At 65.6% G+C, this 115,041-nt stretch carries 97 protein-coding genes and 1 tRNA gene (1 of these 98 only partly in view); 54 read left to right on the forward strand and 44 right to left on the reverse strand.

Annotation, left to right across the window (positions count from 1 at the left end; translation table 11 throughout):
• Positions 1-148 precede the first annotated feature (148 nt).
• Positions 149-1,324, reverse strand: a complete 1,176-nt coding sequence (locus tag VGT77_RS10090; RefSeq protein WP_327462145.1) for an acetyl-CoA C-acetyltransferase — start codon at positions 1,322-1,324, stop codon at positions 149-151.
• A 41-nt stretch (positions 1,325-1,365) separates the two neighbouring features.
• Positions 1,366-2,412 carry an alpha/beta fold hydrolase gene (locus tag VGT77_RS10095; RefSeq protein WP_327462147.1) on the reverse strand — a complete coding sequence of 349 codons (1,047 nt, stop codon included), beginning with the start codon at positions 2,410-2,412 and terminating at the stop codon, positions 1,366-1,368.
• Positions 2,413-2,437: 25 nt separating this feature from the next.
• Between VGT77_RS10095 and phaR the strand changes: the two genes are divergently transcribed.
• Positions 2,438-2,977, forward strand: coding sequence for a polyhydroxyalkanoate synthesis repressor PhaR (phaR, locus tag VGT77_RS10100; RefSeq protein WP_327462149.1), 540 nt, complete (start codon positions 2,438-2,440; stop codon positions 2,975-2,977).
• 35 nt (positions 2,978-3,012) lie between these two features.
• Here phaR and mltG read toward each other — a convergent pair whose 3' ends face one another.
• From mltG to VGT77_RS10115, 3 genes are all read right to left on the reverse strand, one after another.
• The gene (gene mltG, locus VGT77_RS10105; RefSeq protein ID WP_327462151.1) at positions 3,013-3,972 is read right to left on the reverse strand and encodes an endolytic transglycosylase MltG; all 960 of its coding nucleotides are present in this window, start codon (positions 3,970-3,972) and stop codon (positions 3,013-3,015) included.
• Positions 3,973-4,083: 111 nt separating this feature from the next.
• On the reverse strand, positions 4,084-5,343 hold the full coding sequence (gene fabF, locus VGT77_RS10110; protein WP_327462154.1) for a beta-ketoacyl-ACP synthase II: 1,260 nt from the start codon (positions 5,341-5,343) through the stop codon (positions 4,084-4,086).
• 100 nt (positions 5,344-5,443) lie between these two features.
• Positions 5,444-5,680 (reverse strand): acyl carrier protein, encoded by a 237-nt coding sequence (locus VGT77_RS10115; protein WP_171128760.1) that lies wholly within the window; start codon positions 5,678-5,680, stop codon positions 5,444-5,446.
• Between the two features lie 120 nt (positions 5,681-5,800).
• On the opposite strand from VGT77_RS10115, the gene VGT77_RS10120 reads away from it, so the two are divergent.
• Both VGT77_RS10120 and VGT77_RS10125 read left to right on the forward strand, forming a co-directional pair.
• Positions 5,801-6,370: a 5-formyltetrahydrofolate cyclo-ligase gene (locus VGT77_RS10120; RefSeq protein ID WP_327462158.1), complete on the forward strand. Its 570-nt coding sequence runs from the start codon at positions 5,801-5,803 to the stop codon at positions 6,368-6,370.
• Positions 6,358-6,579 (forward strand): DUF2842 domain-containing protein, encoded by a 222-nt coding sequence (locus VGT77_RS10125; RefSeq protein ID WP_327462160.1) that lies wholly within the window; start codon positions 6,358-6,360, stop codon positions 6,577-6,579. Before VGT77_RS10120 ends, VGT77_RS10125 begins: the two co-directional genes overlap by 13 nt.
• Here VGT77_RS10125 and VGT77_RS10130 read toward each other — a convergent pair.
• Positions 6,568-6,644 (reverse strand) — tRNA-Asp (locus tag VGT77_RS10130). The two genes, VGT77_RS10125 and VGT77_RS10130, sit on opposite strands and share 12 nt — an antisense overlap.
• 49 nt (positions 6,645-6,693) lie before the next feature.
• Positions 6,694-7,884 carry an AI-2E family transporter gene (locus tag VGT77_RS10135; protein ID WP_327462162.1) on the reverse strand — a complete coding sequence of 397 codons (1,191 nt, stop codon included), beginning with the start codon at positions 7,882-7,884 and terminating at the stop codon, positions 6,694-6,696.
• A gap of 55 nt (positions 7,885-7,939) precedes the next feature.
• Between VGT77_RS10135 and glpK the strand changes: the two genes are divergently transcribed.
• The 6 genes from glpK (at position 7,940) to VGT77_RS15630 (ending at position 14,487) form a co-directional block, all read left to right on the forward strand.
• Positions 7,940-9,400 carry a glycerol kinase GlpK gene (glpK, locus tag VGT77_RS10140; RefSeq protein WP_327462164.1) on the forward strand — a complete coding sequence of 487 codons (1,461 nt, stop codon included), beginning with the start codon at positions 7,940-7,942 and terminating at the stop codon, positions 9,398-9,400.
• Positions 9,401-9,610: 210 nt separating this feature from the next.
• A complete protein-coding gene (locus VGT77_RS10145) occupies positions 9,611-11,182 on the forward strand; it encodes a M28 family metallopeptidase (RefSeq protein WP_327462166.1) in 1,572 nt (523 codons plus the stop codon).
• A gap of 115 nt (positions 11,183-11,297) precedes the next feature.
• Complete coding sequence (gene katG, locus VGT77_RS10150; protein ID WP_327462168.1) at positions 11,298-13,535, forward strand: catalase/peroxidase HPI; 2,238 nt, start codon at positions 11,298-11,300, stop codon at positions 13,533-13,535.
• A gap of 69 nt (positions 13,536-13,604) precedes the next feature.
• Entirely contained in the window at positions 13,605-13,892 is a 288-nt protein-coding gene (locus VGT77_RS10155) for a hypothetical protein (protein ID WP_327462170.1), read from the forward strand.
• A gap of 62 nt (positions 13,893-13,954) precedes the next feature.
• Complete coding sequence (locus VGT77_RS10160; RefSeq protein ID WP_327462172.1) at positions 13,955-14,113, forward strand: hypothetical protein; 159 nt, start codon at positions 13,955-13,957, stop codon at positions 14,111-14,113.
• Positions 14,114-14,163: 50 nt separating this feature from the next.
• Complete coding sequence (locus tag VGT77_RS15630; RefSeq protein WP_414713385.1) at positions 14,164-14,487, forward strand: immunity 53 family protein; 324 nt, start codon at positions 14,164-14,166, stop codon at positions 14,485-14,487.
• Positions 14,488-14,522: 35 nt separating this feature from the next.
• Here VGT77_RS15630 and VGT77_RS10165 read toward each other — a convergent pair whose 3' ends face one another.
• A complete protein-coding gene (locus VGT77_RS10165; RefSeq protein ID WP_327462174.1) occupies positions 14,523-14,768 on the reverse strand; it encodes a hypothetical protein in 246 nt (81 codons plus the stop codon).
• 652 nt (positions 14,769-15,420) lie between these two features.
• On the opposite strand from VGT77_RS10165, the gene clpB reads away from it, so the two are divergent.
• The 3 genes from clpB to VGT77_RS10180 are packed head-to-tail and all read left to right on the forward strand — an operon-like array spanning position 15,421 to position 20,499.
• Positions 15,421-18,000 (forward strand): ATP-dependent chaperone ClpB, encoded by a 2,580-nt coding sequence (gene clpB, locus VGT77_RS10170; RefSeq protein WP_327462176.1) that lies wholly within the window; start codon positions 15,421-15,423, stop codon positions 17,998-18,000.
• Positions 17,993-19,468, forward strand: coding sequence for a tetratricopeptide repeat-containing sulfotransferase family protein (locus VGT77_RS10175; RefSeq protein ID WP_327462178.1), 1,476 nt, complete (start codon positions 17,993-17,995; stop codon positions 19,466-19,468). Before clpB ends, VGT77_RS10175 begins: the two co-directional genes overlap by 8 nt.
• The gene (locus tag VGT77_RS10180) at positions 19,465-20,499 is read left to right on the forward strand and encodes a hypothetical protein (protein ID WP_327462180.1); all 1,035 of its coding nucleotides are present in this window, start codon (positions 19,465-19,467) and stop codon (positions 20,497-20,499) included. The genes VGT77_RS10175 and VGT77_RS10180 overlap by 4 nt, the downstream gene beginning before the upstream one ends.
• A 181-nt stretch (positions 20,500-20,680) precedes the next feature.
• Here the strand turns inward: VGT77_RS10180 and VGT77_RS10185 are convergent, their stop codons facing one another.
• Positions 20,681-23,623, reverse strand: coding sequence for a TonB-dependent receptor plug domain-containing protein (locus tag VGT77_RS10185; protein ID WP_327462182.1), 2,943 nt, complete (start codon positions 23,621-23,623; stop codon positions 20,681-20,683).
• A 236-nt stretch (positions 23,624-23,859) separates the two neighbouring features.
• Between VGT77_RS10185 and VGT77_RS10190 the strand changes: the two genes are divergently transcribed.
• Positions 23,860-24,375: a hypothetical protein gene (locus VGT77_RS10190; protein ID WP_327462184.1), complete on the forward strand. Its 516-nt coding sequence runs from the start codon at positions 23,860-23,862 to the stop codon at positions 24,373-24,375.
• 94 nt (positions 24,376-24,469) lie between these two features.
• Here the strand turns inward: VGT77_RS10190 and VGT77_RS10195 are convergent, their stop codons facing one another.
• From VGT77_RS10195 to xseA, 3 genes are read right to left on the reverse strand one after another with little or no spacing between them, the layout of a single operon-like run.
• Complete coding sequence (locus VGT77_RS10195; RefSeq protein WP_327462186.1) at positions 24,470-25,318, reverse strand: M23 family metallopeptidase; 849 nt, start codon at positions 25,316-25,318, stop codon at positions 24,470-24,472.
• On the reverse strand, positions 25,315-25,515 hold the full coding sequence (locus VGT77_RS10200; protein ID WP_327462188.1) for a DUF2093 domain-containing protein: 201 nt from the start codon (positions 25,513-25,515) through the stop codon (positions 25,315-25,317). The genes VGT77_RS10195 and VGT77_RS10200 overlap by 4 nt, the downstream gene beginning before the upstream one ends.
• Before the next feature lie 12 nt (positions 25,516-25,527).
• Positions 25,528-26,904, reverse strand: a complete 1,377-nt coding sequence (gene xseA / locus VGT77_RS10205) for an exodeoxyribonuclease VII large subunit (RefSeq protein WP_327462190.1) — start codon at positions 26,902-26,904, stop codon at positions 25,528-25,530.
• Here xseA and purD point away from each other — a divergent pair.
• Together purD and VGT77_RS10215 are read left to right on the forward strand one after the other, a co-directional pair.
• Positions 26,903-28,156 (forward strand): phosphoribosylamine--glycine ligase, encoded by a 1,254-nt coding sequence (gene purD, locus VGT77_RS10210; protein ID WP_327462192.1) that lies wholly within the window; start codon positions 26,903-26,905, stop codon positions 28,154-28,156. The two genes, xseA and purD, sit on opposite strands and share 2 nt — an antisense overlap.
• The gene (locus VGT77_RS10215; protein ID WP_327462194.1) at positions 28,153-28,674 is read left to right on the forward strand and encodes a hypothetical protein; all 522 of its coding nucleotides are present in this window, start codon (positions 28,153-28,155) and stop codon (positions 28,672-28,674) included. Before purD ends, VGT77_RS10215 begins: the two co-directional genes overlap by 4 nt.
• Here the strand turns inward: VGT77_RS10215 and VGT77_RS10220 are convergent.
• The gene (locus tag VGT77_RS10220; RefSeq protein ID WP_327462196.1) at positions 28,671-29,360 is read right to left on the reverse strand and encodes an alpha/beta hydrolase; all 690 of its coding nucleotides are present in this window, start codon (positions 29,358-29,360) and stop codon (positions 28,671-28,673) included. The genes VGT77_RS10215 and VGT77_RS10220 overlap by 4 nt on opposite strands.
• A 192-nt stretch (positions 29,361-29,552) precedes the next feature.
• On the opposite strand from VGT77_RS10220, the gene VGT77_RS10225 reads away from it, so the two are divergent.
• The 4 genes from VGT77_RS10225 to VGT77_RS10240 all read left to right on the forward strand — a co-directional run bounded on the left by VGT77_RS10225 (position 29,553) and on the right by VGT77_RS10240 (position 32,678).
• Entirely contained in the window at positions 29,553-30,443 is an 891-nt protein-coding gene (locus VGT77_RS10225) for an RcnB family protein (protein WP_327462198.1), read from the forward strand.
• Positions 30,444-30,554: 111 nt separating this feature from the next.
• Positions 30,555-31,223 (forward strand): 2OG-Fe(II) oxygenase, encoded by a 669-nt coding sequence (locus VGT77_RS10230; protein WP_327462200.1) that lies wholly within the window; start codon positions 30,555-30,557, stop codon positions 31,221-31,223.
• Positions 31,224-31,325: 102 nt separating this feature from the next.
• A complete protein-coding gene (locus VGT77_RS10235; protein WP_327462202.1) occupies positions 31,326-31,721 on the forward strand; it encodes a DUF2382 domain-containing protein in 396 nt (131 codons plus the stop codon).
• On the forward strand, positions 31,722-32,678 hold the full coding sequence (locus VGT77_RS10240; protein WP_327462204.1) for a YsnF/AvaK domain-containing protein: 957 nt from the start codon (positions 31,722-31,724) through the stop codon (positions 32,676-32,678).
• Positions 32,679-32,824: 146 nt separating this feature from the next.
• Here VGT77_RS10240 and rplT read toward each other — a convergent pair whose 3' ends face one another.
• From rplT to VGT77_RS10255, 3 genes are all read right to left on the reverse strand, one after another.
• Positions 32,825-33,202, reverse strand: a complete 378-nt coding sequence (gene rplT / locus VGT77_RS10245; protein ID WP_327462206.1) for a 50S ribosomal protein L20 — start codon at positions 33,200-33,202, stop codon at positions 32,825-32,827.
• Positions 33,203-33,216: 14 nt separating this feature from the next.
• A complete protein-coding gene (rpmI, locus tag VGT77_RS10250) occupies positions 33,217-33,420 on the reverse strand; it encodes a 50S ribosomal protein L35 (protein ID WP_171129157.1) in 204 nt (67 codons plus the stop codon).
• A 109-nt stretch (positions 33,421-33,529) separates the two neighbouring features.
• Positions 33,530-34,516 carry an adenylate/guanylate cyclase domain-containing protein gene (locus VGT77_RS10255; protein WP_327462210.1) on the reverse strand — a complete coding sequence of 329 codons (987 nt, stop codon included), beginning with the start codon at positions 34,514-34,516 and terminating at the stop codon, positions 33,530-33,532.
• A 144-nt stretch (positions 34,517-34,660) separates the two neighbouring features.
• Between VGT77_RS10255 and VGT77_RS10260 the strand changes: the two genes are divergently transcribed.
• The gene (locus tag VGT77_RS10260; protein WP_327462212.1) at positions 34,661-36,787 is read left to right on the forward strand and encodes an AsmA family protein; all 2,127 of its coding nucleotides are present in this window, start codon (positions 34,661-34,663) and stop codon (positions 36,785-36,787) included.
• A 64-nt stretch (positions 36,788-36,851) separates the two neighbouring features.
• On the opposite strand, the gene VGT77_RS10265 is transcribed toward VGT77_RS10260, so the two are convergent.
• Positions 36,852-37,847 (reverse strand): alpha/beta hydrolase, encoded by a 996-nt coding sequence (locus VGT77_RS10265; protein ID WP_327462214.1) that lies wholly within the window; start codon positions 37,845-37,847, stop codon positions 36,852-36,854.
• A gap of 56 nt (positions 37,848-37,903) precedes the next feature.
• Between VGT77_RS10265 and VGT77_RS10270 the strand changes: the two genes are divergently transcribed.
• A complete protein-coding gene (locus VGT77_RS10270) occupies positions 37,904-38,404 on the forward strand; it encodes a hypothetical protein (protein WP_327462215.1) in 501 nt (166 codons plus the stop codon).
• A 3-nt stretch (positions 38,405-38,407) separates the two neighbouring features.
• Here the strand turns inward: VGT77_RS10270 and VGT77_RS10275 are convergent, their stop codons facing one another.
• On the reverse strand, positions 38,408-39,493 hold the full coding sequence (locus VGT77_RS10275; protein WP_327462217.1) for a right-handed parallel beta-helix repeat-containing protein: 1,086 nt from the start codon (positions 39,491-39,493) through the stop codon (positions 38,408-38,410).
• Between the two features lie 110 nt (positions 39,494-39,603).
• Between VGT77_RS10275 and VGT77_RS10280 the strand changes: the two genes are divergently transcribed.
• The 4 genes from VGT77_RS10280 (at position 39,604) to VGT77_RS10295 (ending at position 46,577) form a co-directional block, all read left to right on the forward strand.
• Positions 39,604-41,019: a coniferyl aldehyde dehydrogenase gene (locus VGT77_RS10280; protein ID WP_327462219.1), complete on the forward strand. Its 1,416-nt coding sequence runs from the start codon at positions 39,604-39,606 to the stop codon at positions 41,017-41,019.
• Between the two features lie 58 nt (positions 41,020-41,077).
• Entirely contained in the window at positions 41,078-42,529 is a 1,452-nt protein-coding gene (zwf, locus tag VGT77_RS10285; RefSeq protein WP_327462221.1) for a glucose-6-phosphate dehydrogenase, read from the forward strand.
• Between the two features lie 115 nt (positions 42,530-42,644).
• Complete coding sequence (gene edd / locus VGT77_RS10290; RefSeq protein ID WP_327462223.1) at positions 42,645-44,465, forward strand: phosphogluconate dehydratase; 1,821 nt, start codon at positions 42,645-42,647, stop codon at positions 44,463-44,465.
• Between the two features lie 60 nt (positions 44,466-44,525).
• The gene (locus VGT77_RS10295) at positions 44,526-46,577 is read left to right on the forward strand and encodes a TonB-dependent receptor (protein ID WP_327462225.1); all 2,052 of its coding nucleotides are present in this window, start codon (positions 44,526-44,528) and stop codon (positions 46,575-46,577) included.
• A gap of 67 nt (positions 46,578-46,644) precedes the next feature.
• On the opposite strand, the gene VGT77_RS10300 is transcribed toward VGT77_RS10295, so the two are convergent.
• The 10 genes from VGT77_RS10300 to VGT77_RS10345 all read right to left on the reverse strand — a co-directional run bounded on the left by VGT77_RS10300 (position 46,645) and on the right by VGT77_RS10345 (position 57,817).
• Positions 46,645-47,334, reverse strand: a complete 690-nt coding sequence (locus tag VGT77_RS10300) for an alternative oxidase (protein ID WP_327462227.1) — start codon at positions 47,332-47,334, stop codon at positions 46,645-46,647.
• An 85-nt stretch (positions 47,335-47,419) separates the two neighbouring features.
• The gene (locus VGT77_RS10305) at positions 47,420-50,797 is read right to left on the reverse strand and encodes a PAS domain-containing protein (protein WP_327462229.1); all 3,378 of its coding nucleotides are present in this window, start codon (positions 50,795-50,797) and stop codon (positions 47,420-47,422) included.
• 143 nt (positions 50,798-50,940) lie between these two features.
• Positions 50,941-51,348, reverse strand: a complete 408-nt coding sequence (locus VGT77_RS10310) for a hypothetical protein (RefSeq protein ID WP_327462231.1) — start codon at positions 51,346-51,348, stop codon at positions 50,941-50,943.
• A 59-nt stretch (positions 51,349-51,407) separates the two neighbouring features.
• Positions 51,408-52,319: an Hsp33 family molecular chaperone HslO gene (locus VGT77_RS10315; RefSeq protein WP_327462233.1), complete on the reverse strand. Its 912-nt coding sequence runs from the start codon at positions 52,317-52,319 to the stop codon at positions 51,408-51,410.
• A complete protein-coding gene (gene argF, locus VGT77_RS10320) occupies positions 52,303-53,256 on the reverse strand; it encodes an ornithine carbamoyltransferase (RefSeq protein WP_327462235.1) in 954 nt (317 codons plus the stop codon). The genes VGT77_RS10315 and argF overlap by 17 nt, the downstream gene beginning before the upstream one ends.
• A 116-nt stretch (positions 53,257-53,372) precedes the next feature.
• Entirely contained in the window at positions 53,373-54,563 is a 1,191-nt protein-coding gene (locus tag VGT77_RS10325) for an aspartate aminotransferase family protein (protein ID WP_327462237.1), read from the reverse strand.
• Between the two features lie 94 nt (positions 54,564-54,657).
• On the reverse strand, positions 54,658-55,644 hold the full coding sequence (locus VGT77_RS10330) for an AraC family transcriptional regulator (protein WP_327462239.1): 987 nt from the start codon (positions 55,642-55,644) through the stop codon (positions 54,658-54,660).
• A gap of 134 nt (positions 55,645-55,778) precedes the next feature.
• Positions 55,779-56,213 (reverse strand): hypothetical protein, encoded by a 435-nt coding sequence (locus VGT77_RS10335; RefSeq protein ID WP_327462241.1) that lies wholly within the window; start codon positions 56,211-56,213, stop codon positions 55,779-55,781.
• A gap of 81 nt (positions 56,214-56,294) precedes the next feature.
• The gene (locus VGT77_RS10340) at positions 56,295-56,993 is read right to left on the reverse strand and encodes a dienelactone hydrolase family protein (protein WP_327462243.1); all 699 of its coding nucleotides are present in this window, start codon (positions 56,991-56,993) and stop codon (positions 56,295-56,297) included.
• Positions 56,990-57,817, reverse strand: a complete 828-nt coding sequence (locus VGT77_RS10345) for an ABC transporter permease (protein WP_327462244.1) — start codon at positions 57,815-57,817, stop codon at positions 56,990-56,992. Before VGT77_RS10345 ends, VGT77_RS10340 begins: the two co-directional genes overlap by 4 nt.
• A gap of 59 nt (positions 57,818-57,876) precedes the next feature.
• On the opposite strand from VGT77_RS10345, the gene VGT77_RS10350 reads away from it, so the two are divergent.
• Positions 57,877-58,536, forward strand: coding sequence for a GcrA family cell cycle regulator (locus VGT77_RS10350; protein ID WP_327462245.1), 660 nt, complete (start codon positions 57,877-57,879; stop codon positions 58,534-58,536).
• Here the strand turns inward: VGT77_RS10350 and VGT77_RS10355 are convergent.
• Positions 58,533-59,492, reverse strand: a complete 960-nt coding sequence (locus VGT77_RS10355) for an AraC family transcriptional regulator (RefSeq protein WP_327462246.1) — start codon at positions 59,490-59,492, stop codon at positions 58,533-58,535. The genes VGT77_RS10350 and VGT77_RS10355 overlap by 4 nt on opposite strands.
• Positions 59,493-59,793: 301 nt before the next feature.
• Here VGT77_RS10355 and VGT77_RS10360 point away from each other — a divergent pair, with 301 nt between their 5' ends.
• The 3 genes from VGT77_RS10360 (at position 59,794) to VGT77_RS10370 (ending at position 61,844) form a co-directional block, all read left to right on the forward strand.
• Positions 59,794-60,699 (forward strand): diiron oxygenase, encoded by a 906-nt coding sequence (locus VGT77_RS10360; protein ID WP_327462248.1) that lies wholly within the window; start codon positions 59,794-59,796, stop codon positions 60,697-60,699.
• Between the two features lie 19 nt (positions 60,700-60,718).
• Positions 60,719-61,282 (forward strand): OsmC family protein, encoded by a 564-nt coding sequence (locus VGT77_RS10365; protein WP_327462249.1) that lies wholly within the window; start codon positions 60,719-60,721, stop codon positions 61,280-61,282.
• Between the two features lie 88 nt (positions 61,283-61,370).
• Positions 61,371-61,844, forward strand: coding sequence for an SRPBCC domain-containing protein (locus VGT77_RS10370; protein WP_327462251.1), 474 nt, complete (start codon positions 61,371-61,373; stop codon positions 61,842-61,844).
• 111 nt (positions 61,845-61,955) lie between these two features.
• On the opposite strand, the gene VGT77_RS10375 is transcribed toward VGT77_RS10370, so the two are convergent.
• Positions 61,956-63,983: an amidohydrolase family protein gene (locus tag VGT77_RS10375; protein ID WP_327462253.1), complete on the reverse strand. Its 2,028-nt coding sequence runs from the start codon at positions 63,981-63,983 to the stop codon at positions 61,956-61,958.
• A gap of 162 nt (positions 63,984-64,145) precedes the next feature.
• Here VGT77_RS10375 and parE point away from each other — a divergent pair, with 162 nt between their 5' ends.
• Complete coding sequence (gene parE, locus VGT77_RS10380; protein WP_327462255.1) at positions 64,146-66,122, forward strand: DNA topoisomerase IV subunit B; 1,977 nt, start codon at positions 64,146-64,148, stop codon at positions 66,120-66,122.
• Between the two features lie 64 nt (positions 66,123-66,186).
• Here parE and VGT77_RS10385 read toward each other — a convergent pair whose 3' ends face one another.
• The 4 genes from VGT77_RS10385 to VGT77_RS10400 all read right to left on the reverse strand — a co-directional run bounded on the left by VGT77_RS10385 (position 66,187) and on the right by VGT77_RS10400 (position 69,173).
• Entirely contained in the window at positions 66,187-66,642 is a 456-nt protein-coding gene (locus VGT77_RS10385; RefSeq protein WP_327462257.1) for a DUF1493 family protein, read from the reverse strand.
• 110 nt (positions 66,643-66,752) lie between these two features.
• Positions 66,753-67,025 (reverse strand): cytochrome c, encoded by a 273-nt coding sequence (locus VGT77_RS10390; protein WP_327462259.1) that lies wholly within the window; start codon positions 67,023-67,025, stop codon positions 66,753-66,755.
• Complete coding sequence (locus VGT77_RS10395; protein ID WP_327462261.1) at positions 67,022-68,221, reverse strand: molybdopterin-dependent oxidoreductase; 1,200 nt, start codon at positions 68,219-68,221, stop codon at positions 67,022-67,024. Before VGT77_RS10395 ends, VGT77_RS10390 begins: the two co-directional genes overlap by 4 nt.
• Positions 68,222-68,321: 100 nt before the next feature.
• Positions 68,322-69,173 carry an aldose 1-epimerase gene (locus tag VGT77_RS10400; RefSeq protein ID WP_327462263.1) on the reverse strand — a complete coding sequence of 284 codons (852 nt, stop codon included), beginning with the start codon at positions 69,171-69,173 and terminating at the stop codon, positions 68,322-68,324.
• 142 nt (positions 69,174-69,315) lie between these two features.
• Between VGT77_RS10400 and VGT77_RS10405 the strand changes: the two genes are divergently transcribed.
• Positions 69,316-69,561 carry a hypothetical protein gene (locus VGT77_RS10405; RefSeq protein WP_327462265.1) on the forward strand — a complete coding sequence of 82 codons (246 nt, stop codon included), beginning with the start codon at positions 69,316-69,318 and terminating at the stop codon, positions 69,559-69,561.
• A 50-nt stretch (positions 69,562-69,611) separates the two neighbouring features.
• Here the strand turns inward: VGT77_RS10405 and dgoD are convergent, their stop codons facing one another.
• Both dgoD and VGT77_RS10415 read right to left on the reverse strand, forming a co-directional pair.
• Positions 69,612-70,754: a galactonate dehydratase gene (gene dgoD, locus VGT77_RS10410; RefSeq protein ID WP_327462268.1), complete on the reverse strand. Its 1,143-nt coding sequence runs from the start codon at positions 70,752-70,754 to the stop codon at positions 69,612-69,614.
• Positions 70,755-70,756: 2 nt separating this feature from the next.
• On the reverse strand, positions 70,757-72,052 hold the full coding sequence (locus VGT77_RS10415; RefSeq protein ID WP_327462270.1) for a family 1 glycosylhydrolase: 1,296 nt from the start codon (positions 72,050-72,052) through the stop codon (positions 70,757-70,759).
• A gap of 146 nt (positions 72,053-72,198) precedes the next feature.
• Between VGT77_RS10415 and VGT77_RS10420 the strand changes: the two genes are divergently transcribed.
• The 6 genes from VGT77_RS10420 (at position 72,199) to VGT77_RS10445 (ending at position 77,561) form a co-directional block, all read left to right on the forward strand.
• On the forward strand, positions 72,199-73,089 hold the full coding sequence (locus VGT77_RS10420) for a 2-dehydro-3-deoxygalactonokinase (RefSeq protein WP_327462272.1): 891 nt from the start codon (positions 72,199-72,201) through the stop codon (positions 73,087-73,089).
• 127 nt (positions 73,090-73,216) lie between these two features.
• Positions 73,217-73,843: a 2-dehydro-3-deoxy-6-phosphogalactonate aldolase gene (locus tag VGT77_RS10425; protein ID WP_327462274.1), complete on the forward strand. Its 627-nt coding sequence runs from the start codon at positions 73,217-73,219 to the stop codon at positions 73,841-73,843.
• A complete protein-coding gene (locus VGT77_RS10430) occupies positions 73,840-74,784 on the forward strand; it encodes a Gfo/Idh/MocA family oxidoreductase (protein WP_327462276.1) in 945 nt (314 codons plus the stop codon). Before VGT77_RS10425 ends, VGT77_RS10430 begins: the two co-directional genes overlap by 4 nt.
• A gap of 124 nt (positions 74,785-74,908) precedes the next feature.
• Complete coding sequence (locus VGT77_RS10435) at positions 74,909-75,670, forward strand: DUF969 domain-containing protein (RefSeq protein ID WP_327462627.1); 762 nt, start codon at positions 74,909-74,911, stop codon at positions 75,668-75,670.
• Positions 75,667-76,575 carry a DUF979 domain-containing protein gene (locus VGT77_RS10440; RefSeq protein WP_327462278.1) on the forward strand — a complete coding sequence of 303 codons (909 nt, stop codon included), beginning with the start codon at positions 75,667-75,669 and terminating at the stop codon, positions 76,573-76,575. The genes VGT77_RS10435 and VGT77_RS10440 overlap by 4 nt, the downstream gene beginning before the upstream one ends.
• The gene (locus tag VGT77_RS10445; protein ID WP_327462280.1) at positions 76,575-77,561 is read left to right on the forward strand and encodes a DUF2891 domain-containing protein; all 987 of its coding nucleotides are present in this window, start codon (positions 76,575-76,577) and stop codon (positions 77,559-77,561) included. The genes VGT77_RS10440 and VGT77_RS10445 overlap by 1 nt, the downstream gene beginning before the upstream one ends.
• On the opposite strand, the gene VGT77_RS10450 is transcribed toward VGT77_RS10445, so the two are convergent.
• Complete coding sequence (locus VGT77_RS10450; RefSeq protein ID WP_327462629.1) at positions 77,558-79,357, reverse strand: diguanylate cyclase; 1,800 nt, start codon at positions 79,355-79,357, stop codon at positions 77,558-77,560. The genes VGT77_RS10445 and VGT77_RS10450 overlap by 4 nt on opposite strands.
• 203 nt (positions 79,358-79,560) lie before the next feature.
• On the opposite strand from VGT77_RS10450, the gene VGT77_RS10455 reads away from it, so the two are divergent.
• The 10 genes from VGT77_RS10455 to metH all read left to right on the forward strand — a co-directional run bounded on the left by VGT77_RS10455 (position 79,561) and on the right by metH (position 102,730).
• On the forward strand, positions 79,561-82,572 hold the full coding sequence (locus VGT77_RS10455; protein ID WP_327462282.1) for a CHAT domain-containing tetratricopeptide repeat protein: 3,012 nt from the start codon (positions 79,561-79,563) through the stop codon (positions 82,570-82,572).
• 7 nt (positions 82,573-82,579) lie between these two features.
• On the forward strand, positions 82,580-84,592 hold the full coding sequence (locus tag VGT77_RS10460; RefSeq protein ID WP_327462284.1) for an adenylate/guanylate cyclase domain-containing protein: 2,013 nt from the start codon (positions 82,580-82,582) through the stop codon (positions 84,590-84,592).
• Positions 84,579-85,310, forward strand: coding sequence for a hypothetical protein (locus tag VGT77_RS10465; RefSeq protein WP_327462286.1), 732 nt, complete (start codon positions 84,579-84,581; stop codon positions 85,308-85,310). The genes VGT77_RS10460 and VGT77_RS10465 overlap by 14 nt, the downstream gene beginning before the upstream one ends.
• Positions 85,311-85,459: 149 nt before the next feature.
• Positions 85,460-87,262, forward strand: coding sequence for a ShlB/FhaC/HecB family hemolysin secretion/activation protein (locus tag VGT77_RS10470; protein WP_327462288.1), 1,803 nt, complete (start codon positions 85,460-85,462; stop codon positions 87,260-87,262).
• 2 nt (positions 87,263-87,264) lie between these two features.
• Positions 87,265-95,604, forward strand: coding sequence for a hypothetical protein (locus VGT77_RS10475; protein WP_327462289.1), 8,340 nt, complete (start codon positions 87,265-87,267; stop codon positions 95,602-95,604).
• Positions 95,605-95,654: 50 nt separating this feature from the next.
• Positions 95,655-97,082 (forward strand): cysteine--tRNA ligase, encoded by a 1,428-nt coding sequence (gene cysS, locus VGT77_RS10480; RefSeq protein ID WP_327462291.1) that lies wholly within the window; start codon positions 95,655-95,657, stop codon positions 97,080-97,082.
• A 47-nt stretch (positions 97,083-97,129) separates the two neighbouring features.
• Positions 97,130-98,068, forward strand: coding sequence for a metalloregulator ArsR/SmtB family transcription factor (locus tag VGT77_RS10485; RefSeq protein ID WP_327462293.1), 939 nt, complete (start codon positions 97,130-97,132; stop codon positions 98,066-98,068).
• Positions 98,065-99,006, forward strand: coding sequence for a methylenetetrahydrofolate reductase (metF, locus tag VGT77_RS10490; protein WP_327462295.1), 942 nt, complete (start codon positions 98,065-98,067; stop codon positions 99,004-99,006). The genes VGT77_RS10485 and metF overlap by 4 nt, the downstream gene beginning before the upstream one ends.
• Positions 99,003-100,058 carry a homocysteine S-methyltransferase family protein gene (locus VGT77_RS10495; protein ID WP_327462296.1) on the forward strand — a complete coding sequence of 352 codons (1,056 nt, stop codon included), beginning with the start codon at positions 99,003-99,005 and terminating at the stop codon, positions 100,056-100,058. The genes metF and VGT77_RS10495 overlap by 4 nt, the downstream gene beginning before the upstream one ends.
• Positions 100,059-100,066: 8 nt before the next feature.
• On the forward strand, positions 100,067-102,730 hold the full coding sequence (gene metH, locus VGT77_RS10500; RefSeq protein ID WP_327462298.1) for a methionine synthase: 2,664 nt from the start codon (positions 100,067-100,069) through the stop codon (positions 102,728-102,730).
• Between the two features lie 52 nt (positions 102,731-102,782).
• Here metH and VGT77_RS10505 read toward each other — a convergent pair whose 3' ends face one another.
• Both VGT77_RS10505 and VGT77_RS10510 read right to left on the reverse strand, forming a co-directional pair.
• Positions 102,783-103,466: a PEPxxWA-CTERM sorting domain-containing protein gene (locus VGT77_RS10505; protein WP_327462300.1), complete on the reverse strand. Its 684-nt coding sequence runs from the start codon at positions 103,464-103,466 to the stop codon at positions 102,783-102,785.
• Positions 103,467-103,576: 110 nt separating this feature from the next.
• Positions 103,577-104,311 carry a PEPxxWA-CTERM sorting domain-containing protein gene (locus VGT77_RS10510; protein ID WP_327462303.1) on the reverse strand — a complete coding sequence of 245 codons (735 nt, stop codon included), beginning with the start codon at positions 104,309-104,311 and terminating at the stop codon, positions 103,577-103,579.
• Positions 104,312-104,514: 203 nt separating this feature from the next.
• On the opposite strand from VGT77_RS10510, the gene VGT77_RS10515 reads away from it, so the two are divergent.
• The 3 genes from VGT77_RS10515 to VGT77_RS10525 all read left to right on the forward strand — a co-directional run bounded on the left by VGT77_RS10515 (position 104,515) and on the right by VGT77_RS10525 (position 107,186).
• Entirely contained in the window at positions 104,515-105,579 is a 1,065-nt protein-coding gene (locus VGT77_RS10515) for a UDP-glucose--hexose-1-phosphate uridylyltransferase (RefSeq protein ID WP_327462305.1), read from the forward strand.
• Complete coding sequence (gene galK / locus VGT77_RS10520; protein WP_327462307.1) at positions 105,572-106,720, forward strand: galactokinase; 1,149 nt, start codon at positions 105,572-105,574, stop codon at positions 106,718-106,720. The genes VGT77_RS10515 and galK overlap by 8 nt, the downstream gene beginning before the upstream one ends.
• Positions 106,721-106,781: 61 nt before the next feature.
• A complete protein-coding gene (locus tag VGT77_RS10525) occupies positions 106,782-107,186 on the forward strand; it encodes a hypothetical protein (RefSeq protein ID WP_327462309.1) in 405 nt (134 codons plus the stop codon).
• Between the two features lie 29 nt (positions 107,187-107,215).
• Here the strand turns inward: VGT77_RS10525 and glmS are convergent, their stop codons facing one another.
• From glmS to glmU, 4 genes are read right to left on the reverse strand one after another with little or no spacing between them, the layout of a single operon-like run.
• A complete protein-coding gene (gene glmS, locus VGT77_RS10530; RefSeq protein ID WP_327462311.1) occupies positions 107,216-109,039 on the reverse strand; it encodes a glutamine--fructose-6-phosphate transaminase (isomerizing) in 1,824 nt (607 codons plus the stop codon).
• Between the two features lie 15 nt (positions 109,040-109,054).
• The gene (locus VGT77_RS10535; RefSeq protein WP_327462313.1) at positions 109,055-109,420 is read right to left on the reverse strand and encodes a type II toxin-antitoxin system VapC family toxin; all 366 of its coding nucleotides are present in this window, start codon (positions 109,418-109,420) and stop codon (positions 109,055-109,057) included.
• A gap of 3 nt (positions 109,421-109,423) precedes the next feature.
• Positions 109,424-109,669, reverse strand: coding sequence for a ribbon-helix-helix domain-containing protein (locus tag VGT77_RS10540; protein ID WP_327462315.1), 246 nt, complete (start codon positions 109,667-109,669; stop codon positions 109,424-109,426).
• A 30-nt stretch (positions 109,670-109,699) separates the two neighbouring features.
• The gene (gene glmU, locus VGT77_RS10545) at positions 109,700-111,001 is read right to left on the reverse strand and encodes a bifunctional UDP-N-acetylglucosamine diphosphorylase/glucosamine-1-phosphate N-acetyltransferase GlmU (protein WP_414713387.1); all 1,302 of its coding nucleotides are present in this window, start codon (positions 110,999-111,001) and stop codon (positions 109,700-109,702) included.
• Between the two features lie 103 nt (positions 111,002-111,104).
• Between glmU and VGT77_RS10550 the strand changes: the two genes are divergently transcribed.
• From VGT77_RS10550 to phoB, 4 genes are read left to right on the forward strand one after another with little or no spacing between them, the layout of a single operon-like run.
• Entirely contained in the window at positions 111,105-111,785 is a 681-nt protein-coding gene (locus VGT77_RS10550) for an HAD-IA family hydrolase (RefSeq protein ID WP_327462319.1), read from the forward strand.
• A 2-nt stretch (positions 111,786-111,787) separates the two neighbouring features.
• Positions 111,788-113,023, forward strand: a complete 1,236-nt coding sequence (locus tag VGT77_RS10555; protein WP_327462321.1) for an ATP-binding protein — start codon at positions 111,788-111,790, stop codon at positions 113,021-113,023.
• A gap of 9 nt (positions 113,024-113,032) precedes the next feature.
• Positions 113,033-113,722, forward strand: coding sequence for a phosphate signaling complex protein PhoU (gene phoU / locus VGT77_RS10560; RefSeq protein WP_327462323.1), 690 nt, complete (start codon positions 113,033-113,035; stop codon positions 113,720-113,722).
• A 2-nt stretch (positions 113,723-113,724) separates the two neighbouring features.
• Positions 113,725-114,423 (forward strand): phosphate regulon transcriptional regulator PhoB, encoded by a 699-nt coding sequence (gene phoB / locus VGT77_RS10565; protein ID WP_327462325.1) that lies wholly within the window; start codon positions 113,725-113,727, stop codon positions 114,421-114,423.
• On the opposite strand, the gene queC is transcribed toward phoB, so the two are convergent.
• A protein-coding gene (gene queC / locus VGT77_RS10570; RefSeq protein ID WP_327462327.1) for a 7-cyano-7-deazaguanine synthase QueC crosses the window boundary here: on the reverse strand, positions 114,393-115,041 show its 3' portion. 59 nt of this gene lie beyond the right edge of the window; the window shows 649 of its 708 coding nt (coding positions 60-708); its start codon lies beyond the right edge, outside the window; it ends in the stop codon at positions 114,393-114,395. The genes phoB and queC overlap by 31 nt on opposite strands.

Genomic DNA, 115,041 nt, shown 5'->3' on the forward strand with positions numbered 1-115,041 from the left:
GCCTCGGCGGCATCGGGGCTGGCCCAGTATGAGCTTCTGACGGCGCTCGGCGACCGGTTGGAGCGGGTTTGGATTTAAGCGGCCCGTTCGCTTCGAGCGAAGTCGAGAAGCGTATCTCGACTTCGCTCGATACGAACGGAAGAGGCCGCTACCGCTCCAGGCACATGGCAATGCCCATGCCGCCGCCGATGCAGAGAGTGGCGAGGCCTTTCTTCGCATCCCGCTTCTGCATCTCGTAGATGAGCGTGGTCAGGATGCGCGCGCCGGACGCGCCGATCGGGTGGCCGATCGAGATGGCGCCGCCATTGACGTTGACCTTGTCCGCGTCCCAGCCAAGTTCCTTGCCGACCGCCAGCGCCTGGGCGGCGAAGGCTTCGTTCGCTTCGATCAGGTCCAGGTCGGCGATGGTCCAGCCGGCCTTCTCCAGCGCCTTCTGGCTGGCAGGGACCGGGCCGATGCCCATGATCGCGGGGTCGACGCCGGCGGAGGCCCAGCTGGCAATGCGTGCGAGCACCGGCGCACCGCGGCGCTCGGCCTCCTCGCGAGTGGTGACAACCAGCACCGCAGCGCCATCGTTCAAGCCGGAGGCGTTGCCGGCCGTGACCGAGCCGCCGTCACGCTTGAAGGCAGGCTTCAGGCCGGCAAGGCTCGCCACCGCCACGCCTTCACGAATAAACTCGTCGCGGTCGACGACCGTGTCGCCCTTGCGGCCCTTGATCGTCACCGGCGCGATCTCGTCGTCGAAGCGGCCGGCGGCGCGGGCCTTCTCGGCCTTGTTCTGCGATGCGCAGGCGAACTCATCCTGCTGGTCGCGCGTGATCTGGTAGCGCTCAGCCAGGTTCTCGGCGGTCACGCCCATGTGGTAGCCGTTGAAGACGTCGGTCAGGCCGTCCTTGATCATCGTGTCGGTCAGCTCGACCGAGCCCATCTTGGTGCCACCGCGGAGCTGCTGCGCATGGGGCGACAGCGACATATTTTCCTGGCCGCCCGCGACGACGATCCTGGCGTCGCCGGTCGCGATCATCTGGGCGGCGGTGGCGACCGCGCGCATGCCGGAGCCACAGACCTGGTTAAGGCCCCAGGCGGGCACTTCCTTCGGCACGCCGGCGGCGATCGAGGCCTGGCGCGCCGGGTTCTGGCCCTGCGCCGCCGTCAGCACCTGGCCGAGAATGACTTCGGACACGTCCTCGCCCTTCACGCCGGCCTGGGCCAGCGCGGCTTCGATCGCCACGCGACCGAGTTCGTGCGCGGGGGTTGCCGAATAGGAGCCGAGAAAGCTGCCGACCGGCGTGCGCTTGGCGGCGATGATGACGATGTCCTGCATGAGTGCGCTCCTGCGAGAGAAGGGAAATGGCGCGCCGATTATCAGCTTTGCTGCGCCTGCGAAAGATGAGCGGCGAGCGGCTCCCACAACTGCTCCCGCGCACGCGATCCGACGATCATGCCGACATGGCCGAGGCCAAGAAGCTTCTGGTTGGGCAAGCGCGCCGAACTTGGGGCGGGCACGATCCGGTCGTGCAGCGACACGAACTCGAGCGTCGGCACCCCGACCAGCTTCGGATCGACACCATGCCAGTCGCCGCGCCCGGTCACGTCCGCGCCGATCATGCCCTCGAACAGCTCGCGTCCAGCGGCAAAGGTGAGGGGCGCTCCGTCATTCGCCCAATCCTCCAGCGCGACGAAGCCGCGTGCCTGTTCGCTGTCCGGCTCGAACTGGCTGAACGCCTCATACTTCGCCACAGTACGGGCCGGATCAAGCCGCCAAAAGCCGGTCTGCAGCACCTCCATCGGCACCAGCCCCAGCCGCTCGGCCGAAGGACGCGCGGCCTGCCACAGTGCGCCGATCTCCGCCCGCGCCTGCTCGCCAAAGCCGGCGAAATGCCACGGCGCTGCGATCAGCGTCAGGCTCAGGAGCCGCGCCTGCATGGAGGCGGCAAGCGCCATCGTGCCGCCTAGGCAATAGCCGATCAGATGCACGGACTCACCCAGTTGATCGAGCAGCGGGAGGAGGAGCGAGGCGTGACTGAAGACATCTTCGCCTTGAGCTGGAGCATGGTCGGACGGATCGCCCCAATCGACCAGCAGCGGCCTGACTCCCTGCCCCGCCATCCAGCGCAAGAGCGAGTTGTGCTCGCTCAAATCGAGAATGGCCGGCGGGTTGATCAGCGAAGGCACGAACACCGCCGGCGGCCCCTCACCGCCATAGTGGCGCAGCATCGCTCGGCCGGCGCGGGCAATCACCGGCATCTTCGGCAATCGACCGGTCCGCGGTGCCGCCTGATACGCTCGCAAGCCCTCCAGAATGCGCGCCCGACGCGGCAGGTCGTCCCGCGTCTGCTCCCGCACCAGATCGAGGAACAAGGGCAGCGGCCGCGGCCCGTGTTGCGCTGCGGCATGGGGGGGTGCTAGCATCGGGCTTTCAGCTAAGGGCACGTCCATGGCCAAGAATCCCCGCGACGGCTCGGGCGTCGTGATCATCAAGAAATATGCGAACCGCCGCCTCTATAACACGGAGACGTCGAGCTACATCACGCTCGAGCATCTGGCGACGATGGTGCGTGAAGGCCGCGAGTTTCAGGTGCTCGATGCCCGCACCGACGAGGACATCACCCGCTCGGTGCTGACCCAGATCATCATGGAGGAGGAGGCGCGCGGCCAGACCATGCTGCCGGTCAACTTCCTGCGCCAGCTGATCTCAATGTACGGCGACTCCATGCAGTCGATGGTGCCGCAGTATCTGGACGCGTCGATGGAGGCGTTCCGTAAGAATCAGGCCCAGTTCCACAAGGCCATGGAAGGCGCCTTTGCGGGCGGACCCTTCGCCGAGATCGCGCGCCGCAACATGGAAATGCTCGAAGCCGCGACCAGCGCCTTCAAGCCGAAGAGCAAGCCGGCAGCGGAGAGCAAGGACGACGAAATTGCCGCCTTGAAGGCGCAGATGGCTGAGCTTCAGTCGAAGATTGAGAAGCTCGGCTGAAAAATAGGGACTGTCCCTATTTATCTAGTCGCCGGTCACATCTCGCCGCGGGCGCGACGGAGCGCGTACCATCGGGCGACGTTCGCGTTGTGCTCGGCAAGCGTATCGGCAAAGACATGGCCGCCATCGCCCTTGGCGACGAAATACAGCGCTTTGGTCGGCGCCGGATCGAGCACCGCCGCGATCGAGGCCCGGCCGGGATTGGCGATCGGCCCCGCCGGCAGCCCGGCTCTCGCATAGGTGTTGTAGCCATTGTCCGCCTGCAGCTCCGAGCGAAGGATGCGGCGGCCGAGTGGCTTACCCTTTGTCACCGGATAGATGACGGTCGGATCGGCCTGGAGGGGCATGCCGATGCGCAGCCGGTTCGAATAGACACCGGCGACCATGCGGCGTTCGGCCGGAACGCCCGTCTCCTTCTCGACGATAGCAGCAAGGTTCACAGCTTCCTGCGGCGAGCGCACCACAGACGTGGCTTTCCGCTTCAGCCAAAGCTCGGCCAACGCCTTGTCCATCGCGGTCGTCATGCGCTTCAGCACCGCTGCTCGGCTTTCGCCCCGCTGGTAGCTGTAGCTGTCCGGCAGCACCGATCCTTCCGCCGGCACCGGCGCGGAGCCGGTCAGGAGCGGCGTCGCCATCAATTTCTCATGCACCAGGATCGAGGGCATGCCTTCGGGGATGGTGACGAAGCGCTGCAGCGTCTTGCCCGATTGTAGCAGCGCCACAATTTCGCGCGCGCTCGCGTGCTTGGGCACTTCATATTCGCCGGCGCGGATGGTGCCTTCGCCGCCGAACAGCCGCGCCAACAAGTAGAAGCGGTCGGCCGAGGCAATGGCACCCGCCTTCTCCAGTTCCCGCGCGGCGGAGCGCAGCGTGCCGCCTTCGGGAACGATGACAGCCGTCGGTTTGGCCGCCGGACCGGCGCCGTTCCAGGAGTAGAAGGCTGCCGCGACGGCGACGAGCGCGAGGGCCGCGAGTAAGACAATCAGGCGCCGCATTATCCACCACTCCGTTCGGGCTGAGCCTGTCGAAGCCCTGCACTTCCTTGCCTCAGGCCTAAGAAGAAAAGCAGGCCTTCGACAAGCTCAGGCCGAACGGAGTTTCGGTGCTCAGACCGCCCTCAGCACCAGGCTGGCATTGGTGCCGCCAAAGCCGAAGCTGTTGTTCAGCACAGCCTTGATCTTCCGCTCCTTCGCGACGTTGGGAACGAGGTCCACCCCTTCCACGCCTTCGCTCGGATTTTCGAGATTGATCGTGGGGGGAGCGATCTGGTCGCGCATCGCCAGGATGCAGAAGATCGTCTCCACCGCGCCCGCACCCCCGAGCAAGTGACCGATCATCGACTTGGTCGAGCTCATCGACAGATTGGCGATGTTGTTGCCGAACAGGCGGCGGACCGCGCCGAGTTCCAGCTCGTCCCCCAGCGGCGTAGAAGTGCCGTGCGCATTGATATAGTCGATGTCGCCTAGGTCGAGGCCCGAACGTTCCATCGCCACCTTCATAGCCCGGAAGGCGCCCGCCCCTTCGGGATGCGGCGCGGTGACGTGATAGGCATCGCCCGACATGCCATAGCCGATCAGCTCGGCATAGATTTTCGCGCCGCGCTTCTTCGCGCGCTCATATTCCTCGAGCACGACGACGCCCGCGCCTTCGCCCATGACGAAGCCGTCGCGGTCCTTGTCATAGGGGCGGCTGCCGCGATGCGGTTCGGCCTTGAAGTTGGTCGAAAGCGCGCGGGCCTGGGCGAAACCGGCGATGCCGATCGGGCAGATCGCGCCCTCCGCGCCGCCCGCGAGCATCACGTCCGCATCGCCCAGCTGAATCATCCGCCCGGCGTCACCGATCGAATGGGCGCCGGTCGAGCAGGCGGTCACCACTGCGTGGTTCGGACCCATCAGCCCGTATTTGATCGAGACCTGGCCCGAGATAAGGTTGATCAGCCGTCCATGAACGAAGTGGGGCGAAACGCGCCGCGGTCCCTTTTCGTGCAGCACCAGCGACTCAGACTCGATGCCCGGCAGGCCGCCGATGCCTGCGCCGATGGAACAGCCGATGCGCAGCCGCTCTTCCTCGCTGGCATCGATCAGGCCGGCATCTTCCATGGCCTGGCCTGCCGCGTCGATGCCGTAGATGATGAACGGATCGACCTGACGCTGCACCTTGTGGTCGACGCGCTTGTTCGGATCGAAGCCATATTCGTGATCGGCTGGCTTAACTTCGCAGGCATAGTCGCAGGCGTAATCGGTCGCGTCAAAGCGCGTGATCGTCGCCGCGCCCGACTTGCCGGCCTTGATGTTGCTCCAAGCCGTCTCGACATCGGCTCCCAGGGGGGTGACCAGACCAAGACCGGTGACGACGACACGGCGCATGCGCTAACTCCAGTTCTTCAATGCGAAACGGCCCCCCTGCCCCAAATGGGCGGGAGAGCCGTTCGTTCAACGCGGCGGACGGAACCCGCCCACGAGGGGCTCAGCCCTTGTTGTTGTCGATATAGCTGATCGCGTCCTTGACGGTCGTGATCTTTTCGGCGGCATCGTCCGGAATCTCGACGCCGAACTCTTCCTCGAAAGCCATGACGAGCTCGACAATGTCGAGACTGTCCGCGCCCAGATCGTCGATGAAGCTGGCGTCCTCGGTCACCTTGTCGGCTTCGACGCCGAGATGCTCGACGACGATCTTCTTCACGCGGTCGGCAGTTTCGCTCATGAATAGTCCTTCGTGTTAAGCTTTGCGTAAGGCACCTAATCCCGCACCTGAACGCTGGCAAGCCCCGCGCGAGCCGAGTCCGGCTAGGCAGCGCGCCCGACCACGCTTAAGGCGCGCTGAATGGAGCCGGACGAGTTGAAGCCGAGGTTGCGCGCCGAGCTGCGCGCACGGCGCGACGCCTTGGTTGCGGGCCTGGACACGGCTGGGCAGGCCTTTGACTTTCGCCGCGCGCCGACGCCGCTCAAGGCTCTGTTCGCCTCCTCCCAAGTGGTCGCCGGTTATGTCGCTGTCGGCAGCGAAGCCGATCCGGCGGCGCTGCTGGAGCAGGCGCATGCTCAGGGAGCGATCATCGCCTTGCCTTATGTGGAGCGTCGATCCGTTCCGATGCGCTTCCTGTCCTGGACACCGGGCCAGTCACTGGTGACCGGCCCATACGGCCTGAGCCAACCCGATCGCACCACGGCTGAAGAAGTCGCGCCCGACCTGTTCCTTGCGCCGCTGCTCGGCTTCGACCGGCGGCTGCACCGGCTCGGCCAAGGGGCTGGCTTCTACGACCGCGCTTTCGCACGCTATCCGGATGCGGTGCGGGTCGGCATGGCCTGGAGCGTGCAGGAAGTGGAGATGGTGCCGCAGGACCCTTGGGACGTGCCGCTCCACGCCGTGCTTACCGAACGGGAATGGATCGCCTGATGGACCCGGCCAAGCGCAGCGTAATCGGCATGTTCCTGGTCCTGAGCGTGATCGCGCTCTGGGCGGTGATCGTCGCCAGCTTCTCGGGCCTCATCGGACGCCTGCCGATCCTTCTCCAGGCGTTCGTCTATATCGTGGCGGGCGTGGCATGGATCTTCCCGGCCAAGCCGATCATGCGCTGGATCGTGACGGGAAAATGGCGCGAGTGACGGGGCTCGAACCCGCGACCTCCGGCGTGACAGGCCGGCGCTCTAACCGACTGAGCTACACCCGCGCTTCGGTTGAGGCGCGCCGGTTAGGGGAGGCTCGCAACCCTGTCAACGCTATTCGTCCGGGTCTCCATGATCGCCATGGCCAGCGACCAAAGTGCCTTCTTCGAACAGGAAGCCCGCAATGTCCGGCTTGCCCGCGGCGCTCATTACTGTCTGGATGATGATCAGTAGCGGCACCGCCAGCAGCGCTCCCGGCGTGCCCCAGACCCATCCCCAGAAGCTCAGCGACAAAAGGATCAGCAGCGGGTTGATCGTCAGCCTCTTGCCTAGGATCGCTGGCGTGATCGCATTGGCCTCGATCACGTGGAGCACGATCTGAATCGCGGCCGGCAGCAACGCGAGCCAGACGTCCGAGAAAGTCATCAGACCGCCCAGCGCGAGCAGGATCGCCGCCAGGATCGGGCCGATATAGGGAACGTAGTTCAGCAGGGCGACGATGCCGCCCCACATCAGGGGCGACGGCATGCCGATCGCCCACAGCGCCACAGCGACCAGCAGGCCGAGCGTGACGTTGATGAAGGTGATCGTGCCCAGATAGGCCGAGGTCGAATCGACGACATTTTGGATCACTCGCGCAGTCGCCAGTGCCCCGCCGAAGCTGCCGCGGCTGGTGATCGTCCGCTCCCGAAGCCGAGTCCAGCCGCACAGGAAGAAGTAGATGACGAGGATCGCGAAGAAGAGCTGGATGGCGGCGTGCGGCGCCGATGAGACATAGTCCATGATCGAGCTCGGCGCCTGAACGGCCGAGGCCTGAGCCGCGGCGACAGGTCCGCTCGCCAGCATCTGCACGGTATCGTCGACGAACTTCTGCAGGTTCGAATAGAAGTCGATCAGCGGCGCCAGATTGGCCTGGATCTGCGGGATCCGCTCGGGAAGCGCCCGGAACCATTCGGTCGCCGGCACCACGATCGAGGCGAGCGCCGCATTGGCGATAACCAGGAACACGAACAGGCAGACGAACGCGGCAATGCCGGAGGGCACCCGCCGCCGCTCCAGCCATTCGAGCAGCGGCACGAGCGCGATCGCAATCACCATCGCGGCGGTGACCGGCAGGAAGAACTCGGCCCCGGCGCGCAGCGCGAACGGAAGCCCCAGCAGCAGCCCGATGCTGGCGACGAGGGTTAATCCGGCGAGCAGCCGGTTGCGCTGATATTCGAGCGTCGGCTCCGGCGCGCGGCGCAGCCGATCCAGCGGCACCGGCTCCGGCCGCCTCTCCACCCGCTCCGATTGTTCCGCACGCATGAGGCGTTTATGCGCCAGACGAAGCGCCACCGCCAGATGGCGAAAGGGGGAGAATATGCCGGAAACCATCCTTGTCATCGACGAAGGCACCACTTCGACCCGCGCGATGCTGTTCGGAGCGGACGGCACATGCCTCGGCTCCGCGCAACGCGAACTGACCCAGCATTATCCCGCGCCCGGTCTCGTGGAGCATGATGCGGCCGAGATCTGGGAGCGGACGCTCGAATGTGCGCACGAGATGGTCGGCAAGGCGGGCGGTGCGGAGCGGATCGCGGCGATCGGCATCACCAATCAACGCGAGACGATCGTCTTCTGGGACAAGGCGACTGGCGAGCCGCTCTCCCGCGCAATCGTGTGGCAGGACCGGCGCACCGCGGATCGCTGCGCCGCGCTCAAGGAACAGGGGCATGAAGCCGCGGTCCAGGCCAAGACCGGGCTGCTGCTCGATCCCTATTTCTCTGCGTCCAAAATCGGCTGGGCGCTCGAGCATTGGCCGCAACTAAAGGAGGCGGGGGACCGGCTCACGGTCGGCACCGTCGAGTCCTGGCTGATTTGGAAGCTGACCGGCGGGCTCCACGTCACCGACGCGACCAATGCCAGCCGCACCGCGCTGATGGCGATCGGCAGCGGCGGCTGGGATGACGGCCTGCTCGCCCTGTTCGGCGTGCCGCGGGCGATCCTCCCCGAAATTGTCGACTGTGCTGGGCGCTTCGGCGAGACGCGGCTGTTCGGCGCGCCCATTCCGATCTGCGGGCTCGCCGGCGACCAGCAGGCGGCTACCATCGGCCAAGCCTGCCTGTCGCCCGGCGACACCAAGGCGACCTACGGCACTGGCGCGTTCGTGCTAACCGCCACCGGAACCTCCCTTCCCGCCTCGCGCCACCGCCTGCTCGCAACAGTCGCCTGGCAGTTGGGCGGGCAGCGTCATTATGCGCTTGAGGGCAGCGTATTCGTCGCCGGGAGTCTTATCAAATGGCTGCGCGACGATGTCGGCCTGCTCGCCAGTGCCGCTGAGTCGGAGGAAATCGCGCGATCAGTGCCGGACAATGGCGACGTATACCTGGTTCCGGCGCTGTCCGGCCTCGGCGCGCCCTGGTGGCGGCCCGACGCGCGCGCCGCCATCACCGGGTTGAGCTTTTCAGCCAAGCGCGCGCACATCGTCCGCGCCGCCCTTGAGGCACAGGCGCTGCAGACGCACGACTTGAAGACCGCCTTTGCCGGCGATGGCTGCGATTGGACACGGCTGCGCATCGACGGCGGCATGGCGGCGAACGACTGGCTGGCACAGGATCTGGCCGACATGCTCGGCGTCACCGTCGAGCGGCCCGGCTTCGTCGAGACCACTGCGATGGGCGCGGCCATGCTGGCCGGGGTCGGAGCGGGTCTGTTCAGTTCTCTGGAGGGAGCGGCAGCGATGCGCGGGGAAGTGCGCGTGTTCGAGCCGGCCATCGACCAGGGTAAACGCCGCGAGCGCCTCGAGGGCTGGGCGACCGCCGTGGGTTCCGTGCTCGGCTAGCGCATACCACCTCGTCATTCCCGCGAAAGCCGGAACCCAGGAGTCGCAAGAAGAAGCTGGATCCCCGCTTTCGCGGGGATGACGAACGGATCTGACGGGAAAAAAGCGCTGACGTCGACGAACGTACGACGAGCTTCGACGAACGGCGACTGGCAGCTCGTCGGCGCACCCGCTATCCCCATGCACTCTCAGCCCTTTCCAGGACCGACGATGATCCTCCGCCCGCTGCTGCTCGCTTCCGTTCTCGCCGCGCCCGCCAATGCCCAGGAGTTCACGCCCGAGCGGTTCCGCTCCCATGTCGAGTTCCTCGCCACCGACCTGATGGAAGGGCGCGACGCAGGCACGCGCGGTTATGACCTGGCGGCCAGCTATGTCGGCTCGCAGTTCCTCGGTCTCGGCCTCACCCCGGCAGGCAGTTACGGATGGTATCAGCAGGTGCCCTTTGTCGAGGCACTGCGCACCGGCACCGCGAGCGTGTCGGTTGGCGGGCGCAGCTTCGATGCGGCCAAGGACGTAGCGGTCGGCGGCAGCCCGCTTGCGACTTCGCAGGAGCTGACCGCGCCCGCCGTCTTCGTCGGCTACGGCCTCGACGCTCCGGCGGCCGGCTTCGACGATTATCGCGGGCTCGACGTTCGCGGCAAATATGTCGTCGTGCTGAGCGGCTTTCCGAAGGGCACGCCAAGCGAAGTCGGCGCTCATCTGAATTCGATGAAGCAGCGTTTCGCCGAGCAGCGCGGCGCCCTGGGCGTGATCACGATCCGCACGCTGCAGGATCAACAGCGCCGCAAGTTCGACTATTATTTGAAGAGCGCGGCCGAGCCGTCGATCGGCTGGGTCCAGCCGGACGGCATGCCCTATGCGCTGGCCCCGAAGCTCCGCGTCACAGCGACCTTCGATCAGGCGCCCGCCGAAGCGCTGTTCGCCGGCGCCAGGACCAGCCTTGCCGCTGTGCTCGCCGAGGCCGACAAGCAGGGCGGCAAACCCAAGGGCTTCGCGCTCAAGCCCTCAGTTACCATCATCAACCGGAGCAGCCATCGCCGCTTCACCAGCCCAAACGTGCTGGGTGTGCTGCCGGGCTCCGATCCGGCGCTGAAGGACGAATATGTGCTGCTGATGGCCCATCTCGATCACGAGGGCACCGACCCGAAGCTGCCCGGCGAGGACAAGATCTATAACGGCGCCATGGACAATGCGACCGGCATCTCGACCATGCTGGAGGTAGCCCGCGCGTTCGCGACCAGCGGCACGCGGCCGAAGCGCTCGTTCCTGTTCGCGGCGGTGACCGCCGAGGAAGATGGGCTGCTCGGCGCCGAATATCTCGCCAAGCATCCGGTGGTGGGCAAGGGAAAGGTGGTCGGCGTGGTCAACCTCGACATGCCGGTGCTGCTCTACGACTTTAGCGACGTGATCGCGTTCGGCGCCAATCACTCGACCCTTGGGCCGATGGTGCAGCGCGCCGCCTCGGGCGAAGGCGTGGGGCTCGCGGCCGATCCGCTGCCCCAGGAAGGGCTGTTCACCCGCTCGGACCATTACAAATTCGTGCGCGAAGGCGTGCCGAGCGTGTTCCTGATGACCGGCTTCGGCAATGGCGGCGACAAGCAATTCACCGGCTTCCTCTCCACCCACTACCATAAGGTAACGGACGACCTGAAGCTGCCGATCGACTGGAAGGCGGGCGCGAAGTTCGCGAGCATCAACTACGCCATCGCCAAGGAAATCGCCGATGCACCTGAGGCGCCCCGCTGGAACACCGACAGCTTTTTCAATCCGGCGAAGAAGTGACCCGCGCAGGGCGGCTTCAATCGATTTCCTGATCATCTTCGACGAGGTTTAATCATTAATCTTCGTCAGGCGTCCGGCGTATCGTCGCCTCCCCCGACAAGAGGAGAGATGCGCCATGGACGTGAAGACCGGTCAGATGAGTGGCTGCCCCGTTGAGCGGCCGACCACGGTCCGCTCGCTGCTCGGCCGTACCAACCGCGATTGGTGGCCGGAGGCGCTTCCGCTCGAAGTCCTGAACCAGGGCGGTCTCTCGCCCGACCCGATGGGCGACGAGTTCGATTATGCTGCCGCCTTCGATCAGCTCGATTATCAGGCGCTGAAGGCCGACATCGCCAAGATGCTGACCGACAGCCAGCCCTGGTGGCCGGCCGATTATGGCAATTATGGCGGGCTGATGATCCGCATGGCCTGGCACGCCGCCGGCACCTACCGCACTGCCGACGGACGCGGTGGGGCGAATAGCGGCCAACAGCGCTTTGCCCCGCTCAACTCCTGGCCGGACAATGGCAATCTCGACAAGGCGCGGCGGCTGCTCTGGCCGATCAAGCGCAAATACGGCAAGCATATCAGCTGGGCGGACCTGTTCATCCTGGCGGGCAATGTCGCGATCGAATCGATGGGCGGTCCGGTCTTCGGCTTCGGCGGTGGACGGCGCGACGTGTTCGAGCCGGAACGCGACATCTATTGGGGCTCCGAAGAGCAATTCGTCGGCCATCCGGACAACAAGACACGCATCCTGCCCGAGGAGCAGTTGGAGCTCGAGCATCCGCTTGCCGCGATCCAGATGGGCCTGATCTACGTCAATCCGGAAGGCCCGGGCGGCATTCCCGACCCGCTCCAGTCCGCGCGCGACATCAAGATCACTTTCGAGCGCATGGCGATGAACCATGAGGAGACGGTGGCGCTGACTGCGGGCGGTCATACTTTCGGCAAGGCCCATGGCGCGGGCGATCCAAGCCTGGTCGATGCCGCACCGGAAGCGGCCGATATCGCGCTTCAGGGTCTAGGCTGGGCGAGCGCGCACGAAAGCGGTTTCGGCGAGCACACCATCACCAGCGGCATCGAAGGCAGTTGGGTGAACACGCCGACCGAATGGTCGGAGAATTATTTCCGGCTGCTGCTCGACTATGAATATGAGCTCGTCCGCTCTCCCGCCGGCGCGCAGCAATGGCAGCCGATCAACCAGAAGCCGGAAGACATGGCGCCGGCCGCACATGATCCGAACAAGCGCGTCCCGACGATGATGACCACCGCCGACATGGCGCTGAAGGTCGATCCGGAGTTCCGTTTGATCTCCGAGAAGTTCCGCAACGACCATGAGGCGTTCAAGGACGCGTTCGCCCGCGCCTGGTTCAAGCTGACCCATCGCGACATGGGGCCGAAGGTCCGCTACCTCGGACCGGAAGTGCCGGCCGAAGACCTGATCTGGCAGGACCCGGTTCCCGCCGGAAAGATGCCGTCCAGCGGCGATGTCGATGCGTTCAAGTCGAAGATCCTCGGCGCAGGCTTCAGCATCGGCCAGCTGGTCAAGACGGCCTGGGCATCCGCATCCACCTATCGCCGCTCCGACCATCGCGGCGGCGCCAATGGCGCGCGCATCCGGCTGGAGCCTCAACGCGGTTGGGCGGTGAACGAGCCGGAGGAACTCGGCCGAGTGCTGGCGAAGATTGAGGAGCTGCGCGGCAGCCTGTCGATGGCCGACGCGATCGTGCTGGCCGGCACGGCGGCGGTGGAGAAAGCGGCGAGGGACGCCGGCTTCAACGTGCAGGTTCCTTTCACCGGCGGCCGGGGCGACGCGACGCAGGACTGGACCGATGTCGAGAGCTTCGCGGTGATGGAGCCTGTCGCCGATGGCTTCCGCAACTATCTGAAGACCAAGCACAGCGTGAAGACCGAAGAGCTGCTCCTCGACCGCGCCTCGCTGCTCGGCCTTTCCGTGCCGGAAATGACGGTGCTGCTAGGGGGGCTGCGCGTGCTCGGCGCCAACTTCCAGGATCGGCCGGAAGGCGTCTTCACAACGCGCAAGGGCCAGCTGACCAACGACTTCTTCGTCAACCTGCTCGATAACGACACCTTCTGGCAGGTGATCGACGAGAGCGGCGACGAGGAGTTCATCGGCTACGATCGCGGCGGGCGGCAGGAGAAATGGCGGGCGACCCGCACGGACCTGATCTTCGGATCGAACAGCCAGTTGCGCGCCGTCGCCGAGGTCTATGCCGAAGCCGGACACGAGGACAAGTTCGTGCGCGACTTCGTCCATGCCTGGACCAAGGTGATGAATGCCGACCGCTTCGACCTGCCGCAAAAAGGCGGCAGCGTCGAGCCGATCGGCATCGCCGAACCGGCGGAGTAAACTAGCCGGCGAGCCGACCGCGCCCGAGCAAGAGGCGCGGCGGCTCGGCTGGCCTGGAGAGGAGGATCAATGCACAGGAGCCAGGTGGACACGCTCGACCCGCGCCGGCCGCATTGGGCCTTGGCGGTCGAAGCGCCCAGCCGGGATTGGATCGCGGCACCCGGCTGCCGCCCCCATGCCCGCTTCCTCGTCGACGGCATCAGCATGGCACCTTCCCGCGAGCGCTTCGAAGTCTTCGACAGCCGCGCCGACTGCCTGACCTGGATCATGGCTCATCGCCGCGAACTCAGCGAGCATATGCCCGGAGCCAAGCTTCACCCGGTGCCGCTCGCCGATTGGCTGCTCGGTCTGGCCTGAGTGGGATAGAAGGTCTGCAAACGACCCATTGCGGTCGCCTGAGGATCGTGCGAGCTGAACAAGTGATCGATGAAATCCTCATTGGCCTCATCGGCGGAGCCGTGGGCGAGAAATTGTTCGGGAAGCTGGCAAGACGGCATCGTTATATCACTTACGCGATATGCATTCCGATCCTAACGGTGATCGGCTATTTGGCGGTCGACCAGCTTTGGGCCTCATAGTCGGCAAACCACCCGTTGCGGACATTCGACGGGACTGACAAACCTAGCTCATGCAAGCGACCGAGCGACCGCACCTCGACTGGCTCCAAGACTTTTATCGATCGCTATGCAACGGAGATTGGGAACACGGTTACGGCTTCTCGATCGAGAACATTGATAATCCCGGCTGGCACTTTCGCTTCGAAACGACGGACACGTTCTTGGACGGGCGACCGTTCGCCCCCGTGGCACACGATCGCTCACACGAAGATTGGGTGAACTGCAGGCTGGACGGAAGCCGATGGGAGGGCTTTGGCGGTCCGCTCAATCTCGTGGAGCTACTGGCCTACTTTAGGGAGTGGGCAGAAGCGGAGCTGAAAGCGCAAGGCCTCTAAAAGTCCGCTTTCGAGCCATCGCGAACATCGAGCAGCTACATCGTCAGCCAGTAGATGAAGCCTCCAGCTAACATGACCACAAGCGCGCAACCCCAGAGCGGGATTGGTGTTCCATCGTCGTAATCGCCGTTCTCGACGAAGCGGCGAACTGCGGTCCGCTGCTGAAATGCATACTCCTCGTCGCGGGCGCGTATGTCCGCGTCGTCGAGATAGTGGAACACGATTTCGGGTGTGGCATCGACGTGTAGCTCCGGTTGAAGCTCGCTCGTCAGGCGCTCCACCTCTGACCAGTTTGCAGGCTCTTGTTCTTCGGCGGCGAGAATGGCTGCTAAGCGGCGGCGTAGCTCATCGATTTCGATCGGGACACACTACAAGCCCGTATCCTTCCCGCAATGACTCCAATCCACCCATTGCGGTCGCTCCGCGCGAACGGCAAAGATGCGCCTATGGGCAAGCGGTCGGGCGTTCCTCACACGGACGAAGAGTTAGCGAAGCTAAGCCGGGAGGAAATGGAAGCTGAGCTTCGCCGGTCAAGGTCGCGTCTGACTATCGCAGGCTCTGCAGAGATGGCGAAGCGTTGGCACAAGCGCATTCACTGGCTTGAAGCTGCGTTGACCAATCGCGACTGATCGGCAGCTTTCCACCCTTAGCGGACTTTTGCTCGGGTTTGGCCACCTGTCCGAGGCAAAGGAATTTGCTGCCCTACACACCGTCCTTTTTGCCAGTCTCACATTGCACGGCGACTCGCATGAAGCATCTTTATTGAAGCAGGAGCGCCCCTCAGGTCGTGCATCTGTCGACGACATGATGCTCAACCGCGTTCCGCATAAGCTCCATGATCCAATGTGACCTTTTGTGACCTTTCGCGCTCCGAAGCACCTTGTGTTGCAATTTGGTCACACTACATCCTGCTCAACAGTTTGAGGGGATCACATGAATCTCGAGAAGTTTTCCGACCGGGCGAAGGGCTTTCTGCAGTCAGCGCAGACAGTCGCGATCCGCATGTCGCACCAGCGCATCTCGCCCGAGCATCTGCTGAAGGCGCTGCTGGAAGACAATGAAGGCATGGCGTCGGGCCTGATCCGCGCGGCGGGCGGCGATCCGGCCATTGCGCTCAGGGAGACGGACGCAGCGCTGGCCAAGGTGCCTTCGGTCAGCGGATCGGGTGCGCAGCAGACGCCTGGCCTCGACAATGACGCGGTGCGGGTGCTCGACCAGGCCGAGCAGGTGTCGGCCAAGGCAGGCGACAGCTTCGTCACCGTCGAGCGGCTGCTGCTGGCGCTCACCCTCGCCACCACCACCGCAGCCGGCAAGGCGCTCGCCAGGGCGAATGTGACCGCGGGCGGACTCAATGACGCGATCAACAAGCTGCGCGGCGGCCGCACCGCCGACACCGCGTCCGCGGAAGATCGGTACGATGCGCTGAAGAAATTCGCGCGCGACCTGACCGAGGCAGCGCGCGAGGGCAAGCTCGATCCGGTCATCGGACGCGACGAGGAAATCCGCCGCACCATCCAGATCCTGGCCCGGCGCACCAAGAACAATCCGGTGCTGATCGGCGAGCCGGGCACGGGCAAGACCGCGATCGCCGAGGGCCTCGCGCTGCGCATCGCCAATGGCGACGTGCCGGACTCGCTGCGCGACCGCCGGCTGATGTCGCTCGACATGGGCGCGCTGATCGCCGGTGCCAAATATCGCGGCGAGTTCGAGGAGCGGCTGAAAGGCGTGCTCGACGAAGTGCGCCAAGCCGAAGGCGACATCATCCTCTTCATCGACGAGATGCACACGCTGATCGGGGCGGGGAAGGCCGAAGGCGCGATGGACGCGGGGAACCTCTTGAAGCCCGCCCTCGCCCGCGGCGAGTTGCACTGCATCGGCGCCACCACGCTCGACGAGTATCGCAAGCATGTCGAGAAGGATGCGGCGCTGCAGCGACGTTTCCAGCCGGTGTTCGTCGACGAGCCGAGCGTCGAGGACACGATCTCGATCCTGCGCGGCCTCAAGGAGAAGTACGAGCTGCACCATGGCGTGCGGATCACCGACGGCGCGATCGTCGCCGCCGCCACCCTCTCCAACCGTTACATCACCGACCGCTTCCTGCCCGACAAGGCGATCGACCTGATGGACGAGGCCGCCTCGCGGCTGCAAATGGAGATCAAGTCCAAGCCCGAGGAGATCGAGAATCTCGACCGGCGCATCATCCAGCTCAAGATCGAGCGCGAAGCGCTGAAGAAGGAGACCGACCAGGGCTCCCGCGACCGGCTGCAGTCGCTCGAATCCGAGCTCGCGAGCCTTGAGGACGAGTCGGCGGCGCTGACCGCGCGCTGGCAGGGCGAGAAGGAAAAGATCGCCGGCGAAGCGAAGATCAAGGAGCAGCTCGATCAAGCCCGGCTGCAACTGGAGCAGGCGCAGCGCGGCGGCGATCTCGCCCGCGCCGGTGAGCTCAGCTACGGCATCATCCCGGCGCTCGAAAAGCAGCTGGCCGAAGCCGAGGGCGCGGCGGCGGGCGCGATGCTGCGCGAGGAAGTCGTGGCCGACGACATTGCCGGCGTGGTGTCACGCTGGACCGGCATTCCGGTCGACCGCATGCTCGAAGGCGAGCGCGACAAGCTCCTGCGCATGGAGGACGTGATCGGCAAGCGCGTGATCGGGCAGAAGGAAGCGGTGCACGCCGTCTCTACTGCCGTCCGCCGCGCGCGCGCGGGACTTCAGGACCCGAACCGTCCGCTCGGCTCCTTCCTGTTCCTGGGGCCGACCGGGGTCGGCAAGACCGAGCTGACCAAGGCGCTGGCCGAATTCCTGTTCGACGACTCATCGGCCATGGTGCGGATCGACATGTCGGAGTTCATGGAGAAGCATTCGGTCGCGCGGCTGATCGGTGCACCGCCGGGCTATGTCGGTTATGAAGAAGGCGGCGTGCTCACCGAAGCCGTTCGCCGGCGCCCCTATCAGGTGGTGCTGTTCGATGAGGTGGAGAAGGCGCATGGCGACGTGTTCAACGTCCTCCTTCAGGTGCTGGACGATGGCCGCCTGACCGACGGGCAGGGGCGCACGGTCGATTTCTCGAACACTCTGATCATCCTGACCTCGAACCTCGGCTCGCAGTTCCTGAGCCAGGTCGCGGACGATGCCGACGTGAAATCGGTCGAGCCGCAGGTGATGGAGATCGTGCGCGGGCATTTCCGCCCGGAGTTCCTCAACCGGCTTGACGAGATCATCCTGTTCCACCGTCTCGCGGCCGAACATATGGCGCCGATCGTCGACATTCAGGTCGGTCGCGTCCAGAAGCTGCTCGCCGACCGCAAGGTGACGCTGGAACTGACCGACGGCGCGCGGGCCTGGCTCGGCCGCGTCGGCTATGACCCGGTCTATGGCGCGAGGCCGCTGAAGCGCGCCGTGCAGCGCTACCTCCAGGATCCTCTTGCCGAGCTGATCCTGTCGGGCGAGGTGCGCGATGGCGGCACGGTGCGGGTCGACGAAGGCGATGGGAGGCTGGAGCTGAGTGTTGGTTGAGGGTCCGGCGTCGCTGCGCAACCGCGCAATCGGGAGGATGAACGCCGGCCGCGTCCGGGAAGCCATTGCCGCCTATCGGCAGCTGACAGCCGGCGGCGCCGCGACGCCGGACGACTGGTACAATCTCGGCTATCTGCTCCGTGTCGAACGGCGCTTCGAGGAGGCGCTCGACGCCTATGGCGAGGCGATCGCGCGGGGCGTCGGCCGGCCGGAGGAAGTGCATCTCAATCGGGCTGCCATCTTATCGGAGCATTCGAACCAACACGACGCGGCTCAGCAGGAACTGAAACGGGCGCTGGCGCTCAACCCTGCTTTCATCATGGCCTGGTTGAACCTCGGAAATCTTCATGAAGACAGAGGCGATGCTGCCGCTGCGCGGGAGGCGTATGAGCGGGTGATCGCGCTTGATCCGCATAATGGCCGCGCCAATGCTCGGCTCGGGACGCTCGATGTATTCGGCGGAGCGCCGGACAAGGGAGTTAGACGGCTGCAACCTCTCGTTACGGCCCCGCAGGTGCCGATGGCGGCAAGGGCTGAGATGGGGTTCGCGCTCGGCCAGGCACTGGATGCGGCGGGGCGCTATGACGAGGCGTTCCATGCCTTTGCCAGGGCCAATGAACTGACGGAAAGCGGCAAGCGCCCGGGCGAGCGGTACGATGCCGCAGCGGCCGACCGGCTGTTCGCCGCAATCAAGGCGAGCTTCCCCTCTCCGGCAAAGGCGGCAGACCAGCCAGGCAGCGAGAAGCTGATCTTCATCTGTGGCATGTTCCGGTCCGGCTCCACTCTTGTCGAGACGGTGCTGGGGCGACACGAGGCGGTGACGTCCGGGGGCGAGCTGGAGATTATTCCCGCCTTTGCTGCCACCGCGCTTCAGCCTTATCCGCAAGCGGCGGCAGACCTCTCGCCGGCAGCGATCGCGCAGCTGCGGGACGCGTACCTGGCCGAGGTGCGGCGGCTCCATCCTGGCTTCCGCTGCCTGACCGACAAAAGGCCCGACAATTTCCTGCATGTGGGCCTGATCAAGACGCTGTTCCCGGACGCGCGGATCGTGAACACAGTGCGCGAGCCGCTCGACAACATCCTGTCGGTCTATTTCCTCAATGCCGATGAGTCGGTCAGCTACAAGACTCGGCTTGAGGCGATCGTGCATTGGTATGCGCAGTATCGCGGTCTCGTGGCACATTGGAAGCGCCTCTATCCAGACGATATCTTCGACCTGAACTACGACGCTCTGGTCGCGGAGCCGGAACCCGTGGTCCGGTCGCTACTGGCGTTTTGCGGCCTGGAATGGGATCCGGCTTGCCTGGCGCCTGAACGCGCGACGGAGCTGGTGCGGACGGCCAGCGTCTGGCAGGTCCGCCAGCCGCTGCATCGCCGTTCCTCGCAGCGGCACCTCAATTATGCGTCGCACCTTCGTGCCATCGAGGCTCAGTTGCGGGATCAGCTTGAAGGTGTCGAAGGCGCATGACGGGCCTCCAAAAAAAAGTCGTGCGCGACGGAGATTGGCTGGCTCATCGATATGACGAACAGCTGGACGCGATACAGTTCCTGCAAGTGTCTCGGCAGGTCAGGGATCGCGCGACCTTCCTGACCGACCAACATCTTCCGGCAGGTCTGCCGCTGCAGGTGCTTCCTCGGCGAGACGTCGCGGCGGAGGCGAAACGGCAACAGGCGCCGTTGCACATGATTTTCCATTCGGCATTTTGCTGCTCAACGCTGCTCGCCCGTGCCTTCGATATCCCGGGCATGTCCGGGAGCCTGAAGGAACCGGTACTGCTGAACGACGTGGTCGGATTCCGCCGTCGCGGCGCGGCCAGCCGGGACGTCGCTGAGCTGCTGGACCACAGCCTCGCCCTGCTTGCCCGGCCGCTGCGTTCCGGCGAGGCCGTGGTGGTGAAGCCGTCGAACGTGATCAATGGGCTCGCACGCCTCTCCCTGGCCCTGCGGCCGGGAATGCGTGCCGTGCTCCTTCATGCTCCCTTGCCCCTGTTCATCACGTCGGTGGCGAAGAAGGGGCTGGAGGGCCGCGCCTGGGTACGCGATCTGGTTGCCGGCTACCGGCTGGATGGGCTGATCGAGCGGTTCGGTATGGATGGAGAAGCGCTGTTCCGCTTGTCGGACCTTCAGGTCGCGGCGCTGGGTTGGCTGGCGCAACAGGCGGCATTCGCCACGCTCGTGAGGGATCTCGGCGCCGACAGGGTGCGGACCATCAGCAGCGAGGAGTTGCTCGATGAACCCGCCGAAGCCTTGGCGCAGGTGTCTCGGCTGTTCGAGCTTGGTTTAAGCGAAGACCAAGCGCGCAAGATCGCCGAGGGTCCGGTCTTCGCACGGGACGCCAAGACCGGTTCGACCTTCGGACGCGCCGATCGGAACAGCGAATATGCCGAAGCGACGTCCGCTCATCGCGAAGAGATCGAGATGGTGGCGGAATGGGCGCGGGTTGTGGCCGAGCGCAACGGGATACCGCTGAAGCTCGGTGCGCCTCTGCTGGGAGACTAACCGGCCTAACTCGCATCGTCATTGCGAAGAGCGAAGCGACGAAGAATTCAGCGAGGGCGGAGGCTGTGCTGGATGGCTTTGCTGCGCTCGCCCTGACGAGGGGAGCAAGGTTCCACAGCAACAAAAAAGAGGGCGGGTCTTTTGGACCCGCCCTCCCTTTGTCCAGTATGAACGCTTCCGATCAGAACCGCAGGCGCGCAGTGACGGAGTAGCTCCGGCCCAGCGTGTCGTAGGTCGACGGGAAGGTGTTGCCGCTGTTGAACGCCGTGCCGCCCGCGTTGCCGCCGACGAGCGGAGGCTGACGGTCGAACAGGTTCAGAGCGGTGAAGGTCAGGTCCAGATTGTCGCCCACACCAACGCGCGCCGAAAGGTCGAAATAATCGGCCGCCTTGATGAAGTTGAAGTTCTCCTGCTCACCAGCGAACACCGTGTTGCCCGTAACAGTGCCGCGGAACAGCTGGGGCAGACCCGGCTCGTAGCGGACGGCGCTGATGTGACGCCACAGCAGCGACAGATCGACATTGTCGAAGCTGAGCGTTGTGCGCTGGTTCCAGGTGAACTCCGGCTGGATCGACGCCTGCGAGGCCGTGCAGTTCACCGAATAGTAGCCGACGCACTCGCGATTCAGAGCCGAAGTGGGCGACGCCCGGAACTTCTGGCTCTTCGTCCAGTTGCCGATGAACGACAGATTGAGCTTCGCAAAGGCAAGGTCAGCCCGGTAGTTCAGCGACACGTCGACGCCGTTAGTGAAGTAACGGCCGGCGTTGGTCAGCGGCAGGCGCAGACCCGGGGTCGTCGCGGCGGAACCGCTCAGACGGCCCGAAACCGGGTTACGACGGATCGACGTACAAGCATCGCTAGTCGCAGAGGTCGCGGTCAGGTTGCCGAAGCAGGCCGCGATCGCGTCATCCGGCGTCAGTGCCGAAATGGCGTCGTTCACAACCAGCTCGTAATAGTCGATCGTGGCGCTGAAGCCCGGAAGGAACTCCGGCTGGAGCACCGCGCCGATGGTGAAGGTGTCCGCCTTCTCCGGACGAAGGGCTTGGCTGCCCGTGAAGGTGCCCTGAGCCTGGCCCGCGGCCGGATCGATGATGTTGTTGATATTACCCTCGGTTGCACCCTGAGCGATACAAACGTCGCGAAGAATGCCAGTCGGTCCGGTGCTACGACGCTGACCGGAGAGGTTCAGCGAGGCGCACGGATCGATGTTCAGGTTCGTCAGGTTGGTGCTCTGCGGACGGAACAGCTCGAAGATGTTCGGCGAGCGAACGGCGCGCTGATAGTTGCCGCGGAACTTGATCGACGGCACCGGAGTCCAGCTCGCACCAGCCTTCCAGGTGGTGGTGTTGAACTTCGGCGTGCTGTTGGTGCCGGTGATCGTGTAGTGCGAGTAGCGGATACCGGCTTCGACCGTCAGATCCTCGAAGAACGGCTTGTTCTGCACGATCGGCGCCACGAGTTCGCCGAACGCTTCGTAGACGTCATACTCGCCGGCGAAGGGCAGCGTCGCGCCGCCCGCACCGCCGAGCTCGCTCGGGTTCTGAGCGAGGAAGTCCGCGACGCGCGAAGCCTGATACTTGCGGTATTCGCCACCGACCGCGAAGCTGATCGGATCCTCGGCCCAGGGAGCCGCCGCACCGAAGTCGCCGTTGATGAGCGCACGAGCCTGCGACAGCGAAGCGCGGTTGCTGGTCGCGCTGGTGCCGAGCAAGAAGCCCGCCGCTGATTGCGAGATGCTGCCGGCCGGGCCGAACAGGTTAACCGGAACGCAGCCATTGGCCGTGTTGGTGCAGGTGTTCGGATTGTTCGCGTTCAGAGCCTGCTGAATGCGCGACCGAAGCACGTAGCCGCTCTGGGTCTGCGTGTTTTCGCTCTCACCATGCGAAACCGAGAGGTCGGCACGGATCGATTCGGTGACGTTCAGACGGATACCACCCCGGAAATCGAAATAGGTGGTCACGAAGGTGCTGATGCGCGGCCCGAGTTCCACCGTACGGCGATAAAGGCCCGGCAGCGGCAGCGGCGTGGTGGAGGTCGCGGTGCAGTCCGCGGCCGCAATGCCCTCGGCGGCGCAGATCTGTGCGCGGACGCCCGGCGTCAGGAACGGGTTGTTGGCGGGAACGGTCAGCTCTTCACCAAACACGCCCGACGGCGCGATGATCGTCTGAACGGTGTTCCGCGAGAACATGCCGCGACCATAAACTTCAACGCCGTCAGCAATCTCATAGTTCGCCGCGCCGAACAGGTTGTACCGTTCGAACGGAGTCTGGAAGATGTTGTACGGATTGAAGTTGAAGTCCTGATACGGGGTGACCAGGCTGTTGCCGTCCGGGCTAATCTGCAGGAACTGGCCGTTGTTGAAGGCGATCGAGCTCGGCACCGAAGTCGGCGAGCCGCCCGCGGCGATGCCGGTCTGCGAGTTGATGCCGTTGCGGCCGAAGTCGCGGGCACCCTGATAGACCGGGTCGGCTTCCTGATAGCCCATCGAGATGACGGCGTTGCCGCGGCCATCGTCGAAGTTGGCGCCCATCGTCACTTCGATACGGAAGACGTTGCCGTCGCCCTTCTCCGTGATCGACTGCTGCGCAGTCGCTTCGAAGCCCGAGAAGTTGCGCTTGGTGATGAAGTTGACAACGCCCGTGATCGCGTCGGCGCCGTAGCTGGTGGACGCGCCGCCGGTCAGCAGGTCGGTCCGCTCGATCAGCGCGAGCGGGATGTTGTTCAGGTCGACCGAACCCGTGGTGGTGGAGGGCGCGACGCGGTTACCGTCGAGCAGCACGAGGTTGCGCTGCGGGCCGAGGCCGCGAAGGTCGACGAGGGCGGCGCCGCCGTTGCCGTTGTTCACCGACGAACCGATGTTCGGGGTAGCGCCAGGCAGCTGACGGATCAGCGCTTCGGCGGTCGGAGTCTGGCGGAGCAGGATTTCCTCGCTGCCAACGACCGCAACCGGGCTGGACGATTCGAGATTCGGGTTGGTGATGAGCGAGCCGGTGACGACGATCGTCTCGTCGGTCGCCGTAGCATCGGCCGCCGTCTCGGTCTGCGCATAGGCTGCCGAGCCGAGCATCGAGGCGCCGATCAGCACCGTAGAGGCCAGCAGGCGCCGACGAATTGCAAGCTGCATAGTCTTTCTTCCCCTTTATCGTGGCCCGGTTTTCCACCGTCCGGACGCACGTGGTGGCATAGCTGCAAACGAAGCTATTGAGGCGCTACTAGGCGAAATGATCGGGCCAGAACAACGGCTCCTCTCGGCAAACCGCGCATTTTGCCCTTAGGTGTAGCATTTCAGTCACAGTGATCCGGGCCTTGTCCGGCATCCGCCCCCCGACTAGGCTTGGCGGCTCACTTCCGGGGCTGTCCATGATCCGTGCTGCTGTCTTTTTGCCCGCGCTGCTGCTTGCCGCGCCTGCCGCTGCCGCCGACGAGGCGCCCGCGCCCATCCGCGGCCTCGCTGCCTGCCGCGGCATCCCAGACAACGCGCAGCGCCTCGCCTGCTTCGACCGCGAGGCGGCGGCTTTGGTCTCGTCTGTCGAGAAGAAGGAAACCGTGCTGCTCGACAAGCAGGAGGTGAAGAAGACGCGCCGTTCGCTTTTCGGCTTCGCGCTCCCGCGCTTGCCCTTTTTCGGCAGCGACAAGGACGGTGGCGAAGAAGCGCCGGAGTTCACCCAGATCGAGACACCGATCAAGACGATCCGCAGCATCGGCTATGGAAAGTTTCGCTTCACTGTGGATGACGGGGCGGTGTGGGAGACGACCGAAGGCGCCAATGCCTTTCCCAAGCCAGGGCAGAAAGTGCTGATCAAGAAAGGCGTGCTGGGCGGCTATTTCATCCGCTTCGAAGGTACGCGCTCGGTCAAGGGCATGCGGGTCGGGTAAAATGCAGCTGTTCCCCGGCAAGCACCGGGGTCCACTGTCGCAAGATCAGGAGTGAATAATCCTGGGCTCCGGCCTGCGCCGGAGATCAGGAGTTTCAATTCTCCGCCATCGGGACCTTGCCCAGGTCCTGCCCCGGCATGGCGCCGGCGAGTACCATCGGGTCTATCCGCGCGTCGCGCCATTTGACCGCCCAGTGAAGGTGCGGACCGGTCGCGCGGCCGGTGCTGCCGATCGCGCCGACCGGTTGCCCGCGTTTGACGCGGTCGCCCTCCTTCACGGAAATCGAGGAGAGGTGGAGAAAGGCGCTGTTCAGGCCCATGCCATGATCGATGATCAGCAGCCGGCCTTCGAGCGTGAAGGGCGTTTGCGCGGCGAGTACGACGACCCCATCGGCGGGCGCGGTGACCGGAGCGCCCGCGCCGCCCGCCACATCGACGCCGGAGTGATAGGCGCCGGGTTCGTTGCCGCGATAAATGCGCTGCGATCCGAACACGCCGCTGATCCGTCCGCGCGCCGGCCAGGCGAAGCGCTGGCGCCAGCCGTCGCTTTCCGCCTGCACCGCCCGGGCCGCATTGATCCGCGCCAGTTCCGGAGCGCGCAGCTTTTCATATTCCCCGTTGGTGACGCTCGGCCGCCTGGGCACGTCGACACGCTCGATCCGCCAGGCGCGCGGCGTAATCTGTAGGGTCCGTTCGATCGTGCGGCCGTCCGCCAGCCGCGCCGTTAGCCGCGCCTCGCGCGCTGCGTCGCGATCGAAGGCGATCAGGAAGCGGTTGTCGGCCGCGCGCGCCACCGGCTCGCCGTCGAGCCAGAGGCCGGCGGTGCCCGGAGGCGCGATGCCGATCAGCGCACCGCCTTGCTGCGCCACGCCCATCAGCTGAAAATCGGCAGGCGCCTGAGCCGCAACCGGAGCCGCCAGCAGTGCGGCTAGGAACGGGATCACTGGTCCTTGAGCGCCTGAGTGGCGATTTCGGCCGTGGCATAGGCCTCCTGCCGCGCGACCGACCAATAACGCAGCGCGTCGAGCGGGATCTTCTCGCCCGACACGGCGCAGACGACGTGATCGCCGTTGCTGAGCACACGAAAGCCATTGGCCATATAGTGGAGCCGGGCGGGCTGGCTGCGATTGAACATCAGCATCGTTGCATACCTCTATAGCAGGCTGGGCTGAACGGGAGCCTCGCGCTTGCCTCCCGATGTGGCGCGTTCGACCCGCGCGTCAACCGTGCCGTCGGCGAAATGGAGGCGCAGCGCGGCGGCGGAGCGGGCGGCGGCGGCGCTGGTGACGACCTTGCCGCCTTTGCCCTCCACCCACGCATAGCCGCGCGCGAGCAGGTTCTCAGGGTTCACCGACTGCGCGAGCCGCCACACCGAAGCGAGCCGGTCCGATGCCCGCTCGAGCTTCACCGTCAGCAGTTGCGGCCGGAGCGCGCCGCTCGCCCGGGCCAGTTCGCCTCGGGCGTCGGCGACCCGGCGGCCGAGTCCGCGCCGCAACCGCTCGCCAAGATCGTCGACCCGCTGCCGCTGGGGGTCGAGCAAAGATTGCGGCGTCGGCAGCAGGCGCGCCAATCCCACCAGCTTCTCCGCGCCGCGCTCATGATAGCGGCGGGCACAACGCTCCATCCGCGCGCCTTGGTCGCGCACATAGGCGCGCAGCTCCGCCCGAACCGGCACCGCCATCTCGGCCGCCGCGGTTGGCGTGGGCGCACGGACATCGGCTGCATAGTCGCAGAGCGTCGTGTCGGTCTCGTGACCGACGGCGGAAATGATCGGGATGGTGCAGCCGGCGACCGCGCGCACCACCACTTCCTCGTTGAAGGCCCAGAGATCCTCGATCGAGCCGCCGCCGCGGGCAACGATCACCAGGTCGGGCCGCTGATCTTCGGCCATGCGGCAAAAGCCGGTGACCGCCGCCGCCACCTGCTCGGCCGCGCCTTGCCCCTGCACCATCACGGGCCACACCAGCACGTGAGTCGGACAGCGATCCTCCAGCCGGTGGAGGATATCGCGGATCACCGCGCCGGTGGGCGAGGTCACCACGCCGATCCGGCGCGGCAGGAAGGGCAGCTTCTCCTTTCGCTCCGACGCGAACAGGCCTTCGGCGGACAGCTTCTGCTTCAGCTTCTCGAGCAGCAGCATCAGCGCGCCTTCGCCAGCCAACTCCAGCCGGTCGATGACGATCTGGTATTTGGAGCGGCCGGGATAGGTGGTGATCTTGCCGGTCGCGATCACCTCGATGCCGTCCTCGGGCCTGAAGGGCAGAGCGGCGACTCCCGCTTTCCACATCACCGCATCGAGGCACGCATTCTCGTCCTTGAGCGTCAGATAGGCATGGCCCGAGGCGGCACGCTTATAGCCGCTGATCTCGCCCCGCAGCCGGACATAGCCGAACCGGTCCTCGACTACTCGCTTCAACGCAAAAGCGAGTTCTGAAACGCTGAGCGGCGGTGCGTTGTCCCCGGCGGTCGTGTCGGCTAACAGCCGGCCCGCGGCGTCCGCCGCTGGGCTTGGGGAGAAGCTACTGGCCATGAACGTCCTGCTGATCGGGTCGGGAGGGCGCGAGCATGCGCTGGCGTGGAAGTTGGCGCAAAGCCCGGCCTTGAGCAAGCTTTACGCCGCCCCAGGCAATCCGGGTATCGCCCGCCATGCCGAACTCGTCGCACTCGATGTCGCCGACCACGAGGCCGTCGTGAATTTCTGCCGCAGCCGGAGCATCGCCCTGGTCGTGATCGGGCCGGAAGCGCCGCTGGTCGCGGGCCTGGCCGACGATCTGCGCGCGGCTGAAATTCGAGTGTTCGGCCCAAACAAGGCAGCTGCTCAGCTCGAGGGCTCGAAAGGCTTCACTAAGGATCTGTGCCGCGCGGCGAACATCCCCACCGCAGGCTATGTTCGGGCGGAGAGCGCGGAGGAGGCGCTGTCCAAGCTGCCGCCGTTCGGCTTGCCCGTCGTGATCAAGGCGGACGGCCTGGCGGCCGGCAAGGGCGTGGTGATCGCGACGACACGCGACGAAGCCCATCGGGCGATACGAGACGCGGATGGGCCTCTGGTGATCGAGGAGTTCCTGTCCGGCGAGGAAGCGAGCCTGTTCGCGCTGACCGACGGCAAGACGGTCGTGCCGTTCGGATCGGCGCAGGATCACAAGCGTGTCGGCGAGGGCGATAGCGGCCCGAACACCGGCGGCATGGGCGCTTACTCGCCCGCCCGCGTGTTGACGCCCGAGCTGGAGCGCGCCGCGATGCGCGACATCGTCGAACCGACCGTCCGCGCTATGGCGGAGGCGGGAACGCCGTTCGTCGGGGTGCTCTATGCCGGGCTGATGCTGACGCCCGGCGGCCCCAAGCTGATCGAATATAATGCGCGGTTCGGCGACCCTGAGGCGCAGGTCCTGATGCCGCGGCTCGAGAGCGACCTGCTGCTGATGATGCTGGCATGTGCCGAAGGACGGCTTGCCGAAGCCGAGCCGCCCCGCTTCAGCGATCGCGTCGCACTGACGGTGGTGATGGCGGCGAACGGCTATCCCGGAACGCCGCAGGCTGGCGGCGCCATAGCGGGGCTCGACCGGGCCGAAGCGGCGGGGGCCATCGTCTTCCAGGCCGGTACGAGGGAAGAAGGCGGACAACTCGTCGCCGCCGGCGGGCGCGTCCTTGCGGTGACAGCGGAGGGTCCGACAGTCCGCTGGGCCCAGCAGTCGGCTTATTCGGCTATCGACCGGATCGACTTTCCAAGCGGGTTTTGCCGGCGCGACATCGGCTGGCGCGAGATAGAGCGGGAGGTGAGATGATGGAGTGGTTGGAACAGAATTGGGTGCTGCTGGTGCTCGGCGTCTTGGTGGCGCTGGTGGCCTTGTGGTGGCTGATCGGCAGCAGCTCGACGCGCTCGCCCGAGGCGACCACGCGGGACGGCGTCGAGCAGGAAATCTCGCCCGTGATCACCGGGCCCTCGGCGGCTCCGATCGACGTGCCCCTGCCGGTCGACGCCACGCCGCAAGCAGCGGAGCCGCAGATCGTCGTGGAGCCCGAAGCGCTGGTGCAGCCGCCGCAGCAGATCCCTACCGGCCCTGCCGACGAGCTGACCCGAATGAAAGGCGTGGGCCCGAAGGTGGCCGCAATGCTGAGCGCGATGGGCGTGACCCGCTACGACCAGATCGCGGCCTGGACGGACGACGACGTCGCCCGCTACGACGCGCAGCTCGGCACCTTCAAGGGCCGGATCACCCGTGACCAGTGGGTGGAGCAAGCGCGCCTCCTCGCTGCCGGCGACACGGCCGGCTTCGAAGCGAAGTTCGGAAAATTGGGCTAAGCGAGCGCGCGTATCGCGGCGCGGATCGCCTCCGGCGCGAAGACCATCTCCATATGCCCGCAGCCGACTTCCAGCGAGAGATCGGCGCAGCCCGACGCGCAGGCACTGTGGGCGGCAACGATGCCGTCGCGGCGGGACCAGATGGCGATCGTCTCGGCCGGCGGCTTCTCGTCGATCACGCAGGCGACCGGCGGCGCATCGACCGGGTGGCCCGCCACGGCTTCATAGAGCCGCCAGACATTATTGTTGCGCCGCGGGTCGCCGCAGATCGGAGAACCGAGGGTAACCACCTTGGCGATGCGCTCCGGCGCGTGTTTGGCATATTCACGCGCGATCAGGCCGCCCAGGCTCCATCCTACCAGCGACACCGGCTCACCGCGGGAGATGTGCCGCACGCGCGCGTCGATGATGTCGAAGATGTCGGCACCGAGGCCGAAGTTGCGCCCCTGCCTCCAGCCATGGTGGCGGAATCCCGCCTGCCTCAAGCCCAGCCGAAGCGGCCGCGTCGAAGCATCGGAGGCCAGGAAACCCGGTACGACAAGCACCGGCCGCCCGCGCCCGATGTCCGCTGGTGAGTGGAGTTCGGGCGCCATCAGGCGGCGCGGCGATACCGCCGAGACGAGCTCGAGCGCAAAAGCGCCCCAGGACGGGCATTCACGAATGTTCGAGATCGGTAGGCTGGCCATGAACCGGATTGTTTATGACGTCTCCGTGACAATGACCAGAACGCGAGAACCCCGCGCTGGTTCAGTAGCTTGACTGAGCGATGTCTTCCGCTTTCCGCTTCCTTTCGGCTCGGTTCAGCAACGACTCATCTGCCGAGTCGCAGATGAGGCTATTGACCGCGGCCGTTCGTCGCGGGGGGACAGGAGACTAGAATGCGCAAGTTCATCGTCGCGCTGCTCGCGACCGCGACATTGGTCGCGCCGGCCGCCGCACAACGCCCTGAGCAACCAACCGATGGCTTCAGGACCGAGGCGGAGCCGAGTCCGCGGCGCGAGCAGCGCCAGATGGCGCGCGAAGGCATGCGCCAGGCTCTGGGCGGTGCTGACCGTCAGGAACGTCGCGAAACGCGGCAGGAATCGAGGCAGAACCGCCAGGAAGGCCGGCACGAGTTCCGTCAAGAGCGGCGCGACGATCGCCAGGAGTTCCGGCAGGAGCGCCGCGAGGATCGTCAGGGATTCCGGCAGGAGCGTCGTGACGACCGGCAGGATTTCCGCGAAGGCGATGTGACCCGGCGTGAGTTCCGGCGCGATCGTGCTGATGACATCCGCGATTTCCGTCGCGACCGAGCCGGAGATATTCGCGACTTCCGCCGCGACGGTGTCGAGGATCGCCGCCATTTCCGGCGCGACCGCTGGGATGATCGGCGTGATTGGCAGCGCGACCGGGCCCGCGACGGCCGCTGGGGTTATGACGGCAATCGCTGGGGCTGGAATGGCAATGACCGGAACGGCAATTGGAACCGCGAGTGGCGGCGCGATCCGCGCTACAACTGGCAGGACTGGCGCCAGCGCAACCGCGGCTCCTACCGCTTTCCGCAATATTACGCGCCGCGCGGTTGGAGCTACGGCTATCGCCGTTTCTCACTGGGCGTGATCCTCGGCGCACCCTTGTTCGCGCAGAATTACTGGATCAGCGATCCTTGGGCGTATCGCCTGCCTCCCGCTTACGGCCCCTATCGCTGGATCCGCTATTATGACGACGTGCTGCTGGTCGACATTCGCGACGGGCGGGTCGTCGACGTGATCCACGACTTCTTCTGGTAATCGAGACTTCGTCATTGCGAGGAGTGAAGCGACGAAGCAATCCAGTGGACCCTGCTGGATTGCTTCGCTGCGCTCGCAATCACAGTCTGTAGCGGTTAACGCTCGCTATCGATGACACCAGAGGAAATGGCGCTCGATCAGTCGCGGGAGCGGGCGCGGATCGGCAGGGAAGTGGCAGCGCGGCTGGAGGCCGCCGGCGTCGGAGCAGCCCGGACGGAGCGTTTCACCCTCTGGTTCGTCGAGGATTTTCTAGGGTCCGAGGATTGCGCGTTCCTGATCGGCGAGATCGAGCATGATCGCCAGCCATCCATCCTGCTCTCCGACGATCCCGAACAGAATTTCCGCACCAGCGACAGCTGCAATCTCGACCGGTGGCACGAGCAGGTCCGGGCGATTGACCGCCGCATCTGCGCGCTGATGGGCCTCGATGAGCGACGGGGCGAGACGCTGCAGGGCCAGCGCTATGCGCCGGGCCAGTATTTCCGCACCCATCACGACTTCTTCCACACCGACCAGGCTTATTGGGCCGAGCAGCGGAAGTGCGGGGGACAGCGGACCTGGACCGCGATGATCTTCCTGAATGCTTCCGAGGCCGGCGGCGAGACCCACTTCACCGCCGCCGGCCTGAAGGTGCCGCCCAAGCCGGGCCTGCTGCTGATGTGGGACAATATGGATGCGAACGGCGCGCCAAACCTGTTCGCCGCCCATGAAGGCTGCGCGGTTGAACGTGGCGTCAAATACATCGTCACCAAATGGTTTCGCGAGGGCAATTGGCTCTGAGCGCCGATTGAGCGCCTTTCATCGTTTCGCACCGGGTAAGCATCGGAACGGGCGAGATTCATAGCCGTTGTGGCGCGGCAACTTACATCAGAAGGCAGTCCTGTGCGGCACGATGAGGAGACCGCGGCGATACCGATCGCCGAGGAAAGGCTGAGTGTGTCCAAACGTCCGGTGAAGCGCCGCGTGCGCATCCGGACCGTGACCGAGGAAGTGCCCGGCCGCTTCACCGAAGAGCTGCATGGCGAGCGCGTCGAGGTTCAGCACGTCGCCGTCGAACGCGAACTTAGCGAATATCCCGAAATCCGCACCGAAGGCGATCTCACGATTATCCCCGTCGTTGAGGAACGGCTGATCGTCGAGAAGCGCCTGTTCCTGGTCGAAGAGGTTCACGTCCGGCGCCTGGATGGCGTCGAGCGCATCGAACAGCCGGTCATGCTCCGCCGCCAGCGCGTCGAAGTCGACCGGCACGAAATCCGAAGCGAAGCAGAGGAGAGTTAAATGTCGCGTACCATCACCGCCATGTTCGATAGTCGCAGCGAGGCCGAGCAAGCCCGTTCGCGGCTAAGCTCTTCGGGCATCGAGGCCGAACGCGTCCGCATCATCGATCAGGAGTCCGCCGGGTCGGGCTCGGCCGGCGGCAGCTCGCCCGGCCAGGAGGGCTTCTTCGCTTCCCTGAAAGACCTGTTCATGCCCGACGAGGACCGCCACGCTTATGGCGAAGGCATTCGCCGGGGCGGCTATATGCTGGTCGCGGAAGTCGATGAAAGCGATGCCGACCGCGCCTGCCAGCTCCTCGACGACGGCGGCAGCATCGACTTCGAGCAGCGCCAGAGCGAATGGCGCAATCAGGGCTGGGCCGGCTATCAGAGCGATCGTCAGGCTGGCGCCTTTGGTGCGTTGAGCGGCAGCCAGGAAACGAGCCGTTCGGACTCGACTATGGCCAGCGGCAATCATCTGGGCACCGCCACCGACCGCAACATCGAGGAAGAGCATATCCCGATCGTCAATGAGGAACTGCGCGTCGGCAAGCGCGAGGTCGAGCGCGGCGGTGCCCGCGTCCGCTCCTATGTCCGCGAGACGCCGGTGCACGAGCAGGTCAATCTGCGCGAAGAGCATGTCGAGATCGAGCGTCGCCCGGTGAGCGGCGAATATCGTGAAGGCGCGCTCGGCGGCGACGTGTTCCAGGATCGCACGATCGAGATGACCGAGCACGCCGAAGAGGCAGTGGTCAGCAAGGAAGCGCGCGTCCAGGAAGAGCTGGTCATCCGCAAGACCGCCGAAGAGCATGTCGAGAATATCGACGACACCGTGCGTCACACCGAAGTCGATGTTGACAAGAGCAACAGCGCGTTCGGCTTCGACAAGGACCGCGATCGGGACGGCATGAGCGACAGCGAGCGTGCGGAGTTCGAACGCTCGGGCACGTCCCGCAACCGCGACGACGGGCTGCTCTGAAGACGGTCGTCCGTCATTGCGAGGAGCGTAGCGACGAAGCAATCCAGTGGCTCGAGGCTGGGTTGCTTCGCTCTGCTCGCAATGACGAAAGAGAAAGGGCCCGGAGATCGCTCTCCGGGCCCTTTCTTTAGTCCGTGAACTAACCCTTACGCCGCGACGCGTGTGTCGTCCGGAAGCGCCGCTTTCACCTGCGCGACGATAGCCCGGAACGCGTCACCCTCATGCATGGCGATGTCGGCGAGCACCTTCCGGTCCAGTTCGACACCGGCCAGCTTCAGGCCGTGCATGAACACGCCATAGGTCAGGCCTTCGGCCCGGGCGGCGGCATTGATGCGCTGGATCCAGAGCGCGCGGAAGTTCCGCTTTTTGACCTTGCGGTCGCGATAGGCATACTGGCCAGCCTTTTCGACGGCCTGGCGCGCGATGCGGATCGTGTTCTTGCGGCGGCCATAATAGCCCTTCGCCTGCTCAAGAATCCGCTTGTGTTTCGCCTTGGTGGTCGTGCCACGCTTTACTCGTGCCATGTGTCAGCCCTCCCTTACTTGAGACCGTAGGGGGCCCAGGCCTTCACCGTCGCCGTGTCGGCGTCGGAGAGGACGGAGGTGCCGCGGTTCTGGCGGATATATTTGCCGTTGTGGCTGATCAGGCGGTGGCGCTTGCCGGCCACGCCGTGCTTCAGCTTGCCGGTCGCGGTGAACTTGAAGCGCTTCTTCACACCGCTCTTCGTCTTGAGCTTGGGCATTTTCGTCCTTTCGTTTTTCGACGATCAACGGACGGCCTCGGCAGCCCACACTGGCCGGGCAGTCCTTCCGAATGTCGCGAAGCGCGCGCCTATAGGGCCAAGCGGCGGATCAAGCAACCATTCCTTGGAGGCCGGCATCCGAGAGCGCGGCAGCCAGCAACGGCAGGTCGGGTGCGGCGAGCAGATAGGCCTGTTCGGGCGCCTCATAGCCCTTGAGCTCGAGCGGAAGCAGCTGAATCTCCGGCGGCATCGCGATCGAGGGAAAGAGCAGGTCGATGGTGTTGCGGCCGATCAGAACGTCGGCGCCGGACGTTCGGGTCGCCGCCTCCAGCCGGAACGCCTTGTTGACCGCATCGCCGACCGCGGTGAAGTCGGACGCCGTGGCGCTGCCGAGATTGCCGATCGACGCCATGCCGGAGTTGATGCCGATGCCGAACGAGACGGGCCGGCTGAGGCCGAACCGGCTTTGCATCGGCGCGACCAGTTCCTGGATCGCCGGCAGCATGTCGAGCACGGCGGCAAAGGTGCGCCGATCGACCTGCGGCCGCTCATGCACCCAGAGCGCCATGATCGCGTCGCCGATGTACTTTTGATAGAAGCAGCGGCGGTCGTTCAGCATCCGGCCCATCGTGCCGAACAGTTCGGACAGCAAGGCAGACAGCTGATCGGCGCTGACCTCCCGCGCCAACTGGGTGAAGCCGCGCATGTCGGCGACCAGCACTGTCACCAGACTGCTGGCCAGCACCACCTGAGTGGCCGGGGCGGCCTGCTCCTCCTCGACCAGGGCGACCGGCGCATTGGGCTGTTCGAAATGCAGGGTCTCGCCGCCGATGCGGATCTCGTCGCCATGCTGCAGGACGACCGGGGCGCTGAGCGGCAGGCCATTGACCAAGGTGCCGTTGCGGCTGCCCGAGTCGCTCAGGATGCAGGCGCCCGACATGTCGCGGCGGATCATCGCATGGGTGCGCGACGTGCCGAGGCTGGAGACCACGACGTCGTTGCTCGGGTCGCGCCCGATCCGGCAGGCGGCAAGCGGGCCGATCGCATGGGTGCGATCGTCCGACGCGAACCGCAGGACCGGGTCGTCCATCTTCATCAACCGCGCCCCCTGTCGCGGAACGCCCACGCGGCTCCGCCAGTTCGATCGACCCCAAGGCATTTGCTGGATAAGCCGCGGGCAAGTCAAGCGTAAGCCGCGCCGAAAGGAACCGTATTCCGGTGGCTTCCGTTCATTACGGCTATGGCAGATCAGGCGCTGTATCGCACCGGCTCGGTGGAGCAGCACGGGCCCCGCGAGGGGGGCCGCACGTCGACGCCGTTCGCCAGCCTGATCGCTGTCTTGGCGACGCTGATCGGCCTGGTCCTGCTCGCCTGGACGATCCTGTTCGTCACCAAGGGGCGGTTCCTCAAATCGACCTTCGAGAGATATGCCAGCCGCTCGGCCGAGCGTGAGGTGCGGGTCGCGGGCGACTTCAAGCTCTACCTGAACCCGATCGACATCAAGTTTCTCGCCGAAGGGCTGACGATCACCAATCCGCGCTGGGCGAAGGAGCGCTACTTCCTCAAGTCGAAGCTGATCGACAGCAAGATCGAGACGATTCCGCTGATCTTCGGCAAGCGGCGCGCAGACTGGCTGATGTTCGTGAACGGCGAACTCGACCTCGCCTGGAGCCCGGACGGCAAGCAGAACACCTGGACGCTCGGCAAACCAAGCGGCGAGCCGTTCGAGTTACCCGACATCAAGCGCGCTCTGATCCAGGGCACGCGCATCCGCTATACCGATCCGCGCCTGCGGCTTTTCGCCAATGTCGGCATTGACACCGTGCGGGCGCAGGACACGCGTTTTGCGCAGGATATCCGCTTTGCCGGCAACGGCACGCTTCGCGAGCGGCCTTTCACGCTTTCCGGCAGCCTGATGTCTCCGAACGAGACGGCGAGCGGCGGCCGCAACCGCTTCCGCATGCATGCGGAGGGCTATCAAACGGTGCTGGACGTATCGGGCACCCTGCCCGGCGCGACGCGGATCGAGGGCGTGCCGCTCGACTTCCGCCTGCGCGGCTACAATCTCGCGCGTGCGTTCGATTTCCTGGGCGTGGCGGTGCCGGACACGCGCGCCTATCGGCTGCGGTCGACGCTGACCAGGCAGGAGGGCGAATGGCGCTTCCGCCGGCTGCGGGGCGTGTTCGGAGAGAGCGACCTCGCCGGCTGGGTCACGGTCGGCATGCCAGACAATCGGCTAAAGCTCGACGCGGCGCTGGCCACCAACACGCTCGACATCATCGATGCCGGCCCCTTCATCGGCTATGATCCGGAGCGGCTAGACGCGACCGGCGGCAGCGTGACGCGCGCGCAGGGCGGGCGCATCCTGCCAGACGCGCCGTTGCGCGTGGAGGCGATCAGCCGCTTCGACGCCGATGTGAAATGGACGGTGCGGCGGGTGCGGGCCGACGCCCTGCCTGCCATTTCCAATATCGACCTGACGCTCGACCTCGACCGCCGGCTGCTGAAGCTGTCGCCGCTCACCTTCGATCTCGAGCGCGGCCATGTCTCGGCCGACGTCTCCATCAATGCCCGCCGCGCTGCCGTCTTCACCGACATGGACCTGCGCCTGTCGCCGACGCCGATGGGCCGGCTGCTGAAGGGCTTCGGCGTCGAAGAGTCCGGCACCACTGGCACGGTCAAGGCGCGCGTCAACCTTGCCGGACCTGGGGACAGCATCCGCGAATGGCTCGGCAACTCGAATGGGCGGATTGCGATTATACTGCCCCAGGGTTCGCTCTGGTCGCGCAATGTGCAGCTGTCCGAACTCGATATCGGCACCTTTGTCTGGAAGATGTGGGAAAAGCGGTTGAAAGAGCCGGTCCAGATCAACTGCGGTCTGATCGCCTTTACCGTGCGCGGCGGCATCGCGGCGGCTGACCCGATCCTGATTGATACGAAGAAGAATGTGATCCTCGGCCGCGGCGGCTTCAGCTTCAAGAATGAGGCGCTCGACCTGCGCCTGCGGGCGGACGGCAAGAAGTTCAGCCTTTTCTCCGCGCAGAGCCCGGTGGGCATCGTCGGCCAGTTCGCTTCGCCCAAGCTGGATGTGATCAGCCCGCAATTGGTCGCGCGGGGAGCCGCTGGCGTGGGGCTGGCCGCCGTCGCCTCTCCGCTCGCCGGGATATTGGCTTTCGTCGATATCGGCGATGCGGAGAGCGCCGCCTGCGGTCCGGTGCTGGCGGGCGCCCGCGCGACCGCTCAGCGCGAGAAGGACGGCGACCCGCGCGACGATGTCGGCCGAGGCACTACCGCCAAGTCGGAAAGCGGCAAGCGCTCGCCGGAAGCGAAGCAGAAGCAGCGCAAGAAGTTTCTGGGGATATTCTAGAGGGTGTGCCCCGGCGAAGGCCGGGGCCCAGTGATGACGGCCAATCCGCTTACTCGCGTCCCGGTTACCGGACCCCGGCCTTCGCCGGGGAGCGTTCCGGCTGAAGCCCGCGGACGAACTCCTCTAGTGCGCGGTTGGTCTGTTCCGGCGCTTCCTGCTGCACCCAGTGGCCGACGCCGGGGATGATGGTAGAGCCTCGAAAGTCCTCCAGATGGTCCCCGGCGCGCTCGTAAAGGTCGATGCCCGGGATGAAGCGCCGCACCGGGTCCTTCTCGCCGGCGATAAAGCAGGCCGGCCGGGTGATCTTCCGGCCCTTAAAGTCGGCCAGTTCGTCGAAATCGATATTCTGCGCCCGGTAGCGGTTGAGCGGTCCGCGAAAGCCGCTTTTCTCGAAGGCGGCGGTGAACACGTCCAAATCCTGTTCGCTCATCCAGGCGGGGAAGGGCTGCGGAGCTGGCAGGCCGTCGAGAAAGCCCGCGCTCGGCGCCTTGGCCATGAAGGCGCCGGCATTCTCGGAGCGGAAATCGCCGGACGCGGAATAGTAGATGCGGCGGAGGGCGTCACGCACGTCCCGCTCGAATTCGGCTTCGGCAACGCCCTCCTGCTGGAAATAGAGCTGGTAGAAGAATTTGCCGGCGTAGATCTGCTCGGCGAGCTTCAGGAAGCTATGCTCGCCGCGCGGCATATAGGGCACGCTGAGGCCCGCAACCGCGCGGACCTTGTCCGCGTGCAGCAGCGAGGTGTTCCAGACGATCGGCGCGCCCCAGTCATGGCCGAACAGGATCGCCTCGCCGCCGCCCAGCGCTTCGATGACTGCCGCCACGTCGGACGCAATGTTGCGCATCGTATAGGCTTCGATCGGGTGGGGCCGCGAACTATCGCCATAGCCGCGCACGTCCAGCGCCGCGACCTTGTAGCCGAGGTGCGAGAAATGCTGGATCTGATGCCGCCAGCTATACCACAGCTCTGGCCAGCCATGAACGCAGACGATCAGCGGCCCTTCGCCCTGAACTGCGACGTTCAGCTCGACATCGCCGTTGCGCACCTTCGTGAAATCCATCTCGACCTCGTGGTTCGAACCAGGAACCGCCCCGGCAGCGAAACGGTTGTTACGCCATGGACCGGCTGCACCGAAAGGCCGCTCTGGCCTTCAAGGCTCTGATGCTGATCTCGGGCGGTGTGGGCGCCGGCGTGCTGGCCAGCAGCATCACCACGTCCACGGTCAAATGGCAGCGGCCGTCGCGCATTCCGATGGTAGAGCAGGTCGTGTCCGATCCGGTGGACCAGGGCAGCGCCGGCCGGGCTTGGGCGCGCACCGCCTTCGACGGCGGGCTGCGCCGCTGCCCCGAAATGAACGCCGAGTTCCTCGCCGCCTGCCAGCTCGAGATGAAGTTGCTGCTGGAGCGGCCGAAGCTCGCCTATGGCAGCTATGGCGGACCGCTGCTAATCACCAAATACGAGCCCGTACCTGACATAGAGCCCTACCGGTCGGCTGAACCCGATAAGCTGCCGCTGGAAGAGCCGGTCGATCCAGTCCCGGTGGTCGAGGTCGCGGAGCAGCCGACGCCGGTCAACTACCCGGCTGCTGAAGCTGCAGCCGAGGTGCCGGCGCAGTAGAGCTCAACCCTTCTTCCGGAACCTCGCCACCCAGTCGGTAATGACCTGATCGACGTCGCGCTTCGGGCTGTTGCGTTTGGACGCGTTCCGCCCTTCTTCCACCTTGCCCTTGAGAATGAAGGCGTTCGCCTCGTTGCTGTCGACCAGGCCAGAGCCGCCATCGACCGAGATACGGCTGTCCATCGTATCGACATCGGCAACTCGGAACAGCCGGTTGTTGCGAATGCGGACGTCGTCGATCTGCGAGGCCGTGATGCCGTGCCATCCGGCGCCGATCACGATATTGCCTTCGATCGTAAAGCGCTGATAGCCGCGCCCGCTTGCGGCCAGATCGAGCTCGTCTCGCGAGAATATGCCCTGGGCCTTGCCGCCGGCGATGATCAGATTGTCGCGGATCGTCACGTCGCGTGCGGCGGTGTCATCGGCCAAGGTGAGGCCGCTGGTGAAAAACTGCACTCCGTCCGAATGGTCTCCCTCGAACGGCCGGAAATCCTCGAAGCGGTTGCGTTCGATAGCGATGTCGCGGCCGCCCTGAATGTTCACGCCTTCGCGGATGGTTCTCAGATCATTGTCCTGGAAGCGCGCTCCCTCGGTGCGGATGAAATTGGCGAAACCGGCCAGCCGCTCGAAGGTGCAGCGCTCGATCGTCACATTGCGGCCGTTCCGAATGGACGGGCCCCGCACATGCAGCTTTCCAGCTTCCTCAAGGCCGGTGAAGCGGCAGTTGCGCAGCACCAGATTCTCGGCCTTGTCGGCGATCAGCAGATAGATGTTCTCGGGCGTGCCGGGGGGCGCCTCGAACATCGCGCCATCAAGTGTGACGTTCCGCCAGCCCGACAAAACGATCGGCCCGAACACGCCGCCGCGTATGGTGACGTTCCGGCTCGGCGCGAAAGGCTGTGGTGCGAAGGCAACGCGTCTGGAGCCCAGATCGATGACGCTGCCGGGCTCAGCGCGCTCCAGCAGGCTCTTCCATTCGAGCTGAGAAACCGGACCATCTGACGCGGGCGGAGGCACGGGCGAGGCCAGCAGCAGGCTAGAGACAAGGCCCGTCACCATCACCAGCATGGTCCTCGCCAGCCGCGTCAATATCCGCACTCCCATCGGCAGCCATGCTAGCCCAACCCGCTTCTGTTTAGAATAGAAGCCTTTCCGCCGGCTGCTTGTCGCCCTGTTATTTTTCGGGAAGGATCGACGCCATGGACTTGACCACCTTGCTGCAGGCGCAGCGTGCCGCCTTCCAGGCTGAACTCCCCGTTTCTGCCGAGGTTCGGCGCGATCGCCTGACCCGCGCCATCCGCATGCTGGTGGAGAATGCCGAGTTTTTCTGTTCGGCGCTGTCCGAGGATTTCGGCCATCGCAGCCGCGAACAGTCGATGCTGACCGATGTGCTGGCGAGCGTCCGGACGCTGAAGCATGCACGGGCGCGGGCCGCGCGGTGGATGAGGCCCGAGCGCCGGCCGCTGCAGTTTCCGCTTGGACTGCTCGGCGCCCGGGCCGAGGTCCACTACCAGCCGAAGGGCGTGGTCGGCGTGATCGCACCCTGGAACTTCCCGGTGAACCTCTCAATGGGCCCGCTCGCGGGCGTGCTGGCTGCCGGCAACCGCGCGATGGTCAAGATGTCGGAATATACGCCGGCAACTGCAGCGCTATTCGAGACGCTTACGCCCAAATATTTTGACTCGGCGGAGCTAAGCTTCGTCAGCGGCGGGCCGGAGGTCGGCCGCGCCTTTGCCGCGCTCCCCTTCGACCATCTGATCTTCACCGGCGCGACAGCCGTCGGCCGCCACATTCTCCATGCGGCCGCCGACAACCTGACGCCGGTCACGCTCGAACTCGGCGGCAAGTCGCCGACCATCATCGGCCGCTCGGCGAACATCGCGCAGGCGGCGGAGCGGATCGCGATCGGCAAGTTGATGAATGCGGGCCAGATCTGTCTCGCTCCCGATTACCTGCTGGTGCCTGATGACAAGGAGGAGGCGGTGATCGGCGGCCTTCGCACCGCCGCCTCCACACTCTACCCGCGCCTGCTCGACAATCCCGACTACACCTCGGTGCTGGGCGAGCGGCATCATGTTCGCCTAAGCGGTTATCTCGAAGACGCCCGCGCCAAGGGCGGCGAAGTGATCGAAATCAACCCGGCCGACGAAGACTTTGCGGCGTCGAACGGGCGCAAGATGCCGCTCTTTATCGTCCGCAACCCGACCGACGACATGGCGGTCATGCAGGACGAGATTTTCGGCCCGGTGCTGCCCGTCAAGCGCTACGGCCACATTGAGGAAGCGATCGAATTTGTGAACGGCCGCGACCGTCCGCTGGGTCTCTACTATTTCGGGCAGGACGCGGCAGAGGAGCGTCAGGTGCTGGAGCGCACCATCTCGGGCGGCGTCACCGTCAATGACGTGATCTTCCATATTTCGGCGGAGGAGCTGCCGTTCGGCGGTATCGGCCCATCGGGCATGGGCGCCTATCATGGGCAAGACGGCTTCAAGACGTTCAGCCATGCGCGCGCGGTCTACCGCCAACCCAAAATCGACGTCGCCAAACTGGCGGGCTTCAAGCCGCCCTATGGGCCAGCCACGGCAAAGGCCATCGCGCGTGAGTTGAAAGTCTAGGCACGGTTGACCCTCACCGTCCCGCCTCTAGGTATGCGCGCGGAACGGGGAGACGGAAGTGGCCGGACCGCATCAGACGATCATCATCTTCGGCGGGACCGGCGATCTTGCCCATCGCATGTTGTTTCCCTCGCTCTACAATCTTTTCGCGGACCGGCTGCTGCCCGATGATGTGCTGATCATCGGCTCCGGGCGGAGTGAGATGGATGACGAAGCGTTCCGCGCCTCGATCGATCTGCAAAAATCCTTGCCGGAAGATCGCTACCATCCCGACACGGCAGCCGACTTCCTGCAGCGCATCCGCTATTCGGCAGTGAGCGGCAAACAGGAGGAGTTCACCCGGTTGCGCGATCTGGTCGGCGACCGGCTGGACCGGGGTGTCTCCGTCTATCTGTCCACACCGCCGTCGCTGTTCGCACCGATGGTCGAGGGGCTCGGACGCGCCGGTTTGTCAGGCCCGACCGTGCGCGTCGCCATGGAAAAGCCGATCGGGCAGGACCTAGCCTCGTCGCTCCAGGTCAATGACGCGGTGAACGCAGTGTTCGATGAGGACCGGGTGTTCCGCGTCGATCATTATCTGGGCAAAGAGACGGTGCAGAACCTGCTCGTCCTGCGCTTCGGCAATGCCCTGTTCGAGCCGCTCTGGAACGCGCAAGGGATCGAGCATGTCCAGATCACCGTCGCCGAGACGGTGGGTCTGGAAGGCCGCGTCTCCTATTACGACGGGGTAGGCGCGCTGAAGGACATGGTGCAGAACCATGTGCTGCAGCTGCTGGCGCTGGTCGCAATGGAGCCGCCGGCCTCAATGGCGCCTGCCGCAGTGCGCGACGAGAAAGTAAAGGTGATCCGCTCGCTCCGTGCGATGACGCGCGAGACGGTGGGCGCTCATAGCGTTCGGGGCCAGTACGGCTCCGGCGCCGTCGGTGGCCAGCCGGTCAAGGGTTATGCGGAGGAGCTCGGCCGCCCCTCAGGTACCGAAACTTTCGTTGCCCTGAAGGCGCACATCGATAATTGGCGCTGGGCCGGCGTCCCTTTCTATCTCCGCACCGGCAAGCGCATGCCGGTGCGCAGCTCCGAAATCCTGATCAAGTTCAGGCCGGTACCGCACTCTATTTTCGCGCGCGGCGGCAAGGGGCTGGAGCCCAACACGATGATCATCCGCATCCAGCCGCAGGAGAATATCCAGCTGCAGGTGATGGCGAAGCAGCCAGGCCTCGACCGGCATGGGCTTAATCTGCGGGAAGTGGCGCTGGACGTGTCGCTCTCCACCGAAGCGGCAGGACAGCGCCGCCGCATTGCTTATGAACGCCTCCTCCTTGATTTGATCGAAGGCGACCCGACCTTGTTCGTGCGGCGCGATGAAGTGGAAGCCGCCTGGAGCTGGATCGACTCGATCCGTGAGGCCTGGGATCAGGCGGGGCAAGAGGTCCGGTCGTACACGGCCGGCACCTGGGGACCGTCCGCCGCCATCGCGCTGATCGAACGGGACGGAGCGAGCTGGCATGAATAGGCGACCGGAAGGAGGAACTCCGTCCGGGCTGAGCTTGTCGAAGCCCTGCTCTTCTTCGTTCGGATCCGGGAAGTGAGAACAGCCCCTCGACAAGCTCAGGGCAACGGAGTTTAGGGTGAACAACATCGATCCCTGCATCGCCCGCGTCACCGATCGAATCATCGATCGCTCGCGCGCGTCCCGTGCCGCCTATCTCGAGCTCATCGATCATCAGCGCGAGGCGGGCACCAATCGCAATGTACTGAGCTGCGGCAACCTTGCTCATGCGTTTGCGGCTGCGGAGGACGACAAGCCGGCGATCCGTTTGGGCAGGTCGATGAACATCGGCATCGTCACGTCGTACAATGACATGCTGTCCGCCCATCAGCCCTATGGACGCTATCCCGAACAGATCAAGGTCTTCGCCCGGGAGCGTGGCGCCACCGCGCAGGTCGCGGGCGGCGTGCCGGCCATGTGCGACGGCGTGACGCAGGGTCAGGCAGGCATGGAGCTGTCGCTGTTCAGCCGCGACACGATCGCGCTTTCTACGGCCGTCGCCCTCAGCCATGCCATGTTCGAAGGCGCGTTGCTGCTCGGCATTTGCGACAAGATCGTGCCGGGGCTGCTGATCGGTGCGCTGCGCTTCGGGCACTTGCCGACCATCCTGGTCCCCGGCGGGCCGATGGGATCGGGCATCCCGAATAAGGAGAAGGCGCGCATTCGCCAGCTTTATGCCGAGGGCAAGGTAGGCAAGGAGGAATTGCTGGAGGCGGAATCGGCCAGCTATCACTCGCCGGGCACCTGCACTTTCTACGGTACGGCCAACTCCAACCAGATGATGATGGAGGTGATGGGTCTGCATGTGCCCAATGCCGCCTTCGCCAATCCGGGCACCAAGCTGCGCCAGGAACTGACGCGCGCCGCCGTTCACCGGATCACCGAAATCGGCTGGGACGGCAATGACTATCGCCCGCTCGGCCGCGTCATCGATGAAAAGGCGGTCGTGAACGCCTGTGTCGGCCTGATGGCGACCGGCGGTTCCACCAACCACGCCATCCACCTCCCCGCCATCGCGCGCGCGGCTGGCATCGTCATCGATTGGCAGGACTTCGAGGAAATCTCAGAGGCCGTGCCGCTGCTCGCCCGCGTCTATCCGAACGGATCGGGCGACGTGAACGACTTCAGGGACGCCGGCGGCATGCCCTTCGTCATCCGCGAGTTGCTCGACGCGGGGCTGCTCCATGGTGACATCCTTACAGTATCGGCGAACGGCATGGCCGACTACCAGAACGAGCCGCGCCTCACTGAGCAGCTCGAATGGACGCCTGCTCCGGACACGACCCGCGATCCGACAATGCTGCGCCCTGTTGCCGACCCCTTCCAGCCGACCGGAGGCATGAAGTTGCTTGCCGGCAATCTCGGTCGCGCCGTCATCAAGACCAGCGCGGTCGACCCCGAGCGCCGCGTCATCGAAGCGCCAGCGCGCGTGTTCGACGATCAGGACCAGGTGCTGGCCGCCTTCAAGGCTGGCGAACTGCAGCGGGATGTGGTGGTGATCGTCCGCTTCCAGGGCCCTGCCGCTAACGGCATGCCGGAGCTGCACAAGCTGACGCCAGCGCTTGGCGTGCTGCAGGATCGCGGCTTCAAGGTCGCGCTTGTCACCGACGGCCGCATGTCGGGCGCGAGCGGCAAGGTGCCCGCCGCTATCCACCTCTATCCGGAGGCGCTGCACGGCGGGCCGGTCGCGCGGGTGTCGGATGGCGACCTCGTCCGCGTCGATGCGGTGAGCGGCACGCTCGAAGTGCTGACGCCCGGATTTGCCGACCGTGAGCCTGCAGCCGCACCTCAGGCGCGCCTGGGTCTGGGCCGCGAGCTGTTCCGGCTGTTCCAGAGCGCCGCCGACGATGCCGAGCAGGGCGCCTCTCCCCTGCTTGCCGCGATGAACGGCACTGCCTAATCGGCGGACGACAGATCAGGGTCTTGATACAACATATCATGGCCGTTAGCAGCGGCGACCATGATTCGGTCCAACCTCTTCGCGCTGCTCGCCGGCGCTGCCTTCGTCGTTCCTGCTCATGCCCAGCAGAGCCCCGATGACGTCCATGTCGAGCAGCCGCGCGACATCATCGTCACCGCGCCGTTCGAACGCGAGCGGATCGAGTTCCTGACCGGCGTTTCGGTGCTGAGCGGCGCCGAGCTCGCCCGCGAGGTGCGGCCGACAATCGGCGAGACGCTGGCGCGACTGCCGGGCGTTTCCTCCACCTCCTTCGGGCCCAACGCGTCGCGGCCGGTGCTGCGCGGCTTTCAGGGCGAGCGCATCCGCGTGCTGACCGACGGCATCGGCAGCTTCGACGTGTCGAACACCAGCGTCGATCACCCGGTCACGATCAACCCGTTCCTGGCCGAGCGCATCGAAGTGCTGCGGGGGCCTGCAGCGCTCCAGTTTGGCTCGTCCGCGATCGGCGGCGTCGTCAATGTGATCGACCGCCGCATCCCGCGCCGCGTGCCCGACGAAGCTCTGCACGTCGACGTATTGGGCGGCTATGCCTCGGCGGCCGACCAGTGGTTCGGCGCCGCGGCGGCGGACCTGCCGGTGGGCGGCAAGGTCGTGCTGCATGTCGACGGCAGCTATCTAAACGGCGACGATCTGCGCATCGGCAAGTTCGTCCTGTCACGCCAGGCGCGGGCCGAGGCGCTGGCGAGCGGCACTCCCGACGCGCAGGCGCTCGCCTCCTTGCGCAACCGCCTGCCCAACTCGGCTGCACGGACCTGGGACTTGGCAGGCGGCGTGTCGGTGGTCGCCGATGACGGCAGCAGCCTCGGCTTCGCTCTGACCCGCTATGACAGCAAGTTCGGCATCCCGCCGCGCTTCGACTTGGCGACCGGCGAAGGTGAGGCGCCGACCATCGACGCGCGCCAGCTGCGGCTTGACGCCCGCGCCGAGATCAAGCTCGGCAGCGGATTCTTCGAACTGCTGCGCGGCCGCTTCGGCTTTGCCGACTATAAGCATGACGAGATCGAGCCCAAGGGGGAGATCGGCTCCACCTTCCTCAATGAAGCAATGGAGGGCCGGATCGAGCTCGTCCAGGCCAAGCGCGGGCCGTGGAAGGGCGCAGTCGGCGGCCAGTTCTTCATCCGCGACTTTGACGCGGTCGGCGAAGAGGCCTTCCTGCCCAAGAACGAGACCGAGCAGTTCGGCCTGTTCACGCTGCAGCAGCTCGAACTCGGCCGCGCTCAACTCGAGGTCGGCGGCCGGATCGAGCGCACCAAGGTCACCGCGCCGACACTCGGCATCGGCCGGAAGTTCACGGCGCTGTCCGGCTCGGCCGGTGCGAGCTTCGAGTTTACCAAGGGCTGGCGGATTGGCGGCAATGTCTCGCTGACCGAGCGGGCGCCATCGGCCGAGGAGCTGTTCTCCAATGGCCCGCACGCCGGCACCCAAGCCTTTGAGATCGGCGATCCCGCCCTTCGTAAGGAACGGAATTTCGGAGCCGAGGCGGTGGTGCGCGGCGGCAATGAGTGGCTAACGGCCGAATTCTCCGTCTATTATAACCGCTTCCGCAACTTCATTTATGAGGACGCGACCGGAGAGATCGAGGACGACCTGCCGGTGTTCCAATATCGTCAGGCCAAGGCCCGCTTCTACGGGGTCGAGGCCCAGGTCGCGGCCAGGGTCGCCCGAATTGGCGAGAGCAAGATCGGCGTGGACGCGGTTGCCGACTATGTGCGGGCCACGGTGTCGAGCGTCGGTCCGGTGCCGCGAATCCCGCCGCTACGGCTGCTCGGTGGCGTCAGTGCCACCGCCGACAGACTCACCGGCCGGGTCGAAGTCGAGCACAGCTTCGAGCAGGACCGTGTCGCCGCCTTCGAGACGCCGACGGACGAATTCACCCTCGTCAACGCCTCGCTGGCCTTCCGCCCCTTCGGCGGTGGGCCGAACAAACCGGAGCTGATGGTGCAGGCGAACAACATCTTCGACGTGGACGCCCGCCGCCACACCAGCTTCCTCAAGGATTTTGCGCCCCTTTCGGGACGGGATATCCGGGTGACGCTCAGAGCGTCATTCTAATTCCAGTCCGTTCGCTTCGAGCAAAGTCGAGAAGCGTATCTCGACTTCGCTCGATACGAACGGTGGGTCAGGCCGCCTGCTTCCACGCGGGCTGCAGCTCATTATGCTCCGGGCAGGGCGCGGGCACGCCGGGCTCCAGTCCGTTCAGTTCGTCGGCATAGCCGTGATTGACGTCGCGGTGATGCGCTTCGTCGGCGCGCACGACCAACACCACGTCCCGCAGCGTCGCCGTCTCTGGCAGGTTCCAGTAGCGCTTGGCGATTGCCGGCGCCGGCACGTTCGGCGAACGGCCCTCGTCGATCTCGGCGAGATAATGGGTGTAGCTGATCACCGCCTCCTCCTCGAAATAGCCGACGATGCGGTGCGCGGTGCGCGGGCTGATGAGGTAGAGCGCGAAGAAGGCGAGGTAGAAGACCCATTGCACGCCGATGATGACCGCGCGCTCGAACCAGGTCGGCTGCGCCACTTCGATAAACGTCATCAGGTGCATGCGCTCGTTCTCGGCTTCGTCCATCAGCGTGCGGATCCAGCCGCGGTCGTCCTTCATGCGGCGCAGGCTGTGGAGGTGGTTGATGGTGGCACCGACCATGCCCGGCACTGCCGCGACCGTCTCCAGCACGACCGCGCGGTGGCCGTAACGAGCGGCGAAGAAGGTGTCCGCGCACCAGCGCAGCACCTTAGTGAAGCCCAGCGCAACGCGGTCGGACATGTTGTCGGGGCGATGATGGATGCTGAGATCGACGAACGGGGCAGTCATGGCCAACTCCTTGGCGGATCGAATTTGATGTCGATCAAATAGGAGTCTGACCGGAGCGGCGTTATGCGGAATTGTCCCTAGTTTCTCACACCCCCAGCGCCTGCAACTCCTTGCGCAACTGGTCGCGCCGGAACGGCTTGGCGAGGCGCGGCAGGCCCGGCGAGACGCTGTCGAGATCGGCATAGCCGGAGACGAGCAGCACCGGTGTGCCCGGCCGCCGCGCAGCGATCCGGGTGGCCAGCTGCGACCCCGTCATGCCCGGCATCAGCTGGTCGGACAGCACCGCGTCGTAACGGCCGCCCCGCTCCAGCAGCGCAAGCGCTTCCTCGCCCGAACCAGCCTCCTCGATACGATAGCCAAGGTCGATCAGCAGCTCCCGCGTTGCCGAGCGCGCGCCCTCGTCATCGTCCACCAGCAGGATCGTGCCCGAAGCGGCCGCTGCCTCCTCTTCTTGGGGCAAAGGTGCAGACGCTGCCGGGGCGGTGGAGACCGGCAGGAAGATGTCCACGCTTGTGCCCAGGCCGACGCGGCTTTCGATCAGCATGGCACCGCCCAGCTGCGAAGCGAGGCCATCCACCATCGACAGGCCGAGCCCCGTCCCCTTGCCGATGCCCTTGGTTGAAAAGAACGGCTCGACGGCGCGGGCCAGCGTGTCGGCATCCATGCCCGTGCCGGTGTCCGCCACGCCGATGCGGACATAGCGGCCCGGCTGGAGTTTGCCGCCACGCAGCCGCTCGACGGTCTCGTCCGACGCGGTGATCGAGAGCGTGCCGCCTTCGGGCATGGCGTCGCGCGCATTGACCGCAAGATTGAGGATGGCGAGCTCCAACTGGTTCGCGTCTGCCTGAGCGGCAGGGAGCGCCGGCGCGACCTTCACCCGCAGGTCGATGTGCGGACCGGAAGTGCTGCCGATCAGCTCCGCCATGCCGGCAATCAGCGCCTCCACATCGACCGGTCCGATATTCAGCGGCTGGCGGCGGGCAAAGGCGAGCAGCCGCTGCACCAGAGTGCGGGCCCGTTCAGCGGATTCCAGCCCAGCCCCGACCAGCCGCCGTTGACGCTCGCTCAGGCCCTCGGCGCGGGACAGAAGATCGAGGCTGCCGACGATGGGCGTGAGCAGATTGTTGAAGTCGTGCGCGACGCCGCCGGTCAGTTTGCCGAGCGCCTCCAGCTTCTGCGACTCGCGCAGCGCGTCCTGCGCCAGCGCCAGGTCGCGGCTGCGCTCGACTTCGGCGGTGATGTCGCGGCCAATGACATAGGCTTCGCCTTCCGTCGGCGCCGCCGTCCAGGAGAATTCCCGCCATGCGCCGTCGCTGTTGCGCAGCCGCGCACGGAAGTCGCCCACCGGCTGATGGGCGGCAGCCCGGATCGAGGCACCCGCCTGGTTGAGATCGTCCGGATGCACGAACGTATCGAAGCGCCGCCCGACAAGGTCGCGCGGGTCATAGCCGAGCAGCCGCTCGACGGCCGGGTTGATCGCGCGGATATCCCAGCGCCTGCCGACGACGACGAACAGGTCGCGGCTGAGCCTCCACATGCGGTCGCGCTCCGCCGTCCGGTGCGCCACCTCCTGTTCCAGCCGGCTGTTAAGCTGCTGCAGCTCATCCTGCGCGCGGCGGCGACGCGTCACGTCGCGGACCGTGCCGGTGGTCCGGACCGCGCGGCCATTTGCATCCATCTGCACCCGGCCGCGCGACGAGATCCAGCGCACCTCGCCGTTCGGCCGCACAATACGATATTCGGTAGCGAAGTCGCGGCCCGTCTGGATCGACTCGACGACCTGCTTGCCGACCCAGTCGCGATCGTCCGGATGTACGAGCTCGTACCGCATCTCGGGCGTGATCTCCGTCCCCGGCGCGACGCCCATGATCTCGGCGGTGCGATCGGACCAGCTGCCGCGGCCGGCGACCAGGTCCCAGTCCCAGGTGCCCATCTGCGCCGCATCCATGGCGATGCGCAGCCGCTCCTCGCGATCGCGGCGGAGCGCTTCGGAACGGACGCGCTCGACATGCGCCCAAGACCGTTCCGTCACCTCTCGGATGACGGTAAGCTCATAGTCGGTCCAGTAATGCGGGTCACGGTCATGGATCGCCATCAGCGCGACGAGCTGGCCGCTCCGGACCAGCGGCATGCAGATGGTCGCGCCGATGCCGATGTCCTGAAAGGTCTTCGCCTCGTGCGGCTCAATTTCTTTCAGATTGTCGTTGATGATCAGCGGTCGGCCGGCGCTCAGTTCCTGCACCGCGAGCGTCCCGAAGTCGGCGAGCTGATAATGGCCGACGATCGAAGGAGAGCCGGGCGCGTGCCAATTGCCGCGGATGGTGAAGCCGTTCTGGTCGGCGTCCATGTCGGCATAGGCGCAGTTGGACAGGCCAAGATGAGCGGCGGTCAGGCGAGTCGTGATCGCCAGAATCTCGTCAGCGTCGGTCGATGCCGCCGTCTCGCGAGCGAGTTCGTCGAGGAAGCGGAGCAACCGTTCGCGGGTGCGGAGCTCGGCCTCGGCGGCCGCCCGCTCCACGGCCGACCAGGTGCGCTCGGCGACGTCGCGGATCAGCCCGACATCTTCAGCGTCCCAGTAACGCGGCTCGTTATGATGGACATACATGGCCGCGACGAACCGACCGTTCTTGATCAGCGACACGGTCGCCGCAGCGCGGGTCTGCAAGCCCTCGAACGCCTGCGCGCCGGCTGCATCGATGCGGGGATCGGTGACGGTGTCCTCGACAGCAAGAGGCTCACCCCGCTTCAGAGCGCCATGGATCTGGTCCCCGAACGCGGCGAGATCGTGCGTGCCGTTGAAGTGTTCGACCGAACCATTAGTCCAGTTGTCCTTGGTGGTGAAAAAGCGCTCGCCGGCGTCAAGCCGGCCATAGCCTACCCGGCTGACCCGCAGATGCTCGCCCAACGCTGCCTGGGCGACGCGGATGATCTCGTCCGGGCTCTCCACTTCCCGGAACCGCTCCTCCAGGGCCAGCAGGAACGCCAGGCGATGGCGCGCGCGCACCCCCTCCGTTGTCTCGGTGCACACGCAAAGCGCGCCGCCGATGCTACCGTCATCGTTCTTGATGGGGCTATAGGCGAAGGTGAACCAGGCTGCTTCCGGCTGGGGCCTATGAAGGGTGACCGGAAGGTCTTCGTAGAGGCTCGCGCGGCCGCGGAACGCGTCGTCGATCACCGGCTCGATGATCTCGCGCACTTCCGGCCAGACCTCGAAAAATGGCCGGCCCATGGCGACCGGATGATGTGGTCCCAAGATTGGGACATAAGCGCTGTTGTAGAGCAGGATGCGCCGCTGACCCCACAACACGAACATCGGGAAAGGCGAGGCCGCGATCACATCGGCGATGTTGGCGAGCGCCTGTGGCCAAGCGGAGCGCGGGCCGAGCGACGGTGCGTCGATCGCGAGGGCGGAAACTGCCGCAGAATCGCTGTTGGACACCGGACCCATGTCGGTCGCCTTCAACGGCTGGGCGAGGATTGCAAGAACTCGTGCAAAAACAAATGGGCCGCCCCGAAGAGCGGCCCAGTCAAGCCTTGCGGCTCAAGGGAGGAAAGCGTGCTCACGTGACACGCACTCCTGTTACTCCGACTTTGGTAAATGACGGCTTAACGACCAGCCTGTTGCGGACCGCAGGGGCCCAGGCGCCGCGCCTCGAACGTCACTTGAAAGGGCGACCGGTCGGCGAGACCCTGGGATTCGATGCGCATCAAGGCCGGCGTTTCGACCTTGATCGTGGTCCGGCCATAGCCGGCGCCGGTGCAGGTATAGTGCACCGTCGCCGTCTGCGCTTCGTTGTTCAGCACGAAGCGCGAGCAGGCCGTGCCGGGATGGCGCAACTGGATCAGTTCATAAGGGTCCTGCACGCACATGCGCTGCGACGGCGTGGAACCGTCGAGCGAACGCAGCTGCCAACTGCCCGGCTGAATGCGGTTGAAGGCCAGAACGGAGGTGCGTGGGTTCGTGGCAGCAATCAGCGCAGTGCCTCCGACCAGCAACGCAAGCAACCAGCGCATCCGTTCCTCACCGCCCCCTGTTGGGACGTTCGGTAACCTAGATTGGTTACGATCGCGTTCTATTCAACCGGCGCGAGTTCCGAAAGCTTGATCGGATGGCTGATCGAGCAGAAGGCGCAATCGACTTTGATCATCCCTTCCGCGTCCGCCATCTCCGCCTGCTCGTCGGCCGCAAAGCGCGACAAGACGTTGAGGATATGCTCGCGATTGCAGCGGCAGCCTCGGCTCAGCGCCGCGCCGCCGAGCACACGCACTTCTTTCTCCTCATGAAACAGCCGCCAGACGAGCGTCTCCATCGGCAGGTCGGGATCGGTCAACTCCTCCTGGCGAATGGTCTGACCGAGCATCTCGACATGCTGCCATTCGGGATGGTCGAGCCGCGTATGCAGCCGATCGTGCCCTTCCTCGCCCTCTGGCAGATGCTGGAGCAGCATGCCGCCCGCGACGCAGCGGCCATCGGCGTCGTGGCGGTGCGACAGCCGAACGAGGCTGGGTATCTGCTCGGACTGAGCGAAGTAGCTTTGCGCCGCCTCGGCCAGCGATCCGCCCTCCAGGGGCACGATGCCTTGATAGCGTTCGCCGCTCACCGCCTGGTCGAAGGTGATAGCGAGATAGCCCTTGCCGAACAGCGCAAAAAGGCTCGGCTCGGAAGGCGCAGCGGCGATGCGCTCCGCATCGAACTGCACGTATCCGCGCAGCTCGCCATCTTTATAGTCGCAGACGAGCAGGTCGATCGGGCCATTCTCGGTCTGCGCCTGCAGCGTCATCTGGCCGGTCTCATCCTTCAACGTCGCGCCCAGCAGCGCGGTCAGCGCCAGCGCCTCCGCCAGCAGCTTTTCGATCACCGGCGGGTAGGCGTGAGCAGACAGGATCTGGTCCAGCACCGGGCCCAGCCGCACCAGCCGCCCGCGCGCATGTTGCTCCAGGATCGCGAACCCGAGGGTCCGGTCCAGCTCAGTTCGTTCCGTCATGTCCGATCAGTCCAAAGCACCAAAGCAAGATCGCTTTTTGTGCATGTAGGCGGTTTTCCGCCTCTTCCCAGATGGCGGACTGTTTTCCGTCCAGGATGTCGTCGGTCGCTTCCTCGCCGCGATGGGCGGGCAGGCAGTGGAGGAAGGTCGCTCTCGGCTTGGCATGCGCCATCAACTCGGCATTCACCTGATAGGGCGTCATGGCGGCAATCTTTTTGCCCGAGTCCTGCTGCCCCATCGACACCCAGGTGTCGGTGACCACGATATCGGCATCGGCTGCCGCGCGCACCGGATCACGCTCGATCGTCACCCGTGCATTGCTGTTCGCCAGCCGCGCATTGGCTTCGCGGATAAAGCTCTCGTCCGGATCGAAGCCTTCGGGACAACCTACCGCAACCGAGAATTGGAAGAGCCCCGCCGCCTCCACGATCGAGTGCAGCACATTATTGCCGTCGCCCAGCCAAGCCCATTTCGAGCCAGGTAGGGAGATGCCCTGCTCCACCACCGTCAGCAGGTCGGCGACGATCTGGCAGGGATGGGAGCGGTCGGTCAGGCCGTTGATCACCGGCACCGTCGCATGAGCCGCAAGCTCGTCCAGCTTGGCCGGATCGTCGGTGCGGATCATGATCGCATCGACATAGCGGCTGAGCACCCGCGCCGTGTCGGCGATCGTTTCTCCGCGGCCGAGTTGGGTGGTGCCCGCATCCATGACGATCGACGTCCCGCCGAGCTGCCGGATCGCCATGTCGAACGAAGCGCGGGTCCTAGTCGAGCTCTTCTCGAAGACCATCGCCAGCACGTGCCCGTCCAGCGGCCTGTCGGCGTCCGCCTTGCCCTTGGGCCAGCCGGTCCGCGCCTGCTTCCGGTCGAGCGCTTCGGAAAGCATGGCCGCGACGCCATCGGCGCCGGCTGAGGAGAGATTTAGAAAGTGCCTCATCCACGCTCCCCACCACCGTTCGGGCTGAGCTCGTCCAAGCCCCGCCTTTCCTTACGGCTCCAAGAACAAGAACAGGCCTTCGACAAGCTCAGGCCGGACGGGTGTACATTTTGGAACTAAGCAGCCTGGGCCGGCGCATAGTCCCGGGCGCCGCCGCTGAGCTTTTCGACGCACTCGGCGATGTGGTTCTCGTCGATCACCAACGGCGGCAGGATACGCACGACATTGTCTCCGGCCGCCACGGTCAGCAGGCCATGGTGATCGCGAAGGTGCGCGACGAATGCGCGGCTGTCCGACTTGAGCTTGATGCCGAGCATGAGTCCGAGCCCCCGCACGCTGTCGAACAGATGGTCGTGGTTCGGGATCATCTGCTCCAGAGCCTGGCGCAGCCGGTCGCCCATCTGTTGGACATGCTCGAGAAAGCCCGGCTCCAGTACGACATCGAGGACCGCCTGCCCGGCCGCCATCGCCAGCGGATTGCCTCCATAAGTCGAACCGTGGGTGCCGATCACCATGCCGCGCGCTGCCTTCTCCGTCGCGAGGCAGGCGCCCATCGGGAAGCCGCCGCCAATGCCCTTGGCGGAAGCAAGGATGTCCGGCTCGATGCCGTACTGCTCATAGGCGTAGAGCGTGCCGGTGCGCGCGACGCCGCACTGGACCTCGTCCAGCACCAGCATCAGGTCCTTCTCGTCGCAGATGCGGCGCAAACCCTTCATGAAGGCGTCGGATGCGGGGCGGATGCCGCCCTCGCCCTGCACCGGCTCGACCAAAAAGCCGGCGGTGTTCTCATCAACCGCCGCTTCGGCCGCCTCGAGGTTGTCGAATTCGACCACCTTGAAGCCAGGCAGCAGCGGCTCGAAGCCGGAGCGAAGCTTTTCCTGGTCGGTCGCGCTGATCGTGCCGATGGTGCGGCCGTGGAACGCGTTCTTGAACGTGATCAGCGTCGTCTTGTGCGTCTCGCCGGCGGAGAAATGATAGCGGCGCGCGGTCTTGATTGCGCACTCGACCGCTTCGGCGCCCGAGTTGGTGAAGAACACCGTGTCGGCAAAGCTGTTGTCGACCAGCCGCTGCGCCAGCGCCTCGCCCTGCGGGCTGCCATAGAGGTTTGACACGTGCATCAGCGTCGCCGCCTGGTCGGCAATCGCCTTGGTGAGATGCGGGTGACCATGGCCGAGCAGGTTGACCGCAATGCCGCTGGCGAAATCGAGATAGCGCTCGCCGCGCTCGCCGATCAGATACACGCCCTCGCCCCGCACCGGCCGCACCCCGCACCGGGGATAGACGGGCATCAGAGGGGTGATCGCCATGGCAGAGCTCCTGTGGGTCAAAAGCAAAAAGGCGACCGCATCGGCCGCCTGGATAGGCGCGGTATAAGGGAGCGGCGGAGGCGAAACAACCCCGCTAGGCGGCGAGGCGGACCGCCTGGCCGTCGGCGTTGGGGTCCGAATGTTCGAAGACTGGTTGCGTCAAGAATCCAATCTCGCCCCCCTTGCGCCGATAGGCGCCGGGAGTGATGCCGGTCACGCGCTTGAAAGCCTTGGCGAAAGCACTTTCATTTTCATAGCCCACCTTGATGGCAATCTCGGCGATCGAGCGCTCGCCCTGCCGCAGCATCGCGCCAGCCCGAAACATGCGCCAGCGGGTCACATAATCGAGGGGGCTGAGCCCCACACTGTCGCGGAACCGCGCAGCGAAAGCGGAGCGGGACATGCCCGCCTCGCGCGCCAGTTCCTCCACCGTCCAGGGATGCTCCACGCGGGCGTGTACCGCCTTGAAGGCACGGGACAGGCGCGGGTCGACCAAGGCGCCGATCCAGCCAGCCGCCTCTGCCGCGCAGGACGCAGCATGGGCGCGGATGGCCTGAATGAACAGGATGTCCGCCAAACGGCTGACCACGATGCCGGTGCCCAGGCGCTGCCGCTCCGTCTCGGAAGCGAGCAGCTGCAACGTCGCCTCCATCAGCTCGGACCGCTCCTGATCCATCCGGGTCAGGATCAGTTCGGGCATCAGGTCGATCAGCGGACGCGCACCCTGCCGGTCGAACAAGAACCAGCCGGTCACCACCGTCACCGGCTCACCGCCGCCGCCCAGCTGCACGACATGGTTCGAATGTGCCCGCAGCGCCTTGTAGCAATATTCCGTCGGCGTCTTCAGCTCGTCCTGCAGCGAATACCGGGCGCCGCCGACGATCGTCCAGCAGTCGCCCGCCGACACGCGCACCGGCTCGCGTCCCTCAACCGTCAGCCAAGCCTCGCCGCGCACGACATAGCCGAACCGCGCCGCCGCGCCGCGCACGAAGGTCACGCCCCAGGGTGCCGAACCCTCGATCCGCGCATAAAGGCTGGTGTGCACGCGCATCGATCCGAACACGTCGTCGATCGGGTCCATCCGCTTCCTCTTGGACGATAGCAATAAGGAAGCAGCAGATTAACCGCCGCGCGTCCAGCTGTCGACTGGCACTTCGACAAGAAGAAGGGCCGCGGATCGCTCCACGGCCCTTCCTGAGTTTATCTCGTCAGGACTTAGCGCCAGTAGCGGCGATCATCGTCCCGACGCTCGAAGCGGACACGGTCCTGCAGCATGTCGACGCGACGCTCCAGATCCTGCGCTTCCCAGCCGTTCAGGCCGGCGGTAGCGTAATAACGCTGAGCGAGGCGCCACAGCTGGCCGTGCTCGGCGCGAAGACGATAGGCCTCACGCGGGGTGATCATGCCCATCTGCTGGCCGCGGCTGATCTGCGCGGCGATACGGTCGAGCTGACGACCCAGGCGACCATTGCGCTGAAAACGCTCACCATAGTCACGGTCACCGCGATCCCAGCGGTCGCCGCGATCCCAGCGGTCACCACGGTCATAGCGGTTGTCGTAGCGGTCACGCTCATAATATTGCGCCGACGCCGGAGCGCTGGCCACGAGAGCGGTCGAAGCGAGCGCCAGGGTCACAAGGAACTTCTTCATGGTCTTCACTCCTCTTGATCGAGTGAAGGTCTTTTAGGTGATTCGCGCTGGAGCGACGCTGAACGCGCTCGTTATCGGCGGTTAAGCCAGCACTTCCTTCAGGAACCCCGATAATGCGGTATTCGCGCGCGCATCGGCGGCCGCATTGTAGAGGACGCGGCCGGGCACCGACGCCTCGGGGTTGGTGAAGCCGTGCACCGTATGGCCATAGGCGTGGAGCTGCCAGTCGGCACCGGCATCGGTCAGCTCGCGCGTAAGGCCGAGCACATCGTCCGGCGTCGCCAGCGGGTCGTCCCAACCGTGGAGCACGAGCAGCTTGGCCGCGATCGGCGGCTGCGGCCCAAGTTCCGGTCGCGAGAAAATGCCGTGGAAGGATACAGCACCTTTCACCTGGTCGGTGCCAGTGCGGGCCAGGTCCAATGCGCAGAGCCCGCCGAAACAGTAGCCGATGATTGCGACACGGTCTCGATCGGCATTTTCAAGCGACCGGGCGAAGGCGAGCGCGTCAAGCAGCTGCCGGCGCAAACGCGCACGGTCGGCGAGCAGCACATTCATCTCGGCAAAAGCCGCCTCACCCAGGTCGCGCTTGTCGCGGCCATAATGGTCAATCACGATGGCCAGATAACCCTGGGTCGCGAGCGCGTCCGCCTTGGCTTCCTCCAGCTGGGTAGGCCCCCGTACTGTCGGCGCGATCATGATGACCGGGTGAGGCCCCGCGCCCGCAGGTTGCGCGACATAGGCCTCGCAGGTGAGCTCGCCGGCACGATACTCGAACCTCATGCCTTGATCTTCCAGCCGGAGCGGAGGAGCGCATAGCAGGCGCTGCCCATCACCAGATTGATCGCGACCACGATGGCCGCGCCGAGCAGCACCGGAGAGTCGGACTCGCCGAGGAACCCGTATCGAAAGCCCGAGATGATGTAGAAAAACGGGTTCGCGTGGCTGATCGCGCGGAACAGTGGCGACAGCGCCTCCACCGAATAAAAGGTGCCAGACAAGAGGGAGAGCGGCGCGACGACGAAGTTGGTCACTGCCGCGGCGTGGTCGAATTTTTCCGCCCAGATGGACGTCATCACGCCCATGAAGGCGAGGAACAGCGCGCCCAAAATGCCGAACCAGGCGATCGCCCAGAAATGGCGCGGAGTCACGTGCACGCCGGGCCAGAGCAGCATCGCCAGCCACACCGCGAAGCCGACCAGAATCGCGCGCGTCACCGACGCCCCGGCGAGCGCCGCCAACAGCTCACCATTCGAAAGGGGCGGCATCAGATAGTCGACGATTGTGCCCTGAATCTTGCCGACCAGCAGCGAGAAGCTGGAGTTGGCAAAGGCGTTCTGCAGCATGCCCATCACGATCAGCCCGGGGGCGATGAAGTCGGCGAAGGGATGGCCGAGCACGGTGCGTCCGCTGCCGCCCAGCGCGACGGTGAAAATCACCAGGAACAGCATCGTCGTGATGGCGGGCGCCCAAATCGTCTGCAGCTGGACCTTGAAGAAGCGCCGTACCTCCTTCACATAAAGGGCGCGCAAGCCGGGCCAGTTGACATTGGTGATCGATGCCACGCCCGGCGCGAGGCGAACTCCGGATTGGGACTGGTCGGCCATTGGCGGTTCGCCTATCGGCTGGCGGCGGCGCCTGCAAGCTGACTGGACGAAGGATAGCAATGGCCTGGACTGACGAACGCATCGAGCAGCTGAAATCGATGTGGGAAAAGGGAATGACCGCCAGCCAAATCGCGGATGAGCTGGGCGGCGTCAGCCGCAACGCCGTCATCGGCAAGGCGCATCGCCTGGGCCTGCAAGCGCGACCGTCGCCGGTCCGCGAAGGCAAAGATGATGGCTTGACGGCGCCGGTCGCTGCCGCTGCTCCGGTCGAGCCCCGCGCCGAAGCGCCGCGCCCTATCGCACCGCGCGCCCCTGCTCCCGAGCGTCCTCCGGTCGCCCCAGCCGCAACGCCGGCCGCCACGGCCGATGCCGCACCCGCGCAGCCGCAGATCCGCTCGATCGGTCCTGGCGGCTTCCTCCGCCAGGCGCCGGGCGAACAGTCCGCGCCGATCCCGCCCGCCCCGCCGCGCCGCCTTGTGCCTGCCAAGCCGAGCCCGGAGATTGCCGGCAAGACCTCGCTGCTCGATCTGAACGATCGCATCTGCAAATGGCCGCTCGGTCATCCGGGCGAGCCGGACTTCCACTTCTGCGGCGATCCGGTGAACCCGGGCTTCCCCTATTGCGTCGCCCATTGCGGCCAAGCCTATCAGGCCCAGCTGCCGCGCCGCGACCGCCGCCCGCCGCCCCCGCTGCCCTTTGGCGGCCCGCGCGTCCGTTAGGCCGCGAGCTTCGCGCTCCCCTCCTGCTGCCGGCGCCAGGTAGCGGGGGGAACGCCATATTCGCGTCGAAAGGCGCGCACAAAGGCAGCCTCGGAACCGAAGCCCACTTCATAGGCCACGACGCCACTGTTGCGGCGGCCGTCGCGCAGCATGTTGGCGGCAATCTTCATTCGCCAACGGGCGAAATAGCGCATCGGCGGCTCGCCGATCAGGGCGGTGAAGCGCTCGCCGAAGGCCGAGCGGGACAGGCCCACCTCTTTCGCCAGGCTTGCAACGTCCCAAGGCTCGGCATAGCGATCGTGGATCAGGCGGAGCGCCTTGGCGATCTGGGGGTCGCGCAACCCCGCCAGCCAATTGGCCTCGCCTTCGGGCAAGCTCTCGACATAGCGCCGAACCGCTTCCCCGAAAAGCAATTCGGTCATGCGCGCGACCGTCTCAGGCTCCTTCTGCAGCTCGCCCGCTGCCAGCTGCAGCGAGCTGCGCGTCCAGAGCTGGCGGGCGCCGTCGCCCATCCGTACCTTCATCAACGGCGGGAGGTTCTGCATCAACGCCGGTTCCGCGGAGGTGCTGCCGAGATAGCCGCAGAACATCCGGGTGCGCGCGCCGGTGCCCGTCTGGCGCACCTGGATCGGCCCGGAGCCAGGGTCGATCGTCACATCCTCCATTTCCTGGATCGGCACGCCGGGCTCGCTGTAGAGCAGATGCCGGTCGTTGCGCGCCAGCAGCACCAGCTCGCCGGCTTCGACCAGCAGCGGCTCCTCTTCGCCGATCCGTACCCACATCCGGCCTTCGGTCACATAGTGATAGGGGATCAGGTGCGCCGGCACAGGAAAGAATTTGGCGCAGTCCTGCGGCCCGTAATGCGAAACGATGCAGAAGGGCGCGACCAGCTCGGCGTCGAACACCACCGCGCCCGATAGGCGCATCGACGACAGGATATCAGACATCACGTCCATGACGGGCCCCTCCGGCAAGTTCCGGCGCTTGGATCAATTCTTCCGGCAGCTTGGTGATTCATATCACCTCCTGCCCCCACTAGTCACGGCATCAACAAAATCAGCCTCGGGCAGCGGATCGCGGACCAATGAGGGTCTGCGATGATGAGTGACAGGAGTCGATGAAGGTGTCGCGTTGGTTCGTGGAGGCCGCTGGCCTCTTTCTCGCCGGTGTCGGTTGTTTCGCCATGAGCGCAACCACTTTGGCCTGGATCGCGACCGGCGGACACCTGGTCTGATCTCCGCCTGTTGGGGAACAAGAATGTACCGGGATTTCAGTTACGAAGCCGTGCTCGGCTCGTCGGAACGGGCTGCCTGGCGGCTCGACGACGTGCTCGGGCCGGACCAGAAGCTCGACTTCAGCCGCAAGTTCATGCCGGAAGCTTTGGCCCGCACCAATGCGGCGCCGGGCCTTGCCGCGGCCGAGCGCAAGCTGCTGAACCAGATCAGCGGGCACCAATATCTGGTGCTGTTCGGCGTCATCGAAGAGTTCATCCTGCCGTTCGTGCTCGACCACGCACGGCCGCACCTGAACAAGGATGATTTCCGCGTCCGCGCGCTGCTCAACTTCGCGAGCGAGGAAGCCAAGCATATCCAGCTGTTCCGGCGCTTCCATGCTGCCTTTGCGGCGGGGTTCGGCACGGATTGCCAGGTGATCGGCCCGGCGGAAGCGATCGGCGCCAAGATCCTGTCGCATGACCCGCTCGCCGTGGCGCTGGCAATCCTCCACATCGAATGGATGACGCAGAGCCATTATGTTGACAGCGTCAAGGACGATGGCGACATCGATCCGCTGTTCAAGAGCCTGCTGCGCCACCATTGGATGGAGGAAGCGCAGCACGCCAAGCTGGACACCTTGATGGTGGAGGCGCTCGCCGAAGGCCGCAGCGAGGTCGAGATCCTGGCTGCGATCGACGAATATCTCGACATTGGCGCCTTCATAGACGCGGGGCTCGCGCAGCAGGCGGAGTTCAACCTTGTCGCGCTCGAACGCGCCGCGGGCCGCAGCATTGCCGACAAGGCGGCGCTGGTCGCGCAACAGCATCAGGCGGCGCGCTGGACATATCTCGGCTCCGGCATGGCGCACTCGAACTTCCGCGACACGCTTGGCCGGCTGTCGCCCGCCGCGCTCGCCAAAGTCGATGCGGCCGCCCCTCTTTTCAGCTGATTTCCCAAGGAGAAGACATATGTTGGACACGGTTTCCGGAAACATCGTCAACGATATCGACGTGGCGGCGCTCGGCGAGGCGGTCGCGGGCGTGCAGGCCGATCCGGCCAAGGCCAAGCTGGGCTTTCACGTCACGACGCGTTGGATGGGCCAGTGCCGCAGCGAGACGACGGTCGGCACCATCAACCATGGCGGGGAGCCGATCGAGCGCGACTTCAAGATCACCGTCGACGAGCCCGTCGAGCTGTTCGGCACCAACACGGCGCCCAATCCGCAGGAGCTGCTGATGACGGCGGTCAATGCGTGTATGCTGGTCGGCTATGTCGCCGGCGCGTCCATGCGTGGCATCAAGCTCGAGTCGGTCGAGATCGAGACCAAGGGCGAGCTCGACCTGCGCGGCTTTTTCGGGCTCGATGACCAGGTGCCCGCCGGCTATCCCCAGCTCGACTATGACGTGCGTATCAAGGGCAATGGCACGCGCGAGCAGTTCGAGGAAATCCACCAATCGGTGCTCGCGACCAGCCCCAATTACTTCAACATCAGCCGGCCGGTGAAGATGAACGGCAATCTGCTGGTCGGCTGATCGCAGCTTCGTCGATCCCTCCCACCCCTTGATCGACGAGAGGGGCTCTTCCGCTTGACGGCGGAGGAGCCCCTCATTTCATGACCTCATGCCCAAGCGCGTGCTCACCTCTGCTTATCTGCCCCATGCTCCAGAGCGGGTGTGGGACGTGCTGGCGGATTTCGCCCGCTATGCCGAATGGAACCCGCTGAACCTGGAAGCGGACGGCGAGGCGCGGCCCGGCGCCAGGGTGCGGATGCGCTTCCTCAACCCGGCCAAGCCCAACGCCACCGTGCGGCAGACGGTCACTATCACACGCGCCGCCCGCGGCCGCGCACTCGCCTGGCGCGGACATGTGCCTTTGCTCTTCACCGGCGATCACCTGTTCGACCTGCGCCCGGAAGCTTCGGGCACCCGCCTCACTCACAGCGAGACACTGTCCGGCCTGATCCCCTGGTGCCTCAGCGAAGACCAGATCGAACGCCAGTTCGTCCCCGCTTACGAAGCCTGCAACCGCGCGCTGGCCGAACGGCTCAACGCAATGGAGAACGTCTTCCCACTACGGCTCGCGGCGACGCGCTGACGCTATCCGGGTACTCGTCATTGCTAGGAGCGAAGCGGCGAAGCAGTCCATCGGTGTCGCCGACCTGGTGGATTGCTTCGCTTCGCTCGGAATGACGAGACCGGTCCAACTCTATTTCGGTCTTCCAAAAAATCCCGCCGCTTTTCTGAGTGCATCGGCGTCCATGATGCGGCCGGCCTGCATGACGATGCGGGTCTGGCGGAGGTCGCCGATGCGCTGTTCGGGGTCGCCTTCGACCAGCACCAGGTCTGCGGTCTTGCCGACTGCGATGGAGCCGACCGACTTGTCCACTCCGATCATCCGCGCCGGCACGATGGTCGCGGCGGCGAGCGCTTCGGCGGGGGTGAAGCCGGCCTGCTGGTAGATTTCCAGCTCGTGGACGATCTCCAGGCCCGATCCGTCGGTGCCGGCGACAACGGGCACCCCGGCCTTGTGCATCCGGCCGAGCAGCTCGACCATCATTGCCCAGCTCTTGCGGTAATCGGCGCGGGTCAGACCTTCGGGCACCTTGAAGCCGCCGCTCCTGAAGCCGCGCTCGGTCGTAGGCGGCAAGGTGCCGACAAAGGGCGCATATGAGGGCGACAGCTCGCCATTTTCGGGCACGTAAAGGCTCTCGAAGGCAATCATCGTCGGGTCGCTATAGACCTTCTTGTCAGCCATGGCCTTGATCCAGCCGCGCATTTCCGGACTGTCGAGATCGACATCCTTGGCGAAGCGGCCCGGCCCTTCGAAGCGCATGATGCCGTTCGACTGCTGGATAACGCTGTCAGGCATTGCCTGCATCATCAGCCAGTTGATGTGCGTGACCTCGTCATAGCCGAGATTGACCGCTTCAAGCGGCCGCATGCCTTGGGGGATATGGCCGTGGACGTGCAGCCCCAAGCGATGCGCTTCGTCGACGGCTGACTTCAGCCATGCAGGGTTGAGCGTGCCGTAGAATTTGACGCCATTGAAGCCGTTCGCCTTTGCCTTGCGAACCCATTCAATCGCCTCTGCCTCGCTGTTCGCGACATTGGCCACCTGCGCGGTGTTCGGCCCCTTCCCGTCGATCAGCGAGGACGGATAGACGGTGGGGCTGAGCAACTTGCCCTCGGCCGCGCGGGCACGCCGTTCGATCGTCAGCCGGTCATTATTGCCCGGATCGCGGACCGAAGTGACGCCGAGCGAAAGCTCCTGCAGCAGCGTATATTCGTCGCCGACATGCATGTGCACGTCCCAGAGGCCGGGAACGAGCGTCTTGCCGCGGCCTTCGATCACCCGCGCGCCGGCCGGCACCCGCGTCGAAGCGGCGGGTCCGACGGCGACAATCTTGTCCTTGTCGACCACTACCGTCTGGCCCGTTCTGAACGCCTTCGCATCGGCGTCGAACAGCTTCACATTGGTGAAGGCGACTGGCGTGGTAGGCACGGTCACCAGCGACTTGGCGAGCGCAGGCATGCGCGCCGACATGGCCGCGGACTGTGCCGCCTCCATCTTCGGCATCTCGCTTTCATAGCCTACGGGCAGCCAGCCGAGCACGAAGGTGACGCCGAAAAAGCGGTTCTGCGCATCGGTCCAGATCGGCAGGGGCGAGTTGCTGACGCCGCTGACCGCCCACAGCGTAACGTCCTGCTTCTTCGCACCCTCGCCGACGCTGATCGTCGTCAGCTTCTCGGCACTCGCCGTGCCGCCCGGCAGCAGCTTCATCGTCTTGTCGGGGCTGGCGAGCAGCCGCTCGACGAACCAGGCATTGGTCGCCATCGGCCCGCCGACCGGAGCGTAGAAGGCAGGCTCGGTATAGGCGGCCGAACCATGATCGATCTGGCTTTTCCAGTTCGCCTTTCCGCCTGCAATCTCGAACACTTCGCCGACATTGCCGCTGGGCGAGATGCCCCTGATCTCCACCTTGCCCGGCATGCCGTCGGCGCCAGTGCGGGCGGAAGCGTCCGTCTCCCACACCTGTCCTCGCAGCAACAGGCTCTCGCGTCCCATCCGAGTGCCGTCCGGCGCGGTCCAGATATGGGAGTCGCCATGCTTGCCGCCTGTCGAGAGGATCACGAAGTGCCGCGCATCGGCGGGCGGTTTGGCGAGCTGCTCTTTTGGCACCTGAGCGAGAGCCGAAGACGAAAGCAGCAGGGCAGCGGCAGCGAGCAGGCGCATGGATTGGTCTCCTAAAGAACGAATGTTGGCGCCGAGACTGCCGGGCTTGGCGAGCGGACGCAAGCGTGTATTGCCGCTCCAATACACTGGTCACACGAACCGGGGGATAAAGCACCACACCCGCTTGGAGCGCCGACTCGCCCGCTCTATAGCGTTCCCCAAATGTCCGATCTGTTCGCTTCGAACGCCGCGCTGGCGCAGGATTACGACGCTTCGTCGATCGAGGTGCTGGAGGGGCTGGAGCCGGTGCGGCGGCGGCCCGGCATGTATGTCGGCGGCACGGACGAGCGGGCGATGCACCACCTCGCCGCCGAAGTGCTCGACAATGCGATGGACGAGGCGGTCGCAGGCTTCGCAACGCGGATCGAAGTGACACTGGAGGCAGGAAACCGGCTCACGATCAGCGACAATGGCCGCGGCATTCCGGTCGACCCGCATCCCAAATTTCCGGGCAAGTCGGCGCTGGAAGTGATCCTTTCGACGCTCCATTCGGGCGGCAAGTTCGCCGGCAAGGCTTATGCGACCTCGGGCGGTCTGCACGGCGTGGGCGTCAGCGTGGTGAACGCGCTTTCCTCCGATACGGTCGTCGAGGTGGCCCGCAACAAGGAGCTGTTCCGCCAGAGATTCTCGAAAGGCGTGACGCTGGGGCCGCTCGAGAAGCTCGGCGCGGTGCCGAACCGCCGCGGCACCACCGTGTCCTTCATCCCCGATCCGGAGATTTTCGGCGAGGAGATGAAGTTCAAGCCGAACCGGCTCTACCGGCTGGCGCGGTCTAAGGCCTATCTGTTCGCGGGCGTCGAAATCCGCTGGAAATGCGCGCCTGAACTGATCGCCGACGACACCCCGCCCGAGGCGGTGTTCCAGTTTCCGGGCGGGCTCGCGGATCACCTGAAGGAGCAGGTCGGCGAGCGGGAATGCGCGACCTCCGAATTCTTCACCGGCTCGCAGGACTTTCCTGAGGGACAGGGGCGCGTCGAATGGGCGGTTGGCTGGCCGCTGTGGAGCGAAGGCTCCTACAGCTGGTATTGCAACACCATCCCGACGCCGGACGGCGGCACGCACGAAGCCGGGCTGCGCGCCGCGATCACCAAGGGCATCCGCGCCTTTGGCGAGCTGACCGGCAACAAGAAGGCTAAGGACATCACCGCCGAGGACGTGGTCACCGGCTCCGAGCTGATGCTCAGCGTGTTCATCCGCGACCCGCAGTTCCAGAGCCAGACCAAGGACCGGCTGACGAGCCCCGAGGCCGCGCGGCTGGTCGAGAACGCCATTCGCGATCACTTCGACCATTTCCTCGCCGATCGGATGGAGCGTGGCCGGGCGCTGCTGCAGTTCGTGCTCGACCGGATGGACGAGCGGCTGCGTCGCAAGGCGGAGCGCGAGGTCAAGCGTAAGACGGCGACCGGCGCGCGCAAGCTCCGGCTGCCGGGCAAGCTCACCGATTGCGCGGCTTCCGATCCGGCGGGCACGGAGTTGTTCATCGTCGAGGGCGACTCGGCCGGCGGCTCCGCCAAGCAGGCGCGCGACCGCAAGACGCAGGCCATCCTGCCGATCCGCGGCAAAATCCTGAACGTCGCGTCCGCCACCGCCGACAAGATCCGCGCGAACAACGAGATCGCCGACCTGATCCAGGCGCTAGGCTGCGGCACGCGCGACAAATGTGCGCCGGATGCGCTCCGCTATGAACGCATCGTCATCATGACCGACGCGGACGTGGACGGCGCCCATATCGCGACCTTGCTGATGACCTTCTTCTTCCAGGAAATGCCCGAGATCGTCCGGCGCGGGCACCTCTATCTCGCCCAGCCGCCGCTCTACCGCCTCACCTCGGGCGGCAAGAGTCTCTACGCCCGCGACGACGCGCATCGGGCGCAGCTCGAGGCGACCGAGTTCAAGGGCAAGAAGGTCGAGGTCGGCCGTTTCAAGGGCCTGGGCGAGATGAACCCGGGCCAGCTTCGGGAGACCACGATGGACCCGAAGACCCGCTCGCTGATCCGCATCACCCTGCCCGACGATGCCGAGGACCGGTATCTGGTGCGCGAACTGGTGGATCGGCTGATGGGCCGCAATCCCGAGCATCGCTTCCAGTTCATCCAGGAAAATGCGGCGCGGTTGGATGAAGAGGCGATCGACGCGTAGTTCCACCCCAAGGTTGTGCCAGCATCCAATAACGCGACCGTCGGCTAACGACCTTAGCGGACCTTCAAGCCTCCTCCTGATACGCCGCTGGCCACTGCTTGGTTCTCGCCGCCACCACCACATCTTGCACTGTGACCGGGATGGTCCTGTCCTTCAGCGGCCACTGCTTGAGCGGCCACAACCACAGTATCACAGCGGCAAGTTCAATACCCCAGACTGCTACTGGCGAGATGCCCAGCGGGATCAGAGGTATCGGGAGACAGACCAGCACAAGCCCAATAAGGAACATAGTCGGACTGCCAAAACCCTCAGGCCCGAAGTGCTGCCCCCAATGCTTGTAGAGGGCTGTCAGATTTGCGTCGTAGCGCCTCTCAAAGTCTTGAAAGAACTCCACCGCGTCGTCGCCATCCATGCCGAGATCGTGTCGCAGCCGCGAGGACAGCGTCACCTTGTGGCGAGGCAGTCCGCGCTCTTGGGCGATTAAATCGATGATTTCGGCGTCGGTAGCTTGGCCGTCCATGCTCCAATGCTCTCCCACCCGCTGCACAATGGCAATGCCTGCTTTCCACCCTTAGCGGACGCGGTGGCCCGTTTTCAGGAAGGACCAACATTCTCGAATCTTGCCTGATCCTACCGGCTTTGCGCGCGGGCCAGCGCGTCCGGCAGCTTGGCTGCATCGGCTTCCCCGATCGGCGCCTTGTAGACGTTGCGCATCTTCTCGACCGAATGGCGCCATTGCTCCGCGCTCATCTGGGGCTGGAGCAGCACCATCGAGGCGCTGTGGCAGGCGAGGCAGTTGGCGTTGAGCAGGTCGGCGTCGGGTCCGGTGAACTGCGCCTCGTCACCGGGCAGCGCAAACTCGACGGGCGCGGCGACCAGCGCCAAGGCGATCAGCGCCTTCATGCCGCCACGAGCCTGACCGTCTCGGCCACGTTCCGCAAATAGCCCGAATGATTCCAGTTCGGCTTCATCGGTTGAGTCGCGCCCGAAGCATTGGTGCAACGGGTAAGCACCGCCAACGCCCCGGCGGACGGCGGTGGCAGCGTGAGATCAAAGCGGTGGAAGCTGTAGCGTCCTTCATCCTTGCCCAGACGGGCCTCGCGCCAGCTCGCGCCAGCATCTACCGAAACTTCGACCTTCGCTACGCCGCGGTCTCCACCCAGCGCAATGCCGCGCAGCTCGAGCGCCTGGCCGGCGCCAATGCGAGCTCCATCGGCGTGGCTGGTCAGCCATGATCGCGGCGGCATGGTCGAGATCGGCTTGGTGGGAAAGCCCTGGGCGCCAGGCTCGACATGGCCGAACGGCGTGTCGGGGACGCGATAGGCCTTGGCCATCCAGTAATTCTCGTCGGCCTTGTCGAGCACTTCGATCTCGCTCAACATCTTCACCCAGTAAGTGGAGAACCAGCCCGGCACGATCAGCCGCAACGGAAATCCGTTCAGCCAAGGCAGTGGCTCGCCATTCTGAGCCCACGCGATCATCACCTCGCCGTCGCGCGCATGGTCGATGCCGAGCGACTTCAGATAATCCGGCGCCTCCGGCACCAGCGGCGCGTCCAGCCCGCCGAACCGGGCCGCTACCGCGCTGGGCTTGACGCCGGCGCGATCGAGCACGTCCTTCAGCCGCACCCCGGTCCAGCGCGCATTACCCATCGCGCCGTGCCGCCACTGCGCGCCCGCGATGCGCGGCTCGAACAGCCCGCGCGAGTTGCCGGAGCATTGATTGACTGCCGCATATTCGATCGGCGGCAGCTTTTTCAGCTCATCCAGGCTGAGCGACAGCGGCTTCGTTACGGCCCCACGCACGGCCAACCTGAAGGCGGCCGGATCGATGCTCGCCGGTATGTCGCCATAATGCCAGCGGACGAAGAAGCGATCGTTGGGCGTGAACACGCCTTGGTCGAACACCTCGAACGGCGTCTCCAGCAGCGGCGGGCGGACCCGCTGCACGATCATCTCGCCTTTCTGCGGGAACGCATTGCTAGTCGGCCTCTGCGAGGGGCCGCCGGGCAGGCCCAGATCAACCGTCCGCTGCGCTCTCGCGGTTCCAGCTAACGCGGCGGCGCCGAGGAGCACGGTGCGGCGGGGAAGCAGGATCATGATATCTCGATACCGATTTAGGCCGAGCTTGTCGAAGTCCTCCCTTTTCGTCCGCGGAGCTAAAGAAGGGAGGCCTTCGACAAGCTCAGGCCGAACCGGCTCAGGGTTCCAACCTCAGCCTCATTCGCAGCCGCATCCTCTCACCAGGCGCGAGCACGCGCAGGCCAAGTTCAGGCCATTTCTCCTCAGGTTCGTTCAGCGCCGCATTGGCGTGGCTGACCGGCTCGGCCGCGAGCAGCCCACCAGAGGGCGGCGAGTAGATCTGGAAAAACCCGGCGTCGGGCGAGGTCATGACGGTCACGGCGCCGTCGCCGCCGACCAGCCGCATCTCGCCGCCCCAGCCGCCATAGCCATTGTCCAGCCCGCGCCCGCAGGCTGGACGGCCGTCCAGCGCATAGCGTCCCAGGGCCGGAGCGACGCCGGTGGGGAGGATCTTGTCGTCCACTTCCCACACGCATTCGACTGATGTCTCGATGCGGGTCGACTCGTCGCAGGGGAAATAAGGGTGGAAGCCGAGGCCGCAGGGCATCGGCTCTTGCGCCAGGTTCCGGCAGTCGATCTCAGCCTCCAGACCGGCGTCGCTCAAGTGAAAGACCTGCCGCGACTCATAGGTCCAGGGCCATTCGCCGGGTTGGTGCGCGAAGATCAGCGAGGCACTCGATTGGGTCTGGCTCGCGACCGTCCAGGGCGTCAGCCAGCCATCGCCGTGCAACGGGCTGGCGTCGCCGGCCATGTTGGGCGCGATCTCCACCCGCCGGCCACGGAAGTCGAAGGCGCCGCCGCGGATGCGGTTGCAATAGGGGACGAGGGGGAAGCAGCCGCAGTCGAGGGGGCTTTCCGGCGCGTTGCTCCCTCGCAGAATGGGACGGCCGCGATGCGTCAGGCTGGCGATCGAACCGCCCACTTCAGGAGCCAGCACCAGCTCATACCAGCCAGCTGTGATCGAGATCATTGCTGACTCACATGAAAATTATCCACAGATTCACTCATGTTGGTCACCGCATTCCGCTTTCGGCGATGGTCACGGTGCATTAAGCATCCGGCACGCATAACGCGTGTTCGTTTGATTTAGCATCGTGCCCGGGGGGGCGCTTATGACTCGTATGGTACGTGATTTCTTCGAGGTCGAAGACCGCGTTTCGCTCGACCGCATGATCGACCAGCTTGCCGCGCTGCGTGATCGGCTTCCTGAGGGCGCTACAGACACGAAGGTTCAGATGCGGGGCGACGATCTGTTCGGCCGCACCTTGAGCGTGTCCTATCTTCGCCCGCAGACTGCCGAGGAGGCAGCCCGCGACGCGCGCTACAGCCAGGGCGGCCGGCTCAGCATCGCCGCTTAAGGCGACGACGCCCCGGCCCCGAGCCGGGGTTTTACCACCTGGTTCGAGGCTCACCATTCGGCGAAACTGCCGTCGCGCGTGCGCCAGATCGGGTTGCGCCAGCGGTGACGGTCCTTGTCGGCCTCGCGCACCGCTGCTTCGTCGATCTCCACGCCCAGGCCGGGACCCTGCGGGATCGGGAGATAGCCGTCGAGCGGCGTCAGCGCTTCCTTGTTGGTGACGAAGTTCAACAGGTCATGGCCGCCGGTATTGTAATGGATGCCGAGCGACATCTCCTGAATGGCGACGTTCGGCGCGTTGGCGGCGAGCTGGAGGCAGGCGGCCAGCGCCAGCGGCCCCAGCGGGCAATGCGGCGCCACAGCCACGTCATAGGCTTCCGCCATCGCCGCGATCCGGCGGCATTCCGACAAGCCGCCGGCATGGCTCAGGTCCGGCTGGATGATGTCCACCGCGCCTGATTCGAAGAAGGGCTTGAAGTCCCAGCGGGAATAAAGCCGCTCCCCCAAAGCGATCGGCGTCGAGACAAGGTGGGCGATCTGGCTCAGCCCCTCATGGTTCTCGGAGAGCAGCGGCTCTTCTATGAAGAGCAGGCCCAACGGCTCCAGCACCTTGGCGAGTTGCTTCGCCATAGGTCGATGCACCCGGCCATGGAAGTCGAGCCCGACGTCCATCCCTTCCGCCTGCGCCGCCTGCACCCGTGCGACGACTTCGTCGAACAGCTTGGGCGTGCCGAGCCAGTCAAGCTCCGGCGTGGCGTTCATTTTGACGGCGGAGAAGCCCTGCGCCCGCCGGGCCTGCGCGGCGGCGCCGATCTCGGCCGGACGGTCGCCGCCGATCCAGGCATAGGCGCGGATCCTGTCGCGCACCCGGCCGCCCAGCAGTTCCCAGGCGGGCACGCCCAGCGCCCTGCCCTTCAAGTCCCACAGCGCCTGGTCGAGGCCGGAAATGGCCGACATCAGCACTGGCCCGCCGCGATAGAAGCCGCCGCGATAGGCGACCTGCCAGATATCCTCGATCCGGCGCGGATCGGCGCCGATAAAGCGGTCCTTCAGCGCTTCGAATGCGCCTTCGACTGATTCGGCATGCCCCTCCAGACTGCCCTCGCCCCAGCCGATCGCGCCGTCCGCCGTCTCGACGCGCACGAACAGCCAGCGCGGCGGCACGATGAACGTCTCGATGCGTGAGATTTGCATGATCAGCCCGAATGCGGATCGGATTGGGTCGTGCTTGGCCGCAAATTGACCACGCGCTGCATCCGCTCCGCCTCGCGCTCGTCCATGATGTCGTAATGCGACGGCGGGACGATCGGCACGGCCAGGCACACGCTGGAGGCCGGCAGCACGTCCCGCCAGTCCTGGATCAGCTGCTTATAGGCGCGCCCGACCGCGCGCATGTTGCGGTCCAGATCGTAGAGGCCCAGCGGGTTCACGGTCCCGCGCTTTTCCCGAAGCGCGACGTCCCAATCCACTTGATCGGTCAGCGAATACCAGGTGAAGCCGACCGTCGGGATGCCGTCGTTGCGCAGCCGCAGCACGCTCGCCCATTCCTTCCAGAGCCAGTGCACGGCCTCGTCGCCGTTCGGCCCCTCGATCAGATTGGTCTCGGTGTGCATCACCGGCAAGCGATAGCGGTCGTAATATTGCCGGGTGATCTCGGTGTAACCGAACACCTCCCCCGATGCGACGGACGTGCCGTCAGCGCTCACCCGGTGCTCGTTGGTCCAGTAATAGTCGTTGCCCAGGATGCAGTGCTGCTTCAGCCGGTGCGTCAGGAACCAGTTATACTCGTCACGGGTCATGCCGTTTTCGAGCAGATACTCGTACATGTCGCTGTTGACGCGATTGCCATAATTCAGGTCGAGTGAGAGGAAGCGCACGCGGTTCAGCACTTCCGCTGAATGAATCGCGGCCGGACTCTCCGCGTGGAAATATTCGGACGATTCTGATTGGATGAAGATGGCGTTGGCGCGCCGCTTGAGGATGCACTGCATCGCCATGACATTGGCTTTGACGATGTGCTTCAAGGCCGTGACGAAAGCCTGGTCGGACTGGAGTTGCTCGTTCCACCAGCCGTAACGCGCGGAGAAGGTCGCGCAGATGAACATCTCGTTGACCGGTGTGTAGAGCTGCACCCAAGGAAACCGCTCGGCAAAGGCCGAGGCATATTCGGCGAACAGCTCAGGAAAGTCGGGATTCTGAAAGTTGCCGATCCAGTCGGGCACGCCGAAATGGCAGAGATCGACGATCGGCGTGATATCCTTTCGCCGCAGCTCGGCGAAGGTCATGTCGGCGAACTCCCAGTCATATTTGCCGGGGCCGAGATAGGTGGTGTGGATCGGGGGCCCGTAGCGCAGATACTGGATGCCGATCTCGTCCAGCAGATCGAAGTCGGTCTTCCAATGCTTGTAATGGCCGCAGACCTCCATCTGGTCGACGCGGGTCTTGCCATTGTCGATGGTCGGGATGCTATTCTCGATCCCGGTGGCGAACATGAAGTTTGCGATGGCTCAAGCCCTCCCCGTCGTCAGCCTCGACCGCGACGCTCTGCGCCGAACCTGAGACCTCAGGTCAGTTCGGTCGCGTTACGGCCGGTATGATCGCGACGAAACGAAGTGACGGCCCGACCGTTCCCCCGCTTATGGCGGGCAGGACAGACTGGGCGCAAGGCTTCATCGCCGTCGATTGGGGCACCACCAACCGGCGCGCCTGGGCGGTCGAGCCGGGCGGCGAGATCCGCGAGCTGCTCGAAGACGGCATGGGCGTGCTAAAGGTGCCGCCGGGCGGCTATACCGGGGAGATCGACCGGTTGCGCGCGCTCTGGCCCGGGCACCGCCTGCTGCTTGCCGGCATGGTTGGGTCGAACCGGGGCTGGGTCGAAGCACCCTACGCCGCCGCACCGGCGGGGCTGGACGAGCTCATCGCTGCCCTGAAGCGTCCGACCGAGGACACGGTCATCGTGCCTGGCGTCAGCTGGCTCGACGGCCGCGACGCCAATGTGATGCGCGGCGAGGAGGTGCAGTTGCTAGGCGCCGTCGCGGCGGGGCTGGCGCCCGCGGACGGCGTGATCTGCCATCCCGGCACCCACGCCAAATGGGTTAGGATGGAAGGCGGCGCGATCGGTCCGTTCCGCAGCGTCATGACGGGCGAGCTGTTCAGCATGCTGAGCCGGCACGGCATCCTTCAGGACCGGCTCGCCGGCGAAGTGTCGATCAACGACGATTTTCGCGCCGGCGCGGAGCATGGCTTGACCAATTGCGATCTGACCGCCGAACTCTTCTCCGTTCGGGCGCGCTTCCTGCTTGGGGTGCGCGAGGATAGCGCCTCGTTCATCAGTGGACTGCTGATCGGCGCGGACGTGCGGATCGGCCTCGACCGCTTCGGCGGCGACAACGTCGCGCTGATCGGGCGTAGCGACCTGACCGCGCTCTATGCCGAAGCGCTGCGGCTGGCCGGCCGCGACAGCACTCAGCTGGACGGCGAACGCGCCTTCCTGCTCGGCGCTCGGGCCGTTGCGGAGAGGCTCGGGTGATAATCCTGCATCGTCATCCCGGCCTTGAGCCGGGATCCAGCTGCCTTCTTCTTTGGTTGGACCCGCCAAGAAGCTGGACCCCGGATCACGTCCGGGGTGACGAATATCTTTGTTTGCGACCTTCGCCATGACCGCCGTTGACGACTTTACCCGCTATTTCGCCGAATGCCCGCTGATCGCGATCATCCGCGGCGTTCGGTCTGACGAAGCCGAGGCGATCGGGGAGGCGATCCTCTCCGCCGGCATCCGCATCGTCGAGGTGCCGCTCAACTCGCCTGATCCGCTCGCGAGCATCGAGCGGCTGGCGAAGCGGTTCGGCGACCGGGCGCTGATCGGCGCGGGCACCGTGCTCGACCCGAACCAGGTGCAGCGCGTCGCTGACGTTGGCGGACGCCTCATTGTCTCGCCTTCGACGAATGCAGCCGTGATCGGCGCGACGGCTCAGGCTGGCCTCGTTTCCGCACCTGGCTTCTTTACGCCCAGCGAAGCCTTCACAGCCCTGGCGGCCGGCGCGCACGCGCTGAAGCTCTTCCCGGCCGAGGCGGCATCGCCCGCGGTGGTCAAAGCCATGAAGGCAGTGCTGCCGGCGCATGTTCCCTTGGTCGTCGTGGGCGGCGTGAAGCCCGACACAATGCGGCCATGGCTGGAAGCAGGTGCGGGCGGCTTCGGACTCGGCGGCGGGCTATACAGACCGGGCCAGTCGGCGGCGGAAACTGCGGCCAAGGCACGCGCCTATGTCGGTGGGCTGGCGTGATCCGGCTCGCCATCATCGGCTTCGGCAAGATCGCGCGGGATGCTCATGTCCCGGCGCTGCAGGCGGCCGGCGGCTTTGAACTAAAGGCGGTGGTGACTCGCGCGGGCTGCGATCAGGACGGCGTGCGCTGCTTCGACACGGCGGACTCAATGCTTGCGGCGCTGGGCGGCGAGCTGGACGCGGTGACGATCAGCACGCCGCCTGGCCCGCGCTATGGCATTGCGCGGCAGTGCCTCGACGCCGGGCTCGACTGCCTCCTCGAAAAGCCGCCGACTACTACCTTGGGGGAGATCGAGGAACTGCGGGATGAAGCGGAGCGGCTCGGCCGCGTGCTCTTCACGACCTGGCATTCACAACACGCCGCGGCCGTCGAACAGGCGCGCGACCTGCTGGCGGGGCAGCGGATCAAAACCTTGCAGATTAGCTGGCACGAGGACGTCAACAAATATCATCCGGGACAGGACTGGGTGTGGGAAGCCGAGGGGTTTGGTGTGTTCGACCCCGGCATCAACGCGCTATCGATTGCCAGCCGCATCATGCCGGGAAAGCTGATCGTGGAAGACGCGGTGCTCCGCGTGCCCGCCAACCGGCAGCAGCCGATCGTCGTCCGCCTGAGCCTCAGCAGCCCGGCCGCCAACGCGCCGCTCTCGGCCGTGTTCGACTGGTGCCCGGCAAGTGCAGACGAATGGACGATCGCAGTCGAAACCGAAGACCGCCATCTGGAGCTCCGCAACGGGGGCGCCGAGCTGATCGTGAACGGGCAGCCAAGCTCGCCAACTGGGCCGGGCGAATACCCGTCCATCTATGCCGAGTTCGCGCGTCTCATTGCCGAACGCCGCAGCCGCGTTGATATTGAGCCGCTGCGGCTGGTAGCGGATGCGCTGATGGTGGGCCGCCGGGAGGTCGCGCCGCCGTTCGAATGGCGGACTCAGCCTGTCTGATCCGCTCGGGCTGAGCTTGCCGAAGACTTGCCTTGTTCTATGATCCCCATCGAAAGAAAAGGGAGGCCTTTGATCCCTCGACTACGCTCGGGATCAGGCCGAACCGCGGGGATGTATTGGATTGCTGAACTATCTGCCGCTGGTCGGCATTCTCATCGTCATTCTCGGCTTCCTGCTGCGGCTGAACACGCTGGCCGTGGTCGCGGCAGCGGCTCTAGCCACCGGTCTTGCCGCGGGACGGGATCTTGGGGAGGTCATCTCCATCCTCGGCAAGGCGTTCAACGAGAGCCGCTATGTCTCGATCGTCTGGCTGGCGCTGCCGGTGATCGGCCTGCTCGAACATTACGGCCTGAGGCAGCAGGCGCGGCGGGTGATCTCCGGCTTTGCCGGGGCCACGACCGGGCGGCTTCTGCTCGCCTATCTGTTCTTCCGCCAAGTGACGGCGGCGATCGGCCTCAACTCGATCGCCGGCCATCCCCAGACGGTGCGCCCGCTGGTCGCGCCAATGGCGGAAGCGGCCGCCGAACGCACCGGTCCGATCGACGGCCGCACCCGCGAGCGGGTCAAGGCAATGTCTGCGGCAACCGACAACGTCGGCAATTTCTTCGGCGAGGACATTTTCATCGCGATCGGCTCGATCCTGCTGATCATCGGCTTTCTCGACCAGAACGGCATCCAGGTCGCGCCGCTACAGCTGTCCGTCTGGGCGATTCCGACCGCTATCGTCGCCTTTATCATTCATGGCGCACGGCTGCTTTGGCTGGATAAAAGTCTAGCCCAGACTCCTTCCGCTCGTTCCGAGCGCAGTCGAGGGGCGCCTGCATCGAGCCTGGAGAAACGCCCCTCGACTTCGCTCGGGACGAGCGATGATGGGATGCCATCATGATCGGCCTTCCCGCGCTCTACACCTTCGCCGGGCTGGTCTTTGCCGCCTATGCCGTGCTGAGCGCGCAGCGGCGGCGGTTCTGCAATGCGGCTTTTTGGGGCCTGCTGGCGGTGAGCTTCCTCGCGGGTGACCAGCTCGGCGATTTCGGCAATGGGTTGCTCGTGCTGGCGCTGGTGGCGCTTGCCGGCCTCGGCGTGCTGCGCAAACCTGACGTGGTGGAGAGTGCCGAGGACGGCACCCGCCATGGTAACAAGCTATTCCTGCCGGCGCTGATCATCCCGGTGACGGCGCTGGCCGGCACTTTCCTTCTCGCCGACTCCGGGCTGATCGACCCGAAGCAAGTCACTTTGGTTTCGCTCGGCCTCGGCGTGGCGCTGGCGCTGATCTCGCTCTACGCCTGGCTCCGCCCCCGACCGATGGCCGCGCTGGAGGAAGGACGGCGGCTGATCGATGCCGTCGGCTGGGCCGCGGTGCTGCCGCAGATGCTCGCGAGCCTGGGGGCGGTGTTCGCGGCCGCCGGCGTCGGCGATCTCGTTGGAGGGGCAGCGGCGCAGGTGATCCCCTCCGGCAGCCTGTTTGCGGCAGTCGCGGCTTACGGGATCGGCATGGCCCTCTTCACGATGATCATGGGCAATGCCTTTGCCGCCTTTCCCGTGATGACCGCGGCGATCGGCCTGCCGCTGCTGATCCAGGGTGCCGGCGGCGACCCGGCCGTAGTCTGCGCAATCGGCATGCTCGCCGGCTTTTGCGGGACGCTGATGACGCCGATGGCGGCCAACTTCAACATCGTGCCCGCGGCCTTGCTGGAGCTGCAGGACCGGAACGCGGTGGTGAAGGCGCAGATCGGCACCGCCCTCCCGCTGCTGGCCGTCAATATCGCGCTGATCTACTGGTTCGCCTTTTGATGACTCATAGTCTTACTCCCGAGATCGCCGGGCGCTTCGCCGAGATCGCGCTCGGCCATGTCCGCCGCGAATATCCGCACAAGCTCGATCATGTGATGGACGGGCCGGAAGACGTGCTGTCGCCGTCCCAGCTCCACCCCATCTTCCATGGCAGCTTCGACTGGCATAGCTGCGTTCACGGCTATTGGCTGCTGCTGCGCGTGCGCCGGCTCTTCCCCGACCTCGAAGTCTCGCGCCGGATCGAGGCACTGGCCGACGAGATGCTGACCCGCGGCAAGGTCGCGGGAGAGCTCGCCTATCTGGACCGCGCTTACTCCGGTGGCTTCGAGCGACCTTATGGCTGGGCCTGGGCAATCGCCCTCTGGGCCGAGGCTGCGCGTCATCAGGACCGCGACTGGGCCGAGGCATTGCATCCGCTCGCCGCTGCCTTCGCCGATCGATTCCTGAACTTTCTCCCGCGGCTCACCTATCCCATCCGGGTGGGCACGCATTTCAACTCAGCCTTTGCGCTCAAGCTGGCGCTGGACTGGCCCGATCCAAAGCTGCACGCGCTGATCGCGGGCAAGGCGCGCGGCTGGTTCGGCCAGGACCGCGATTGCCAAGCTTGGGAGCCAGGCGGAGACGAGTTCCTCTCCTCCGCGCTCAGCGAGGCCCTGCTGATGAAGCATGTGCTCGGGGATGAGTTCCCGGTGTGGTTCGCGGCCTTCCTGCCCCGGCTTGCACAAGGTGAGCCCGTTTCGCTGCTCGAGCCAGTGTTTGTGTCGGACCGGAACGACGGCAAGATCGCCCATCTCGACGGCTGCAACCTTAGCCGCGCCTGGTGCTGGCGGGAGATCGCCAACGCCTTTCCGGGAAATGTTGCCAGGATCGCCCGGGCAGCGGCCGATCGCCACCTTGATGCCAGCCTACCGCATGTCGCGGGAGACTATATGGGCGAACATTGGCTGGCGACTTTCGCGATGCTGGCGCTGGAGGCCGGCCGCTAGGCGGCGAGTCGCAGGCAGTTCCGTCCTTCGAACTTGGCGCGGTAAAGCGCCGCATCGGCCTGGCGCAACAAAGCGGCCGAATCCACGCCCTCGCCGGCAGCCGCGACGCCGAGACTGACCGTGACCGTCAGGCCGAACGGATGCTCCGCTTCCTCGCATGCACGGCGCAGCCTTTCGCCGACCGCCACGGTTTGCGCGAGAGAGGCGCCCGGCATCAGCACGGCGAATTCCTCGCCACCGAGCCGGCCGACCAGATCGCGTTCGCGAATGCAGCTCTCGGCGATTTCCGCCACGCCGCGCAGCACCTCGTCGCCGATCGCATGGCCGTAGCGATCATTGACCAGTTTGAACCGGTCGATGTCAAACAACGCTATCGCAAGCGGCTCCTCGCTGCGCAGATGCTGATCGAGCACGGTCAGAAAGGCGCGGCGGGAGGCGACGCCGGTCAGATCATCGGTTGCAGCCAGCAGCAAAGCGGCCTCCGCTTCCTTCTCTGCCCGCCGTCGCGCGTCTTCTGCCAGCGCGGCGACGGCCAATCGGTCCGATATATCGACGATGATGCCGGCGGCGCCGATCATCCGGCCCTCCGCATCCTGCAGCCGTCTGGCCTGAACCTCGCCCCACCGATAATCGCCCGATTCATGGCGAAAGCGGAACTGGTGCCGCATCGTATCGAACAGACCGGAGGTGAAGCCGCGCATTCGCTCGCGAAGTTCGTCACGGTCTTCCTCGACCACCTGATCGATCACCGGTCGCCCGATGCTCTCCTCGACCGCATGGCCGGTAAGCTGTTCCCAGGCGGGGTTCAGATAGGTCCAGCGGCCCTCCGCGTCGGTGCGGAAGATGACGTCGCTGACCGCGTCGACGATCGAGGCCAGCTGCGCTTCCCGGTCCCGGAGCGTCGCAGCATATCGGTCGCGCTGCGACAGCAGCGCGGCGACAGGTAAGGCTGTCAGGATCGCGACCGCCAGGAACAACTGCAGCAGGATCAGGCGCTCGCCGAAGCTCCCGCCGCCCACCGCTGTCGAGCCGAGGCCGGCGATGATCGACGCGGTGCCCATAACCGCCAGCAGCAGCACCGAGGCCGCAGCGCCGATCGCACGCAACCTGAAGGTGGCGATCAGCACCGGGGGCAGCATCACGAAGAAGAGCGGCCAGCGCGACTGGGTAAGACCGATCGCGCCGAAACCGGCAACCAGGGCCAGGACCGCGAAACCTTCGCGCCAATCTCTCGCGGTGAGCCGCGGCGCCTTCCGTTGCTTGGCAACGATCAGCAGCAATGGCGTGAAGATCGCGAGCCCCAGGAAGGAGGACGAGAACCAGCTGATCCACACTTCCGCGAACTCAGCGGCGTAGAAGGCAGAGGAGATTGCCGCAGCGTAGGTCGCGGAGCCGATGTCGACGAGCACCAGAGCCAGGACGAAACGTCCGAGATCGTCGATGCGCTCGAGGTCAAGGTTGCGCCGGTCTGCCTGCAGCAGCCAGGCGACCAGAAGCGGCTCCGCGCCGTTGCTGATCCCGAAGGCGACACCGAGGGGCAGCGGCGCGCCGCCCAATGTGTTCGCCGCCGTCCCGGAAGCGATCACGCCCAAGATCGCCGCGGTCCAGCGTCGCCGCGGCGTCAACAGCAGATAGGCGAGCAGCACAGCATTGGGCAGCCAGATTGCGGCAAGCCCGTTCGACCAGCGCGCGATGGTCAGCGAAGCACAGGCGATCAGAAAATGGCATAAGGTGACCAGGGCCGGCGCGACGAAACGCGCGACGCCCGTGACCAGACCCTCCCCTTTTTCCTGCATGATCAAGCGCTAACCCCCAAGGCTTACCGTCTACTTAACCACGGCATGCGGCATGGCTGTGACCGCGCACACTTCCCTTGTCAGCCCAATGGGCTATGATGAAGTGGGCGCATTATGTTTTCGGGGCTCCAAACGCACGAGAGGCGGCGTGAGCTTCAGCTTCGGGGGTAGTCAGTGCCGTGCGCGCGTTGAAATCTATTGTCATGCTTGTGGCCATCGCCGGCGTTGCGCCGATTGCGGCGCAGGAGCAGCCGCCGAGTCTGCGCGACAGCTTTCCCTTGGGCAGCGACAACGCCGGCCTTTGTCAGGTGGAATCGAAGGGCCGAGATCCGGCGATCGGGTCCATCTTCGACCGGGCCTGGGCGATCGTCTGCCGGGACGCCGCGCGTCCGGTCGGCCGGCTTTACAGCCTTCGCGGCACCGCCGAGGCGACGAGTGCCCGGCTGCAGCCGATCCGCGCGGGAGAAGCGCGTTGCACCGGCGCGACCGACACGGTCGAGATCGAGGGCCTGGGCACCGCCACGCGACAGGAATGCCGCCTGGCCGACAGCGATGTTGGCTACCGCGTCTATAGCTGGCGCAAGGGGAACACGAACTGGGTGGCCGAAGGGCTTGCCGGTTATGACGACGCGCTGAAGCTAGGGCTGCGGACCCTGGTCGCCGACCGGCTGCTGCCGGGCAAGATCGAAGTCGCCACGACTAGCGTCAACGATCCCGTCGCCTTTGCGCGCGTGCAGGCGGGAACGCTCGACCCGGATCGGGCGCTGGCTGAAGGCTATCGCCGCAACAATGCCGGCGCCTATGCCGAGGCGGCCGAGTTCTTCGGCACGCTCCAGCAGCGCGCCGACGGTGCGCCGGACCGAACCGGCGAATATCTGATCAACGAAGCGTTGCAAAAGTCGAACCTGGGCCAGTTCGCGGAGGCCGACCGGCTGTTCGAGGAAGCCGCGCGAATCCCCACCGGCGACCGCGTCCAGACCCGGCTGCGTCGCAACTTCCGTGCGCTCCACCTGATCAACCAGCGGCAGCTGGACCAGGCGCTGGCCGAACTCGACCGGCCGGTGACGCCGCTGACCGAACCGATACGCGTGATCGGCGGCGCCGTCGAAATCGCCAGCCAGGTCGCGGCCGAGATCAACGCCGGCGCCGCTAGCGGTGAGCGGCTCGGCACGACGGAAGCGGGGCAGCTGACCCCCGAGGAACGGGCCGTGATCCTCGACGCCCAGGCGCTGCAGCTGCGCGGCACGATCCTGCGGATGAAGGGCCGCCACGCTGAGGCGGTGCAGACGCTCGAGGAAGCCGCGCGCCGCGCCCTGTCTGTACGCAGCGGCCGGGTGATCTCGATCGTCCGCCTGCGTTCGCAGATCATGTCCGAATCGGCAGCCGCGTTCGAGGCGCAGGGTAATGCGAGCGGCGCCGAGGAGCGGTTTCGCCAGGCAATCGTGCTGCTGGAACAACGTTATCCCGACACCAACGTAGTGGCAGCGGCGCGCAGCCGTCTGGCTGCTTTCCTGCTGCGGCAGCAGCGCACCGACGAGGCGCTGGCGCTCTACAAGATCGTGGTCGACGACGTCGTCCGTCGCGGCAACTCGGCGACGGGTCTCAGCAACCTGCTCGCGCCCTATTTCGAGGTGCTGGCCGGGCGCGCGTCGGGTAATCCAGCGCTCACCGAGCAATTCTTCCTCGCCACCCAGACCCTCGTGCGGCCCGGCGTGGCGGACACGCAGAGCCAGCTGTCGCGGCAGCTGAGCCAAGGCACGGGCGAAGCGGCCACCCTGTTCCGCCAGGCAATCGTTCTGCAGCGCGAAGTCGAGCGCACGCGTGTTGCGCTGGCGACGTTGCGTTCGGCCGAGAAGCCTGACCAGGGCGCTGTCGACGCTGCGGCTGCCGAACTGGATCGGCTCGAGCGCGAACAGGCGGCGATGCAGGCCCGGCTGTCCGAGTTCCCGCAGTACCGGGCGCTGTCCACGGACACGCTTTCAATCGCCGACCTGCGTGGCGTGCTGAAGCCAGACGAGAGCTATTTGAAGCTCGCTGTCGTCGGCCAGGCGGTTTATGGCGTGTTCGTCACGCCTGCCGACGCGACCGTCTACAAACTGCCGATCACCGCCGACACGCTGGATCAGCGCGTGGACGCACTACGCGCGACCATCTCGCGGCCTGAGGACGGTCAGGTCTATACCTACCCCTTCGATCTGGAACTCGCCCGCAAGCTCTATCTGGAGCTGACCGGCCCGGTGGCGAACCGGATGGCACAGGCCAAGGCCGTGATCTTCGAACCTGACGGCGCGATGCTGCGGCTGCCGCTTGCTCTGCTGCCCGTCGATCAGGCGAGCGTCGACCGCTACCGCCAGCGCGCAAGCCGGCCGGGCGCCGACAAATTCGACTTTTCCGGCGTCCAATGGCTCGGCCGCAACACGCGGATCAGCACGGCGGTGTCGGCGCGCGGCTTCCGCGATGCGCGCCGTGCGCCGCCCTCGGCCGCGCAGCGCCCCTATCTCGGCTTCGGCGAAAATGCCCCAGCCTTCACCCGCGTGGCCATGACGACGGTCGACTCGAACGATCCGTGCCAATGGCCGCTCAGCGAGTGGAACAAGCCAATCTCCGCGCGGGAGCTACGGACGGCCCAGTCGGTGCTCGGCTCCGGCTCTGACGTGATGACCGGCGCTGCCTTTACCGACGAGGCCGTGATGGCGCGGGGCGATCTCGCGCAATACCGCATCCTCCATTTCGCGACCCACGGCTTCGTCACCGCGCCGCAGCCGCAATGCCCGGCACGCCCAGCGTTGCTGACCAGCTTCGGCGATGCGCGCTCCGACGGGCTGCTGAGCTTCAAGGAAATTTACGATCTCCACATGGATGCGGACCTGGTGCTGCTCTCCGCCTGCGACACCGCCGGCCGTGCGACGGTCGCGGCGACACGCGAGGCGGGCGTCACCACCGGCGGCGGTAGCGCGCTCGACGGCTTGGTCCGCGCGTTCATCGGCGCCGGCGCGCGCTCGGTGCTCGCCAGCCATTGGCCTGCGCCGGACGAGTATCAGGCGACGGAGCGGCTGATCTCCAGCTTGTTCCAGGTGGCGCCGGGCACCTCGATCGGCGACGCGCTGAAGGCGAGCCGCTTGAAGCTGATGGACGAGCCGGAAACCTCCCATCCTTTCTACTGGGCCGGGTTCGTGCTGGTCGGCGACGGCGCCCAGCCTATCGTTCGGATGTGAGCCGGCGTTGAACGAGGCCGAGGCGAGCGGCCGGCCGCAACAGCCGCTGCGCAAACGGGCCGCACGCGTCGTCCAGCAGGTCGGCACGCCTCGGCTGATCGTGTCCGCCCTGTTCGTGCTAATCGGCATCTTTCTTGCCCGCTATAGCTGGCAGGTGCCGCTGATCTCCGACGCGGAACGCGCGCTCTACGATCTCAGGCTGATGCTGACGACACCGCGGGCGGAGCAGGACCCGCGCGTGCTGCTCGTCACCTACACTGACGACACGCTGATCAACACGCAGGTGCGCTCGCCGCTCGATCGGCGCATCCTCGCCGACGCGCTCCGCAGCCTCGACCAGATGGGCGCCAAGGCGATCGCGATCGACGTGATTGTCGACCAGCCGACACCCAACGACGAGTATCTGATCGAAGCCTTTCGGGCGATGAAGACGCCGACTTTCCTGGCCTTCACCACTGCGGCCACCAACCAGCGCTTCATCGACACGCGGCAGGAGGAGTTCCTGCGCGAGTTCCAGGCCAAGATCCGGACGACGGCGGTTAAACCGACGAGCATCGAGATCGAGACCGATCCGGACGGCGTGGTGCGGAGCTGGCCGCATCAGCCCAAAAACCTGCCACCGCTCCTTGCCCGCGCGGTCACCGGCGGGAACGACCGTTTCCAGGAGTATCGCCGCGGCGTCCGCTTCCGCCTTCCCGCGTTCGAGGACCGGCCGGTCTTCGCCAAGCTGCCGATCGACCTCTTCGCGGCGCCCGAGACGGCCGCGCTGATGGCCGAGCAGGTGCGTGGCCGTTACGTGCTGATCGGCGGCGACATCCTCGATCTCGACCGGTTCGAGACCCCGATGAACCGCATCACCGGCGAGCGGACGATCGGCCTCGAAGTCCACGCCCATATGCTGACGCAACTGCTCGACGACGTGCAGTTCGGCCGTATTCCGCGTCTGGGCATGTGGGTGGTGGCTCTCCTCGTGGTCGCTGCCGGCGCCCTCACCGCCCTGTCCGACGCCAAGGCGTGGAAAGTCGGCCTGATGCTGGCCGGCCAGGCTTTCTTCTTTATCGCCCTGCCCTTCTACCTGCAATGGCAGGGCACCGACACGCGCTTCTTGCCTGCATTCGGCTGGAGCATCGGCTGGCTGCTCGCCTTTACCGCGGTTGGCGCGGCTGTGCGCGCGATCGGCTCGCAGCAACGGCGATTCGCCCAGTCGGCGCTCGGCAAATATCTGCCACGAGACATTGCCAGCGAGATCATGCGCGATCCCGACCGGCTCGCCCTGCACGGCGAGAAGCGGGAGATCTTCGTCGTCTTCACCGACCTGGAGGGCTTCACCAAACTCAGCCACGCCATTCCGGCCGAGACCGTGGCCTTCCTGCTGAACCGCTATCTCGACATGCTGAGCGACGTCGTGCTGCGCTATGGCGGCACCATCGATAAGTTCGTCGGCGACGCAGTGGTGGCCTTTTGGGGCGCGCCGATCTCCCGCCCCGACGATGGCGAGCGCGCATCCCGCGCCGCCTGGGCGATGTACGAGGCCGGTGAGGCGTTCCGGAAGGAAGTGCCGGAAGGCGTGCCGGCGATCGGTCGCACCCGCGTCGGGCTGCACTGGGGCGAAGCGATCGTCGGTAACTTCGGCGGCGAGGGACGTATCCAATATACCGCCCTCGGCGACAGCATGAACACGGCGGCCCGGCTTGAATCGGCGAACAAACCCCTCAACTCGACCGTGCTCGCCAGCAAGGCGGCGGTCGAGCGGTCCGGGCTCGACTGGTGGCGTCCGCTTGGCCGCATCACCTTGCGCGGCCGCTCGACGCCCGTCGAAATCTTCGAGCCTGTGCCCGAAGCCACAGCGGAGGAGCGTGCGTATCTGCAGGAGGCGCTCAGACGGTTCGACGCAGGAGACCGCACCGTCGTCGATGAATTGCAGACATTGGCGTCAACCAATGTTCGCGATGCAGCGCTCGCGAATTTGGTTTATCGTCTGCAGCATATGGACTCGGGAGGCAGTTATGAACTTGGCTAGCATCTGGACCCGCCTGTTGGCGGGTGGAGCGCTCACCGTAGCGATTGCTGGCGCCGCGGTCGCCGGACCGGTGGTAGTCCGCTCGACCGGACCCTCCGCCAAGGCATATCCGGTCGGCCGCCAGCTCGCCGACAGTGCGCAGCTGGCTCTCAAGGCCGGCGACACCGTCGTGCTGCTCGATTCTCGCGGCACTCGCACAGTGTCCGGCCCGGGCAATTTTCCTGCCCTTGCGGCGGGCACGAGGGCGAGCGCCGCGCAGACGGCGAGCCGGATCCTTGCCAATCAGGGCACGTCCGAGCGGCGCGGCGGAGCGGTGCGGGGCGGAACGCCGAGCACGAGCGCGCGCAGCCCCAATCTGTGGCTCGTCGATTTGAGCAAAGCTGGCACCGTCTGCGTGGCCGACCCGAATGCAGTGCGCGTCTGGCGCGGCACGGCAACCGATGCGGCGACGGTGAAGGTCAGCGCGGAGGTCGGAACAGACACCATTGCCATGGCTCCCGGCGCCGCGATCGGCGACTGGCCGAAGTCGCTGCCGGTGAAGGATGGCGCCGAATATACCGTGTCGATGAACGGCAGTGCGCCGGCCAAAATCAAGTTCGTGACCGTGCCGGTGCCGGCCAGCCTGGAAGATACGGCTTCCTCGCTGATCGCCAAGGGCTGCAAGACCCAGCTTGACCTGCTGATTGCAACGACGGGCGGGAGCGGCAATGCCGGCTGATCTGGCCGCAACTGCTTGAAGTTGAAAGGGGCGGCTGATAGCCTAGCCTGTGCAGGTCGGGTGAGCCAAGGCATCGGCTCACGGGTGTCGGACGACCGGAAGCGGCAAGCGTGAAGGGCGCGGCCAAACGAATTGGTTTTGGGGGGAAAATGATGCGCACTGTGCGCACGGGCCTGTATTCTGCCTTTGCCGGTGCTGCGTCGCTGGTCTCTACGGTTGCGATTGCGCAGCCGACGCCGCCGGCCCCTGGCCAGCTGCCGTCCCCTGGCACGACGCGCGAGGAGATTGAGCGCGCCCGCCCTCCGCTGCCGCCGCGTGCCGGAGGCCCCGGCCTCACCGTCGATGAAGATTTCGAGCGCGCGCCCTGCCCGCTCGCCGATCCTAAATATCAGTCGGTAACGTTCGAGCTGCGCGAAGTGCAGTTTGACGGGCTGCGCGGCATCTCGCCCGATTTGCTGCGCCCGGCCTTTGCCGATCTGGTCGGCAAGGCGGTCTCGGTCGCCGGCATTTGCGAGATCCGCGACCGCGCCGCCACAATCCTGCGCCGCGAAGGCTATCTCGCCGCCGTCCAGGTGCCGCCGCAGCGAATCGAGAACGGCATCGTCCGGTTCGACGCGCTGATCGCAAAGCTCGCGGGTGTACAGGTGCGCGGCCAGGTGGGCCGGTCCGAGCCGCTGATCGCCGCCTATTTGCGCAAGATCGAGCAGCAGGAGGTGTTCAACATTCGCGACGCCGAGCGCTATCTGCTGCTCGCCCGCGATATTCCCGGCCTCGATGTGCGGCTGGTTCTACGCCCGGCCGGAGCCCGTGGCGACGTGATCGGCGAGGTTTCGGTCACGCGCGTCCCGGTCGAGGCGGATGCCTTCGTCCAGAATCTGGGCTCGCGCTCGGCCGGCCGCTGGGGCGGTCTGGCGCGCGTGCAGCTCAATGGCCTGACCGGCCTCGGCGACCGCACCAGCCTGAGCTTTTTCAGCACCGCGGACTTCGAAGAGCAGCAAGTCATCCAGGCCGGTCACAGCTTCAAGTTGGGCGGCGAGGGCCTGACGTTCAGCGGTGACTTCAGCTATGCCTGGACCCGGCCGGACGTGAATCTCGGCCCCGGTGTCGAGCTGAAGGCGCGCACCCTCTCAGCCTTTGCGGATCTCAGCTACCCATTCGTCCGCTCACAATCAGCAAACCTTCTTGGCAGCTTCGGCATCAACGTCGTCAACCAGGAAGTGGACTTCAAACAGGGCTCTGGCGCGTCCTTCACGCCCTTCCAGCGCGATCGGCTGCGGGTGCTGTTCGCCCGCCTCGACTATGACGCGGTCGATCCGCGCTCGGTCGCGAGCACCGCGGGGTTTTCGCTTGCCGAACCGCGCTGGCGGACCGCCGCAGGCATCGAGCTGCGGCAGGGCGTGGACCTGAACGCCAGCGAAGCCTGCAATGGCGCACTGAACTGCCGGCTTAGCCGTCAGCAGGCGGACCCGACCGCTTTTGTCGCGCGCGCCTCCGCGCTGGTCGAGTATCGGCCGCGGCGGGACCTTACCTTCAGCATCGCCCCGCGTGTGCAATATGCGCCCGATCCGGTCCTCTCCTACGAGCAATTCTCGGTGGGTAATTTCACGACCGGTCGCGGCTATGATCCGGGCGCGCTGTCGGGCGACAGCGGCCTAGGCTTCCAGAGCGAAGTACGGTTCGGGTCGCTGCTGCCGCGGACGATCGACGGCTTCGCCTTTCAGCCTTTCGGCTTTGCCGATCTGGGTGTGGTCTGGAATGACTTCCCGGCGCTGGGCCAAGGCAGCCCCGAACGGCTCTGGTCCGTCGGCGGCGGCGTGCGCGCCGCCTGGGGCCAGCGCGCACGTCTTGACGTGACACTGGCCGCCCCCCTCAACCGAACGGCCGTGCAGCCCGATCGCGACCTGCGCCTGCTCGTCACATTGTCCACGCGACTCCTGCCTTGGAGACGTTGAGTATGTCTGCTTACCCCACTCCGCTCCGCCGCCGCGCCCGGCTTCTCGCCGGATGCGCCATCGCGCTTGGCCTGAGCGTTCAGGCCCAGGCGCAGAACGCCTTCCAGGCCGATGTCACTGGCGTACCGCTCGGCAGCGCCAACGTGTCGCGCGGCCAAACCGTGAATGGGCGGCTGACGGACGTAGTCACCGTCAACAGCAAGCAGGCGGTGATCAACTGGTCGGCCACCGGCGCGCCCAGCCTCGACGGCTCGGTCAAGGTCCTCGACACCAACAACCAGTTGCTGTTTACCGCCGATGGCAACACAGTCGGCGACTATACGGTCCTGAACCGCATCACGCCGACCGCCTCGGGCACACCCGCTATTCGCATCGACGGTATCGTCCGCAGCCAGCTCGATTTCGGCTATGGCGCAACGCAGCCAGGCGGCAACATCCTCTTCTACAGTCCCGGCGGCATTATCGCCGGCGCAACCAGCCAGTTCGACGTGGGCAGCCTGGTGCTTTCCGCCGCCGACATCCTCTACGATCCAGATAGCGGTCTGTTCGGGTCCGATGTTGACGCGCAATCGGGCACGCTCCGCTTCCGCGGCGCCACGGACAGCCGCTCGGTGGTAACGGTCGAGAATGGCGCCAGCCTCAAGGCACGCGACAATTATGTAGCGCTGGTTGCCCCGCGCATCGTTCAGGCCGGTCTGGTCGAAGCGGCCGGATCGATCGCCTACGTCGCAGCCGAGTCCGCGGACATCACCATCCCCATGGCGGGCGGTCTGTTCGACATAGGCATTGTGCAAGGCTCGAAGGTCGACGCCGGCGGCGAGACAACCCTGACTCATAGCGGCACCACCACAGGTCCTGAGGATACGGCGCAGGTCGACAATCGGCGCATCTATATGATCGCGCTGCCGAAGAACGACGCGGTCACCATGCTGGTCAGCGGCAAAGTGGGCTACACGCCGGCCGCCAATGTGCAGCTTGCCGATGGGCAGATCATCCTGGCGGCGGCAAATAGCATCTCTTCGAGCGACACGGTTTCGGGTCTTGCGGTCGGCAGCACCGTGCAGATCACAGGCGGCACTTACAGCTCCGACTTGAAGGTCGTCGCCGATCAGATCGCCCTCACCACGAGTTCGGCCAACGTGACCGCCGCCGGCGACCTCGCCTTGCTGTCGGACACCGGCGGCAGTGTCTCGATCCAGGCGGCCGGCGGGATCATCACGGCAGCCGACATCATCCTGGAGAGCAACGCCCAAGGCGGCTCCGGCGGCTCCGCTACCGGTGGCCAGATCAGCATAGCCGCAAGCGCTTCGGGCAAGATCCAGGCCGCTTCGATCAGTGCCGGCGCGAGCGGCAGCGGCGGCGACTCGGGCTATGGCGCGGGCGACGGCACCGGCGGCACGGTCACCATGACGGCAATCGGCGGCGGCCTTATCCAAGCCTCCGACATCGACCTGCTCGCCAAGGGTTTCGGCGGCGACGGCTCCTCTGCTGGCAAGGCGGAGGGCGGTGCCATCGTCGTCAACGCGACCGGCGGGTCCATCCTCTCCAGCAACCTCAATCTCGATGCCTCCAGCTTCGGGGGCCAGTCTTTCGGCAGTGGCGCGTCGGGCGCCGCAACCGGCGGTACCGTGACCCTCACCAGCGGCATCGGCGGCCAGATCACAGGCGCGGGCACGTTCCGCGCGAACGGCAATGGTGGCCGCGGCTTCTCGTCCAGCAAGGCCGGGAACGGCACCGGCGGCACCGTGAACATCCAGCTGACCGGCGGCAATCTCGACGTGTCGGGCGGCACCACCCGCATCTTCGCCGATGGCATCGGCGGCAACAACTTCAGCGGCGGCGCGGCCAGCACGGCGCGCGGCGGCACGGTCAATGTCAGCGTCGGCAGCGCCAGTTCGCAGTTTGCCTTTGGCACGCTGCTGATCGGCGCCGATGGCCGCTTTGAGGAATTTTTCGACGGATCGCCCCCGCCCAATCATGGTGGCGCCGGCGTCGGCGGCACTGTGACCTTCGCCGTATCCACTGGAGCCGTCCAAGGAGGCGAACTCGAGCTGACCGCCACCGGCAGCGGCGCGGGCAGCCGGGCGGGCGGCGTCGGCGGCAGTGGCTTCCAGGGCCGAGCGGCGCTGTCACTCAGCGGCGGGACATTGAACGTCGACGCGGTCTCCCTCCTCGCCGAAGCCTATGGCGGCGACGGCAATGAGCAGGGTGACTCGGGCTATGGCATCGCGGCTGGCTCGGGCGGCTCGGCTGGCGTCGGTCCATCGCTGTTCGTGGGCGAGGCAGGCGCGATCCTGACCGCCACCGGCGGCTCGCTCAGCGCCGGCAGCATCGATGTGAGCGGCGACAGCTCGGGCGGTTCCGGTGGCGACGGCCGCGAGTTCAACTCCGAGCCTCTCGCGGGTAACGGCGGCGCCGCCACTGGCGGCCTTGCCAGTTTCACAAGCAGCGGCTCGGCATCGCTCTCGGTCGGCTCGCTGCGCGTGCGCGCCAATGCCAATGCCGATCCCGACGGCGAGGAAAGCTTCCGCGGCGGCTCCGGCGGCTCGGTTCGGCTGTCCGACAGCAGCTCGTCCGATGGTCTTGCAGGCTCAGGCGGCGCGTCGCTCGGCGGCCTGGCAACGATCACGATCGACGGCTCGGGCAGCCTGACCTTCAACGAAGTCACGGCGCGGGCGAACGGCTTTGGCGGCGACGCCGGGCTGGTGGCAGATTTTGCCGAAGGTCCCATTTCCGGAGCGGGCCGCGGCGGCAATGGCGGCGCGGGTGCAGGCGGCACCGCCAGCATCCTGATCAACACCGGTCTCTCCAACTCCCCAGAAGTAAGCGCGGCGGCCAATGGGTTCGGCGCGGACGGCGGCCGCGGACCCAATAGCGGCAACGCGGGCGACGGCCTGGGCGGCAGCGCCACCGTTACGATCGCCGGCGGGACAACGACGTTCGACCGGATCCACGTTTCGGGCAGCGGGTTTGGCGGCAATGGCGCCGACGGCAATACCGGGGCGGGCGGCTCCGGCGGCAAAGGCCAAGGCCTGAACGCTGCCCTCACCATTGCCAGCGGCGCAAACGTCTTCACGCAGGAGCTGACGCTCTACGCCGATGGCGAAGGTGGCCGAGGCGGCGACGGCTCGCGGGATGCGGTCGGCTTTGACGGCGGCCATGGCGGCGACGGCAAGGGCGGCAATGCGGCGCTCACCCTCACTGAGGGGTCTATCACCCTGTTCGGCGGCGAGGGCGGTTCGACGGCGATCATCTCCTCGAACGGGCTTGGCGGCTCTGCTGGCAGCGGCGGAACCGCCGACGAAGGCGGTGGCGGCAATGGCGGCAATGGCGGCGATGCGACCGGCGGCACGGTGACCGTGCTCTCGACCAACGGCTCGCTGGACTTTTTCTCGACCGAGTTCAGCGCCAATGCGATGGCGGGTTCCGGCGGTTCGGGCGGCGCGGGAGCGGTCAGCGGTGCAAGCGGTGTCGACGGCCAGGCGATCGCCGGCGCGATCACCATCGACGCGCAGCATCAGGGCAGCTCGACTGCGCAGCTGGATTTCGGCTCTGGCTTGCTCACGGCCAGCAGTTCGCTGCGCGAGAGCCGCGCCGGGCTTGCCGGCAAGATCGTGGTCAATGCCGTGGGCGGGAACGCCGCCGGCGCAATCCGCTTCAGCACCTTGGCGGTGGACGCAACCGGCGCGCTTCCAGGAGCCGGGACGGCGACCGGAATCCGCTTTGCTGGCAGCGGCACGACCCGAGTCAACAGCTCCGCCGACCTGAATGCGGTCGGCGATATCGTCCTGGCCGGACGGCTGGACATCGGCGGGCCGCTCACCGCATCGACGAACAGCGACCTGCTGTTCACGAACGGCGCCGATGTCTCGGTCCTCGCCGGCATCGACCTGCGTTCGGGCGACGACATCATCATCGGCTCGGGCGCGCTGCTGCGCGGCACCAACGGAACACCGCCGGAAGCCGGCTATGGCGGACCGCAGTTCGATATCCGAGCCGGCCTGCTCGACCGCGTGGGCGAAGTGGCCGTCGGCGAAATCTCCTCCTTCATTCTCGAAGGCGATGTAGAAACGCCCGGCCACACCGTGATCGTTTCGGCCGACGCGGTGGTCGCGCGCACGGACACGCAGTTCAGCGCCGGCAATCTCTACGTGAACCTGCGCGATATACCCGAGGGCGGCGAAGTGCCGCCGCTCGACGATCTCGGCCAGCTGCGGCCGCTGCGCTCCCCGCCTTGTCTGCAGGGCGACGTCTGCTTCGGCAATGTCAGCGTCACCGGGAATCTCGAGATCGGCAACGCGTTTCTCGGCGTGCCGATCAACGTACGACTGAACGGCGGCGTCGATGCGGAACGGGTGACGCTGCTGGGCCGGAATGTGCGGCTCGGCCAGGCAAATCAGGCCAACTTCATCAAGGCCTCGCAAAGCCTCTCGATAGCATCGCTCAACTCCAGCCTGTTCCTGGACGGAGCCCTTACCGTTCAGGGCGGTGTCGAAAACACACAGATCCTGAGCGCGCTCAACATCAATGGCAGCAAAGCGTCGATCAGCGCGACGGGCACGCTCAACCTTTTCGCGACCAACAACATCACACTCGGCTCTCTCGAAGCGGCGGCCATCCGCACTGTCGATTTCACCGGCACCATTGTCGAGCCGGCCGGCATCAAGGTCGCGGGGCTAATCAACATCGGCAAGGTCACCTCGGCGGACAACCTGGACCTGCTCGCCGGCACGGGCGTGACAGTGGGCGAGGCGGACCTGTCCTCTGCCGCCCTGCTGAGAATGATCACTGACGCTGGCGCGGCTAGCCTGGGCAAGGGCTTTGCCGGTTCGGTCTTCGTGAGCGGCGACACGGCTTCGGCCACCGTCGATGCCGTCGGCACCGTCGAGGTGGAAGCCCGGCTGGGCGACGCCACCCTTGGCACGATCAAGGCCGGCAACATCTTCGCCAATGCCGCAGGAAATCTGACCTTCGCTGATCTGACCGCGGAAAACTCCGTCGGTTTGAGCGCGGGTCAGCTGTTGTCGGGCGGCAATGCGCGCAGCGCGTTCGTCAACCTTTATTCCGATGGCGATATCAAGCTTGCGGGCACTCTCGACGCGGTCGCGCCGGAGACCGGATATGGCGACGGCGGTGCCATCGACATCTACGCTTTGGGGGACATGGATCTCGAAGCGGGCGCGCAGCTGCTGGCCGACGAGAATATCACTCTTCGCGCCGGGGACGATGTGCGGATCGGAGCTGGCGCTACCCTGCTCGCCGGCCGCGATGCGCCTGCCAGCTCGGCGCCGCCATTGTTCCAGCCGGGTCTGCTCCGCGTCGAAGCGGGCGCGATCAACGTGCTGGCTGCCGAGCCGGTCGGATCGGACAATGTCCATGCGATCGTGATCGGGAATGGCGCCACGCTGACCGGCCGCACGGTGGTGCTGACGGGCGAGGCGATCCAGGCTGCGCCGAACAGCAGCATCGTCGCGACCAACCTGTTCGTGCGGATCAGCGCGGCGCCGCCGCTCGGCGCGGCCCCGCTCGACGACGGCGGCGCGCTCTCCGCCGACTGCGTACAAGGCAACATCTGCCTTGGCGGGCTCACCGTTGCCGAACAACTGCGCATCGGCGAAGAGAACTTTATTGCCAATCGCGTGCTGATCTCCGGCGCGGGCGGTGCGAACGATGTGCTGATCCGAAGCCAGGACACGCTCACCTTGGCGGCTGGACTCGGCGGCGAGGCAGTCGAGCTTCGGTCGCTTTCGGGCGACGTCGTGATCGGCGCCGGCGCGAGGGTGGAAGCCAGTGGCGGAAGCCTCACCATCCTCGCCGCCCGCGATCTCGCGGGGAGCGGCGGACGCGTAGTCGGCTCTGGCGAGGTCGTTCTCGGCGTGGGCCGGAACCTGTCGCTCGGCACCTTGCAGGCGGCGAGCTTGCGCGGTGTCGATTTCAGCGCACCGCTCCAGCTTGCCGGCGCGGTCGACATCGACCTGCTCACTTCGAACAACGACATCCGCGTGAAGGCCGGCACCGGCATCTCGATCGGCACCGCCAGTCTCGGCACGAACGGGCTCGATCTCTCCACCCAATCCGGCCCGATCTCTTTAGGAAGCGTCATTGCAGAGGCGGTAACCCTGACCGCAAGTGCGGGCGCGATCACGGTTGCCGACCTTGTCGCGCCTGCCGGCGTCACCGCCGAAGGAACGGCGATCAGCCTGACCGGCAGCAACGGGCTGCTGGTCCAAAGCGCGGTCGCATCGGGGCCGATCGAGCTGGCGACGACCGCCGGCGATCTCGCGATTGGAACGGCAACCTCCGGCAGCATCATCGATCTCACAAGCGCCAGCAAAGTCTCCTTCTCCAGTCTTGACGCAGCGGCGGCTCTCACGATTGCAGGCCAGGGTGACGTAACCGGCGGAACGGCGAAGGGTGCAAGTGTCGCGATCACATCGCCGGGGTCGGTCAAGGTTACGGACCTGATCGCATCGTCCGGCGACCTGTCCATGCAGGCAGGCACGGGCGTGACACTCGGCTCTGTTAGCAGCGCGAACACGGCCAGCCTGAAGACGGCTGCGGGTGCGCTTGTCGTAACGTCCGATATCGTGGCCGGGACGGGCCTGATCCTCTCAGCGCCGTCGATCAGCCTTACGGCGAAGAACAGCCTGAACATTCTCCAGGCCGACGCCACCGCCGGCGACCTGGTGCTGAAGACGCTCGCAGGCGATCTTGCAGCGGGCATCTCCACCGCAGCTGGAGCCATGTCGCTGGACAGCGGCGGCGATCTGACATTTGCGAGCCTGACTGCTCAGCAGGCGGTCAGTCTCGCTTCGGCGGGTTCGATCAAGGGCGGTTCGGTTGCGGGCAGCTCCGTCTCGGGTGTCGCCGGCAGCGGGTTCAGCGCCGATGCGTTAACCGCTAGCAGCGGCGGCATCGACCTGGCTGCGAACGGGATCGCCGTTGCCAGCCTCAAGGCTGTGGGCACGGCCACTCTCGCCGGCGGACCCGGGACGGTCGCCGTCAGCGACGCGAGTGCCGCCAGCTTCGCGGTCTCCGGCGGTTCTGTCTCGCTTGCGTCAACCGGCAGCCTTGTGCTGACCAAGGGCAACGCAACTTCCGGCGACCTGACGCTGAGCAGCGCGCAGGGAGACATCAGCCTTGGCCAGGCGAGCGCCGCCGGAACTCTGAGCGCATCTGCGCAGAACGGCACCTTGAATGTATCCGGTGCCGCCACCGGTTCGACGATCGCCTTCACGTCCAAGGATCTTGCGATTGGCAGTTCGGGGCAGATCGGCAGCAAGACGCAGACCAAGGACCTGACCCTGATCAGCACGGCGGACCGCGTCTTCCTGGGTGACGCGACCGGCGCCGGATATCGCATCGACAATGCAGAAATGGCGCGCATCGTGTCGGCCGAGGATATCACGCTGCGGTCCAATCCCAGTGGTATCAGCAGTGCCAATTTCGAACTGCTCGATCCAGCCGGTACGAACATCGTGATGGGCAGCTTCACGTTCGACGGCGCTCAGTTGGGCAGCAGCGGCCAGCTGACGTTCGACACGCAAAGGTCGATCGGCGTCACCGGCAATGTTCAGTTCAAGAACTTCAACAATGACCAATATGTGCTCTACAAGGCCGGAACGGACATTTCCCTTGCCGCCGAGACGGGCCTCGTCACGATCAAGAACGCCTCCGGCGGCCTGGCCGGGACGTTGGAACTGAGGGCGCAGCAGGTTCACGCCATGTCGACCAAGGCGCGGGCGGAGATTGCCGGGCTACAGCTGAACGAGGTGCGGCAGCGGCTGGGCACCAATGATCAGCTGGAAAATGACGGCGGCTATTTTCAGGCGAACCGGATCATCGTCAACATCGGCCGCCTCGCCTTCATCCAGAATAGCGGCGCGAATGGCAATGATCCGGACCTGAAGCGCGGCATCACCGCCAATGAGCTGATCATCAATGCCGGCGAGGGCCCGCCCTTGCAGCTGGTCATCAACGGCAAGGAAGGGAGTGCGACCGGCGAAGCGTTCAGGTCCAGCATCGCCCTGCCTAATTCTATTGACCCCCAGTCGGGGTTCAACGGCTGCGTGAGCGGTTCTGCCTGCATACCCGTGATCGTCGATCCGGGTCCTGACCTCGGCACACCCGCGCAAATCGTCCTCGCCTCCTCCCGCGACCAAATTCAGGATGAAGAGGAGGAGGACGAAAAGGAGGAGGCGCTGCAAGCAGCGCAGACCCGGCCCGATCCCGTGATCCAAATGGCGCCCGCGCCCACCTCCCGCTTCGATCCGCTGATCGACGAGCCGGTCACCGGCGCCGGCAACGAAGATTTGTGGGAGCCGACCGGTCCAACGCCATGAGGTCGGGGAGCGGTTGACGCTCCCCCGCCCTTGCCTCCAAGGCGGCGGCCATGAGCTTGCGCCTGTTCAACAGCCTGACGCGTCAGATCGAGCGCTTCGTGCCGGTCCATGAAGGTGAGGCACGCGTCTACACCTGCGGGCCGACCGTCTATAACTACCAGCATATCGGCAACATGCGCGCCTATGTGTTCGCCGATACGCTCGGCCGCGTGCTGAGCTTCAAAGGATATAAGCTCAGCCACGTCATCAACATCACCGATGTCGGCCACCTGACCTCCGACGCCGATGAAGGCGCTGACAAGATGGAGAAGGCGGCGGCGACCAGCGGCAAATCCGCCTGGGATATCGCGAAGTTCTACACCGACGCTTACTGGCGGGACATCGAGCGGCTGAACATTCGCCAGCCGATGAAATGGTCGATCGCGACCGACTATGTGCCCGCGATGATCGAATTCGCCAAGTCGATCGCGGACACCCACTGTTATCGACTGGAAAGCGGCCTCTACTTCGATACCTCCACGGTGCCCGACTATGGCCGGCTCGCCCGCGCCGCGACCGATGCCGGCGAGAGCCGTATCGAGGCAGTCGAAGGCAAGCGCCACCCGACCGACTTTGCGATCTGGCGCACCACGCCGCCTGGCGAGACGCGGCAGATGGAGTGGGACTCGCCTTGGGGCCGCGGCGCGCCGGGCTGGCATCTCGAATGCTCGGTCATGTCCGAGGCGCTGCTCGGCTTCCCGTTCGACATCCACACCGGCGGTATCGATCACCGGGAGATCCATCACCCGAACGAGATCGCGCAAAACCAGGCGCGGTGCGGCACGCCCGACAGCGGCGCGCGCATCTGGATGCACAACAACTTCCTGATCGACCGCGGCGGCAAGATGTCCAAGTCAGCCGGCGAGTTCCTTACGCTGCAGGCACTGGTCGACCGCGGCTTTCATCCGCTCGCCTACCGACTCATGTGCCTACAGGCGCACTACCGAAGCGAGTTGGAGTTCAGTTGGGACAATCTCGCCGCCGCCTTTACGCGTCTGAAGCGTATGCTGATGGCGGCCGAGCGCATTCCGCCTGCCGATGTGGCCGAGGTCGCGGACAAGCGCATCGCGGCCGAACTCAAGGCGTTCGAAGAGGCGGTCTCGGACGACCTCAATACGGCAAAAGCGCTGACCCATTTCGAGGCCGTCCTCTCGATAAAGGGCTTGGACCCAGGTCGGCGGCGCGGTGCCCTGACAGCGATGGACAGAGTTCTCGGCCTGCGGGTCCTCGACATCGCGCGGACAGACCTGCGCATCGCGCCGGCCGGTGCTTCGATCACCCCTGACGAGATCGAAGCGAGCATGGCCGCGCGCGGGAAAGCGCGGGCGGCCAAGGACTTTGCCGCCTCCGATCGCATCCGCGACGAGCTTGCAGTAGCGGGCGTCGAGGTGATGGACGGCGATCCCCTCGGCTGGGACTGGAAGCTCAGCAGCGACTAACCGCATCCGCCTTGCGCAGATATAAAGATATCTTTATGTCCTGATCTGTGGATCGGCTGCTCGACATTTTCCGTGCGCTTGGCGACCCGACGCGGCTGCGCATCTTCGCGCTGCTGCGGCGGATGGAGCTGTCGGTCGGCGAACTCGCCCAGGTGCTGGGGCAGAGCCAGCCGCGCGTGTCGCGCCATGTTCGCATCCTCGCCGACGCCGGGCTGACGACCAGGCGGCGCGAAGGCAGCTGGGTGTTCCTCGCCCTTGCCGAAGACCCGCGCAACGAGCCGCTGCTGGCGGCGATCGAGCAGGTGTCGGGCGACTGGGCCGAAGAGGATGCGGCACGGCTGGCGCAGGTCCGCGCTGAACGGGCCGAGGCCGCCGCCCGCTATTTCGAGGCGCGCGCAGAAGAATGGGACGCGATCCGTTCGCTGTACGTGCCCGAACAGCAGGTCGAGTCGGCGATGACCGAGATGCTATGCAGCGCACCGGTGGGGCGGCTGGTCGATCTGGGCACCGGCACCGGCCGGATGCTCGAAGTGTTCGGCGTCGGCGCTACGCGCGCGCTTGGCGTGGACCGCAGCCCCGAAATGCTGCGTCTCGCCCGCGCCAAGCTGTCGGATGCCGTGCCCTCTGCCGAACTGCGTCAGGGCGACTTGACCGCGCTTCCCCTAAGCGACGCGATTGCCGACACGGTGATCCTGCACCAGGTGCTGCATTTCGTGACGCAGCCTGGTGCCGCGCTGGCCGAAGCGGCGCGCCTGGTCGCCGATGGCGGCCGGATGCTGATCGTCGACTTCGCGCCACACGAAAAGGAAGAACTGCGCACGCGCGATGCGCATCAGCGGCTCGGCTTTTCGGACCAGCAGATTGCCGGCTGGCTGCAAGGCGGCGGGCTCGATCTGGTTCAGGTTAAGGAGCTCGAAGGGGGCGAGCTCACGGTGAAGCTTTGGCTCGCGGAACGGCCGAGCCTCCGGCGAAAGGAAGCAGCATGACCCTCTCCCTCGCACAGATGGAGGAAGCGCGCCGCGCGCTCGACGCCCCGCTGTTCGCCGATCTATCCGGCGACGTCGGTGTATCGTTCGAATTCTTTCCGCCGAAGACGGAGAAGATGGACGCGCAGCTTTGGGACGCGATTCAGACGCTCGCGCCGCTCGGTCCGCGCTTCGTCTCCGTCACGTATGGCGCGGGCGGCTCGACCCGCGAGCGGACCCATTCGACCGTCGCGCGCATCCAGCGCGAAACACCTCTTTCCGCCGCGGCTCACCTGACCTGCGTCGAAGCAAGCAGAGACGAGATCGATACGGTGGCGGAGGAATATTGGGCTGCGGGCGTGCGCCACATCGTCGCGCTGCGCGGCGATCCGCCGGTGATGGGAGAAAAGTTCGCGGCGCATCCGCAGGGCTACGCCAATGCCGCCGATCTGGTCGCCGGTTTGAAGCGTCTCCACCCCTTTGAAATCTCGGTCGCAGCCTATCCGGAGATGCACCCGGACTCCGGTACGCAGGCGGCCGATCTCGACAATCTGAAGCGCAAGCTGGATGCCGGCGCCAGCCGTGCCATCACCCAGTTCTTCTTCACGCCGGATTGCTTTTTCCGCTTCCGTGACGCCGCCGCCGCGGCCGGGATTGGCGCCGAAATCGTGCCGGGCATCTTGCCGGTCTCGAACGTGGCACAGACGCGCAAATTCGCAGGGCTGTGCGGCGCCGAGATCCCGGGCTGGATGGACCGGCTGTTCGAAGGGCTCGACGATCATCCCGCGGCGCGCCAGCTGGTCGCGGCGACGCTCGCTGCCGAGATGTGCCGCAAGCTCTATGCAGGCGGCGTCCGCAACTTCCACTTCTACACGCTGAACCGCGCCGAACTGGCCTATGCCATCTGCCACTTGCTGGGGCTGCGGCCAGTCGCGTCCGTCCGGGAGCAAGCCGCATGATCCAGTCCGAAGCAGCGGCGCGTCTTCGCGCCGAGGCCGCCAAGCGTATCCTGCTGACCGACGGGGCGTTCGGCACAATGATCCAGGCCTATCGCCTGACCGAAGCCGGCTATCGCGGCAGCCTCGATCTCGGCCACGACCAGAAGGGCAATAACGACCTGCTGGCGATCACTCAGCCGCACGTCGTCGCCGAGATCACGGAAGCCTATCTCGAGGCCGGCTCCGACATCGTCTCGACCAACACCTTCAACGCCAATGCGATCAGCCAGGCGGACTATGGCGCCGAGCATCTGGTCCGCGACATCAACGTCGCTTCGGCCCAGATCGCCCGCAACGCCGCGCGCGCGGCAGTAGCGGTGGACGGACGGCCACGCTTCGTGGCGGGCGCGCTCGGCCCAACCAACAAGACGCTGTCGCTATCGCCGGACGTCAACGATCCCGGCTTTCGCGCCATCGGCTTCGACGAACTGAAGGATGTGTATCGCGAGCAGGTGGACGCACTTGTCGATGGCGGCGTCGACTTCATCCTGATCGAGACGATATTCGACACGTTGAATGCCAAGGCTGGCATCATGGCCACGCTCGAAGCGGGCATCGCACGCGGCCGTGAGATCCCGCTGATGATCAGCTTCACGGTCACCGACATGTCTGGTCGGAACCTGTCCGGCCATTCGATCGAGAGTTTCTGGGCTTCGGTGCGGCATGCCAAGCCGCTGACGATCGGGCTGAACTGCTCCTTCGGCGCCCCGCAGCTGCGGCCGAGCGTCGCCGCGCTGTCGCCGATCGCCGACACCTTGCTGATGGTCTATCCGAATGCGGGCCTGCCCAACGATCTCGGCCAATATGACGAGGCGCCGGAGACCACCGGCGGTTTCATGGGAGACTGGGCGCGCGAGGGGCTGATCAACATTGTTGGCGGCTGCTGCGGCACCACGCCGGCGCACATCAAGGCGATGGCGCAGGCCGTTGCCGGCAAGGTCCCGCGAACGATTCCGGCGGCCGCGCGCCAGACCTTCCTGGCCGGCCTCGACCCGATGCGCATCGCTGCCTGAAAGCAATCATGACCCCTGCTTACCAAGAGCCCGCCGCGGCTCCGCAATCGGCCGTGTTCGTCAACATCGGCGAACGCACCAACGTCACCGGATCGGCCGCTTTTAAAAAGCTGATCATGGCCGGCGACTATGCCAAGGCAGTCGAAGTCGCGCGTCAGCAGGTCGAGAACGGCGCGCAGATCATCGACGTCAACATGGACGAAGGCCTGCTCGACGCCGAGCAGGCGATGACTACCTTCCTGAAGTTGATCGCCGCCGAGCCCGACATCGCCCGCGTGCCCGTGATGATCGATTCGTCCAAATGGTCGGTGATCGAAGCGGGCCTGAAGTGCGTGTCCGGCAAGCCGATCGTCAACTCGATCAGCATGAAGGAAGGCGAGGACGCGTTCCTGGATCAGGCGCGCAAGGTCATGGCCTATGGCGCGGCCGTGGTCGTCATGGCCTTCGACGAGGTCGGCCAAGCCGACACCAAGGAGCGCAAGGTCGAAATCTGCGAACGCGCCTATCGGCTGCTGACCGGCATCGGCTTTCCGCCTGAGGACATCATCTTCGATCCGAACATTTTCGCTGTCGCGACCGGGATCGAGGAGCATAACCGCTACGCCATCGACTTCATCGAAGCCTGCCGCGAGATCAAGGCGCGCTGCCCGCATGTCCATATCTCCGGCGGCCTATCGAACCTCAGCTTCAGCTTCCGCGGCAATGAGCCGGTGCGCCGGGCGATGCACAGCGTGTTCCTCTACCACGCGATCCCGGCCGGCATGGACATGGGCATCGTCAATGCCGGCCAGCTCGACATTTACGATGCGATTGACCCGGAACTGCGCGACGCCTGCGAGGACGTGATCTTCGATCGGCGCCCGGACGCTACGGAAAGGCTGATCGCGCTTGCCGAACGCTATCGCGGCACCGATGCCGTTGCCGACAAACAGGCGGAGGAATGGCGCGGCTGGCCCGTCGCCAAGCGGCTGGAACATGCGCTGGTCAAGGGTATCGACGCCTTCGTGGTGGACGATACCGAAGAGGCGCGGCTGCAGTTTGCACGGCCGATCCAGGTCATCGAAGGCCCGCTGATGGACGGCATGAACGTGGTCGGCGACCTGTTCGGGTCGGGCAAGATGTTCCTGCCCCAGGTCGTCAAATCGGCCCGCGTGATGAAGAAGGCGGTCGCTCACCTCCTCCCCTATATCGAGGCGGAGAAGACCGCGGAGTCGAAGGGCAAGGGCCGGATCGTGATGGCGACGGTCAAGGGCGACGTGCACGATATCGGCAAGAACATCGTCGGCGTCGTGCTCCAGTGCAACGGCTTCGAAGTGATCGATCTCGGCGTCATGGTGCCGTGGAACAAGATCCTCGATGCCGCCAACGAGAACCAGGCCGACATGATCGGCCTCAGCGGCCTGATTACGCCCTCGCTCGACGAGATGGTTACGGTCGCCGAGGAAATGCAGCGCGCCGGCATGACCATGCCGCTGCTGATCGGTGGCGCGACCACGTCGAAGGTGCACACGGCGCTGCGCATCGACCCGGCCTATAAAGGGCCCGTCATCCATGTGCTCGACGCCAGCCGCGCCGTCGGCGTCGCGTCGACCCTCGTCAGCGACACGCTAACGGACGAGTTCGTCACCAAGACGGCCTCGGAATACGAGGCAGTTCGCACCGCGCGCGAGGGCAAGGGCCAGAACGAACTGCTTCCGATTGCGGAGGCGCGGGCGCGGGCGTTCAAGCCGGATTTCTCACTCAAGCCCCCGCGCCCACTCCGGCCCGGGCTGCACGAGATCACCGACTTCACCGTCGAGCGGCTTCGCGACTATATCGATTGGACGCCCTTCTTCCGCGCCTGGGAGCTGGCGGGCAACTACCCGGCGATCCTCGAAGACGACGTGGTCGGCGACAGCGCCACAAGCCTGTTCGCCGATGCGAACGCGATGCTGGACAAGATCATCGCCGAGGACTGGCTGCAGCCCCGCGGCATGGTCGGGCTATGGCCGTGCCGGCGCGATGGGGATGATATTATCCTGTTCCCCGGCGCAGGCCGGGGCCCAGAGGACGGCACCAATGGACCCCGGCCTGCGCCGGGGAACATAAGATTGCCCATGCTCCGCCAGCAAATGGCGAAGAGCACGGCCAAGGCGAATATGTGCCTGGCCGATTTCATCGATCCTGAGGGCGACTGGATCGGCGGCTTCACCGTCGCGATCCACGGCGCCGAGCCGCACCTGGCGCGCTTCAAGGAAGCCCATGACGATTATTCCGACATCCTGCTGAAGGCGCTCGCCGATCGCCTGGCGGAAGCCTTCGCGGAGGCACTGCACCAGCATGTCCGCACCACGCTTTGGGGCTATGCGGCGGGCGAGCAGCTGACCAACGAAGCGCTGATCAAGGAACACTATCGCGGCATCCGTCCGGCGCCTGGCTATCCCGCCTGTCCGGACCATAGTCTGAAGCCGATCCTGTTCGACCTGCTCGGCGGCAATCCTTCCGGCGCGACGCTGACCGAGAGCTTCGCGATGCTGCCGACCTCGGCAGTGTCCGGCTTTTACTTCGGTCACCCTGATGCCAGTTACTTCGGCGTCGCCCGCATCGGTCGCGACCAGCTGGAAAACTATGCCGCACGCCGCGGCGTCGAGCTGGCTCAGGCCGAACGCTGGCTGCGCCCCAATCTGGACTGACAAAAAAGCGCCGCCAGTCACCCGGCGGCGCTTTTCCCCTGTTGAACTCGGATCAGGCGATCGCGGGAACCATCCGGCGCCGGCGACGCGTCGCGGCACCTGCCAGACCGAAGCCCGCAATCATCATCGCCCAGCTGGCCGGTTCGGGAACGGCGTTGGCGAAGCCGAACTGAATGTGGTCGATCTCGATGCCGGGCGGATTGGAGATCACCAGCCGCGAAATGCCGCCGGCATGGATCGCGCCGTAGAAGCGGTCTTCATCCGTCTGCCCGGTGAACCCGCCAGTCGCGTGATTGCCGACAATCGTGCCCAGCGATACGCCGTTCTGGTCGAAGGCGGTAAAGGTGATCGGATTGTTGCCGTCCGTCCAGACGAGGCCGGCATGGGTTGGCAGGCGGCCTCCGAACGCGGCTGCGTCGAAGGTCAAAGTGATCGAACCGTTGGCGAACAGCGAATGGCCGAGCGCCGGATCGCCGCCATTGCCGACCGAATCGATTGGCCCTGTCTGGAAACACTGGCCCCCGGCACCGCTGACGCAGAGACCGGGTCCCGCGGCGGACAGGCCGGGCGTGTTGAGCGCAATGTCCTCGAAATCCTCGAGCGCGAAGTTCGACAGCCCCAGGCCCGCGAACGGGCTGTCCGCGGCAGACAAATAAGGCGTCGGGCTAAGGATCACGGCGCCGGCCGGAGCGGCGGCCAGCAAGGCAATAAGCGGTGCAATAACGAGTCGACGCATAACTCAACCCCTTTGCGTTCAGCCGGAAGTTCGCGCCCTCTGATGGAGCACTTGGCCCCATCCTACGCGGTGGCGCGGCATGGGGCTTGGACAGAAGCGACAGAAAGACGTCAGGCGAAGCTCACCCTGGTCCGCCTCCGCAGCGAAGCACCGGCGAGTGCGAAGCCTGCGATCATCATTGCCCAGCTCGCCGGTTCCGGCACGGGATTGGCCGCGGCGAAGCGGAAGCTGTCATAGCCGATGTTGGAGTCCGGGAAGGCGGCGTTGTCGTCAAACTCGCTGATCACGACACGCGCGATATCGGCGCTGTCGGATGTGAAGCCGAGGAAGAAGGAGCCGCCGTCTCCTCCCCCATTCGCATTCACGCCCCCGCTCGCGATCAGCCCATTACTGCCGTTGAAGACCTGGAAGTTGGTAAAGGAGCAGCAGTCGAGCGACTGGAACAATATGTCGAGACCAAAGGCGCTGACCGGAGCGGCGAAGGTCAGGACGAGGCTGTCGCGTTGCCGCGGATCCGGTCCCGCCACCAGCTCGGCACCGCCCGGCGAGAGCACCTTGGCGCCGGAGGTAGCGGGCAGCTTGTTCGTCGGCCCGCCAAAGCCCGGCGTGGAGAAAGTGTCCGCGGCATTGACGACGTCGAGCGTGTTGCCGTCCGGGTTGGAGAAGGTGACGCCGGAAATCGTCTGTCCGGCGATGTTCCCGCTCAGCGACTCGAAATCGATGGCAATGGACGGACTTCCGGCAGCGGCGTTGAAGGCCGCTAGATTGCCCTGATGAACCGTGACTGCAGCAGAAGCAGGCACGGCGATCACCGCGGCCAAAGCCGATACCAGCGTGTATCTCATCCCTTTCACTCCCCTGTGTTTCACAACGGGAGCAAGCCGCGACCCAAAGCCTGCTCGGTTCCCAACGCGAAGCAGAGTCTTCTGGTGACCAGCCTGTTTACTCTTTTCCGGCGCGCCCCACAATTGGAAAGCTTTGCCGGAGTTGCACCATGCTAGGACCTTCGGCTGGCGACGTTGCGCGGCTGCCGCTAGGCGCATCAGCCATGAGTGCGCCCGAGTCGCTTGGCCTTTTCAACCCAACGGATCACCCGCACCGACGGCTGAACCCGCTGAACGGCAGCGCGGTGCTGGTCTCGCCGCACCGGATGAAGCGGCCATGGCAGGGTCAGACGGACGAAGCCTGCGAGGCGCGCGGGCCAGCGCATGATCCGGGCTGTTACCTCTGCCCGGGCAACGCGCGGGTCACCGGCGAGCGCAATCCGGACTATGACGGGGTGCATATCTTCCCCAACGACTTCGCCGCGCTGCTGCCGAACACGCCCACGCCGGATGATCAGGATGTGCTGTTCGCTGTTCAGGCTGCGCGCGGTGAAGCACGCGTCATCTGCTTCTCGCCCGATCATGGCGCCAGCCTGCCCCTTCTCTCGGCTGCGCAGATCAGGGCAGTCGTCGATCAATGGGCGGAGCAAGCTGCCGAGCTGGGACGGCGCTATGCCTGGGTCCAGTTGTTCGAGAACAAAGGCGCGATGATGGGGTGTTCGAATCCCCATCCGCATGGCCAAGTGTGGGCGACCAGCTGGCTGCCGGACGAGCCGGCCCGCGAAGACGCGCGGCAGCGTGCCTGGTTTGCCGAGCGGGGACGGCCGCTCCTGGCCGAAGCGGCCGAGCGGGAAGCGGCCGATGGCGCGCGCACGGTCGTGGAGAGCGACCGATGGATCGCCGTCGTGCCCTACTGGGCGAGTTGGCCGTTCGAGACCTTGCTGATGCCCAAGTTCCCAATCGCCCGCATGGAAGAGCTTGCCCCCGCGGATCGGGACGACCTGGCGCGCGTGCTGAAGGAACTGACCACGCGCTACGACAATCTTTTTCGCTGCTCCTTTCCTTATTCGATGGGCTGGCACGGGGCTCCTTATGACGGCCGTCCGGCCGACGGCTGGCAGCTGCACGCGCATTTCTACCCGCCGCTGCTGCGCTCCGCGACCGTGCGCAAGTTCATGGTCGGCTTTGAAATGCTTGCCGAGGCGCAACGCGACCTGACTCCCGAACAGGCCGCCGGGAAGCTGCGCGCAGTGAGCGCCACTCACTATCTGGAAGAAACGAATGGCTGAACAGGCGACGATCGATCGAGTCCGGCGCGTCTTCGCCGAGCGGTTCGGCGGCGAACCAACGCTGATCGCGACCGCGCCGGGCCGGGTCAACCTGATCGGCGAGCACACCGACTATAATGATGGCTTCGTGCTGCCCTTGGCGATCGACCGCGGCACCGTCGTGGCGGCGCGGCTCGGCGGGTCGGAAACTGTCGTCTACGCCGCGGACTTCGATGAGGTAGATCGCTTTACCTTCGCCGAGCCGATCGCGGGCGAAAGCGACTGGCGCAACTATGTGCGCGGCATGATCGCGATGCTGGCGGAAGAAGAGATCGCCCCTCAAGGCATGGAGCTCGCAATCGCCGGCGACGTGCCGCAAGGCGCCGGCCTCTCCTCGTCGGCCTCGCTGGAGGTGGCCGTCGGTCTAGCCGTGGCTAAGCTCGCCGGTGCCGAGATCGACATGACGCGGCTCGCCCAGCTGGCGCAGCGCGCCGAAAACGAGTTTGCCGGTTGCGCCTGCGGCATCATGGACCAGCTCGTCTCCGCGCGGGCGGAGGCGGAACAGGCGCTGCTGATCGACTGCCGGACGCTTGAATGCCGCCCCGTGCCGGTGCCAGGCGACGCCGCGGTGCTGATCGTCCATTCGGGCGTCGAGCGGGGGCTCGTCGACAGCGCCTATAACGAGCGCCGCCAGCAGTGCGAGGCGGCGGCGCGGCACTTCGGCGTGCCCGCGCTCCGCGACACGGGCGAAGAGCAATTGCACAATGCGGAAGAACTCGACGAACTCGCCCGCAAGCGCGCCCGCCATGTCGTCACCGAAAATGCGCGCACCTTGGCGGCCGCCGAGGCGCTCGCGGCTGCTGACATGTCTCGACTGCGCGAGTTGATGGCTCGCTCGCACGCCTCGATGCGCGACGATTTCGAGATCACCGTGCCGCCGATCGACCAGCTTGTCGAACTGCTGCAACGTGAGATCGGCGACGAAGGCGGCGCGCGCATGACCGGCGGCGGCTTTGGCGGCTGCGTCATCGCGCTTCTGCCGCAGCATAGAGTCGAGGCGGTGACGCAGGCGGTGCGCGACCAATATCACCCGCCCAATGGCAAGCCCGTGCTCATCCATGTCTGCCGGCCTGGCCCCGGCGCGAGGCTGCTGGAGCCCTGATTTGCCAAGCGCGCCGTAACGGCGCATCCTCTCCCTTGGGGGACAAAAAGGAGGGGTTCACATGGCAACGACATACACGGATCGCGTACCCGCCTGGTACTGGCTCGCCGCCGGGTTGGGACTGCTTTGGAACTTGGTTGGCGTCGCCTTCTACCTTGGCAGTGTCGGCGTGCTGAGCGGGCCGTTTGCCGCGCCCGCCGAGGCGGCCGACATGCCCGCCTGGGCAATGGCCGGCTATGCGATTGGGGTGTGGGGCGGCGTGCTGGGGGTGATCGGGCTGTTGATGCGCAAGGCCTGGGCGCGGCCGCTGCTCTGGATTTCGTTCGCCGCGCTAATCGTCGATTTCGGCTGGGTGTTCTTTGTAAGCGGCGCTGGGATCACGCCGCTCGGCATCACGGTGCTGACGATCGCGCTGTTGCTGGCGCTTCTGGCGGAGACTTCGGCCAAGCGCGGCTGGATCCGCTGAACGGAAGGGGGCGGCGCAAGCCGCCTCCTTCACTCGACCGTAACGCTCTTCGCGAGATTGCGCGGCTGGTCCACGTCCGTGCCTTTCACCACCGCCACATGATAAGCGAGCAGCTGAACGGGCACGGCATAGACGAGCGGCGCGATCAGCGGGTGGACCTTGGGCATCTCAATGGTGGCGAGTGCACCCTCGCCTGCCTGGGCCAGCCCTTCCGCGTCGGAGATCAGCACGACCTTGCCGCCACGCGCCTGCACCTCCTGCATGTTCGACACGGTCTTGTCGAAAAGTGGTCCTGACGGCGCGATCACGATCACCGGCACGCTTTCGTCAATGAGCGCGATCGGCCCATGCTTCATCTCGCCGGCGGCATAGCCTTCGGCGTGAATATAGCTGATTTCCTTGAGCTTCAGCGCCCCTTCGAGCGCCAGCGGGTAATCGGGTCCGCGGCCGAGATAGAGCACGTCGCGCGCGACGGCTACGGTGTGCGCCATCGCCTCGATCTCGGCATCGTGCGCCAGCGCCGCATTCATGGCGGCCGGTACTTCGGCCAGATGACGGACCAGCTCGGCCTCTTCGCCGTCGCTCAGCCGGCCCTTGGCACGGGCAATGTTCGCGGCCAGCGCCGCCATTACCGCCAGCTGGCAAGTGAAGGCTTTGGTCGAAGCCACTCCGATCTCTGGCCCGGCATGGGTGGGTAGCAGCAGGTCCACTTCGCGCGCCATCGATGAGGTCGGCACGTTAATGATGCCGGCGGTGGTCACCCCTTCCGCCTTCATGTGCCGGAGCGCAGCCAGCGTATCGGCCGTCTCGCCCGACTGCGAGATCACTAGGCCCAGCGTGTTCTTGCCCAGCACCGGCTCCCGGTAACGGAACTCGGACGCGACATCGACCTCGACGGGCACGCGCGCCATCTGCTCGAGCCAATATTTGCCGATTGCTCCAACATAAGACGCAGTGCCGCAGGCGACGATCGCAACCCGCTCGATCGAGCCCAGGTCGAACTCCATGTCGGGCAGCGCCACCCGTCCCTCAAACGAGCGCAGATAGGAATTGAGCGTCTGAGCAACCACGACCGGCTGCTCGTAAATCTCCTTTTGCATGAAGTGGCGGTGATTGCCCTTGGTGATCATCGCGCCAGTCAGACCCGACATGGTCACCGGCCGCTCGACGGGCTCGTTGTTCTTGTCGAAGATCTGCACGGCGGAACGGCGCACCACCGCCCAGTCGCCTTCGTCCAGATAGGCAATGCGCTGGGTCAGCGGTGCCAGCGCGAGTGCGTCGGAGCCGAGGTAGTTTTCGCCCTCGCCATAGCCGACCACGAGGGGCGCGCCGAGCCGGGCGCCGATAATCAGGTCCGGCTCCGACTTGAACATGATCGCGAGCGCAAAAGCGCCGTGCAGGCGCGGCAGCACCGCTTTGACCGACTCTTCGGGCCCGGCGCCCCGCTCCACCTCTCGCGCGACGAGGTGCCCCACCACTTCGGTGTCCGTCTGGCTCTTGAAGGTCCGTCCTTCGGCCATCAGCTCGTCGCGGAGCGGCTTGAAGTTCTCGATGATGCCATTGTGGACTAGCACCACGTCTCCAACGATGTGCGGATGGGCATTGTCTTCGGTCGGCGCGCCGTGGGTCGCCCAGCGGGTGTGCGCGATGCCGCTGGCGCCTGGCAGCGGCTCTTCTAGCAGCTTGCGGGCGAGGTTGTTCAGCTTGCCCTCGGCCCGCCGCCGCTGGATAGTCCCGTCGGCAACCGTCGCCACGCCAGCCGAGTCATAGCCGCGATATTCGAGCCGCCGCAGCCCTTCGACGAGCCGGTCGGCGACATCGCCTTCACCCAGGATACCGATAATGCCGCACATGTGAGTTGCTTTCGTTCAGAGCGTGTAGGGGACGCGAATACCGGGAAGGTTCGCCGGAAAGTCTTTCGTATTGCGCGTAATCAGGATTGAGCCATTCACCTGAGCCGTGGCCAAGATGTAGGCGTCCAGAAGCTTCATCTGCGAGCGGTAGCGAATATCGGCGGCCGCAGTTGCGATCCGCTCGTCAATCTCCACCATTTCAAAATGCGAGAGGGCCTGTCGAACGGACCCGCGTCGCTCAAGCGCTTCTCCGGCCATCACTTCAGTCCAGACGACACGACTGATACGATGCCCATTGTAGCGCGACAGCTCGGCTGTTGCCTCGGGCCGCAGCTTCAGCCAGTCGATAACGATGTTCGTGTCGAAAAATGGCAGTGACACTGATCAAGTGTCTTCATACGGTCGGCGGTCTTCGCGCATTGCCCTTTGATAATCGACACCATCGGGAATATCGGTGCGATCCTTCCAGAGCCCAGCGTACCGTTGAATCCAGTCGTTACCGGTGTCATTCTGGACAAGGTAAAGCGCCACCGCATCGCGGATCGTAGCCGCACGCGACTTCTTCAGCTGAGCTGCAAGAGCATCAAGCTTCCGAATATCCTCGTCCGGGATGTCGGTCAGGATACGCATGATATCTTGATATCATATCGTGATATCAAATCAACCCGATTTCTTTTGAGCCTGCATCGTGGAGCGGAATTTTGCCGCCCAACCAGTACGGGCACTCTGCGTTCCCCGAGCAAGCGCCAGATCGTCTGCTCCAACATCGCGCGTGATGACTGACCCGGCGCCAACGATCGCGCCATCTCCGATCTTCACCGGCGCGACTAGAGCGGAGTTCGAGCCGATGAAGGCGCCTGCCCCGATCTCGGTCTTGTATTTGAAAAAGCCGTCATAGTTGCAGGTGATGGTGCCGGCGCCGATGTTCGCGCCCGCGCCGATCTCCGCGTCGCCGAGATAGGTCAGGTGATTGGCCTTGGCGCCCTCGCCCAGCCGTGCCTTCTTCACCTCGACGAAATTCCCTACCTTCGACTTGCGGCCGAGTTCGGCGCCCGGGCGGAGTCGGGCATAAGGCCCAACTTCTGCACCTGAGGCGACATAGGCGCCTTCCAGGTGGCTGAAACCGTGGATCACCACCCCGTCCTCCACCGTCACGCCGGGTCCGAACCACACATTCGGTTCGATGGTTACATCCCGGCCGAGCATCGTGTCGTGCGAGAACCAGACGGTCTCGGGTGCGACCAACGTCGCCCCGTCCGCCATTGCCCGGGCGCGGCGGCGCTGCTGCCAGGCAAGCTCCTGCTCGGCCAGTTCGCCACGGCTGTTGATGCCCGCGACTTCCTCCGCGCTGGTCTCGATCACCGCCGAGGTGCGGCCGTCCTGCGCCGCCAGCATGACTATGTCGGGCAGATAATATTCGCCCGCCGCATTGTCGTTGGTAACACGGCGGAGCAGCGGAAACAGATCCTCTGAGCGCACCGCCAACAGGCCGGAGTTGCACAGGTCGACGGCGCGCTCTTCGGCCGACGCGTCCTTATACTCGACCATCTTGGCGATCTGCCCATCCGCATCGGCGAGAATGCGCCCATAAGCCCCCGGATCAGCAGGCCTGAATCCGAGACTAGCGGCGGCCGGCCGGTCAGGGCCGTGCAGCCGCTCGATCAGCCGCCGCATCGTCTCGCCGGACACGAAGGGCACGTCGCCATAAAGGATCAGCACGTCACCCTCGAAGCCGGTGAGCGCTGCTTCGGCCTGCTGAACCGCATGGCCGGTGCCGAGCTGGGGTTCCTGCACCACCAGCTCCGCACTACGGCCGGCGAGAGCCTTCTCCAGCTGCTCACGGCCGCTGCCGACCACCACGACCGTCCGCGCGGGGGCCAGCGCGTCGAGGCTCGCGAGCAGGTGCATCAGCATCGGGCGGCCGGCGATCGGGTGCAGCACCTTATGCAGATCGGATTTCATGCGCGTGCCCTTGCCGGCGGCAAGGACAATGGCGGCGAGAGGGCGGGGGATCGTCACGCGGCGCGCTTGCCACGCTCGCCATGGCCGGGGCAAGGGGCGGAGCATGGCACGCGCATTCGACATTGTCGGCTTCGACCTGGACGGCACCCTGCTCGACACGAGCGCGAGCCTGACGCGGGCGGTGAACTTCACTCTCGCCCAGGCCGGCCGGCCGCCGCTCCACATCGACGAAGTGCGGCCGATGATCGGCGGGGGCGCCAAGCGCATGCTGGAAAAGGGGCTGGAATCGTCCGGCGGCTATGACCCGGAAGAGATGAAGCAGCTTTATCCGCAGCTGCTGAGCTTCTACCAGGACAATATCTCCGAAGGCAGCGCGCCTTACCCCGGCCTGCTGGAGGCGCTCGACGCTTTGGCAGTGCAAGGCACCAATCTCGCGGTCGTCACCAACAAATTCGAGCGGTTCGCGCTCAAGCTGCTGGAGGAGCTTGGCCTCATCGATCGCTTCGCCACGGTGATCGGCGGCGACACGATGGGCAAGGGCAATGCCAAGCCCAGCGCCATGCCGATCCGCGAGATGATTGCCCGGTGCGGCGGCGGCACGGCGGTGTTCCTGGGCGACTCCATCTACGACACGCTTGCCGCCAAGAACGCCGGCATTCCCAGCATCGCCGTAAGCTTCGGTTTCCTGATGGGTCCGGTCGAAGACTTAGCCGCCGATGCGGTGATCGACCATTACGACGAGCTGCTGCCGACGCTGGACCGCATGGCCGCAGCTGTCGCTTGATCATGCCGCTGGCGCTGCTCCTGCTTCTGGTCGGACTGGCGGGGCTGGTGCTGCTTGGCGCCACGCTGCCGGTTCTGCTGATGGCGGGGCTGGTGGGGCTGGCGATCATGCTGGCTCTGGGTCCCGTTCGGAGCCAGGCGGCAGAGCCGCCGGCACTCGCTCCGAACACGCCGCCGGAACGCCATCGCGAGATCATTGAGGCTCTTGCCGACCCTTTGCTGATCGTCGGCGAGGGCCGAATCGCCGAAGCGAATGGCGCCGCGCGCAAGCTTCTGGGGCCACATATCGTCGGCGAGGATGTGCGCGTGGCCATTCGGCACCCCGCTGCCGCCGAGCGCCTGCTGACCCGGCACGAGCCGATCGATACCCGGCCGATCGAGCTGGTCGGCCTGGGTGGCCGTGAAACGCGCTGGCAGATGAACCTCGCGCAGCTGCAGCAGGGCCGCACGCTCGTCCATCTGGTCGACCGCACCGCCGGCCATGCCGCCGAGCGGATGCGCGTCGATTTCGTCGCCAATGCGAGCCATGAGCTGCGGACGCCGCTCGCCGCCATCATCGGCTTCGTCGAGACGCTGGACGACGAAAGCGCCGGCGGCGATGTCGGCACCCGCAAGCGGTTCCTGCGTGTCATCCACGACGAAGCGCGGCGCATGCAGCGGCTCGTCGACGATCTGATGTCGCTGTCGCGGATCGAGGCGGAGAAATTCCGCGTGCCCAGCACGGCCGTGGACCTTGCCGAGCTGATCAAGGAAGTGAAGGCGGTGGCGGTCGACGGCGGCGGCCCGCGCGGCGGCGACATCATCGTCGACCTGGACGAAAGCCTGCCCTTCGTCGCCGGCGACCGCGCCCAGCTGTCGCAGCTGCTCCACAACCTCATCGGCAATGCGATGAAATATGGCCGCGCCGGGACCCCGATCACCGTCAGGCTCGACCGCGGGCCCGGATCGATGCTGCGCCTGTCGGTCGAGGACGAAGGCGACGGCATCGCGCCCGAGCATCTGCCGCGCCTGACCGAGCGCTTCTACCGCGTCGACCCGAGCCGCAGCCGTTCGCAGGGCGGCACCGGGCTGGGGCTTGCCATCGTGAAGCACATTGTCGAGCGGCATCGCGGCCGGCTCGATATCCAGTCGGAAGTCGGCCAGGGCACGAAAGTAATCGCGCTTCTTCCCCCAGCGCCAATCCCTCTGTCATCAAACGGCAACGCTGCTGTAACAGGAGCGACCAGACAGCCGAGCTAAGGGGCCGCCGTGAACGAACATACTCTCCGGGCATTTGACGACGAGATCGTCGAGCTGCGCGGCCTCATCTCCGAAATGGGCGGGCGCGCCGAAGCCGCGATCGAACAGGCGATGACGGCTTTGGTGCGGCACGATGTCACCGCCGCCGCGCAGATTGTTGCCGACGACAAGAAGATCGACGAGCTGGAGGCGGCAACCGAGCGTCTCGCCGTCCAGATCATGACGCTGCGCGCGCCGATGGCCGACGATCTCCGCGAGACCGTCGCAGCGTTGAAGATCGCGGGTGTCATCGAGCGGATCGGCGATTATGCGAAGAACATCGCCAAGCGTGTCCCGCTCGTCACGCGCAACCACAAGATCGAGGCGCTCTCCGTCCTTCCCGCAATGGCGCAGGTCGCGAGCGAGATGCTGCACGATGTGCTCGATGCCTTTGCCGCCCGCGATGCCGAGGCGGCCTTTCAGGTCTGCGAGCGCGACAAGGCGGTCGACGACTTTTACAACAGCATCTTCCGCACGCTGCTGACCTTCATGATGGAGAATCCGGCGACGATCGGCGAGGCCGCACACCTGCTTTTCATCGCGAAGAATCTCGAGCGGATCGGCGACCACGCCACCAACGTCGCCGAAATGGTCTATTTCGCCGCCAAGGGTGAGCATATGGCCGAGCGGGAACGCGGCGATACGAGCGTACCGAACTGACCATGGGCCGCGCGAAGATGCTACTGGTCGAAGACGACGCCGCGCTCGCCGAGCTGCTCGTCTGGCATTTCCAGCGTGAGAATTTCGAGGTCCGGCAGACTGCCGATGGCGAGGAAGCGCTGCTGATCGCACAGGAAAGCCCGCCCGATCTCGTCCTGCTCGACTGGATGATCCAGGGCCTGTCGGGCATCGAAGTGTGCCGCCGCCTGCGCCGCATGCCGGAAACCCAGAACGTCCCGATCATCATGCTGACCGCCCGCGGTGAGGAAGAGGACCGGGTGCGGGGCCTGGAGACCGGCGCCGACGATTATGTGACCAAGCCCTTCTCTCCGCGCGAACTGGTCGCACGCGTCGGCGCGGTGCTGCGCCGGGTCCGCCCTGCCCTCGCCGGCGAGCAGCTGACCTATGCGGACCTGGAGATGGACACGGTCGGTCACAAGGTCCGGCGCGCCGGCCAGCTGGTGCCGCTTGGCCCCACCGAGTTCCGGCTGCTGAAACACTTCCTGGAGCATCCGGGCTGGGTGTTTTCGCGCGAGCGGCTGCTCGACAGCGTCTGGGGCCATGACGCCGATATCGAGCCGCGCACCGTCGACGTGCACATCCGCCGCCTGCGCCAGGCGATCAATGTCGGAGGCAAGCCCGACATCATCCGCACGGTCCGCAGCGCCGGTTATGCGCTCGATGCCGACGGGAAGCTGTAGGCAGCCCAACCTTTTTCCCGCAGCTCGCAGGCGGGACAGTCCGCGCAGCCATAGCCCCAAGCGTGCAGCTGGGACCGGTCGCCGCGATAGCAGCTGTGGCTTTCGGTACGGATCAGATCGACCAGATCGGCGCCGCCCAGCTTCTCCGCCAACGCCCAAGTGGCCGCCTTGTCGCGCCACATTAGCGGGGTGTGGATGACGATGCGGCGGTCCAGGCCCAGCCCGAGCGCGACCTGCAGCGCCTTCAACGTGTCATCGCGGCAGTCTGGATAGCCCGAATAGTCGGTCTCGCACATGCCGCCCACCAGATGCCGGATGCCTCGCCGATAGCCGAGCGCCGCCGCCAGATTGAAGAAGAGCAGGTTTCGCCCGGGCACGAAGGTGGTCGGCAGTCCATCGGCACCAAAGGCGATCTCGGCGTCGCGTGTCAAAGCCGTCTCGCTGATCTGACCGAGCACAGACAGGTCCAGCAGATGGTCCTGGCCGAGCTTGCCGGGCCAGAGCCGTTCAATCCCCTCCCGGAGCGCCATGCGGCAATCCAGTTCGACCCGGTGACGCTGGCCATAATCGAACGCGATCGTCTCGACAGACGCAAACCGGTCCAGCGCCCAGGCGAGG

Source organism: Sphingomonas sp., from assembly GCF_035944535.1.
In the GTDB taxonomy this organism is placed as follows: Bacteria; Pseudomonadota; Alphaproteobacteria; order Sphingomonadales; family Sphingomonadaceae; genus Sphingomonas_B.

What these genes read in the sequence shown, in the direction of transcription:
- VGT77_RS10355 (WP_327462246.1), bottom strand. Translation starts at nt 59,492, where the DNA reads ATGGACGTGATGTCTGATATCCTGTCGTCGATGCGCCTATCGGGCGCG.
- VGT77_RS10185 (WP_327462182.1), bottom strand. Translation starts at nt 23,623, where the DNA reads ATGCAGCTTGCAATTCGTCGGCGCCTGCTGGCCTCTACGGTGCTGATC.
- argF (WP_327462235.1), bottom strand. Translation starts at nt 53,256, where the DNA reads ATGAGGCACTTTCTAAATCTCTCCTCAGCCGGCGCCGATGGCGTCGCG.
- VGT77_RS10255 (WP_327462210.1), bottom strand. Translation starts at nt 34,516, where the DNA reads ATGAAGATGGACGACCCGGTCCTGCGGTTCGCGTCGGACGATCGCACC.
- rpmI (WP_171129157.1), bottom strand. Translation starts at nt 33,420, where the DNA reads ATGCCCAAGCTCAAGACGAAGAGCGGTGTGAAGAAGCGCTTCAAGTTC.
- VGT77_RS10465 (WP_327462286.1), top strand. Translation starts at nt 84,579, where the DNA reads ATGAACTTGGCTAGCATCTGGACCCGCCTGTTGGCGGGTGGAGCGCTC.
- VGT77_RS15630 (WP_414713385.1), top strand. Translation starts at nt 14,164, where the DNA reads ATGCAAGCGACCGAGCGACCGCACCTCGACTGGCTCCAAGACTTTTAT.
- VGT77_RS10325 (WP_327462237.1), bottom strand. Translation starts at nt 54,563, where the DNA reads ATGGCGATCACCCCTCTGATGCCCGTCTATCCCCGGTGCGGGGTGCGG.
- cysS (WP_327462291.1), top strand. Translation starts at nt 95,655, where the DNA reads ATGAGCTTGCGCCTGTTCAACAGCCTGACGCGTCAGATCGAGCGCTTC.
- VGT77_RS10420 (WP_327462272.1), top strand. Translation starts at nt 72,199, where the DNA reads ATGGCGGGCAGGACAGACTGGGCGCAAGGCTTCATCGCCGTCGATTGG.
- mltG (WP_327462151.1), bottom strand. Translation starts at nt 3,972, where the DNA reads ATGCGGCGCCTGATTGTCTTACTCGCGGCCCTCGCGCTCGTCGCCGTC.
- VGT77_RS10090 (WP_327462145.1), bottom strand. Translation starts at nt 1,324, where the DNA reads ATGCAGGACATCGTCATCATCGCCGCCAAGCGCACGCCGGTCGGCAGC.
- VGT77_RS10395 (WP_327462261.1), bottom strand. Translation starts at nt 68,221, where the DNA reads ATGATCCTGCTTCCCCGCCGCACCGTGCTCCTCGGCGCCGCCGCGTTA.
- VGT77_RS10095 (WP_327462147.1), bottom strand. Translation starts at nt 2,412, where the DNA reads ATGCTAGCACCCCCCCATGCCGCAGCGCAACACGGGCCGCGGCCGCTG.
- phoB (WP_327462325.1), top strand. Translation starts at nt 113,725, where the DNA reads ATGGGCCGCGCGAAGATGCTACTGGTCGAAGACGACGCCGCGCTCGCC.
- VGT77_RS10215 (WP_327462194.1), top strand. Translation starts at nt 28,153, where the DNA reads ATGATGGAGTGGTTGGAACAGAATTGGGTGCTGCTGGTGCTCGGCGTC.
- VGT77_RS10120 (WP_327462158.1), top strand. Translation starts at nt 5,801, where the DNA reads ATGGAGCCGGACGAGTTGAAGCCGAGGTTGCGCGCCGAGCTGCGCGCA.
- VGT77_RS10445 (WP_327462280.1), top strand. Translation starts at nt 76,575, where the DNA reads ATGACTCATAGTCTTACTCCCGAGATCGCCGGGCGCTTCGCCGAGATC.
- VGT77_RS10135 (WP_327462162.1), bottom strand. Translation starts at nt 7,884, where the DNA reads ATGCGTGCGGAACAATCGGAGCGGGTGGAGAGGCGGCCGGAGCCGGTG.
- metH (WP_327462298.1), top strand. Translation starts at nt 100,067, where the DNA reads ATGACCCCTGCTTACCAAGAGCCCGCCGCGGCTCCGCAATCGGCCGTG.
- VGT77_RS10350 (WP_327462245.1), top strand. Translation starts at nt 57,877, where the DNA reads ATGGCCTGGACTGACGAACGCATCGAGCAGCTGAAATCGATGTGGGAA.
- glmS (WP_327462311.1), bottom strand. Translation starts at nt 109,039, where the DNA reads ATGTGCGGCATTATCGGTATCCTGGGTGAAGGCGATGTCGCCGACCGG.
- xseA (WP_327462190.1), bottom strand. Translation starts at nt 26,904, where the DNA reads ATGGCCAGTAGCTTCTCCCCAAGCCCAGCGGCGGACGCCGCGGGCCGG.
- VGT77_RS10145 (WP_327462166.1), top strand. Translation starts at nt 9,611, where the DNA reads ATGATCCTCCGCCCGCTGCTGCTCGCTTCCGTTCTCGCCGCGCCCGCC.
- VGT77_RS10440 (WP_327462278.1), top strand. Translation starts at nt 75,667, where the DNA reads ATGATCGGCCTTCCCGCGCTCTACACCTTCGCCGGGCTGGTCTTTGCC.
- VGT77_RS10265 (WP_327462214.1), bottom strand. Translation starts at nt 37,847, where the DNA reads ATGGATTTCACGAAGGTGCGCAACGGCGATGTCGAGCTGAACGTCGCA.
- VGT77_RS10220 (WP_327462196.1), bottom strand. Translation starts at nt 29,360, where the DNA reads ATGGCCAGCCTACCGATCTCGAACATTCGTGAATGCCCGTCCTGGGGC.
- VGT77_RS10340 (WP_327462243.1), bottom strand. Translation starts at nt 56,993, where the DNA reads ATGAGGTTCGAGTATCGTGCCGGCGAGCTCACCTGCGAGGCCTATGTC.
- VGT77_RS10310 (WP_327462231.1), bottom strand. Translation starts at nt 51,348, where the DNA reads ATGCGCTGGTTGCTTGCGTTGCTGGTCGGAGGCACTGCGCTGATTGCT.
- VGT77_RS10455 (WP_327462282.1), top strand. Translation starts at nt 79,561, where the DNA reads ATGCTTGTGGCCATCGCCGGCGTTGCGCCGATTGCGGCGCAGGAGCAG.
- VGT77_RS10125 (WP_327462160.1), top strand. Translation starts at nt 6,358, where the DNA reads ATGGATCGCCTGATGGACCCGGCCAAGCGCAGCGTAATCGGCATGTTC.
- phaR (WP_327462149.1), top strand. Translation starts at nt 2,438, where the DNA reads ATGGCCAAGAATCCCCGCGACGGCTCGGGCGTCGTGATCATCAAGAAA.
- VGT77_RS10270 (WP_327462215.1), top strand. Translation starts at nt 37,904, where the DNA reads ATGGACCGGCTGCACCGAAAGGCCGCTCTGGCCTTCAAGGCTCTGATG.
- VGT77_RS10360 (WP_327462248.1), top strand. Translation starts at nt 59,794, where the DNA reads ATGTACCGGGATTTCAGTTACGAAGCCGTGCTCGGCTCGTCGGAACGG.
- VGT77_RS10450 (WP_327462629.1), bottom strand. Translation starts at nt 79,357, where the DNA reads ATGCAGGAAAAAGGGGAGGGTCTGGTCACGGGCGTCGCGCGTTTCGTC.
- VGT77_RS10515 (WP_327462305.1), top strand. Translation starts at nt 104,515, where the DNA reads ATGAGTGCGCCCGAGTCGCTTGGCCTTTTCAACCCAACGGATCACCCG.
- VGT77_RS10505 (WP_327462300.1), bottom strand. Translation starts at nt 103,466, where the DNA reads ATGCGTCGACTCGTTATTGCACCGCTTATTGCCTTGCTGGCCGCCGCT.
- VGT77_RS10370 (WP_327462251.1), top strand. Translation starts at nt 61,371, where the DNA reads ATGCCCAAGCGCGTGCTCACCTCTGCTTATCTGCCCCATGCTCCAGAG.
- VGT77_RS10405 (WP_327462265.1), top strand. Translation starts at nt 69,316, where the DNA reads ATGACTCGTATGGTACGTGATTTCTTCGAGGTCGAAGACCGCGTTTCG.
- VGT77_RS10510 (WP_327462303.1), bottom strand. Translation starts at nt 104,311, where the DNA reads ATGAGATACACGCTGGTATCGGCTTTGGCCGCGGTGATCGCCGTGCCT.
- VGT77_RS10415 (WP_327462270.1), bottom strand. Translation starts at nt 72,052, where the DNA reads ATGTTCGCCACCGGGATCGAGAATAGCATCCCGACCATCGACAATGGC.
- katG (WP_327462168.1), top strand. Translation starts at nt 11,298, where the DNA reads ATGGACGTGAAGACCGGTCAGATGAGTGGCTGCCCCGTTGAGCGGCCG.
- dgoD (WP_327462268.1), bottom strand. Translation starts at nt 70,754, where the DNA reads ATGCAAATCTCACGCATCGAGACGTTCATCGTGCCGCCGCGCTGGCTG.
- VGT77_RS10240 (WP_327462204.1), top strand. Translation starts at nt 31,722, where the DNA reads ATGTCGCGTACCATCACCGCCATGTTCGATAGTCGCAGCGAGGCCGAG.
- glpK (WP_327462164.1), top strand. Translation starts at nt 7,940, where the DNA reads ATGCCGGAAACCATCCTTGTCATCGACGAAGGCACCACTTCGACCCGC.
- VGT77_RS10295 (WP_327462225.1), top strand. Translation starts at nt 44,526, where the DNA reads ATGATTCGGTCCAACCTCTTCGCGCTGCTCGCCGGCGCTGCCTTCGTC.
- galK (WP_327462307.1), top strand. Translation starts at nt 105,572, where the DNA reads ATGGCTGAACAGGCGACGATCGATCGAGTCCGGCGCGTCTTCGCCGAG.
- VGT77_RS10345 (WP_327462244.1), bottom strand. Translation starts at nt 57,817, where the DNA reads ATGGCCGACCAGTCCCAATCCGGAGTTCGCCTCGCGCCGGGCGTGGCA.
- glmU (WP_414713387.1), bottom strand. Translation starts at nt 111,001, where the DNA reads ATGAAATCCGATCTGCATAAGGTGCTGCACCCGATCGCCGGCCGCCCG.
- VGT77_RS10300 (WP_327462227.1), bottom strand. Translation starts at nt 47,334, where the DNA reads ATGACTGCCCCGTTCGTCGATCTCAGCATCCATCATCGCCCCGACAAC.
- VGT77_RS10225 (WP_327462198.1), top strand. Translation starts at nt 29,553, where the DNA reads ATGCGCAAGTTCATCGTCGCGCTGCTCGCGACCGCGACATTGGTCGCG.
- VGT77_RS10470 (WP_327462288.1), top strand. Translation starts at nt 85,460, where the DNA reads ATGATGCGCACTGTGCGCACGGGCCTGTATTCTGCCTTTGCCGGTGCT.
- purD (WP_327462192.1), top strand. Translation starts at nt 26,903, where the DNA reads ATGAACGTCCTGCTGATCGGGTCGGGAGGGCGCGAGCATGCGCTGGCG.
- rplT (WP_327462206.1), bottom strand. Translation starts at nt 33,202, where the DNA reads ATGGCACGAGTAAAGCGTGGCACGACCACCAAGGCGAAACACAAGCGG.
- VGT77_RS10200 (WP_327462188.1), bottom strand. Translation starts at nt 25,515, where the DNA reads ATGCTGATGTTCAATCGCAGCCAGCCCGCCCGGCTCCACTATATGGCC.
- VGT77_RS10525 (WP_327462309.1), top strand. Translation starts at nt 106,782, where the DNA reads ATGGCAACGACATACACGGATCGCGTACCCGCCTGGTACTGGCTCGCC.
- VGT77_RS10475 (WP_327462289.1), top strand. Translation starts at nt 87,265, where the DNA reads ATGTCTGCTTACCCCACTCCGCTCCGCCGCCGCGCCCGGCTTCTCGCC.
- metF (WP_327462295.1), top strand. Translation starts at nt 98,065, where the DNA reads ATGACCCTCTCCCTCGCACAGATGGAGGAAGCGCGCCGCGCGCTCGAC.
- VGT77_RS10365 (WP_327462249.1), top strand. Translation starts at nt 60,719, where the DNA reads ATGTTGGACACGGTTTCCGGAAACATCGTCAACGATATCGACGTGGCG.
- VGT77_RS10155 (WP_327462170.1), top strand. Translation starts at nt 13,605, where the DNA reads ATGCACAGGAGCCAGGTGGACACGCTCGACCCGCGCCGGCCGCATTGG.
- VGT77_RS10495 (WP_327462296.1), top strand. Translation starts at nt 99,003, where the DNA reads ATGATCCAGTCCGAAGCAGCGGCGCGTCTTCGCGCCGAGGCCGCCAAG.
- VGT77_RS10230 (WP_327462200.1), top strand. Translation starts at nt 30,555, where the DNA reads ATGACACCAGAGGAAATGGCGCTCGATCAGTCGCGGGAGCGGGCGCGG.
- parE (WP_327462255.1), top strand. Translation starts at nt 64,146, where the DNA reads ATGTCCGATCTGTTCGCTTCGAACGCCGCGCTGGCGCAGGATTACGAC.
- VGT77_RS10315 (WP_327462233.1), bottom strand. Translation starts at nt 52,319, where the DNA reads ATGACGGAACGAACTGAGCTGGACCGGACCCTCGGGTTCGCGATCCTG.
- VGT77_RS10335 (WP_327462241.1), bottom strand. Translation starts at nt 56,213, where the DNA reads ATGAAGAAGTTCCTTGTGACCCTGGCGCTCGCTTCGACCGCTCTCGTG.
- VGT77_RS10555 (WP_327462321.1), top strand. Translation starts at nt 111,788, where the DNA reads ATGCCGCTGGCGCTGCTCCTGCTTCTGGTCGGACTGGCGGGGCTGGTG.
- VGT77_RS10190 (WP_327462184.1), top strand. Translation starts at nt 23,860, where the DNA reads ATGATCCGTGCTGCTGTCTTTTTGCCCGCGCTGCTGCTTGCCGCGCCT.
- VGT77_RS10180 (WP_327462180.1), top strand. Translation starts at nt 19,465, where the DNA reads ATGACGGGCCTCCAAAAAAAAGTCGTGCGCGACGGAGATTGGCTGGCT.
- VGT77_RS10540 (WP_327462315.1), bottom strand. Translation starts at nt 109,669, where the DNA reads ATGCGTATCCTGACCGACATCCCGGACGAGGATATTCGGAAGCTTGAT.
- VGT77_RS10280 (WP_327462219.1), top strand. Translation starts at nt 39,604, where the DNA reads ATGGACTTGACCACCTTGCTGCAGGCGCAGCGTGCCGCCTTCCAGGCT.
- VGT77_RS10550 (WP_327462319.1), top strand. Translation starts at nt 111,105, where the DNA reads ATGGCACGCGCATTCGACATTGTCGGCTTCGACCTGGACGGCACCCTG.
- VGT77_RS10260 (WP_327462212.1), top strand. Translation starts at nt 34,661, where the DNA reads ATGGCAGATCAGGCGCTGTATCGCACCGGCTCGGTGGAGCAGCACGGG.
- clpB (WP_327462176.1), top strand. Translation starts at nt 15,421, where the DNA reads ATGAATCTCGAGAAGTTTTCCGACCGGGCGAAGGGCTTTCTGCAGTCA.
- VGT77_RS10330 (WP_327462239.1), bottom strand. Translation starts at nt 55,644, where the DNA reads ATGGACCCGATCGACGACGTGTTCGGATCGATGCGCGTGCACACCAGC.
- VGT77_RS10400 (WP_327462263.1), bottom strand. Translation starts at nt 69,173, where the DNA reads ATGATCTCGATCACAGCTGGCTGGTATGAGCTGGTGCTGGCTCCTGAA.
- VGT77_RS10390 (WP_327462259.1), bottom strand. Translation starts at nt 67,025, where the DNA reads ATGAAGGCGCTGATCGCCTTGGCGCTGGTCGCCGCGCCCGTCGAGTTT.
- VGT77_RS10385 (WP_327462257.1), bottom strand. Translation starts at nt 66,642, where the DNA reads ATGGACGGCCAAGCTACCGACGCCGAAATCATCGATTTAATCGCCCAA.
- VGT77_RS10425 (WP_327462274.1), top strand. Translation starts at nt 73,217, where the DNA reads ATGACCGCCGTTGACGACTTTACCCGCTATTTCGCCGAATGCCCGCTG.
- fabF (WP_327462154.1), bottom strand. Translation starts at nt 5,343, where the DNA reads ATGCGCCGTGTCGTCGTCACCGGTCTTGGTCTGGTCACCCCCCTGGGA.
- VGT77_RS10375 (WP_327462253.1), bottom strand. Translation starts at nt 63,983, where the DNA reads ATGCGCCTGCTCGCTGCCGCTGCCCTGCTGCTTTCGTCTTCGGCTCTC.
- VGT77_RS10115 (WP_171128760.1), bottom strand. Translation starts at nt 5,680, where the DNA reads ATGAGCGAAACTGCCGACCGCGTGAAGAAGATCGTCGTCGAGCATCTC.